Source organism: Pseudomonas sp. P1_A1 (assembly GCF_056406935.1).
Genome location: NZ_JBFTZE010000002.1, coordinates 227,277 through 342,619, shown reverse-complemented (window position 1 = coordinate 342,619; position 115,343 = coordinate 227,277). Strand labels below are relative to the sequence as shown.

Annotated in this window: 106 protein-coding genes and 4 pseudogenes (2 of these 110 cut by a window edge); 48 read left to right on the top strand and 62 right to left on the bottom strand. The window is 59.5% G+C overall.

Translation table 11 applies throughout. The features are described 5' to 3' along the window. Window positions 1-1,300 carry the 3' portion of an aminotransferase-like domain-containing protein gene (locus AC1D2Q_RS04465; RefSeq protein WP_477812374.1) on the top strand. 122 nt of this gene lie to the left of the window's left edge, so only the last 1,300 of its 1,422 coding nucleotides appear in the window; its start codon lies beyond the left edge, outside the window; its stop codon occupies window positions 1,298-1,300. 56 nt (window positions 1,301-1,356) lie between these two features. After that, window positions 1,357-2,931, top strand: coding sequence for a phospholipase D family protein (locus AC1D2Q_RS04460; protein WP_477812373.1), 1,575 nt, complete (start codon window positions 1,357-1,359; stop codon window positions 2,929-2,931). Window positions 2,932-2,947: 16 nt separating this feature from the next. On the opposite strand, the gene AC1D2Q_RS04455 is transcribed toward AC1D2Q_RS04460, so the two are convergent. Both AC1D2Q_RS04455 and AC1D2Q_RS04450 read right to left on the bottom strand, forming a co-directional pair. Further along, complete coding sequence (locus tag AC1D2Q_RS04455) at window positions 2,948-4,090, bottom strand: MFS transporter (RefSeq protein ID WP_477812372.1); 1,143 nt, start codon at window positions 4,088-4,090, stop codon at window positions 2,948-2,950. Window positions 4,091-4,247: 157 nt separating this feature from the next. Continuing rightward, a complete protein-coding gene (locus AC1D2Q_RS04450) occupies window positions 4,248-5,741 on the bottom strand; it encodes an aldehyde dehydrogenase (RefSeq protein WP_477812371.1) in 1,494 nt (497 codons plus the stop codon). A 234-nt stretch (window positions 5,742-5,975) separates the two neighbouring features. Between AC1D2Q_RS04450 and AC1D2Q_RS04445 the strand changes: the two genes are divergently transcribed. Then, window positions 5,976-6,338: a cupin domain-containing protein gene (locus AC1D2Q_RS04445; RefSeq protein ID WP_477812370.1), complete on the top strand. Its 363-nt coding sequence runs from the start codon at window positions 5,976-5,978 to the stop codon at window positions 6,336-6,338. Between the two features lie 84 nt (window positions 6,339-6,422). Here AC1D2Q_RS04445 and rpmG read toward each other — a convergent pair whose 3' ends face one another. Together rpmG and rpmB are read right to left on the bottom strand one after the other, a co-directional pair. After that, window positions 6,423-6,578: a 50S ribosomal protein L33 gene (gene rpmG, locus AC1D2Q_RS04440; RefSeq protein WP_003177274.1), complete on the bottom strand. Its 156-nt coding sequence runs from the start codon at window positions 6,576-6,578 to the stop codon at window positions 6,423-6,425. 11 nt (window positions 6,579-6,589) lie between these two features. Further along, window positions 6,590-6,823, bottom strand: a complete 234-nt coding sequence (rpmB, locus tag AC1D2Q_RS04435; protein ID WP_018927492.1) for a 50S ribosomal protein L28 — start codon at window positions 6,821-6,823, stop codon at window positions 6,590-6,592. A 447-nt stretch (window positions 6,824-7,270) separates the two neighbouring features. Between rpmB and AC1D2Q_RS04430 the strand changes: the two genes are divergently transcribed. Then, complete coding sequence (locus AC1D2Q_RS04430; RefSeq protein WP_477812369.1) at window positions 7,271-8,857, top strand: ABC transporter substrate-binding protein; 1,587 nt, start codon at window positions 7,271-7,273, stop codon at window positions 8,855-8,857. A 65-nt stretch (window positions 8,858-8,922) separates the two neighbouring features. Here AC1D2Q_RS04430 and radC read toward each other — a convergent pair whose 3' ends face one another. Further along, a complete protein-coding gene (gene radC / locus AC1D2Q_RS04425) occupies window positions 8,923-9,597 on the bottom strand; it encodes a RadC family protein (protein ID WP_105342279.1) in 675 nt (224 codons plus the stop codon). A 135-nt stretch (window positions 9,598-9,732) separates the two neighbouring features. On the opposite strand from radC, the gene coaBC reads away from it, so the two are divergent. From coaBC to AC1D2Q_RS04400, 5 genes and pseudogenes are all read left to right on the top strand, one after another. Then, the gene (gene coaBC / locus AC1D2Q_RS04420; RefSeq protein WP_019650096.1) at window positions 9,733-10,941 is read left to right on the top strand and encodes a bifunctional phosphopantothenoylcysteine decarboxylase/phosphopantothenate--cysteine ligase CoaBC; all 1,209 of its coding nucleotides are present in this window, start codon (window positions 9,733-9,735) and stop codon (window positions 10,939-10,941) included. A 5-nt stretch (window positions 10,942-10,946) separates the two neighbouring features. After that, window positions 10,947-11,402, top strand: a complete 456-nt coding sequence (gene dut, locus AC1D2Q_RS04415) for a dUTP diphosphatase (protein ID WP_007894692.1) — start codon at window positions 10,947-10,949, stop codon at window positions 11,400-11,402. 283 nt (window positions 11,403-11,685) lie between these two features. After that, window positions 11,686-13,062 (top strand): annotated as a pseudogene (locus AC1D2Q_RS04410) (phosphomannomutase/phosphoglucomutase); the annotation flags it as partial. Between the two features lie 25 nt (window positions 13,063-13,087). Beyond that, entirely contained in the window at window positions 13,088-13,993 is a 906-nt protein-coding gene (gene argB, locus AC1D2Q_RS04405; protein ID WP_018927486.1) for an acetylglutamate kinase, read from the top strand. A gap of 195 nt (window positions 13,994-14,188) precedes the next feature. Further along, the gene (locus tag AC1D2Q_RS04400; protein ID WP_019580466.1) at window positions 14,189-14,449 is read left to right on the top strand and encodes a zinc ribbon-containing protein; all 261 of its coding nucleotides are present in this window, start codon (window positions 14,189-14,191) and stop codon (window positions 14,447-14,449) included. A 91-nt stretch (window positions 14,450-14,540) separates the two neighbouring features. On the opposite strand, the gene pyrE is transcribed toward AC1D2Q_RS04400, so the two are convergent. Then, window positions 14,541-15,185 (bottom strand): orotate phosphoribosyltransferase, encoded by a 645-nt coding sequence (pyrE, locus tag AC1D2Q_RS04395; RefSeq protein ID WP_477812368.1) that lies wholly within the window; start codon window positions 15,183-15,185, stop codon window positions 14,541-14,543. A gap of 82 nt (window positions 15,186-15,267) precedes the next feature. Here pyrE and AC1D2Q_RS04390 point away from each other — a divergent pair, with 82 nt between their 5' ends. Next, window positions 15,268-16,047 (top strand): exodeoxyribonuclease III, encoded by a 780-nt coding sequence (locus tag AC1D2Q_RS04390; protein WP_007934608.1) that lies wholly within the window; start codon window positions 15,268-15,270, stop codon window positions 16,045-16,047. 78 nt (window positions 16,048-16,125) lie between these two features. On the opposite strand, the gene AC1D2Q_RS04385 is transcribed toward AC1D2Q_RS04390, so the two are convergent. Both AC1D2Q_RS04385 and rph read right to left on the bottom strand, forming a co-directional pair. After that, the gene (locus AC1D2Q_RS04385) at window positions 16,126-16,494 is read right to left on the bottom strand and encodes a DUF4870 domain-containing protein (protein ID WP_477812367.1); all 369 of its coding nucleotides are present in this window, start codon (window positions 16,492-16,494) and stop codon (window positions 16,126-16,128) included. Between the two features lie 30 nt (window positions 16,495-16,524). After that, complete coding sequence (gene rph / locus AC1D2Q_RS04380) at window positions 16,525-17,247, bottom strand: ribonuclease PH (RefSeq protein WP_007934600.1); 723 nt, start codon at window positions 17,245-17,247, stop codon at window positions 16,525-16,527. Between the two features lie 268 nt (window positions 17,248-17,515). Here rph and AC1D2Q_RS04375 point away from each other — a divergent pair, with 268 nt between their 5' ends. The 6 genes from AC1D2Q_RS04375 to AC1D2Q_RS04350 all read left to right on the top strand — a co-directional run bounded on the left by AC1D2Q_RS04375 (window position 17,516) and on the right by AC1D2Q_RS04350 (window position 22,822). Then, window positions 17,516-18,379, top strand: a complete 864-nt coding sequence (locus AC1D2Q_RS04375) for a YicC/YloC family endoribonuclease (RefSeq protein WP_019580465.1) — start codon at window positions 17,516-17,518, stop codon at window positions 18,377-18,379. 12 nt (window positions 18,380-18,391) lie between these two features. Next, window positions 18,392-19,012: a guanylate kinase gene (gene gmk, locus AC1D2Q_RS04370; RefSeq protein ID WP_477812366.1), complete on the top strand. Its 621-nt coding sequence runs from the start codon at window positions 18,392-18,394 to the stop codon at window positions 19,010-19,012. Window positions 19,013-19,180: 168 nt separating this feature from the next. Next, window positions 19,181-19,444 (top strand): DNA-directed RNA polymerase subunit omega, encoded by a 264-nt coding sequence (gene rpoZ / locus AC1D2Q_RS04365; RefSeq protein ID WP_003177259.1) that lies wholly within the window; start codon window positions 19,181-19,183, stop codon window positions 19,442-19,444. A 57-nt stretch (window positions 19,445-19,501) separates the two neighbouring features. Beyond that, a complete protein-coding gene (gene spoT / locus AC1D2Q_RS04360) occupies window positions 19,502-21,607 on the top strand; it encodes a bifunctional GTP diphosphokinase/guanosine-3',5'-bis pyrophosphate 3'-pyrophosphohydrolase (RefSeq protein ID WP_007894658.1) in 2,106 nt (701 codons plus the stop codon). Between the two features lie 24 nt (window positions 21,608-21,631). Further along, entirely contained in the window at window positions 21,632-22,012 is a 381-nt protein-coding gene (locus tag AC1D2Q_RS04355) for a RidA family protein (RefSeq protein ID WP_003177257.1), read from the top strand. A gap of 69 nt (window positions 22,013-22,081) precedes the next feature. Further along, on the top strand, window positions 22,082-22,822 hold the full coding sequence (locus AC1D2Q_RS04350) for a hypothetical protein (protein WP_428631302.1): 741 nt from the start codon (window positions 22,082-22,084) through the stop codon (window positions 22,820-22,822). 140 nt (window positions 22,823-22,962) lie between these two features. Here AC1D2Q_RS04350 and AC1D2Q_RS04345 read toward each other — a convergent pair whose 3' ends face one another. Then, window positions 22,963-23,820 (bottom strand): SDR family oxidoreductase, encoded by an 858-nt coding sequence (locus AC1D2Q_RS04345; RefSeq protein ID WP_477812365.1) that lies wholly within the window; start codon window positions 23,818-23,820, stop codon window positions 22,963-22,965. 189 nt (window positions 23,821-24,009) lie between these two features. On the opposite strand from AC1D2Q_RS04345, the gene exbB reads away from it, so the two are divergent. The 8 genes from exbB (at window position 24,010) to AC1D2Q_RS04305 (ending at window position 32,027) form a co-directional block, all read left to right on the top strand. Continuing rightward, on the top strand, window positions 24,010-25,008 hold the full coding sequence (gene exbB, locus AC1D2Q_RS04340) for a tonB-system energizer ExbB (RefSeq protein WP_477812364.1): 999 nt from the start codon (window positions 24,010-24,012) through the stop codon (window positions 25,006-25,008). 6 nt (window positions 25,009-25,014) lie between these two features. Next, a complete protein-coding gene (gene exbD / locus AC1D2Q_RS04335) occupies window positions 25,015-25,443 on the top strand; it encodes a TonB system transport protein ExbD (RefSeq protein ID WP_007934588.1) in 429 nt (142 codons plus the stop codon). Beyond that, on the top strand, window positions 25,440-26,189 hold the full coding sequence (locus AC1D2Q_RS04330; RefSeq protein WP_019580460.1) for an energy transducer TonB family protein: 750 nt from the start codon (window positions 25,440-25,442) through the stop codon (window positions 26,187-26,189). Before exbD ends, AC1D2Q_RS04330 begins: the two co-directional genes overlap by 4 nt. Before the next feature lie 188 nt (window positions 26,190-26,377). After that, window positions 26,378-27,307 carry a hydrogen peroxide-inducible genes activator gene (locus AC1D2Q_RS04325; RefSeq protein ID WP_008007618.1) on the top strand — a complete coding sequence of 310 codons (930 nt, stop codon included), beginning with the start codon at window positions 26,378-26,380 and terminating at the stop codon, window positions 27,305-27,307. 9 nt (window positions 27,308-27,316) lie between these two features. After that, complete coding sequence (gene recG / locus AC1D2Q_RS04320; RefSeq protein ID WP_019650087.1) at window positions 27,317-29,392, top strand: ATP-dependent DNA helicase RecG; 2,076 nt, start codon at window positions 27,317-27,319, stop codon at window positions 29,390-29,392. Window positions 29,393-29,470: 78 nt separating this feature from the next. Next, a complete protein-coding gene (locus AC1D2Q_RS04315) occupies window positions 29,471-30,871 on the top strand; it encodes an aminoacyl-tRNA deacylase and HDOD domain-containing protein (RefSeq protein WP_477812363.1) in 1,401 nt (466 codons plus the stop codon). 140 nt (window positions 30,872-31,011) lie between these two features. Next, window positions 31,012-31,269, top strand: coding sequence for a hypothetical protein (locus AC1D2Q_RS04310; protein ID WP_477812362.1), 258 nt, complete (start codon window positions 31,012-31,014; stop codon window positions 31,267-31,269). Beyond that, the gene (locus AC1D2Q_RS04305) at window positions 31,266-32,027 is read left to right on the top strand and encodes a Fic/DOC family protein (RefSeq protein ID WP_477812361.1); all 762 of its coding nucleotides are present in this window, start codon (window positions 31,266-31,268) and stop codon (window positions 32,025-32,027) included. Before AC1D2Q_RS04310 ends, AC1D2Q_RS04305 begins: the two co-directional genes overlap by 4 nt. Before the next feature lie 36 nt (window positions 32,028-32,063). On the opposite strand, the gene AC1D2Q_RS04300 is transcribed toward AC1D2Q_RS04305, so the two are convergent. After that, on the bottom strand, window positions 32,064-32,447 hold the full coding sequence (locus AC1D2Q_RS04300; protein WP_477812360.1) for a helicase: 384 nt from the start codon (window positions 32,445-32,447) through the stop codon (window positions 32,064-32,066). Window positions 32,448-32,976: 529 nt separating this feature from the next. On the opposite strand from AC1D2Q_RS04300, the gene AC1D2Q_RS04295 reads away from it, so the two are divergent. After that, window positions 32,977-33,357 carry a DUF6124 family protein gene (locus AC1D2Q_RS04295; RefSeq protein ID WP_477812359.1) on the top strand — a complete coding sequence of 127 codons (381 nt, stop codon included), beginning with the start codon at window positions 32,977-32,979 and terminating at the stop codon, window positions 33,355-33,357. Between the two features lie 93 nt (window positions 33,358-33,450). Here the strand turns inward: AC1D2Q_RS04295 and AC1D2Q_RS04290 are convergent, their stop codons facing one another. Further along, a complete protein-coding gene (locus AC1D2Q_RS04290) occupies window positions 33,451-34,335 on the bottom strand; it encodes a hypothetical protein (RefSeq protein ID WP_477812358.1) in 885 nt (294 codons plus the stop codon). 199 nt (window positions 34,336-34,534) lie between these two features. Here AC1D2Q_RS04290 and AC1D2Q_RS04285 point away from each other — a divergent pair. Beyond that, a pseudogene (locus AC1D2Q_RS04285) lies at window positions 34,535-34,819 on the top strand (DUF6124 family protein); the annotation flags it as partial. 58 nt (window positions 34,820-34,877) lie between these two features. On the opposite strand, the pseudogene AC1D2Q_RS04280 reads toward AC1D2Q_RS04285, so the two are convergent. Together AC1D2Q_RS04280 and AC1D2Q_RS04275 are read right to left on the bottom strand one after the other, a co-directional pair. Then, a pseudogene (locus AC1D2Q_RS04280) lies at window positions 34,878-35,465 on the bottom strand (serine/threonine-protein kinase); the annotation flags it as partial. 109 nt (window positions 35,466-35,574) lie between these two features. Then, window positions 35,575-35,994 (bottom strand): hypothetical protein, encoded by a 420-nt coding sequence (locus AC1D2Q_RS04275; RefSeq protein WP_477812357.1) that lies wholly within the window; start codon window positions 35,992-35,994, stop codon window positions 35,575-35,577. A gap of 385 nt (window positions 35,995-36,379) precedes the next feature. On the opposite strand from AC1D2Q_RS04275, the pseudogene AC1D2Q_RS04270 reads away from it, so the two are divergent. Further along, window positions 36,380-36,529 (top strand): annotated as a pseudogene (locus AC1D2Q_RS04270) (DUF6124 family protein); the annotation flags it as partial. A gap of 87 nt (window positions 36,530-36,616) precedes the next feature. On the opposite strand, the gene AC1D2Q_RS04265 reads toward AC1D2Q_RS04270, so the two are convergent. From AC1D2Q_RS04265 to tagH (AC1D2Q_RS04045), 45 genes are all read right to left on the bottom strand, one after another. Next, window positions 36,617-37,978: a lysozyme inhibitor LprI family protein gene (locus AC1D2Q_RS04265; protein ID WP_477812356.1), complete on the bottom strand. Its 1,362-nt coding sequence runs from the start codon at window positions 37,976-37,978 to the stop codon at window positions 36,617-36,619. A 43-nt stretch (window positions 37,979-38,021) separates the two neighbouring features. Beyond that, window positions 38,022-38,510, bottom strand: a complete 489-nt coding sequence (locus AC1D2Q_RS04260) for a hypothetical protein (RefSeq protein WP_477812355.1) — start codon at window positions 38,508-38,510, stop codon at window positions 38,022-38,024. A 234-nt stretch (window positions 38,511-38,744) separates the two neighbouring features. Further along, window positions 38,745-39,161, bottom strand: a complete 417-nt coding sequence (locus AC1D2Q_RS04255) for a lysozyme inhibitor LprI family protein (protein ID WP_086945186.1) — start codon at window positions 39,159-39,161, stop codon at window positions 38,745-38,747. A gap of 257 nt (window positions 39,162-39,418) precedes the next feature. Next, window positions 39,419-39,832, bottom strand: coding sequence for a hypothetical protein (locus AC1D2Q_RS04250; protein ID WP_477812354.1), 414 nt, complete (start codon window positions 39,830-39,832; stop codon window positions 39,419-39,421). Next, window positions 39,833-42,757 (bottom strand): hypothetical protein, encoded by a 2,925-nt coding sequence (locus AC1D2Q_RS04245; RefSeq protein WP_086945188.1) that lies wholly within the window; start codon window positions 42,755-42,757, stop codon window positions 39,833-39,835. It abuts the gene before it with no gap. A 16-nt stretch (window positions 42,758-42,773) separates the two neighbouring features. Beyond that, complete coding sequence (locus AC1D2Q_RS04240; protein WP_477812353.1) at window positions 42,774-43,796, bottom strand: tetratricopeptide repeat protein; 1,023 nt, start codon at window positions 43,794-43,796, stop codon at window positions 42,774-42,776. Between the two features lie 5 nt (window positions 43,797-43,801). Then, window positions 43,802-45,838, bottom strand: a complete 2,037-nt coding sequence (locus tag AC1D2Q_RS04235) for a type VI secretion system Vgr family protein (RefSeq protein ID WP_477812352.1) — start codon at window positions 45,836-45,838, stop codon at window positions 43,802-43,804. Between the two features lie 28 nt (window positions 45,839-45,866). After that, entirely contained in the window at window positions 45,867-46,898 is a 1,032-nt protein-coding gene (locus tag AC1D2Q_RS04230) for a serine/threonine-protein kinase (protein WP_477812351.1), read from the bottom strand. Beyond that, window positions 46,895-47,623: a PP2C family protein-serine/threonine phosphatase gene (locus tag AC1D2Q_RS04225; RefSeq protein ID WP_477812350.1), complete on the bottom strand. Its 729-nt coding sequence runs from the start codon at window positions 47,621-47,623 to the stop codon at window positions 46,895-46,897. The genes AC1D2Q_RS04230 and AC1D2Q_RS04225 overlap by 4 nt, the downstream gene beginning before the upstream one ends. Then, window positions 47,623-51,162, bottom strand: a complete 3,540-nt coding sequence (tssM, locus tag AC1D2Q_RS04220; protein ID WP_477812349.1) for a type VI secretion system membrane subunit TssM — start codon at window positions 51,160-51,162, stop codon at window positions 47,623-47,625. The genes AC1D2Q_RS04225 and tssM (AC1D2Q_RS04220) overlap by 1 nt, the downstream gene beginning before the upstream one ends. Before the next feature lie 13 nt (window positions 51,163-51,175). After that, window positions 51,176-52,051 carry a type IVB secretion system protein IcmH/DotU gene (icmH, locus tag AC1D2Q_RS04215; protein WP_018927447.1) on the bottom strand — a complete coding sequence of 292 codons (876 nt, stop codon included), beginning with the start codon at window positions 52,049-52,051 and terminating at the stop codon, window positions 51,176-51,178. A gap of 5 nt (window positions 52,052-52,056) precedes the next feature. Beyond that, window positions 52,057-53,388, bottom strand: coding sequence for a type VI secretion system baseplate subunit TssK (tssK, locus tag AC1D2Q_RS04210; RefSeq protein WP_018927446.1), 1,332 nt, complete (start codon window positions 53,386-53,388; stop codon window positions 52,057-52,059). A gap of 2 nt (window positions 53,389-53,390) precedes the next feature. Beyond that, window positions 53,391-53,891 carry a type VI secretion system lipoprotein TssJ gene (gene tssJ, locus AC1D2Q_RS04205; RefSeq protein WP_018927445.1) on the bottom strand — a complete coding sequence of 167 codons (501 nt, stop codon included), beginning with the start codon at window positions 53,889-53,891 and terminating at the stop codon, window positions 53,391-53,393. A gap of 5 nt (window positions 53,892-53,896) precedes the next feature. Next, window positions 53,897-55,093: a type VI secretion system-associated FHA domain protein TagH gene (gene tagH / locus AC1D2Q_RS04200; protein WP_019580444.1), complete on the bottom strand. Its 1,197-nt coding sequence runs from the start codon at window positions 55,091-55,093 to the stop codon at window positions 53,897-53,899. Between the two features lie 17 nt (window positions 55,094-55,110). Continuing rightward, window positions 55,111-55,251: a hypothetical protein gene (locus AC1D2Q_RS04195; RefSeq protein WP_007894589.1), complete on the bottom strand. Its 141-nt coding sequence runs from the start codon at window positions 55,249-55,251 to the stop codon at window positions 55,111-55,113. Between the two features lie 93 nt (window positions 55,252-55,344). Beyond that, a complete protein-coding gene (locus AC1D2Q_RS04190; protein WP_477812348.1) occupies window positions 55,345-56,865 on the bottom strand; it encodes a sigma-54 interaction domain-containing protein in 1,521 nt (506 codons plus the stop codon). Between the two features lie 10 nt (window positions 56,866-56,875). Continuing rightward, window positions 56,876-59,524 (bottom strand): type VI secretion system ATPase TssH, encoded by a 2,649-nt coding sequence (gene tssH, locus AC1D2Q_RS04185; RefSeq protein ID WP_477812347.1) that lies wholly within the window; start codon window positions 59,522-59,524, stop codon window positions 56,876-56,878. Window positions 59,525-59,537: 13 nt separating this feature from the next. Continuing rightward, window positions 59,538-60,545: a type VI secretion system baseplate subunit TssG gene (tssG, locus tag AC1D2Q_RS04180; RefSeq protein WP_477812346.1), complete on the bottom strand. Its 1,008-nt coding sequence runs from the start codon at window positions 60,543-60,545 to the stop codon at window positions 59,538-59,540. Next, the gene (gene tssF, locus AC1D2Q_RS04175) at window positions 60,509-62,296 is read right to left on the bottom strand and encodes a type VI secretion system baseplate subunit TssF (RefSeq protein WP_477812345.1); all 1,788 of its coding nucleotides are present in this window, start codon (window positions 62,294-62,296) and stop codon (window positions 60,509-60,511) included. Before tssF (AC1D2Q_RS04175) ends, tssG (AC1D2Q_RS04180) begins: the two co-directional genes overlap by 37 nt. Window positions 62,297-62,323: 27 nt before the next feature. Next, window positions 62,324-62,776, bottom strand: a complete 453-nt coding sequence (locus AC1D2Q_RS04170; RefSeq protein ID WP_305424496.1) for a hypothetical protein — start codon at window positions 62,774-62,776, stop codon at window positions 62,324-62,326. Between the two features lie 62 nt (window positions 62,777-62,838). Next, on the bottom strand, window positions 62,839-63,222 hold the full coding sequence (locus tag AC1D2Q_RS04165; protein WP_305424495.1) for a hypothetical protein: 384 nt from the start codon (window positions 63,220-63,222) through the stop codon (window positions 62,839-62,841). Between the two features lie 46 nt (window positions 63,223-63,268). Then, window positions 63,269-64,051, bottom strand: a complete 783-nt coding sequence (locus AC1D2Q_RS04160) for a hypothetical protein (protein ID WP_477812344.1) — start codon at window positions 64,049-64,051, stop codon at window positions 63,269-63,271. Continuing rightward, on the bottom strand, window positions 64,044-64,445 hold the full coding sequence (locus AC1D2Q_RS04155; RefSeq protein WP_305424492.1) for a hypothetical protein: 402 nt from the start codon (window positions 64,443-64,445) through the stop codon (window positions 64,044-64,046). Before AC1D2Q_RS04155 ends, AC1D2Q_RS04160 begins: the two co-directional genes overlap by 8 nt. Then, a complete protein-coding gene (locus AC1D2Q_RS04150; RefSeq protein ID WP_305424491.1) occupies window positions 64,442-64,867 on the bottom strand; it encodes a hypothetical protein in 426 nt (141 codons plus the stop codon). Before AC1D2Q_RS04150 ends, AC1D2Q_RS04155 begins: the two co-directional genes overlap by 4 nt. Continuing rightward, a complete protein-coding gene (locus tag AC1D2Q_RS04145; protein WP_305424490.1) occupies window positions 64,864-65,064 on the bottom strand; it encodes a hypothetical protein in 201 nt (66 codons plus the stop codon). Before AC1D2Q_RS04145 ends, AC1D2Q_RS04150 begins: the two co-directional genes overlap by 4 nt. A 56-nt stretch (window positions 65,065-65,120) precedes the next feature. Beyond that, window positions 65,121-65,336 carry a hypothetical protein gene (locus AC1D2Q_RS04140; RefSeq protein ID WP_310661117.1) on the bottom strand — a complete coding sequence of 72 codons (216 nt, stop codon included), beginning with the start codon at window positions 65,334-65,336 and terminating at the stop codon, window positions 65,121-65,123. 161 nt (window positions 65,337-65,497) lie between these two features. After that, window positions 65,498-65,803 carry a hypothetical protein gene (locus AC1D2Q_RS04135; protein ID WP_477812343.1) on the bottom strand — a complete coding sequence of 102 codons (306 nt, stop codon included), beginning with the start codon at window positions 65,801-65,803 and terminating at the stop codon, window positions 65,498-65,500. Further along, window positions 65,803-66,555 carry a hypothetical protein gene (locus tag AC1D2Q_RS04130; RefSeq protein WP_477812342.1) on the bottom strand — a complete coding sequence of 251 codons (753 nt, stop codon included), beginning with the start codon at window positions 66,553-66,555 and terminating at the stop codon, window positions 65,803-65,805. Before AC1D2Q_RS04130 ends, AC1D2Q_RS04135 begins: the two co-directional genes overlap by 1 nt. Window positions 66,556-66,559: 4 nt before the next feature. Continuing rightward, window positions 66,560-67,066, bottom strand: coding sequence for a PAAR domain-containing protein (locus tag AC1D2Q_RS04125; RefSeq protein ID WP_310661120.1), 507 nt, complete (start codon window positions 67,064-67,066; stop codon window positions 66,560-66,562). A 10-nt stretch (window positions 67,067-67,076) separates the two neighbouring features. Continuing rightward, window positions 67,077-67,484 carry a type VI secretion system baseplate subunit TssE gene (gene tssE, locus AC1D2Q_RS04120; RefSeq protein WP_477812341.1) on the bottom strand — a complete coding sequence of 136 codons (408 nt, stop codon included), beginning with the start codon at window positions 67,482-67,484 and terminating at the stop codon, window positions 67,077-67,079. A gap of 12 nt (window positions 67,485-67,496) precedes the next feature. After that, window positions 67,497-68,972 carry a type VI secretion system contractile sheath large subunit gene (tssC, locus tag AC1D2Q_RS04115; RefSeq protein WP_019580436.1) on the bottom strand — a complete coding sequence of 492 codons (1,476 nt, stop codon included), beginning with the start codon at window positions 68,970-68,972 and terminating at the stop codon, window positions 67,497-67,499. Between the two features lie 28 nt (window positions 68,973-69,000). Then, window positions 69,001-69,504 carry a type VI secretion system contractile sheath small subunit gene (gene tssB / locus AC1D2Q_RS04110; RefSeq protein WP_305410538.1) on the bottom strand — a complete coding sequence of 168 codons (504 nt, stop codon included), beginning with the start codon at window positions 69,502-69,504 and terminating at the stop codon, window positions 69,001-69,003. A gap of 32 nt (window positions 69,505-69,536) precedes the next feature. Further along, on the bottom strand, window positions 69,537-71,093 hold the full coding sequence (gene tssA / locus AC1D2Q_RS04105) for a type VI secretion system protein TssA (RefSeq protein WP_477812340.1): 1,557 nt from the start codon (window positions 71,091-71,093) through the stop codon (window positions 69,537-69,539). Window positions 71,094-71,936: 843 nt separating this feature from the next. Continuing rightward, window positions 71,937-72,866 carry a type VI secretion system-associated lipoprotein TagQ gene (gene tagQ / locus AC1D2Q_RS04100; protein WP_477812339.1) on the bottom strand — a complete coding sequence of 310 codons (930 nt, stop codon included), beginning with the start codon at window positions 72,864-72,866 and terminating at the stop codon, window positions 71,937-71,939. Window positions 72,867-72,950: 84 nt separating this feature from the next. Next, complete coding sequence (locus tag AC1D2Q_RS04095) at window positions 72,951-74,678, bottom strand: formylglycine-generating enzyme family protein (protein WP_477812338.1); 1,728 nt, start codon at window positions 74,676-74,678, stop codon at window positions 72,951-72,953. Next, complete coding sequence (locus AC1D2Q_RS04090; protein WP_305410542.1) at window positions 74,671-75,867, bottom strand: ABC transporter permease family protein; 1,197 nt, start codon at window positions 75,865-75,867, stop codon at window positions 74,671-74,673. The genes AC1D2Q_RS04095 and AC1D2Q_RS04090 overlap by 8 nt, the downstream gene beginning before the upstream one ends. After that, window positions 75,867-76,583, bottom strand: a complete 717-nt coding sequence (locus AC1D2Q_RS04085; protein ID WP_477812337.1) for an ABC transporter ATP-binding protein — start codon at window positions 76,581-76,583, stop codon at window positions 75,867-75,869. The genes AC1D2Q_RS04090 and AC1D2Q_RS04085 overlap by 1 nt, the downstream gene beginning before the upstream one ends. Continuing rightward, window positions 76,583-79,615: a serine/threonine-protein kinase gene (locus tag AC1D2Q_RS04080; RefSeq protein ID WP_477812336.1), complete on the bottom strand. Its 3,033-nt coding sequence runs from the start codon at window positions 79,613-79,615 to the stop codon at window positions 76,583-76,585. The genes AC1D2Q_RS04085 and AC1D2Q_RS04080 overlap by 1 nt, the downstream gene beginning before the upstream one ends. Further along, on the bottom strand, window positions 79,612-80,331 hold the full coding sequence (locus AC1D2Q_RS04075) for a PP2C family protein-serine/threonine phosphatase (protein ID WP_026345928.1): 720 nt from the start codon (window positions 80,329-80,331) through the stop codon (window positions 79,612-79,614). Before AC1D2Q_RS04075 ends, AC1D2Q_RS04080 begins: the two co-directional genes overlap by 4 nt. Window positions 80,332-80,343: 12 nt before the next feature. After that, on the bottom strand, window positions 80,344-80,994 hold the full coding sequence (gene tagF, locus AC1D2Q_RS04070) for a type VI secretion system-associated protein TagF (protein ID WP_064621130.1): 651 nt from the start codon (window positions 80,992-80,994) through the stop codon (window positions 80,344-80,346). After that, window positions 80,991-84,491, bottom strand: coding sequence for a type VI secretion system membrane subunit TssM (gene tssM, locus AC1D2Q_RS04065; protein ID WP_477812335.1), 3,501 nt, complete (start codon window positions 84,489-84,491; stop codon window positions 80,991-80,993). Before tssM (AC1D2Q_RS04065) ends, tagF begins: the two co-directional genes overlap by 4 nt. Further along, window positions 84,488-85,786: a DotU family type VI secretion system protein gene (locus AC1D2Q_RS04060; RefSeq protein WP_477812334.1), complete on the bottom strand. Its 1,299-nt coding sequence runs from the start codon at window positions 85,784-85,786 to the stop codon at window positions 84,488-84,490. Before AC1D2Q_RS04060 ends, tssM (AC1D2Q_RS04065) begins: the two co-directional genes overlap by 4 nt. A gap of 6 nt (window positions 85,787-85,792) precedes the next feature. Next, entirely contained in the window at window positions 85,793-87,127 is a 1,335-nt protein-coding gene (gene tssK / locus AC1D2Q_RS04055; RefSeq protein ID WP_305410547.1) for a type VI secretion system baseplate subunit TssK, read from the bottom strand. 15 nt (window positions 87,128-87,142) lie between these two features. Then, window positions 87,143-87,649, bottom strand: coding sequence for a type VI secretion system lipoprotein TssJ (gene tssJ / locus AC1D2Q_RS04050; RefSeq protein ID WP_477812333.1), 507 nt, complete (start codon window positions 87,647-87,649; stop codon window positions 87,143-87,145). A 75-nt stretch (window positions 87,650-87,724) separates the two neighbouring features. Then, window positions 87,725-89,161 carry a type VI secretion system-associated FHA domain protein TagH gene (gene tagH, locus AC1D2Q_RS04045; protein WP_477812332.1) on the bottom strand — a complete coding sequence of 479 codons (1,437 nt, stop codon included), beginning with the start codon at window positions 89,159-89,161 and terminating at the stop codon, window positions 87,725-87,727. A 405-nt stretch (window positions 89,162-89,566) separates the two neighbouring features. Here tagH (AC1D2Q_RS04045) and tssA (AC1D2Q_RS04040) point away from each other — a divergent pair, with 405 nt between their 5' ends. The 16 genes from tssA (AC1D2Q_RS04040) to comJ all read left to right on the top strand — a co-directional run bounded on the left by tssA (AC1D2Q_RS04040) (window position 89,567) and on the right by comJ (window position 108,644). Then, the gene (tssA, locus tag AC1D2Q_RS04040) at window positions 89,567-90,604 is read left to right on the top strand and encodes a type VI secretion system protein TssA (protein ID WP_477812331.1); all 1,038 of its coding nucleotides are present in this window, start codon (window positions 89,567-89,569) and stop codon (window positions 90,602-90,604) included. 80 nt (window positions 90,605-90,684) lie between these two features. After that, on the top strand, window positions 90,685-91,194 hold the full coding sequence (gene tssB, locus AC1D2Q_RS04035; RefSeq protein WP_102614536.1) for a type VI secretion system contractile sheath small subunit: 510 nt from the start codon (window positions 90,685-90,687) through the stop codon (window positions 91,192-91,194). Between the two features lie 15 nt (window positions 91,195-91,209). Next, window positions 91,210-92,703 carry a type VI secretion system contractile sheath large subunit gene (gene tssC / locus AC1D2Q_RS04030; protein ID WP_477812330.1) on the top strand — a complete coding sequence of 498 codons (1,494 nt, stop codon included), beginning with the start codon at window positions 91,210-91,212 and terminating at the stop codon, window positions 92,701-92,703. Between the two features lie 86 nt (window positions 92,704-92,789). Further along, a complete protein-coding gene (locus AC1D2Q_RS04025) occupies window positions 92,790-93,278 on the top strand; it encodes an Hcp family type VI secretion system effector (protein WP_477812329.1) in 489 nt (162 codons plus the stop codon). Between the two features lie 82 nt (window positions 93,279-93,360). After that, window positions 93,361-93,819 carry a type VI secretion system amidase effector protein Tae4 gene (locus tag AC1D2Q_RS04020; RefSeq protein WP_305447502.1) on the top strand — a complete coding sequence of 153 codons (459 nt, stop codon included), beginning with the start codon at window positions 93,361-93,363 and terminating at the stop codon, window positions 93,817-93,819. Next, window positions 93,816-94,256 (top strand): hypothetical protein, encoded by a 441-nt coding sequence (locus AC1D2Q_RS04015; protein ID WP_305447503.1) that lies wholly within the window; start codon window positions 93,816-93,818, stop codon window positions 94,254-94,256. The genes AC1D2Q_RS04020 and AC1D2Q_RS04015 overlap by 4 nt, the downstream gene beginning before the upstream one ends. Before the next feature lie 68 nt (window positions 94,257-94,324). Next, complete coding sequence (locus AC1D2Q_RS04010; RefSeq protein ID WP_305447504.1) at window positions 94,325-94,765, top strand: hypothetical protein; 441 nt, start codon at window positions 94,325-94,327, stop codon at window positions 94,763-94,765. Continuing rightward, the gene (gene tssE, locus AC1D2Q_RS04005) at window positions 94,759-95,271 is read left to right on the top strand and encodes a type VI secretion system baseplate subunit TssE (protein WP_019580412.1); all 513 of its coding nucleotides are present in this window, start codon (window positions 94,759-94,761) and stop codon (window positions 95,269-95,271) included. The genes AC1D2Q_RS04010 and tssE (AC1D2Q_RS04005) overlap by 7 nt, the downstream gene beginning before the upstream one ends. After that, on the top strand, window positions 95,268-97,127 hold the full coding sequence (tssF, locus tag AC1D2Q_RS04000; protein WP_477812328.1) for a type VI secretion system baseplate subunit TssF: 1,860 nt from the start codon (window positions 95,268-95,270) through the stop codon (window positions 97,125-97,127). The genes tssE (AC1D2Q_RS04005) and tssF (AC1D2Q_RS04000) overlap by 4 nt, the downstream gene beginning before the upstream one ends. Then, a complete protein-coding gene (tssG, locus tag AC1D2Q_RS03995) occupies window positions 97,091-98,143 on the top strand; it encodes a type VI secretion system baseplate subunit TssG (RefSeq protein WP_477812327.1) in 1,053 nt (350 codons plus the stop codon). Before tssF (AC1D2Q_RS04000) ends, tssG (AC1D2Q_RS03995) begins: the two co-directional genes overlap by 37 nt. Further along, entirely contained in the window at window positions 98,136-100,814 is a 2,679-nt protein-coding gene (tssH, locus tag AC1D2Q_RS03990; RefSeq protein WP_477812326.1) for a type VI secretion system ATPase TssH, read from the top strand. Before tssG (AC1D2Q_RS03995) ends, tssH (AC1D2Q_RS03990) begins: the two co-directional genes overlap by 8 nt. A 48-nt stretch (window positions 100,815-100,862) precedes the next feature. Beyond that, a complete protein-coding gene (locus AC1D2Q_RS03985; protein WP_477812325.1) occupies window positions 100,863-102,800 on the top strand; it encodes a type VI secretion system Vgr family protein in 1,938 nt (645 codons plus the stop codon). 18 nt (window positions 102,801-102,818) lie between these two features. Next, window positions 102,819-103,253: a DcrB-related protein gene (locus AC1D2Q_RS03980; RefSeq protein ID WP_477812324.1), complete on the top strand. Its 435-nt coding sequence runs from the start codon at window positions 102,819-102,821 to the stop codon at window positions 103,251-103,253. Window positions 103,254-103,265: 12 nt separating this feature from the next. Further along, a complete protein-coding gene (locus AC1D2Q_RS03975) occupies window positions 103,266-107,648 on the top strand; it encodes an RHS repeat-associated core domain-containing protein (RefSeq protein WP_477812323.1) in 4,383 nt (1,460 codons plus the stop codon). A 14-nt stretch (window positions 107,649-107,662) separates the two neighbouring features. Continuing rightward, complete coding sequence (locus AC1D2Q_RS03970) at window positions 107,663-108,097, top strand: hypothetical protein (RefSeq protein ID WP_477812322.1); 435 nt, start codon at window positions 107,663-107,665, stop codon at window positions 108,095-108,097. A gap of 67 nt (window positions 108,098-108,164) precedes the next feature. Then, a complete protein-coding gene (gene comJ / locus AC1D2Q_RS03965) occupies window positions 108,165-108,644 on the top strand; it encodes a competence protein ComJ (RefSeq protein WP_477812321.1) in 480 nt (159 codons plus the stop codon). A gap of 103 nt (window positions 108,645-108,747) precedes the next feature. On the opposite strand, the gene AC1D2Q_RS03960 is transcribed toward comJ, so the two are convergent. The 3 genes from AC1D2Q_RS03960 to AC1D2Q_RS03950 form a co-directional block, all read right to left on the bottom strand. Further along, on the bottom strand, window positions 108,748-109,023 hold the full coding sequence (locus AC1D2Q_RS03960) for an HU family DNA-binding protein (protein WP_003213368.1): 276 nt from the start codon (window positions 109,021-109,023) through the stop codon (window positions 108,748-108,750). Window positions 109,024-109,215: 192 nt separating this feature from the next. Beyond that, window positions 109,216-110,364 (bottom strand): NAD(P)/FAD-dependent oxidoreductase, encoded by a 1,149-nt coding sequence (locus AC1D2Q_RS03955; protein ID WP_477812320.1) that lies wholly within the window; start codon window positions 110,362-110,364, stop codon window positions 109,216-109,218. Between the two features lie 18 nt (window positions 110,365-110,382). Continuing rightward, complete coding sequence (locus AC1D2Q_RS03950; RefSeq protein WP_007896465.1) at window positions 110,383-110,550, bottom strand: rubredoxin; 168 nt, start codon at window positions 110,548-110,550, stop codon at window positions 110,383-110,385. Window positions 110,551-110,750: 200 nt separating this feature from the next. On the opposite strand from AC1D2Q_RS03950, the gene AC1D2Q_RS03945 reads away from it, so the two are divergent. Further along, entirely contained in the window at window positions 110,751-111,314 is a 564-nt protein-coding gene (locus tag AC1D2Q_RS03945) for a chorismate--pyruvate lyase family protein (RefSeq protein ID WP_477812319.1), read from the top strand. Further along, complete coding sequence (ubiA, locus tag AC1D2Q_RS03940; RefSeq protein WP_018927398.1) at window positions 111,314-112,204, top strand: 4-hydroxybenzoate octaprenyltransferase; 891 nt, start codon at window positions 111,314-111,316, stop codon at window positions 112,202-112,204. Before AC1D2Q_RS03945 ends, ubiA begins: the two co-directional genes overlap by 1 nt. 88 nt (window positions 112,205-112,292) lie before the next feature. On the opposite strand, the gene AC1D2Q_RS03935 is transcribed toward ubiA, so the two are convergent. Continuing rightward, window positions 112,293-112,676 (bottom strand): COG4315 family predicted lipoprotein, encoded by a 384-nt coding sequence (locus AC1D2Q_RS03935; RefSeq protein WP_477812318.1) that lies wholly within the window; start codon window positions 112,674-112,676, stop codon window positions 112,293-112,295. Between the two features lie 152 nt (window positions 112,677-112,828). Here AC1D2Q_RS03935 and phoB point away from each other — a divergent pair, with 152 nt between their 5' ends. The 3 genes from phoB to AC1D2Q_RS03920 all read left to right on the top strand — a co-directional run. Next, complete coding sequence (phoB, locus tag AC1D2Q_RS03930; RefSeq protein WP_007896474.1) at window positions 112,829-113,518, top strand: phosphate regulon transcriptional regulator PhoB; 690 nt, start codon at window positions 112,829-112,831, stop codon at window positions 113,516-113,518. 75 nt (window positions 113,519-113,593) lie between these two features. Then, the gene (gene phoR, locus AC1D2Q_RS03925) at window positions 113,594-114,880 is read left to right on the top strand and encodes a phosphate regulon sensor histidine kinase PhoR (RefSeq protein ID WP_218585017.1); all 1,287 of its coding nucleotides are present in this window, start codon (window positions 113,594-113,596) and stop codon (window positions 114,878-114,880) included. 123 nt (window positions 114,881-115,003) lie between these two features. Next, on the top strand, window positions 115,004-115,343 hold the 5' portion of the coding sequence (locus tag AC1D2Q_RS03920) for a hemolysin family protein (protein ID WP_007934513.1). 1,001 nt of this gene lie beyond the right edge of the window; 340 of the gene's 1,341 nt are visible here — the first part of the coding sequence; it begins with the start codon at window positions 115,004-115,006; its stop codon lies beyond the right edge, outside the window.

The window sequence follows — 115,343 nt, the reverse complement described above, 5'->3', positions numbered from 1 at the left end:
CACGGTGCAACAGGCCTATCGAATGCTGGAAGACGTAGGCCTGGCGATGCCCAAACCCAAATCCGGCTATTTCGTACCGGTGAGCCGCGAACTGCCAGAGCTACCCGTGGTTGGCCGCCCAGCCCAACGACCGGTGGATATTTCACAGTGGGATCAGGTGCTGGAACTGATCCGCGCCGTGCCGCGCAAGGATGTCGTGCAGCTGGGCCGCGGTATGCCGGACATCACCTCGCCGACCATGAAACCGCTGCTGCGCAACCTGGCACGAATCAGCCGCCAGCAGGACATGCGAGGCCTGTATTACGACAACATCTGCGGCACCCTCGAACTGCGCGAACAAATCGCCCGCATGATGCTCGACTCCGGTTGTCAGTTGAGCGCCAACGATCTGGTGATCACTACCGGTTGCCACGAAGCGCTGTCGACCAGCATCCGCGCCATCTGCGGACCGGGTGACATCGTCGCAGTGGATTCGCCAAGCTTTCACGGCGCCATGCAGACCCTCAAGGGCCTTGGCATGAAAGCGCTGGAAATCCCCACCGACCCGCTCACCGGCATCAGCCTCGAAGCGTTGGAACTGGCGTTGGAGCAATGGCCGATCAAGGCCATACAGTTAACCCCCAACTGCAACAACCCGCTGGGCTACATCATGCCGGAGTCGCGAAAACGTGCGCTGTTGAACCTCGCACAGCGTTTCGATGTGGCGATTATCGAGGACGATGTGTATGGCGAACTGGCCTACACCTACCCCCGCCCGCGCACGATCAAATCCTTCGACGAGGACGGCCGCGTCCTGCTCTGCAGTTCCTTTTCCAAGACCCTGGCACCAGGCCTGCGYATTGGCTGGGTCGCACCGGGCCGGTATCTGGAACGGGTGCTGCACATGAAGTACATCAGCACCGGCTCCACCGCAACGCAACCACAGATTGCGATTGCCGAATTTCTCAAGGCCGGGCACTTCGAACCGCATTTGCGGCGGATGCGCATGCAATACCAGCGCAATCGCGACGCAATGATCGATTGGGTCACCCGTTATTTCCCGGCCGGCACCCGCGCCAGCCGTCCGCAAGGCAGCTTCATGCTGTGGGTTGAGCTGCCGGAGGGCTTCGACACCCTGAAACTCAATCGTGCCCTGCACGATCAAGGCGTACAGATTGCCGTGGGCAGTATCTTTTCCGCCTCGGGCAAATACCGTAATTGCCTGCGGATGAACTACGCTGCCAAAACGACCCCGCAGATTGAAGAAGCTGTGCGCAAGGTCGGTGCGACAGCAATCAAACTGCTGGCGGAAACCGACTGACCTTTCTTCGGGATACGGCGTCCATATGCTATCCGCCACCATCCGGAATACGCGCCGTGAGAATCAGACAGCCCCTGCTTGCTCCTCTGTTACTCGCCTCACTTCTGGGTGGCTGTACGACACTCAATATCCCTCGCGAACCGAGTCAGGCCCTGCCGGCGGCCAACTCTGCTTTCGGCCGTTCGATCCAGGCCCAGGCCGCTCCCCACCAGGGCCAGTCGGGCTTCCGCTTGCTATCCGATAGCACCGAGGCCTTCACCGCCCGCGCCGAGCTGATTCGAAATGCCCAAAGCAGCCTCGACTTGCAGTACTACATCGTCCATGACGGCATCAGCACACGGATACTGATAAGCGAGCTGCTCAAGGCCGCCGACCGCGGTGTACGGGTGCGGATTCTGCTCGACGACACCACCAGCGATGGCCTGGATCAGATCATCGCAACCCTCGCTGTCCATCCGAAGATTCAGATCCGCGTGTTCAACCCGCTGCACCTGGGCCGCAGCACCGTCGTGACGCGTACCATGGGCCGGCTGTTCAACCTGTCGCAGCAACATCGCCGCATGCACAACAAACTGTGGGTGGCGGACAACAGCGTGGCAATCGTTGGCGGGCGCAACTTGGGGGACGAGTACTTCGATGCCGAGCCCAACCGTAATTTCACCGACATCGACATGCTCAGCGTCGGCCCGGTTGCCCAGCAGCTGGGGCATAGCTTCGACGAGTATTGGAACAGTGCTCTGAGCAAGCCGATCGAGCAGTTTCTCTCGATCAGGCCGACACCCAAGGACCTGGAAAATACCCGGACGCGACTGGACGAATCCCTGGAGGAAACGCGCAAACAGAATCACGCGCTCTACCAACAGTTGATGACCTATACCACTCATCCTCGCCTGGAGACCTGGCGCCAGGAGCTGATCTGGGCCTGGAACCAGGCGCTGTGGGACGCACCAACCAAGGTGCTGGCCGACGGCGAGCCGGCTCCGTACCTGCAGCTGTCCACCCAGTTGGCACCCGAGCTCAATGGAGTCAGCAAGGAGTTGATCATGGTCTCGCCCTACATCGTACCCGCCCAACCGGGCCTGGTGTACCTGACCGGTCGCGCCGATGCCGGCGTGTCGATAAGTTTGCTGACCAATTCACTGGAAGCCACCGATGTGCCGGCCACGCACGGTGGTTACGCACCTTATCGCAAAGCCTTGCTGGAGCATGGCGTGCAGCTGTTCGAATTACGCCGCCAGCCCGGCGACAACGGAGGCAGCGGACCGAGCCTGTTTCACAGCGGGAGCAGTTCCTCCCGTAGCTCCGACTCCAGCCTGCACAGCAAGGCGATGGTATTCGACCGACAGAAAACCTTCATCGGCTCGTTCAATTTCGACCCGCGCTCGGTACTGTGGAACACCGAAGTCGGAGTACTGGTGGACAACCCACAGCTCGCCGGACGGGTGCGTGAATTGGCGCTGGAGGGTATGGCGCCCCCTCTCAGCTATCAGGTCCGACTGGAAAAGGGCCAGATGGTCTGGGCCACTGAAGATGACGACAAGCCGCACACACTGACCAAAGAACCGGGAAGTTGGTGGCGGCATTTCAGTTCATGGCTCAGCAGCATGGTCGGCCTGGAGCGGATGCTGTAGCTTGAATTGCCAGGATCTACGCCGGCTGCACCGCCCCAAACGCCCCTTGCCGCGATACCAGAATCACCAGCCCCAACGCGCCCGCCGCCATCAGCAACGGCAAGGCATGCCCGCTGATCCACTGGCTCCCGGCGCCGGCTGCCAACGGCCCGATCAAACAACCGATGCCCCACAACTGCGCGATATGGGCATTGGCCCGCACCAGCGCATCGTCGCGATAACGCTCACCGATCAGGATCAGCGACAAGGTGAACAGACCACCGGCGCTGGCGCCGAACAACACCCACAGCGGCCAGATCAACAGCGTATCGATCAGCAATGGAATCGCCAGGCTCGACAGCAGCAAGAGCATCGCGCAGCCGGTAAACAACGTACGCCGCGACAAGCGATCGGCCAGCGCGCCAATCGGCAATTGCAGCAAGGCATCACCCACCACCACCGTGCTGACCATCGCCAAGGCGATTTCCGTGGTGAAACCCTGACGCAGGCAGTAGACCGGCAGCAAGGTCAGAATCATCGCTTCGAACGCGGCAAACAGCGACACCGCCCAGGCAATTGCCGGCAGGCCACGGCAGAAGTTCAGCAAGTCGCTGAGGGTCACACTGCAGGCTTCACTGGTAGGTGCGCCGCTACGACCCAGCAGCAGGAACGGTGACGTCATCAGCAAACCGACGCCCACCCAGAAACCGTAATCGTGCTCGGTGCCCAACGCCCCCAACAGTAACGGCCCGGCCAGCTGACTCAGCGCATAACTGCTGCCATACAGAGCCACCAGTCGCCCGCGCCATTGCTCGACCACCAGTTGGTTGATCCAGCTTTCACCAAGGATAAAGACGAGGGTCAGGATTACCCCGATCATCAACCGCAGCACCAGCCAGATCGGGTAGCTCGGCCACAGCGCCAGCAAACCGATGGACACCGCCCCGCCCCACAGGCACAGGCGCATCAGATTGGCCGTGCCGAGACGGGCCGCGAGATGGCTGGAGATCTTTGCCCCCAGCAGTACGCCAATGGCCGGCATCGCCGCCATCACGCCGATCGCGAACGAGCCGTAACCCCAACCTTCCAGACGCAGCGACACCAACGGCATGCTGACGCCCAGGGCCAGGCCGACACTCAAGACAGACGCCAAGACGGCGAAATAAGTCGCCCAACGCATGTTCCACGCTCCTGTGGATATTTTTATGTACAGCGCAAAACAGTGTGGGAGCGAGATTTTGTGGCGAGGGGGCAAGCCCCCTCGCCACAAAAGCTCGCTCCCACAAGGGATATGCGTCGTTCAGGAGCCCGATTTACCGCCAGGCGCCCTCACTTGCTTACAACTTGATCCAGGTCGCCTTCAGCTCGGTGTACTTGTCGAACGCGTGCAGCGACTTGTCCCGACCGTTGCCGGACTGTTTGAAGCCACCGAACGGCGCAGTCATGTCGCCGCCGTCGTACTGGTTGACCCACACACTGCCGGCGCGCAAAGCCTTGGCGGTGAGGTGAGCCTTCGAGATATCCGTGGTCCATACCGCAGCCGCGAGGCCGTACGGTGTGTCGTTGGCAATCGCAACGGCTTCTTCGGCGGTATCGAAAGTGATCACCGACAACACAGGGCCAAAGATCTCTTCCTGGGCAATTTTCATCGCGTTGCTGACACCGTCGAAAATCGTCGGCTCAACGTAGGTGCCCCCGGTTTCCTGAAGAATACGCTTGCCGCCAGCCACTAGCTTGGCGCCATCGGTGTGACCGGATTCGATGTAGGACAGCACGGTGTTCATCTGCTGGGTATCCACCAGTGCGCCGACATTGGTCGCCGGGTCCAGCGGATTGCCCGGCTTCCAGGCCTTGAGAGCTTCGATCACCAGTGGCAGGAATTTATCCTTGATCGAACGCTCGACCAGCAGGCGCGAACCGGCGGTGCAGACTTCGCCCTGGTTGAAGGCAATAGCGCTGGCAGCCGATTCGGCGGCGGCTTGCAGGTCCGGCGCATCGGCGAACACGATGTTCGGGCTCTTGCCACCGGCTTCGAGCCAGACACGCTTCATGTTCGATTCGCCGGAGTAGATCAGCAGTTGCTTGGCGATCTTGGTCGAACCGGTGAACACCAGGGTGTCGACGTCATTGTGCAGGGCCAAGGCCTTGCCGACAGTGTGACCGTAACCCGGCAGCACGTTCAGCACACCTTTCGGGATACCGGCTTCAACTGCCAGCGCTGCAATGCGAATAGCCGTCAGCGGCGATTTTTCGGAAGGCTTGAGGATCACCGAGTTACCGGTGGACAGCGCCGGGCCGAGTTTCCAGCAGGCCATCATCAACGGGAAGTTCCACGGCACGATCGCACCGACCACACCGACCGGCTCGCGAGTCACCAGCCCCAGCTGATCGTGCGGGGTGGCGGCGACTTCGTCGTAGAGCTTGTCGATGGCCTCACCGCTCCAGCCAAGGGCTTGCGCCGCACCGGGAACGTCGATGTACAGGGAATCGCTGATCGGCTTGCCCATGTCCAGGGTTTCGAGCAGGGCCAGCTCTTCGGCGTGCTGTTTCAGCAGGCCGGCAAAACGAATCATGGTGGCTTTGCGCTTGGTCGGCGCCAGGCGCGACCAGGCGCCGGAATTGAACGTGGCGCGAGCGTTTTCCACAGCGCGCTGGGCGTCGGCGGCGTCACAGCTGGCAATCTTGCCCAGCAGACGGCCATCGACAGGGCTGATGCACTCGAACGTTTCACCGGAGACTGCATCGGTGTATTCGCCATTGATGTAGGCACGGCCTTCGATCTTCAGATCGCGCGCCCGCTGTTCCCAGTCGGCACGAGTCAGGGTGGTCATACGAGTGTCCTCCTCTTATTGAATACGAGCGCCCGCGCTCTTCGCGGGTGCTGTCAGGAATTCTGCCCGGGCAGCCTGCTTTTCGGCTCAAGGCAACCGTTACCCTAAACCAGCGGTGGGTGAAGTTTCAATATATTTGACAAAAGGCCGTTAAACGGCCTTGCGATGTTCATTTTAATAAACATAGACTTTCAATTTTCCAGCCAGTCGCGCCGCAATCATGGGAATACCAGCATGAGCATTCAGGATATCGTCGATTTCAGTCAGGTCACCACCCAGCCCGATCGCTATCGGCCCGACCCGGCCAAAGTCCTCAAGGGCGACCCCGAGCAAACGGTGTACAACCACTACAACAGCCCGTGCGGCCAGATGAGTGCAGGTGTCTGGGAAGGCGAAGTCGGTCAGTGGCGGGTGAACTACACCGAACACGAATACTGCGAAATCGTTCAGGGGGTGTCAGTGCTGCGCGATGACGACGGCGGCGCCAAGACCCTGCGCGCGGGTGATCGCTTCGTGATTCCGGCCGGTTTCAAGGGCACCTGGGAAGTGCTGGAACCGTGCCGCAAGATTTATGTGGTGTTTGAACAGAAGGCTTGAGGGTTTGTGCCGCTTGAACCGACAGGCAACAAAAAAGGCCCGTATCTCGCGATACGGGCCTTTTTCGCAAGGAGGAAAAATCAATTACTTGATTTTGCCTTCTTTGTAGATCACGTGCTTACGAACAACCGGATCATATTTCTTGATCTCGATTTTGTCCGGAGTAGTGCGCTTGTTCTTGTCGGTAGTGTAGAAGTGACCAGTACCGGCGCTCGAAATCAAACGAATCAATTCACGCATGATTAGCTCCCTTAGATCTTGCCATCGCGACGGATTTCGGCCAGCACGACATCAATGCCACGCTTGTCGATGATACGCATGCCTTTGGCAGATACGCGCAGACGCACAAAACGTTTCTCGGACTCAACCCAGAAGCGGTGATGCTGCAGGTTCGGCAGGAAACGACGACGGGTTTTGTTGTTTGCGTGGGAAATGTTATTCCCAGTCACCGGACCCTTACCGGTAACTTGACAGACTCTCGACATGCCTCAGCCCTCTAAAACCACATGCCCAACCCGGCATGGGTTGGCCGCTTAATCTCTCAGTCATTTGGCGCCAGGCGCCGCGTTTCTTTAAGGGTCTTACCGGCTACACCTACAAACGAAGGAACCGGGCCCCTAGAAAAGAGCGCTGCTTTATACCAGAAAGACCAGAGAGCAACAACAACCGGTGTGAATTGAGTTGATAAAAACCCGATTTTTCGGGCGCTAAGTGCCTTGGACAAAGGCTAAGCCCGATAGCGACCGCTCGTCGCAGAGAATCGGCCAACGAGCCAATTCAGGGTTTTTCTCAACCGTCACTCACCGAAAACAATCGCCCATACTCCCCTGAAAATGAAAAAGGGGATAGTCATTTGCAAAAGAGCCCACTAGGGTAAGCCTTTTCCAGACTGCACTTGCAGATGGGCCTTCGATCTGTAAAGGAATCCGACCATGCGCCTCGCTGCCCTACCCCTGTTGCTCGCCCCGCTTCTGCTGAGCCCCCTGGCCCATGCCGCCGCCCTGAGCGTCTGCACCGAGGCCAGCCCGGAAGGGTTCGACGTGGTGCAATACAACTCGTTGACCACCACCAACGCCTCGGCCGACGTGCTGATGAACCGCCTGGTGGACTTCGACACGGCCAGCGGCAAAGTGGTCGCCAGCCTCGCGGACAGTTGGGAAGTCACGCCCGACGGCCTGACCTACGTCTTCAAATTGCATCCGCAGGTGAAATTTCACCGCACCGAGTATTTCAGCCCGACGCGCGACCTGACCGCCGAAGACGTGAAATTCAGTTTCGACCGCATGCTCGACCCGGCGCACCCGTGGCACAAAGTCGCCCAGAGCGGCTTCCCGCACGCGCAGTCAATGCAGTTACCGACACTGATCAAGAAGATCGACGCCCTGGACCCACTCACCATCCGTTTCACCCTCGATCACCCGGACTCGACGTTCCTGCCGACCCTGACCATGGGCTTCGCCTCGATCTATTCGGCCGAGTACGCCGACCAACTGATGAAGGCCGGTACTCCGGAGAAGCTCAACAGCCAGCCGATCGGCAGCGGCCCGTTCATCTTCACGCGTTTCCAGAAAGATGCCTCGATTCGCTATAAGGCCAACCACGACTACTTCCAGGGCAAGCCATCGGTGGACCCGTTGATCTTCGCGATCACCCCGGACGCCAACGTGCGCCTGCAGAAATTGCGCCGCAACGAGTGCCAGATCGCCCTGTCGCCGAAGCCGCTGGACGTACAGGCTGCGAAGCAGGAGCCGACCCTGAAGGTAGAAAAGACTGACGCCTTCATGACCGCTTTCGTCGGCATCAACAGCCAGCATCCGCCGCTGGACAAGCCGGAAGTGCGCCAGGCAATCAACCTGGCGTTCGACAAGGCCAACTACCTCAAGGCCGTATTCGAAGACACCGCCGAGCCTGCCAATGGGCCCTACCCGCCCAATACCTGGAGTTACGCCAAAAACATGCCGGGCTACCCGCATGATGTCGAGAAAGCCCGCGCATTGATGGCCAAGGCCGGGCTCAAGAACGGTTTCCAGACCACCATCTGGACTCGCCCTTCCGGCAGCCTGCTGAACCCCAACCCGAGCCTCGGCGCGCAATTGCTTCAGTCCGACCTGGCGGAAATCGGCATTCAGGCCGAGATCCGCGTGATCGAATGGGGCGAGCTGATTCGCCGCGCCAAGGCCGGCGAGCATGACCTGCTGTTCATGGGCTGGGCCGGCGACAACGGTGACCCGGACAACTTCCTCACGCCGCAGTTTTCCTGCGCGGCGGTCAAAGCCGGCACCAACTTCGCCCGTTACTGCAACCAGGATCTGGACAAGCTGATCAGCGCCGGCAAGACCACCGGCGAGCAAGGTGTACGCACCAAACTCTACGAACAGGCCCAGGCGCAGATACAGCAACAGGCATTGTGGCTGCCACTGGCCCATCCCACGGTCTTCGCCCTGACGCGCAAAGACGTCGAGGGTTATCGGGTCAGCCCGTTTGGCCGGCAGGATTACTCCAAGGTCAACTTCAAGTAATCAGCGTCGCCACAAAAGCTGTGGGAGCAGCCTCGCTCCCACAGGGACTCACTAGCCTTTCCCCTTCACATCCACCCGTACTCGGCCATGGACAACGGATCGCCTTCACCGACGATGAAATGGTCGAGCACCCGCACATCGATCAGGTCCAGCGCTTCTTGCAGGCGCTTGGTCAGCATCCGGTCGGCTTGACTGGGGTTGGAGTTACCCGACGGATGGTTGTGGCAGAGGATCAACGCTGCGGCGTTGTGGGCCAAAGCGCGTTTAACCACTTGTCTTGGATAGACACTGGTACTGTCGATGGAGCCGCGAAACAGCACTTCAAAGGTCAGCACTTGATGTTTTGAATCCAAAAACAGACAGCCGAATACCTCGTGAGGCTCGTGGCGCAGCATCGACTTCAGGTAATCACGAACCGCCTGCGGATTTTCCAGTGCCGATTTCTGGCGCGCACGTTCGGCTAAATGCCGCCTGCCCATTTCCTGTGCCGCTTGCAACTGAGCGAATTTCGCCGGCCCGAGCCCCAATTGCCTGCTGAACGCAGTTTGATCGGCTTCGAGCAGTGAACGCAGGCTGCCAAACTGACTCAACAGATGTCGTGCCAGATCTACTGCACTTTTACCCGATACACCGGTACGTAAAAAAATCGCTAGCAACTCGGCGTCCGAAAGACTCGCCGAACCCAACTCAAGTAACCTCTCCCGCGGTCGCTCCGCCGCTGGCCAATCGCGAATGCTCATAACACCTCCATGTAAGTGGGCGCCGCTGTTCCGTAGCGGTCGCTGTGATATCGTAGCCCATCTTTTTTGCGGGCGATTTCACCCCTGGGGAGGGGGTATCGCCATGCAGTCATCAACGAAATGAAAGGCAGACCTATGCAGCGGCTGTATCGGAAACGCATCGTTCTGGGCGTCGGCGGCGGCATTGCTGCCTACAAGAGCGCCGAGCTGGTTCGCCGCCTGATCGACCAGGGCGCCGAAGTGCGCGTAGTCATGACCCGTGGCGGCAGCGAATTCATCACCCCGCTGACCATGCAGGCCCTGTCCGGGCACCCGGTCCACCTGGACCTGCTGGACCCGGCGGCCGAAGCCGCCATGGGCCACATCGAACTGGCCAAATGGGCCGACCTGGTGCTGATTGCCCCCGCCACCGCGGACCTGATCGCTCGCCTGGCCCAAGGCATTGCCGACGACCTGCTGACTACGCTGGTGCTGGCCACCGACGCAGTGGTCGCCGTGGCACCGGCGATGAATCAGGCCATGTGGCGCGACCCGGCGACCCAGGCCAACCTGCAAACCCTCGAAAGCCGCGACTTCAAAGTCTTCGGCCCGGCCTCCGGCAGCCAGGCCTGCGGCGACGTCGGCATGGGCCGCATGCTCGAAGCCACCGACCTCGCCCAGTGCGCGGCAGACTGCTTCCAGCGCCAGGCGCTGACCGGCAAACACGTGCTGATCACCGCCGGCCCGACCCAGGAAAACATCGACCCGGTGCGCTACATCACCAACCACAGCTCCGGCAAAATGGGCTTTGCCCTGGCCGAAGCCGCGGTAGAAGCCGGCGCCCGCGTGACCCTGATCACAGGTCCCGTGCACCTGCCGACTCCGGATCGCGTCACGCGCATCGACGTGGTCAGCGCCCGGGACATGCTCGCCGCTTGTGAAGCCGCGATTCCTTGCGACCTGTTCATCGCCTCGGCAGCGGTCGCGGACTACCGTCCGGAAGTCGTGGCCCCACAGAAACTCAAGAAAGACCCTACAAGCGGCGACGGCTTGTTGCTACAGATGGTGCGCAACCCAGACATTCTGGCCACCATCGCCACCCGTCCCGACCGTCCGTTCAGTGTCGGCTTTGCCGCCGAAACCGAACACCTGCTCGACTACGCTGCCCGCAAGCTGAAAGACAAGAACCTCGATCTGATCGTCGCCAACGACGTCGCCAACCCGAGCATTGGCTTCAACAGCGAAGAAAACGCCTGCAGCGTGATCGACCGGGAGCTGCACGCCACTATTTTTGCCCAGACCAGCAAGGGCAAGATTGCCCGCCAGCTGATCACTTTTATCGCCGAACGTCTGAACCAGGTTTAATTTACATGCACGCTTTGCAAGCCAAGATCCTCGACCCACGCATCGGCACCGAATTTCCGCTGCCGCAGTACGCCACGCCCGGCTCCGCCGGCCTCGACCTGCGCGCCATGCTGGAAAAAGACACCGTCATCAAGCCGGGTGAAACCCTGCTGATCCCTACCGGCCTGTCGGTGTACATCGGCGATCCGGGCCTGGCGGCCTTGATTCTGCCGCGTTCCGGCCTGGGCCATAAGCACGGCATCGTGCTGGGCAACCTGGTCGGCCTGATCGACTCCGATTACCAAGGCCCGCTGATGGTGTCGTGCTGGAACCGTGGCCAGACCGATTTCAACATGGTGGTAGGCGAACGCCTGGCCCAATTGGTGCTGGTGCCGGTGGTTCAAGCGCATTTCGAAATGGTCGAAGAGTTCGTCGAAACCCAGCGTGGCACCGGCGGCTTCGGACATTCCGGCAGTCACTGATCATCGGCATTCAGACTGGGCGCACTGCCTGGCCTGACCTGCCCTCTGCATTTTAAGGATGAAAATTGCACAGACGTCATCTGGAAGGTTTACCACTGGAAATCAAGGCATTGGCCGGCCAATTGCTCGCCGATGTTGATGGCATGGCCTTTTCACACCACGAACTCTCGGTGGAAAACACCGTCATACCCTTCAGTTTGAGCCCGCCGACGAGCTTTTCGCCAGCAGGTCCAGCCACTTTCAAGACGGAGCATTCCTACAGATGAGCACCCCAGCCCAAGTCGCACCCAAGTTCCCCGACAGCATCTTCCGCGCCTACGACATTCGCGGCACCGTCCCGGAGTTCTTGAACGCTGAAACCGCTTATTGGCTCGGTCGCGCCATCGGTTCCCAGAGCCTGGCCCAGGGCGAACCCAACGTATCCGTCGGCCGCGACGGTCGCCTCTCCGGCCCGGAACTGGTGGAACAACTGATTCAGGGCCTGGCCGACAGCGGTTGCCACGTCAGCGATGTCGGCCTGGTGCCAACGCCAGCGCTGTACTACGCCGCCAACGTACTGGCCGGCAAATCCGGGGTGATGCTCACCGGCAGCCACAACCCGTCGAACTACAACGGCTTCAAGATCGTCATTGCTGGCGATACCCTGGCTAACGAACAGATCCAGGCCCTGCACGACCGCCTCAAGACCAACAACCTGAGCAGCGGCAAGGGCAGCATCACCAAGGTCGAGATCCTCGACCGCTACAACACCGAAATCGTCCAGGACATCAAACTCGCCCGCCGCCTGAAAGTAGTGGTCGATTGCGGTAACGGCGCGGCCGGCGTGATTGCCCCGCAACTGATCGAAGCCCTGAACTGCGAAGTCATCCCGCTGTTCTGCGATGTCGATGGCAACTTCCCGAACCATCACCCGGACCCGGGCAAGCTGGAAAACCTGGTAGACCTGATCGCCAAGGTCAAGGAAACCAACGCCGACGTAGGCCTGGCCTTCGACGGCGATGGCGACCGCGTGGGCGTGGTCACCAACACCGGCAGCGTCGTGTTCCCGGACCGTCTGCTGATGCTGTTCGCCAAAGATGTGGTAGCACGCAACCCCGACGCGGAAATCATCTTCGACGTCAAATGCACCCGCCGCCTGATCCCGCTGATCAAGGAATATGGCGGTCGTCCGCTGATGTGGAAAACAGGTCACTCGCTGATCAAAAAGAAAATGAAACAATCCGGCGCCCTGCTGGCCGGCGAAATGAGCGGCCACATCTTCTTCAAGGAGCGCTGGTTCGGTTTCGACGACGGCATTTACAGCGCCGCGCGGCTGCTGGAGATCCTCAGCAAGGAAAAATCCACCGCGGAAGAGTTGTTCGCAACCTTCCCGAACGATATTTCTACGCCGGAGATCAATATCCATGTGACCGAAGAGAGCAAATTCAGCATCATTGATGCACTGCATGACGCGCAGTGGGGTGAAGGCGCCGACCTGACCACCATTGACGGCGTGCGAGTCGACTATGCCAAAGGCTGGGGCCTGGTTCGCGCCTCCAACACCACACCGGTGCTGGTACTGCGCTTCGAGGCCGATGACGAGGCTGAATTGCAGCGCATCAAGGATGTGTTCCACGTCCAGCTGAAGCGCGTTGCACCTGATCTCCAACTACCGTTCTGATCTATTGAAGCACCCGGAGCCCTGAATGACCCTCGAACGCGAAGCCGCCGCCAACACCGCCAAGGTCCTGTCCGAAGCGCTGCCTTACATTCGCCGCTATGTCGGCAAGACGCTGGTGATCAAATACGGCGGCAACGCGATGGAAAGCGAGGAGCTGAAAACCGGCTTCGCCCGCGACATCGTGCTGATGAAAGCCGTCGGCATCAACCCGGTGGTGGTTCACGGCGGCGGCCCGCAAATTGGCGACCTGCTCAAGCGACTGTCGATCGAGAGCCACTTTGTCGATGGCATGCGCGTCACCGACGCCGCGACCATGGACGTGGTGGAAATGGTCCTCGGCGGCCAGGTCAACAAGGACATCGTCAACCTGATCAACCGTCACGGCGGCAGCGCCATCGGCCTGACCGGTAAAGACGCCGAGCTGATTCGCGCGAAGAAGCTCACCGTCACCCGCCAGACCCCGGAGATGACCCAGCCGGAAATCATCGACATCGGCCACGTCGGCGAAGTGGTCGGCATCAACACCGACCTGCTGAACCTGCTGGTCAAAGGCGATTTCATTCCAGTGATCGCGCCAATCGGCGTCGGTGCCAACGGCGAGTCGTACAACATCAACGCCGACCTGGTGGCCGGTAAAGTGGCCGAGGCACTGAAAGCTGAAAAGCTGATGCTGCTGACCAACATTGCCGGTCTGATGGACAAATCCGGCAAGGTTCTGACCGGTCTGAGCACCCAGCAAGTCGATGATCTGATCGCCGATGGCACCATCTACGGCGGCATGCTGCCGAAAATCCGTTGCGCGCTGGAAGCGGTACAGGGCGGCGTGGGCAGCTCGTTGATCATCGACGGTCGAGTGCCAAATGCAATTCTGCTGGAAATCTTCACCGACACCGGTGTGGGTACGCTGATCAGCAATCGCAAGCGTCCCTGATTCAAAACCTTAAAAGATCGCAGCCTTCGGCAGCACCTACGGACTTTCGGATGTACGAAAACCCTGTAGGAGCTGACGAAGCCTGCGATCTTTTTTATGCGCGCCGGAAATGCCTGACCTGATCGAGCGAAACGTCCGACATCACGATGGAAGCAATCTGCATAGGATCTTCTCTGTACCCACAGGAGATTTACCATGCAAAAAGACTATGTCCCTTACGGTAGCGATGTTTCACCTGGCACCTATGCCTGTGTCGATTGCGGTCACGAATACTCGAATCAGGGCAAAACATCGATGCCGCCCTGCCCGCAACTCCGAAAAACCGCACACACCCGTCATGGCTGGAGAATTCTGACTGGCCAGGGCGATGCCGTGGCTGATCCGTACCCGGAGAAAACCAATAAACCCACCGGGATCAAAAAGGCCGAGACATTCAGCAGCACCAGCAAAAAATAAATCTGGGGGGCTGGGCCATACATAAACAAAAGACCCCACTCAACTTGCTGAGCGGGGTCTTTTGCTGTCCGCAATCCCTATGGGAGCGTGGTTACACGCCGAACTGGGCGCGGTAGGCTTCAACCGCAGGCAAATGCTGCTTGAGCTGCGGATCATCAGCCAGGAACTCCAGCACCTGGTTCAGCGAAACAATGCTGATCACCGGGATGCCGAAGTCACGCTCTACTTCCTGGATAGCCGACAACTCACCGTTGCCACGCTCCTGACGGTTCAGGGCAATCAGCACACCGGCGGCTTTGGCGCCGTCCTGGGAGCCGATGATCTGCATCACTTCGCGGATGGCGGTGCCGGCGGTGATCACGTCGTCGATGATCAGCACATCGCCAGTCAATGGCGCGCCGACCAGGCTGCCGCCTTCGCCATGGGCCTTGGCTTCCTTGCGGTTGAAGCACCATGGCAGGTCACGGTCGTGATGTTCGGCCAGCGCCACGGCGGTGGCTGCCGCCAACGGGATGCCTTTGTAGGCCGGGCCGAACAGTACATCGAAGGAAATACCGCTCTCGACGATGGCTGCCGCGTAGAAACGGCCCAGCTGTGCCAGGGCTTTCCCTGAGTTGAACAGGCCGGCATTGAAGAAGTATGGACTGGTGCGCCCGGACTTCAGGGTGAACTCACCGAAGCGCAAAACGCCGCGATCGATGGCAAAACGAATGAAATCGCGTTGATACGCTTGCATGAAAAAAACCCCAAATACCACGGATTTAGCTAATTAGGTAGACGCCGTGTATCATACCCGCACGCGATTTTTGGGGCCACTTATGCGGATCATCAGTGTGAACGTCAATGGTATTCAGGCTGCAGTCGAGCGTGGTTTGCTCAGTTGGCTGCAAGCACAGAATGCCGACGTCATCTGCCTGCAGGACACCCGCGCCTCCGCCTTTGAACTGGACGATCCAGCCTTCCAACTGGATGGCTACTTCCTTTATGCCTGCGAAGCCGAAGTTCCCGCCCAAGGTGGCGTGGCTTTGTACTCGCGGTTGCAACCGAAGGCTGTCATCAGCGGTCTCGGCTTCGAGACGGCCGACCGCTACGGGCGCTACCTGCAAGCCGATTTCGACAAGGTCAGCATCGCGACCTTGCTGCTCCCTTCGGGGCAGAATGGCGATGAAGACTTGAACCAGAAGTTCAAGCTAATGGACGACTTCGCCCGTTATCTGGATAAACAGCGACGCAAACGTCGCGAGTACATTTATTGTGGCTCGCTGTACGTGGCGCAACAGAAGCTGGATATCAAGAACTGGCGCGACAGCCAGCAATCCCCGGGCTTCCTGGCGCCTGAGCGTGCCTGGATGGACGAGATTGTCGGCAACATGGGTTATGTCGACGCCCTGCGGGAAGTCAGCCGCGAAGGCGACCAGTACAGCTGGTGGCCGGACAACGAACAGGCCGAGATGCTCAACCTGGGCTGGCGTTTCGACTACCAGTTGCTGACCCCTGGCCTGCGCCGCTTCGTACGCAGCGCACGCCTGCCACGTCAGCCACGGTTCTCGCAGCACGCACCGTTGATCGTGGACTACGACTGGACGCTGACGATCTAAGCGTCTTTTCGCAGATGCAAAAAAGCCGACATTGCTGTCGGCTTTTTTGTGCGCGCTTGATTCCCGTAGGAGCTGCGTTTACTTGATCAACCGCCAGGTGAAGGGATAGCGGTAAGGCACCCCGTCATTGGCCTTGAGCCCGGCAATGATGCACAGCACCATCGCCCCGATCAGGACCAGCGGCAGCAGCGCAAAACCGATCAACACCAGCATCAGCACGTAACAGATGCCCGAGACCAGGGCCACGGTGATCTGAAAGTTCAGCGCTTCTTTGCCTTGGGCATCGATGAACGGGTCGGTTTCACGCTTCCACTGCCAGAGGATCAGCGGCCCGATCAGGTGACCGAACGGAAACCAGACACCGAGAAACGCCGAGAGGTGACAAAACATCGCCCACTGGCGAGCCTCGGAGCTCGGGGTAGGAAGCAACTGCTGTTCATCACTCATGGCGCTCTCCATTGCCGGACATCAAAACAATCAGTCAGCCAGTGCAGCCTTCTGCAGTTCGAAAATCTCGATCATGCCTTTCTTCGCCAGTGCCAGCATCGCGTTCAGCTCTTCCGGCTGGAACGGTGCGCCTTCGGCAGTGCCCTGGACTTCGATGAAACCACCGGTGCTGGTCATCACTACGTTGAGGTCAGTCTCGGCAGCCGAGTCTTCCAGGTAGTCGAGGTCAAGCACAGGCTCGCCCTGATACATGCCCACCGAAACGGCAGCGATCATTTGCTTGAGCGGGTCGCCACCTTTGAGGCCGCCGCGCTTCTTGATCACTTTCAAGGCATCGACCAGTGCAACCATGGCGCCGGTGATGGACGCGGTGCGGGTGCCGCCGTCAGCCTGGATCACGTCGCAGTCGACGTACAAGGTGACGTCGCCCAGCTTGGACATGTCCAGCGCAGCGCGCAGGGAACGACCGATCAGACGCTGGATTTCCAGAGTGCGGCCGCCTTGCTTGCCGCGGCTCGCCTCACGCTGGTTACGCTCCCCAGTGGCGCGCGGCAGCATGCCGTATTCAGCGGTCAACCAGCCCTGGCCCTGACCCTTGAGGAAACGCGGCACGCCGTTCTCGACGCTGACGGTGCAGATGACCTTGGTATCACCGAACTCGACCAGTACAGATCCCTCGGCGTGTTTGGTGTAGTTGCGGGTAATGCGGATCGAGCGGAGCTGATCGGCAGCGCGACCACTTGGACGTTTCATAGGGATTACCTGTACGGGGGACGGAAAACTGCCGAGCATTATAGAGCCGTGGGCCGCGAGTGGGCACTTCTAAAAAATTCGCCCGACGATTGAAGGCTCTGAATAGAGCGTAGCCGACGGCCTGCAGCTCATTGTCACAGCGTGTGATTGGGCGCATCCGCCCCACTGCGCTACAATCCTGCGCCTTTGCTGCCTGTCGGCTTTAATTCACAGATAGCGGGTCCGCGAACCATGGGTTACGCGCCGACCTGCATTGCGAGGTACCTCCATGGTGCACAGCATGACCGCCTTCGCCCGCGTCGAGAAAGCCGGCGTCCAGGGCACCCTGAGCTGGGAGCTGCGCTCGGTCAACAGCCGCTACCTGGAACCCCATCTGCGCCTGCCGGAATCTTTCCGCGACCTCGAGGGCGCGGTCCGCGAAGCCCTGCGCCAGGGAATTTCCCGGGGCAAGCTCGAATGCACCCTGCGTTTCACCGAAGAAAGCACGGGCAAACCGCTGCAAGTGGACCGCGAGCGCGCCGCGCAATTGGTCGCTGCCGCCGAGACCGTCGCCAGCCTGATCAAGAACCCCGCCGCGCTGAACCCGCTGGAAGTCCTGGCCTGGCCCGGCGTGCTGGTGGCCGACGCCGCCGACCCGCAAGCGCTGAATGCCGAAGCCCTGACGCTGTTCAACCAGGGCCTGAAAGAGCTCAAGGCCGGCCGCGAGCGCGAAGGCGCGGAGCTGGCGCGGTTGATCAACGAGCGCCTGACGTCCATTGAAGAGGATGTGGTGATCCTGCGCGAACTGGTGCCGCAGATGCTCGCCACCCAGCGTCAGAAAGTCCTCGACCGCTTCACCGACATGAAGGCCGACCTCGACCCGCAGCGCCTGGAGCAGGAAATGGTCATGCTCGCGCAAAAGAGCGACGTCGCCGAAGAACTGGATCGCCTGAGCACTCACATCATCGAAGTTCGCCGGGTGCTCAAATCCGGCGGCGCTGCCGGTCGGCGCCTGGACTTCCTGATGCAGGAGCTCAACCGCGAAGCCAACACACTGGGCTCCAAAGCCTTCGACCCGCGCAGCACCCAAGCGGCGGTCAACCTCAAGGTGTTGATCGAGCAGATGCGCGAACAAGTGCAGAATATTGAGTAAGGCAAACCTGACATGACCCACAGCACCGGCACCCTGTACATCATTTCCGCACCTTCGGGCGCGGGCAAGAGCAGCCTGGTCAAAGCCCTGACCGACGCTGATCAGGAGATCCGCGTCTCGGTCTCCCACACCACCCGCGCCATGCGCCCCGGTGAAGTGAACGGTGTGAACTATCACTTCGTCGAACGCAGCGAGTTCGTGAAGATGATCGAGCACGGAGATTTCCTCGAGCGCGCCGAAGTGTTCGGCAATCTCTATGGCACTTCGCAAAGCCACCTGCAGCAGACCCTGGACGAAGGTCACGACCTGATTCTGGAAATTGACTGGCAGGGTGCGGAGCAAGTGCGCAAATTGATGCCCCAGGCCCGTTCGATCTTCATTCTGCCGCCGTCCCTGGACGCCTTGCACCAGCGCCTGACCAATCGCGGCCAGGACAGCGACGAGATCATCGAAGGCCGGATGCGTGAAGCCGTCAGCGAGATGAGCCACTATGTCGACTACGACTACCTGATCATCAACGACGATTTCGCCCACGCGCTGCGCGATTTGCAGGCGATTTTCCGCGCCAATCAGCTGCATCAGAAGCGTCAGCAGCAGCGTCATGGCAAATTATTGGCTGAATTGCTCGGCTAATCAGCTCTTCCCAAAACCGCTGCAAGGGCTTTACATTGGTGCTTATAGCGCGTTGAAGAGCCTGGTCAAAAAATCAGCGCTTCCCTAATCGCTGGTGATTTTTTAAACTGTTGAGTCCGCTCGCCCAACCGGGCAGCGCGCATATTTGCATTCGCTCCGAGGAATACCATGGCCCGCGTAACCGTTGAAGACTGCCTAGAACACGTGGAAAACCGCTTTGAGCTGGTCATGCTCTCTACCAAGCGTGCCCGTCAACTGGCCACCGGTGGCAAAGAGCCCCTGGTTCAGTGGGAAAACGACAAGCCTACAGTTGTAGCGCTGCGTGAAATCGCTGAAGGCCTGATGAGCTACGAGTTCATCGCCAACGCTGAAATCGTCGAAGACGAACCGCTGTTCGCAGCGTTCGAGGACGAGTCCAACGAGGCAGTATAAGGCCATGCCTGGTCGACGTAGCACGGCGCGGGGTCATAGCAAACGGCAGGTGTCATCATGCCGAGCATAGACGCCCTCGCCGATCGCTTATCGACCTACCTCGGCAAGGACCAGGTCAACCTGGTCCGCCGAGCGTACTTCTACGCCGAACAAGCCCACGACGGCCAACGCCGCCGTAGCGGTGAGGCGTACGTCACGCATCCTCTTGCGGTGGCGAATATTCTTGCCGACATGCACATGGACCATCAAAGCTTGATGGCTGCAATGCTGCATGACGTAATCGAAGACACCGGTATTGCCAAGGAAGCGCTGCAAGCGCAGTTCGGCGAAACCGTGGCCGAACTGGTCGATGGGGTCAGCAAACTGACCCAGATGAATTTCGAGACCAAAGCCGAAGCCCAGGCCGAAAACTTCCAGAAAATGGCCATGGCCATGGCGCGCGATATTCGCGTGATCCTGGTCAAGCTGGCCGACCGCCTGCACAACATGCGCACCCTGGAAGTGCTGTCCGGCGAAAAACGCCGGCGGATCGCCAAGGAAACCCTGGAAATCTATGCGCCCATCGCCAACCGGCTGGGCATGCACGCCATCCGCATAGAATTCGAAGACCTCGGCTTCAAGGCCATGCACCCGATGCGTTCCGCGCGGATCAACCAGGCGGTCAAACGCGCCCGGGGCAACCGCAAGGAAATCGTCAATAAGATCGAAGAATCCCTCAGTCACTGCCTGGCTATCGATGGCATCCAGGGCGAGGTCAGCGGTCGTCAGAAACACCTTTACGGCATCTACAAGAAAATGCGCGGCAAGCGTCGGGCCTTCAACGAGATCATGGACGTTTATGCGTTCCGGATCATCGTCGACAAGGTCGACACCTGCTACCGCGTGCTGGGTGCTGTGCATAATTTGTACAAACCGTTGCCGGGGCGCTTCAAGGATTACATCGCGATCCCCAAGGCCAACGGCTACCAGTCGCTGCACACCACGCTGTTCGGCATGCACGGTGTACCGATCGAGATCCAGATCCGCACCCGTGAAATGGAAGAGATGGCCAACAACGGCATCGCCGCCCATTGGCTGTACAAATCCAGCGGCGACGAGCAGCCCAAAGGCACTCACGCCCGCGCCCGCCAGTGGGTCAAAGGCGTGCTGGAGATGCAGCAACGGGCCGGCAACTCGCTGGAATTCATCGAGAGCGTGAAGATCGACCTGTTCCCGGACGAGGTCTACGTGTTCACGCCCAAAGGCCGGATCATGGAGCTGCCCAAAGGCTCCACGGCGGTCGACTTCGCATACGCGGTGCACACCGACGTGGGCAACAGCTGCATTGCCTGCCGGATCAACCGTCGTCTCGCGCCGCTATCCGAACCACTGCAAAGCGGCTCCACGGTCGAGATCGTCAGCGCCCCCGGCGCGCGGCCGAACCCGGCTTGGCTCAACTTCGTGGTCACCGGCAAGGCGCGGACTCACATCCGCCATGCGCTGAAACTGCAACGCCGCTCCGAATCCATCAGCCTCGGCGAACGCCTGCTGAACAAGGTGCTCAACGGCTTCGACAGCTCCCTGGAAAAAATTCCGGCCGAGCGTGTGCAGTTGATGCTCCACGAATACCGCCTCGAACTGATCGAAGACCTGCTCGAAGACATCGGCCTGGGCAATCGCATGGCTTACGTGGTCGCCCGCCGCCTGCTCGGCGAAGGCGAACAGCTGCCGAGCCCTGAAGGTCCGCTGGCGATTCGTGGCACCGAAGGCCTGGTGCTCAGTTACGCCAAGTGCTGCACGCCGATCCCGGGCGACCCGATCGTTGGCCATCTGTCCGCCGGCAAAGGGATGGTGGTGCACCTGGACAACTGCCGCAACATCAGCGAAATCCGCCACAACCCGGAAAAATGCATCCAGCTCTCGTGGGCCAAGGATGTCACCGGCGAATTCAACGTCGAGCTGCGCGTCGAACTGGAACACCAGCGCGGCCTGATCGCCCTGCTGGCCAGCAGCGTCAACGCGGCCGATGGCAATATCGAAAAAATCAGCATGGACGAACGCGACGGTCGTATCAGCGTGGTCCAACTGGTGGTCAGCGTGCACGACCGCGTGCACCTGGCCCGCGTGATCAAGAAACTGCGCGCCCTGACCGGGGTCATCCGCATCACCCGCATGCGCGCGTAGCCCACCCTTCACAAGGAGTCATACATGACCAAGACCGTTATCAACAGCGACAAGGCCCCGGCCGCCATCGGTACTTACTCCCAGGCGATCAAGGCTGGCAACACCGTTTACATGTCGGGTCAGATTCCTCTGGACCCAAAAACCATGGAACTGGTCGAAGGCTTCGAAGCCCAGACCGTCCAGGTGTTCGAGAACCTCAAAGCCGTGGCTGAAGCCGCCGGTGGCTCGTTTAAAGACATCGTCAAACTGAACATCTTCCTCACCGACCTGAGCCACTTCGCCAAGGTCAACGAGATCATGGGCAAGTACTTCGACCAGCCTTACCCAGCCCGCGCCGCCATCGGCGTTGCAGCCCTGCCAAAGGGTTCGCAGGTTGAAATGGATGCCATTCTGGTCATCGAGTAATGTGTCTGGCGCAGCCTTGCGAGGCTGCGCCGACTGATCTTGTACAAAGGGTTCTGAAAGGATTCCACCATGCGCCACGCGCTAGCTCTCTCGCTGGTCGCCCTACTCTTGGGCGGATGTGCCAGCAACCCTGCCGACCGTGATATCAGCGGCACCTGGATCAACCAGGTGGCGATCGATGCCGCATCCAAAGGCGGCCCCCTGCGTGAAGCGCTCCAGGCCTATGGCCCGAATCTGGAATGGAACGTCAACACCAGAGCCGGTCAGGCCCGCTACACCAATGGTTTTGAAAACGTCGAAGGCAAGCTGCTGGGCGAAAAGTCCGGCGCCTGGAATGTCGACTTTTATGGCAGCTCCGCCAGCGAGCTGAAGCGTGATGGCAAGCGACTGAGCCAGGCTGCCAACGACAACGAGCCCGAGCAAGTCTTCGACCGTGCATCGGTCCAGGTTCCGGAAGGAGCGCCGATTGGCGCCAGTTTCGAGCGGGCGCTGTATTCGGCTTACATGGGCGGCAGCTGGAAAATCCTCAGTGGCCCGGGCGAAGGCAGCACCGTCCAGTTCCAGGCAGACGGCCAGGTCGCCGGTCTGCCCGGTGCAGATCGCTATGCCCTGTGCCTGGCGGGCGATTGCGCGTCGATGAGCGGCGGCAACGACAACATCTGGCTGCAGTTGAATGGCCAGGGCAATACCTGGATCTTTGCGCGCAAGGGCAAAGAACTGGAGATTTTCCAGACGGTGAACACTGCACTGGCGGACGAGATGCCTTCGTTCACACCGGGTGATCGCAAGTGGTTGCTCGAAAAGCAGTAAGCCGGCCCTGAGGCCAACGCAGAACCCATGTGGGAGCGGGCTTGCTCGCGAAAGCGGTGTAACAATCAACGATGATGTTGAATGTTATGGCCCCTTCGCGAGCAAGCCTGCTCCCACATTTGGTTTGAGGTGACTGGAAGTCAGCAGCGGCCTTCGAGGATCGCGGCATAACCTTCGCGGAAACTCGGATAGCGCGGTGTCCAGCCCAACGCCTTCGCCCGGGAATTACTGCAGCGCTTGCTGCCGGCACGACGCACACTGGCATCATCGGCCCATTCGGTCACGCCCAGATACTCACGCAACCAGCCCACCACCTCTGCCATTGGCGCAGGCGCATCATCGACACCTATATAAGCATCATCCAGCGCCACTCCACGCCGATCCGCCTCAAGCAGGAACGCCAGCAACCCCGCCGCGTCGTCGACGTGAATGCGATTGGCGTACAGCGGGGGATCGATCGCCACGCGATAACCGCGACGAACCTGAGTCAGCAGCCACTCTCGACCCGGACCATAAATGCCAGTCAGGCGAACGATGCTGGCCGGAATGCCGCTATCACGCGCCACTTGCTCGGCCTCCAGCATCAAACGCCCCGAATAACCGCCCGCCACCGTCGGCGAGGTTTCATCGACCCACTCACCGTCCTGCTGACCGTAAACACTGCTGCTGGAGACAAACAGAATGCGATTTGGCTGCTGGCCATGTTGTTTCAACCACCCCAGCACATGCTGCAAGCCTTCGACATAGGCGGCGCGATAGCCCGCCTCGTCGTGGTCGGTGGCAGCGGCGCTGTACACCAGATAGTCCAGTGGCGTGGTCGGCCAGTCAGCCGGGCATTGCGCGCTGAACAGGTCACCCGCAACGCCAACCACTCCGGCTGGCAAGCGCGACACATTGCGGCGCAGACCATAAACCTGCCAGTGCCCTGCCAGCAATTGCGTAGCCAGACGGCTGCCGACATCACCGCAGCCGGCGATCAAAACAGAAGGCGCGGACATCAGAAGACTCCCTCAAGAAAGGTACAGACTAGCGCCCGAAATGGATGAGCAGCTAGCAATGGAAGAAAAAAAGAGACGCTATTACTTTTGTTAACAAGAATTAATTGCAATAATGCCAGCCACTTTTGTTCTCGGCCTTACGAGGCCTGGAAGAACACTTACCATCTTTTCCTCTCAGGTCCGGCCAGCATGACACGCAATCAACTCTCCGCTTCGCCAACCAAACGACCTCGCGCCTGGAGCGCGGTAGCCGCCCTGCTGCTCAGCCTGATGCTGGCGCCAACCGCCGCATTCGCTACTGAAACTTCTGTTCCCGCAGCCACCAACGTGCCAGCTGCTCATGCCACGCCTGACGTACCGAGAAACCCCGACGGCAGTGTCGATACTTCATCACTGCCGCCAGAAGTGCAAAAGGCTTTGGCTGAATTCGGTGAACAGACAAAGCTGATGGAAAAGCAGCTGGAAGAAGGTAACTCCCTGGGCATGGCCCACGACCTGTCGCCATGGGGCATGTACCAGAACGCCGATATTATCGTGAAGATCGTGATGATCGGCCTGGCCATCGCCTCGATCATCACCTGGACCATCTGGATCGCCAAGGGCTTCGAGCTGATGGGCGCCAAGCGTCGTCTGCGCGCTGAAATCGTTCATCTGAAAAAAGCCGCCACCCTTAAGGAAGCCAGCACGACGGCGGCCAAGGAAGGCACCCTGGCCAACCTGCTGGTCCATGACGCGCTGGAAGAAATGCGCCTGTCGGCCAACAGCCGCGAGAAAGAAGGCATCAAGGAACGCGTGAGCTTCCGCCTCGAGCGCCTGGTGGCCGCCTGCGGTCGCAACATGAGCAGCGGCACCGGCGTACTCGCCACCATCGGTTCCACCGCGCCGTTCGTCGGCCTGTTCGGCACCGTGTGGGGCATCATGAACAGCTTCATCGGCATTGCCAAAACCCAGACCACCAACCTCGCCGTCGTGGCCCCCGGCATCGCCGAAGCCCTGCTGGCGACCGCGCTGGGTCTGGTTGCAGCGATTCCTGCGGTGGTCATCTACAACGTCTTCGCCCGCTCCATTGCCGGTTACAAGGCACAAGTGTCCGACGCCTCAGCGGAAGTCCTGCTGCTGGTCAGCCGTGACCTCGACCACCTGCCGCCCGAGCGCGTCTCGCAACCGCACATGGTGAAAGTGGGGTAATCGGCCATGGGCCTGCATTTGAAAGAAGGCGCAGACGACGATCTGGCCGAGAACCACGAAATCAACGTCACGCCGTTCATCGACGTGATGCTGGTGCTGTTGATCATCTTCATGGTGGCGGCGCCGCTGGCCACCGTGGACATCAAGGTCGACCTGCCCGCCTCCACCGCCAAACCGGCGCCGCGACCAGAGAAACCGGTGTTCCTCAGCGTCAAAGCTGACCAGCGCCTGTTCCTCGGCGAAGACGAAGTGAAGACCGAAGCCCTCGGCGCCACGCTCGACGCCAAGACCCAGGGCAAGAAAGACACGACGATCTTCTTCCAGGCCGATAAAGGCGTGGACTACGGCGACCTGATGAGCGTGATGGACGCCCTGCGCGCCGCCGGCTATCTGAAGGTCGGCCTGGTCGGACTCGAGACGGCAGCCAAAAAATGATCAACACGCGCCAAAAGCTGACGCGTTACAGCGGTAGCCTGGCCGTGGTGCTGGGCGTCCATGCGCTGGCCATTGCACTGGCGCTGAACTGGACGTCACGCCCGCCGATCGAGCTGCCGCCGCAGGCGATGATGGTCGAACTCGCGCCGATGCCGGCCCCGCCACCGCCCGCACCGCCGAAGGTGATCACGCCGCCACAGCCACCGGCGCCGGTGGAAGAACTGCCGATTCCAAAACTCGCTGAAGCGCCGAAGGCCGAGATTGCCGTGCCCAAGCCGGTCAAACCCAAGCCGAAGCCGCAACCGCCCAAGCCTGTGGAGAAAAAGCCGGAGCCACCGAAGGAAAAGCCTTCCGAGGAGAAGCCTAGCGACACGCAGCCAACCCAGGCGCCGACGGAGAAATCCGCTCAGCCGGCTCCCGGTCCATCACCGGCACAGCAAGCGGCTAAAGCTAACTGGCAAGGAACCCTGCTCGCGCACTTGGCCAAGTACAAAGAGTACCCGGCCAGTGCACGGATGCGAGGCAAGGAAGGTTTGAATCGCCTGCGCTTCGTGGTAGATGCCGAAGGTAACGTGTTGTCATTCGAACTGGTGGACCGCTCGGGCACTGCCGACCTGGACCGGGCCACCCTGCAAATGATCCGCCGCGCCCAACCGCTGCCTAAGCCACCGGCCGACATGCTGAACAACGGCACCATCGAAATCACTGCACCGTTTGTTTACTCGCTGGAAAAACGCCGACGCTGAAACACCGCCGTTCCCATAGGTTCTTCGGCAGCTACAAAACCTATGAAAAGGCACCGAAAGGTGCCTTTTTGCATATCTGGAAACGGCAAACCTGCATTGCCCAGTGTCACTTAGCACACTCAGTCTGATAACGTGCGTCTATCGATTGCAGCCGGTATGCTTGGCCCGCAACTTCATGGACGCTTGCTATGACTCTCACAGAATTACGCTACATCGTTACCCTCGCCCAAGAGCAGCACTTCGGCCACGCGGCCGAGCGTTGCCACGTCAGCCAGCCAACCCTGTCGGTGGGCGTGAAAAAGCTTGAAGACGAACTCGGTGTGCTGATTTTCGAGCGCAGCAAGAGCGCCGTGCGCCTGACCCCGGTCGGTGAAGGCATTGTCGCCCAGGCGCAGAAAGTCCTGGAACAGGCCCAAGGCATCCGCGAACTGGCCCAGGCCGGCAAGAACCAGCTGACTGCACCGCTGAAAGTCGGCGCGATCTACACCGTCGGCCCGTACCTGTTCCCGCACCTGATTCCGCAACTGCACCGGGTCGCCCCGCAGATGCCGTTGTACATCGAAGAAAACTTCACCCACGTGCTGCGCGACAAACTGCGCAACGGCGAGCTCGACGCGATCATCATCGCCCTGCCGTTCAACGAAGCCGACGTGCTGACCTTGCAGCTCTACGACGAGCCGTTCTACGTCTTGATGCCGGCCCAGCACCCGTGGACGCAAAAAGAATCCATCGACGCCGCCCTGCTCAACGACAAGAGCCTTCTGCTGCTCGGCGAAGGCCACTGCTTCCGCGATCAAGTGCTGGAAGCCTGCCCGACCCTGGCCAAAGGCAACGACGGCGCCAAGCACACCACCGTGGAATCCAGCTCGCTGGAAACCATCCGCCACATGGTCGCCTCTGGCCTGGGCATTTCGATCCTGCCGCTGTCGGCGGTGGACAGCCACCACTACGCCCCGGGCGTGATCGAAGTGCGCCCACTGAGCGCGCCCGTGCCGTTCCGCACCGTGGCCATCGCCTGGCGCGCGAGCTTCCCACGGCCCAAGGCGATTGAAATCCTCGCCGACTCCATTCGCCTGTGCTCGGTGGCCAAGCCGCCAGCGCCGGTGGTGGCCGGTTAAGTCGCTGTCATGACCGAGTTGTCGCAAGTGTCGGTGACGGCACTCAAGGGTGTCGGCGAAGCCATGGCCGAGAAACTGGCCAAGGTCGGTCTGGAGAATCTCCAGGACGTGCTGTTCCACCTGCCGTTGCGCTATCAGGACCGCACTCGCGTGGTCCCGATCGGCCATTTGCGACCCGGGCAAGACGCGGTGATCGAAGGCACCGTCAGCGGTGCCGACGTGGTCATGGGGCGGCGCCGTAGCCTGGTTGTCCGTCTGCAGGACGGCACCGGCGGGCTCAGCCTGCGCTTCTACCATTTCAGCAACGCCCAGAAAGAAGGCCTGAAACGCGGCACGCGCATTCGCTGCTATGGCGAAGCGCGGCCCGGTGCGTCGGGGCTGGAGATCTACCACCCGGAATACCGCGCCATCACCGGCGACGAGCCGCCGCCGGTGGATGAAACCCTGACCCCGGTCTACCCGCTCACCGAAGGCCTGACCCAACAGCGTTTGCGCCAGTTGTGCATGCAAACCCTGACCCTGCTCGGCCCTAGCAGCCTGCCCGACTGGCTGCCGACCGAACTGGCCCGGGACTATCAACTGGCGCCGCTGGCTGATGCGATCCGCTACCTGCATCACCCGCCCGCCGATGCCGATGTCGACGAACTCGCCCTCGGTCATCACTGGGCCCAGCATCGTCTGGCCTTCGAAGAGCTGCTGACCCATCAACTGTCCCAGCAACGCCTGCGCGAAAGCATGCGTGCCCTGCGCGCGCCGGCCATGCCCAAAGCCACGAAGCTGCCAGCACAGTATCTGGCCAATCTCGGCTTCACCCCGACCGGCGCCCAGCAACGGGTCGGCAACGAAATCGCTTACGACCTCAGTCAACACGAACCGATGCTGCGGCTGATTCAGGGCGACGTAGGCGCGGGCAAAACCGTGGTCGCCGCCCTCGCCGCGCTGCAAGCGCTGGAAGCGGGTTATCAGGTCGCACTGATGGCGCCCACCGAAATTCTCGCCGAGCAGCACTTCATCACCTTCAAGCGCTGGCTTGAACCGCTGGGCATCGAAGTTGCGTGGCTGGCCGGCAAGCTCAAGGGCAAAAACCGCGTGGCCGCGCTGGAGCAGATCGCGGGCGGCGCACCGATGGTGGTCGGCACCCACGCGTTGTTCCAGGACGAAGTGCAGTTCAAGAACCTGGCGCTGGCGATCATCGACGAACAGCACCGCTTCGGCGTGCAGCAGCGCCTGGCTCTGCGGCAGAAAGGCGTCGGCGGGCGGATGTGTCCACACCAGTTGATCATGACCGCCACACCAATCCCCCGGACGCTGGCCATGAGCGCCTACGCCGACCTCGACACCTCGATCCTCGACGAATTGCCCCCCGGCCGCACCCCGGTGAACACGGTGCTGGTCACCGACACCCGGCGCGTCGAAGTGATCGAACGGGTGCGCGGCGCTTGTGCCGAAGGGCGTCAGGCTTACTGGGTATGCACGCTGATCGAAGAATCGGAAGAGCTGACCTGCCAGGCCGCCGAAACCACCCATGAAGACCTCACCGCCGCCCTCGGCGAGTTGAAAGTCGGCTTGATCCACGGCCGCATGAAGCCCGCCGAGAAAGCCGCGGTGATGGCCGAGTTCAAGGCCGGCAACCTGCAACTGCTGGTCGCCACCACGGTGATCGAAGTCGGCGTGGACGTGCCCAACGCCAGCCTGATGATCATCGAAAACCCCGAACGCCTCGGCCTCGCGCAGCTGCACCAGTTGCGTGGCCGCGTCGGCCGGGGCAGCGCCGTCAGCCATTGCGTGCTGCTCTACCATCCGCCGTTGTCGCAGATCGGCCGTCAGCGGCTGGGCATCATGCGTGAAACCAACGATGGTTTTGTCATCGCCGAAAAAGACCTCGAACTGCGCGGCCCCGGCGAAATGCTTGGCACACGCCAGACCGGCCTGCTGCAATTCAAGGTCGCGGACCTGATGCGCGACGCCGACTTACTGCCCGCCGTGCGCGACGCCGCCCAGGCCTTGCTCGAACGCTGGCCGGATCACGTCAGCCCGCTGCTCGACCGCTGGCTACGCCATGGGCAGCAATACGGCCAAGTGTGAGCACTGTCGCAGTTTCTGGACCCTGGCTTTAAACAAGCTGGTTATACTCCTGCAATTGTTTGAAAACGGATACAGACCATGACAGAAGCTGCCCTCGCCCCCGAAACCCCGCACGCTCCGTCTGTTATTCGGCTGCTGCTCGGCAAGCTGGGCATCGCCTACCAGGAAGTCCTCGACCATCACGGCCTGAACGCCGCACGCAAAGTGCAGGCAGTTTTGCTGGACGATGCCGTCGGCGCGCTCATGGTGCTGTTTCCGCAAAGTCAATTGCTCGACCTCAACCGCCTCGCCGAACTCACCGGCCGCCGGTTGACCGCCGTATCCACCGAACGCCTGGTAAAAATGCTCGGCAAACACAGCCTGAGCCTGCTGCCCGGCCTGCCGGCGCTCACCAGCTCGCCGTGCCTGTACGAAGAAAGCCTGCTGCGCGAACCGAAGTTGCTGATCAACTCGGGCGAGCCAGGCGTGCTGCTGGAAATCACCAGCGAAGATTTCAAAACCATGCTGACCAAGGCCAGCGCCGGCAACTTCGGCGAAGCCGTGCACAGCATCCGCCCGAACCTCGACCGCCCCGACGATGACCGCGAGGAAATCACCCAGGCCGTGCAAGCGTTCACCGCGCGGCGCATTCAGCAACGCCTGGAAGCGACCATCGAAATTCCGCCACTGGCCGAAACCGCGCAAAAAATAATCAAACTGCGGGTCGACCCCAACGCCACCATCGACGACATCACTGGCGTGGTCGAAACCGACCCGGCCCTGGCCGCGCAAGTCGTCAGCTGGGCGGCGTCGCCGTACTACGCCTCGCCGGGCAAGATTCGTTCAGTGGAAGACGCCATCGTCCGCGTGCTGGGTTTCGACCTGGTGATCAACCTGGCGCTGGGCCTGGCCCTGGGCAAAACCCTGAGCCTGCCCAAAGACCACCCGCAACACACCACGCCGTACTGGCAGCAATCGATCTACACCGCCGCCGTCATCGAAGGCCTGACCCGCGCCATGCCCCGCGCCCAGCGCCCGGAAGCCGGCCTGACCTACCTCGCCGGCCTGCTGCACAACTTCGGCTACCTGCTGCTGGCCCACGTCTTCCCGCCGCACTTCTCGCTGATCTGCCGCCACCTGGAGGTCAACCCGCACCTGTGCCACAGCTACGTGGAACAACACCTGCTGGGCATCAGCCGCGAACAGATCGGCTCATGGCTGATGCGCTACTGGGACATGCCCGAAGAACTGGCCACCGCCCTGCGCTTCCAGCACGACCCGAGCTATGACGGTGACTATGCCGAATACCCGAATCTTGTGTGCCTGGCGGTGCGTTTGCTGCGTGGTCGCGGGATTGGTTCGGGGCCGGATGAAGACATTCCAGATGCCCTGCTGGAGCGCGTAGGCCTGACTCGCGACAAAGCCAACGATGTGGTCAGCAAAGTGCTTGAAGCTGAAGTGCTGCTGCGCGAACTGGCTTCGCAATTTAGCCAGGCCTAAAAGCATCGTCGGATCGCCGCCCGGACCAAGCCACGCAGGATTCAGGTAATCCTTGTGGGAGCGGGCTTGCCCGCGATGAGCCAGCGAAGACAGGAAGTGAGCCCGCTGCTATGATTTGACTGCAAATAGAGGGCTTTCCGATGACCCAAACAGCTGCTGTCAGTGTTGCAAGCCAAGTCCGCAAGCTTGCTAAAGAAAACAAGGTCACTGCTGGACGTGACGGCATGAGTCGTATGGCCGTGTGCATTACCCGTTTGGCTGGCGATGTCGTCGAGTTGGATGGCATCGAACAGTTGCTCGTCAACCTCAAGAGAAAAGGCGTTCTGAGCAAGTCTGAGATCCTGGCGCTCCAAGGGCGCTATCTTCAGGAAAGGCGCGCACAGAAACGTAGCGCATGACTTTTGATCCGTTCGGCGACTTCGAAACTGCTGGATATCTTCAAAACTCGCTGCAACTGAAAGATCCCACCGAAGTAAAAGAGTCAGAGCATCTTTCGTTCGAATTGAGTATCGAAGATGCGCTTGCCTATTTGGCTAAGAAGAAGCCAATCGATTACAAGACAGTACTCAAAGTTCACGAAATCCTGTTCTCAGGCTTCTATCACTGGGCAGGAAAAGACCGGAACGAGCTTGTCCCTCACCTGGCAGTCTTCAAGGGCTCCCTCGACGATCCCCGCAGCACCGTCTTCGAGCGCCCGGACTCCATCAAAATGTCTGTCGACTATGCGCTGAAGCTAGCAGCTGACAAGAAACGCTTCAGAGACCATCCCGGCGGGGTGATGGGCCAGCTGGCTTTCGCACACCCCTTCCTGGACGGCAATGGGCGCACGATTCTATTAGTCTTCATGGAACTCTGTTATCGGGCCGGGTTCGCCATCGACTGGTCAAGGACAAGCAAAGACGACTATCTGCGGGCACTCAGCGGCGAGATCCGAGAGCCTCGCGAAAGGCATCTCGATAACTACCTCAACCCGTTCGTAGTCGAGATATCCAGTCGTGACGAATGGCCAGAGACCATCAGTGGCATCAGAGGCCTGGATGGCCTGGACAAGGAAGACATCACATACGAAAACCTGGACAACCCGCAAGTCCAGCAGATCTACAAGACATACCGGGGCCAGCCACTGGACGCCGGGCCTCCTGAGCCGGAAGGCTGAAGAAGCCGGCTTGTCCTGGCGAACTACCTGAAAGACCTATGCCTTCGGCTTGGCCTTCTTCGGCTTCAAATACTTGGTCAACCCCTGAAACCAGATCACCAGCGCCGGGTTGCCCTTGATCTGAATCGACTTATCCTGAATCCCCGTCATAAACGCCAACTGCTTGTTCTTCGCCTGCATCGTGGCAAAGCCATACGCCGCGTCCTTGAACGCAATCGCAAACGCCGGCTCCGCATACACCCCAGCCTTGCTGGTAATGCGCTGATCCTTCACCACGAAATGCCGCGCCACTTTCCCGTCCAGGGTCTGTAGCTGAAACACCAACGCCTTGTCACCCAACTGCTGCTGAAACGCAGGATTTGTCCGACTGGCCTTACCCATCAACAAACCCATCATCCACAGAAGAAAACGAAATTTCATGCGCACAGCCTCAAAAGAAAAATGAACGGCCGGCGCAGTGTAGCCGCTCCAAGCCAGAACGCCACCATCGGGTTGCGTTAGAAGAAGATGAACCGCTTTTCCCGCATGATGACCGCCAAGTCACGCTTTGCCCTTCATTCTGAGGGATCCGACCTACACCTAAAGAAACACATTCCTGTAGGAGCTGCCGAAGGCTGCGATCTTTTGATCTTGATGCCCTCAAACCTCTCGGACATTTCCTTCAAAACGCCGGGCTGTCCGTGAACTAGGCACCCTTGGCCTTCACCGATAACCTCTGTTCGTCACCGCAAAATCGGTGACACGGACGTGCAAGTCCGATCTGGAACACAATCGTTAATGGCAATTGGTCGAGCATTTTCTTATGCTCGCGGATCGTTATGGCGACTGTGTATGGGAGACCTTCGGGTCTGCCGGATGCTCCGGACCGGTCTTGCACACCTATGCACAGTTGCCACCTCTTTCGAAGTGCGAGCGAAACGGTGTCAACTCCTATAACCGGAAGATACCTATGTTCAAGCCAACACCGAATCCCCCAGAAAACCCAGCCACATCCCCCTACGAATCCTTCGATTCCAGAAAACTCCACGAAGCCGCCGAACGCGCCCTCGACCACCATTTCGCCCCACCACCCAACGAAAAACCCAAGCGCAAAGGCAAACTCTTCACCGTCTCCCCTGACATCGACACCGAAGCCCTTCTGGCCAACGCCTCCGAAGACCTGAAGTCCATCAGCGCCATCGCCGCCGATCTGGCCGACGACATCGACGGCACTCGAAGATCAGTAGCCCTGGCGCTCAGCAGAATGGCCGATGGGGTGCAGTTGTTGGTGGAGCGAGCGCTGGATCATATTGATTCGCCGAATTCGGCGGAGCATCGGGCGAAGGTGTAGCGGAACCGCGAATAGAAAAGGGGACGCTGCGTCCCCTTTTCAGCATATCAACGGCCACTCTCCGTCAATTAATCCTTCCGAGATCGTACCAAGCTATAAACCAAAACGGATCGTGTTTGGAAATCCGCCATATCCAACTTCCCCTAGATCTCTAATATCACAGACTTTACTTGTGTGAGATCTCACCGTAATGGTTACAGTTTTGTCTTCAGCATTATGTTTGAATTCGATAATAGCTTTTCCTTCTGAAAAACCATCAGTAATCACTAGCTCTGACACCCCATCAGGATAAAGCTTATCTTTATCCCCAGTAAGAGCATAGTAACCGCCCCATGTTCCGAAATTATCTGAATCTCGACTTTCAACCTTGACCAGTTCTCCAGAGATTAATTGATAAAATGGACCCGCAACATTAAGGCTTACATTAGTCAAAAGCGAAAACATCTCGGTGTCGGGTATCGTTTTTGATTTTGATATTGTAGCAATAGTGCCCCCTGTTGAGCACCATCCATCTTCCGGCACAATGAATACGTTATTTTCCAATTCTACCGCGGCATTAATCTTATTAGCATCCTGCGTTGGAGCTTCAGCACTCAAGACTACCCCCCCGACAACATCGTCGTATAGAACCAGTGATGCTGCAACGCCTCCGCTCTCTAGCGATCTGTAGGTGATCTGGTTGCCGTCCTTAATTAATTCGAACAGGTATTCTTTTGAGTCGGACGCCATTAACAGTTGCTGAGACAGTCGGTTATACCCACGCCATTTCCCATAGTTATTCATCTTCCTACTGGTTGAATACCTGCCACCAATGGAGTTCTTCCCGATGTATTCGACAAGGTTAAATGTAGGATCCTCCCCTGGGCGCACACTCTTGGCGTAAAGCGGCGGCGCCAAGAAAAGATCTTTTCCAGAATACCAATTATCGATAAGAAAGCTTACTTGAGCTGAAGTGGTTACATCTGCGTACCTTTTCATATTAATTCCCTTTTATAATCCAATAGAGTAGCTATGCCATGATGACACTCTAAAACCATGAATCTTCGGGTTCGTAGTATCTACTGTCAGAAATAACAGTTCCGACGAATGGTATAGAGGAACCCCTAGAACGATGTGTAGCGAGATGCTTTACCGCCCCTTTTTACGCGAACCCTCAACTCAAAAACTCTACTAAACCGCCGAATTCGTCCTCAACTACCATTTCTCTCCTCCGCGCAGCGATAAACCCAAACCTCGCAAAGGCAAACTCTTCACCGTCTCCCCCGACATCGACACCGAAGCCCTCCTGGCCCTGAAGTCCATCAGCGTCATCGCTGCCGACCTAGCCGACGACATCGAAGGCACCCGCCGCTCAGTCGCCCTGGCACTCAGCCGAATGGCCGATGGGGTGCAGTTGTTGGTGGAGCGAGCGCTGGATCATATTGATTCGCCAAACCCGGCGGAACATCGGGCCAAGACGTAGCTAATCCGCGAGCGAAACCTGTGGGAAGGGCACACCGCCGCTTCCACAGGGATTTCAATTAACTGACTGACATTGGACAGTGGGTCGCCCAGAGCCGCAGCGGTTGCAACCAAGACGATGTAGCGCCCATAGCGTCACGCAGTTGGGCGGCAGTAATCGTGCGATCTGCCGCATCGAACGCCAGCGCTGTTCGCAGGGCTAACCAGCAGTGTTTGGGTAGATTTCGGGGTGCGTGAAGTTCGCGGTCGAGGTGCCCGTCGCGGGCTTCGGTCGACGGCAAGCGGCGGAACGGGTGTTTGCCGCCCGCCAGTTCGTAGAGCACACAGGCCACGCCGTACACGTCCGCGCTGGCCGACAGCGGCTGGCCTTCGAGCAGTTCGGGGGCGGCGTAGCCAGGGGTCCAGGCGTTGAAGCGGCTGCGACTCAGGTGCGGCAGGCCGTGCAAGATGCCCTCTTGCGCCTGGCCGAGGCCGAAGTCGAACAGGCGCAGGCCTTCTTCGCTGAGCATGACGTTGCTCGGCTTCATGTCACCGTGCAGCACGCCGCGAGCGTGGGCGTAGGCCAGCGCGTCGAGCAGCGGCAGCGCGATGTCGCGCAGCTCGAACCACGGCAGACCCAGGGGCCGCTCGCAGAGTAATTTGTCCAGGGGAAAAACGGGGACAGACCACGTTTTTCAGATCATTATTGAAACGTGGTCTGTCCCCATCTCATTTTTGAGCGCAACAAATAAATCCACCCCCTTTACTCAGAAGAGATTAAGGATTGTCATATTCAACTTTCTGCGCAAACCGACTCTCATCAACTAGATCCCTCTCCTTAACACCATATTTGTTAAGCAAGTCCTCATAAGATCCGGAAGTATCAAATAATTTATATGAGTTACTAAAAACATGATAAATCAGCTTCCCCTCCTTTGAGTAATAACCGTGCCACTCAGGGCAAGAGCCGCATCCACCAAAACCACCTATAGACACCACGCTTTCTTTGCTGCCTTTAATACAAGCCATAGAAACTACAACATTTGATAAAGACTTAACCTTTCTTCCGGAGTCTGTAAGCTGAGAGACCTTATCAATTTTACGACGATCTTCTTTGCCACTTATATTAATAACTTGATCAGTACATACAGGCAGCCCCCATGCGGCTGGGATATCTCTACCGTATCTTTCTGGCAACTCGACACCAACTCAACTTTAATTCCTTCACAATCCATGACATCTTTTTTTACATACGACTCAGCACCTGAAGAAGACACAGCAATGCCTGACGATAAAAACGACAGAAAAAAAAACAGCAGTTCTATTCTTGAACATCTGCAAATACTCCTACTCTATAAGAGGGAAAAAACCGGAAAAACCGGGACAGACCACGCTTTCAGATCATTATTGAAACGTGGTCTGTCCCCATTTCACTTGCGGATCGTTATGGCGGCTGTGCGTCGGAGACCTTCGGGTCTGCCGGGCACCTGGACCGGTCTTGCACACCAACGCACAGCTGCCACCTCTTTCGAAGTGCAAAGCGAAACGGTGTCAGCCTCTTAACTCCAGGAAGTTAACATCTATGATCAAGCCAACACCGAATCCCCCCGAAAACCCAGCCACATCCCCCTACGAATCCTTCGACTCCAGAAAACTCCACGAAGCCGCCGAACGCGCCCTCGACCACCATTTCGCCCCACCACCCAACGAAAAACCCAAGCGCATCGGGCGAAGGCGTAGTGAAACTCGGATAAAAAAGGGACGTTACGAAGGGGACTTAAAGTCCCCTTCTTCAGCGTTTATACCTGCACGGTGAAATTTACAGACAGTGACTGGCCTTTATGTCTGAGCCTTGCGAAACCAAACGCTTCACGCCGTCGCTCCCCCCCGGGCTACCTTTATCAGCTGACAACTGATAACAGGCCAACGCCCGGGACATATCCTTTGTTCCCAACTGGCCATTCTCAAAAGAAGACCCCAGGTAATTCATCGCATCTGTGGAGCCCATGGAAACTGCGCGAATAACCTCCCTTTCTGCCTGCTCGGGGTGCAGGCAAGGGCCGCTATAGTCGGTGGAATTACCGTTACAAAAATAAGTGGCATAACCCAGCGCGCCGTTCGGTGTCGTCGATGCCGCTTTGAACAATGCCTCAAGCTTGCTGGTTTCCAATTGAGGCGCCATCTGCGAAAGACTCAATCTTGCCGCCGACAGACTCGCCTGTGGATCGCCCGACTCCGCAGCACAGACATAGTTTTCCAGGGACGCTTCAATCAACTCCCCAGTCAGACGGTATCGCTCAAGAAACCCTAACCCACCCAAGCCCTCAGCACGTTGATAACAAAGGTTCTCCGCGCGGCTCATTCCGGGTCTACCGGGTGCGACAAGCTCCTTCTCGCTGATCGACCAATCCTCAATCCCCACCAGCGACCAGCACGACTTTTTAGCAAAGTTAAAAATCTTGATGTTGCTGTTACCGGCCCGTTTATCCACAACGTTCATGTGAGTGTCATCGACTGTCTCGATCTCAACCCCTTCAGTCTTGCCCACCATCGCTGCCATCAACGGAAACGTCAAACTGGAGCCAGTCTCCGCAGTAATTTTCGGTTCAAATTGACCAGGGTCCGAGGTGCGCTTCAATACCAATATTTTTACCGCCAGTGCGGTTAGGCGCTTCTGGGACTCAGCACTGGCGGAGAATGCCGGCAGAAACTGAGCAAAGCTCTGGGAAAGACACGAGACGTCTGACCCTCGCCCAACAGTTGAACCACTGACGATGTCGGGCGCAATACTGTCCAGAAAGACTGTGCGCTCGCGGCTCATTCTTGCGATGCAATTGTTCACCGTTGCCACATAAGCGGACGTGCCAGGCTTAATCTCAAACGCTTCGAGCGGACAGTTCGCATCGCGCAATTTTATCCACACGCGCTGTGCTTCTTTGACCTTCGCCGTGTACGCCGCCCCCGTGTCGGGTTCGGCTCGATACTGCGCTTCGAGTCGAGCCATAAGCTGGTGATAACTCGTATTCAACTGCGAATCGGCAGCGCTCTTCGCGACATCAGAACACCTGTCAATTTGCTCGCTTATGGTGATCTCGCTGCAATCATCCTGCGCAAACGCAGTGGGCAAACCTAGCAGACCGCTAAATACTGCACCAATAAGGAGCCTTATAAACTGATTCATCCCAATCATCCTTGTAATTTTTAACAGTTCCCTTCGTAAGGGGTTATCGCGTATTAAGGTGCTTCTTTACGTATGCCTTTATTGAGGCCGCATCTTTATAAGCAAACGTTTGTGGCACACCCTCACTAAAGCCATCGATCCCGCTCAAATACCTATTGGCCTGAATCAATTGATTAGAGATCAACCTATCATTGCTACTTCGTGCATAAGCATAGACCTGATACAGAGTACCGTAGGTACCAATGCCTCTACTGTTAATTTCCCAAGAAACCAAAACAAAGACATTCTTTACATCCTGAACCGGATAAAAAAATATCGACTCGACCTTAGGTGACGAACCTGCAACATCATATTTATCAACTAACTGTCTAGCCGATACTCCATCGCTGTTTTTCACGTCGAGGACTAAAGACACGGGATACTCTGCATCTCCCGTTTCCAAAACCGATAATTCCGCATTTTCGACAGCAGTTGTTTTATAGGGTCCATCTACTACCACCCCCCGCAGATAGAGGCTATCGTCCTGAGCCACGGAGACCCTACAGAGCATAAATACCAATAATAAAAAACAAAATTTACGCATCGTAACAACCTATTTAAACAAACAATGGCAACCAAATACTCGGCCTTTAAGTGGACAGCAAAAAGGGGACCGATTTATTAATCGCCAACTAAACCTACCTCATAACTAAATCAGTCCTCTTTCGCTACCTTTCGCTAAGCGCAGCATATAAAACCAGCTGTAAAACACACCACGCTTACCTAATCATTTTTCCTTAGGGGCGTTATAGTTATCTGGAAAAGTATTATCTAAATACTCTGAACGCTCGAGACTCATTTTGGTGACGCAAACATTTACCGTCACCTCATAAGCCGGCATTTTCTCATCATACTCAAAAGCTTCTATAGCGCAATTAGTATCTCGCAACTTCAGCCAAGCCAATTGTGAAGCTTTTAACTTAACCAAAAATTTCGCTCCTTGGTCAGGAGCTATTTGATATTGAGACTTCACTCTCGCGATAAGTTGCTTGTAACTAACATTCAATCTAGAGTCAGCAGAATCATGTACCTGCTTAACACATAAATTAAACTCCAAAGTTGACGTAACTGCACCACAACTTTTTTCACCTGAAAAAGAAAAGATCGGAAAAACTAAGCAAACAAACAAGATAAACGATTTCATTGTCACTAAACCGATACTTTCAAATAAAAAAAGGGGTCGATTTATTTAACAACAACTAAACCTACCTCATAACTAAGTCAGTCCCCTTTTCGCTTTTGTTTTCACATCAAACATACGACTATATATCGGCGCCATCCGCCTGTTTTTTCACTACTCAATTCTCTAGTAAAAAAGGAGGACGAGTAAGAAACGAGACGGCTCTATTTATTGGAGCCGGCATTTAACCTCACAGACAACCCCCATCCCCACAAACAAAATTACTTATTAAGCTTAGCAATACAACCCTTATACAACTCYGCGTATTTTTTATCATACTTCAACTCAACAGGCTCATCCAAATCTGCCGATGCATTAAATAGCGCCTCATCTTGAACATAATACTTAACCCACCCAACAATACCTTCACCAGAAGTTTTATAGAACAACTGAGCCAGTATGCGCTCACCATTATCATCATCAATCAACAGATTAATTTTTTCTTTCTTTGTATAACGAAATGGAAAGTCACTACTCCTAACCATCTCGGTCAGGTAGCCATAGCAGCCTTCACCCTCAGAACGAGCATCAACACCGTCTTGACCATCTGCGAAAGCCAATCCTGTAATTAAAAAAAGCGCTGCCCCAATGCATGCTTTGAAGGCAATACTAGGAACAAAATTTAAAATCTTCATTTACTCTCCTTTCTCCAGCGCCTCTACAAACCTAGCGCGAATTGCTTGAATATGAGTTTTATACGCATTTTGCGCACCTATTTCTTTAGAGTGCCAGCGTGCCCAGTTACCGTCATACTTGTTGATGTATGCAGCCTTATACTCCATGCCAGCCAACACCGAAGGCAATACTATGAAAACTTTTTTCTTATCTGTAACCTGTTGGTTGCCGCCTTGGCCGCTCATCCCCTTGTTCTCGAATGCCGACCAAGTACCAACCGGTGCATATTCTGGATTTGCTTCGAAGATTGCACCATCCCAACCATAGTAAGGAGGGCCGCCAAAAGCCTCCATCCCACCGGTTCCACAATTTGCATATTGACCCGACTCAAAATGGGCCGTCTCGTCGCGATACATCCGCTCGATAATGATCGCCATTTCTTTTCCATATTTTTCGTAAATCACTTTAATCGCTGCTTTACCGTCTGCCACAGTAAATAACCCGGTATGGGCTGCACCACCCTTCGGCTTAAGATTACTAATAAATTCTATAGGATGGAAATGATAAACTTTATTGGTGAATGCAACCTGCATCGAACCAGCCATTTCATCCCAGAATACAAGCTTATCTATTCGCTCCTGCTCATGTCTGAGTAGCTCCGGTGAGTCCTCCAGTAGAGTTTTTAACTTTTCCCACTTTGCCTCAGAAGACTTTGCCTGCCACTCGGTAGGATGATTAGCAATCAACTTTGACCAACTACTACGTATTTCCGGATCACGCAGAGCCGCTTGAAGCTCAGCCGGAGTTACGTCATTGTCTTTAGTACCCTTGGCATCGATTTCTGCATACAGCTCCTGAAAGAATACCGGCATATCCCCTGGATCCAAGAACCCATCGGCGTTAGGATTGGATTCTTTTACTACTCTGAAACCCAGCTTTTCCCAATCATGCTGACAAATCAGCTCTCCCTTTTCTTTATTAACAAACCCAGTTTGAGGTTTACCGTCATTTCGGACAGTAACTTTTACCCATTCCTTTCCTGCAGCATCCTTTACAATACTAACTCGATCCATCGAAGCATAAGTTTTTGCCTTCATAGCAGGCTCCTGCTCGGTGAATACAGGAGCTTCATCAGTCCCAGTTTTGGCGGCCAGCATCTGCCCTTCGTTCAAAACCAGGTATTTCTTCCCATCAACCAACGCCGCTGGATTTTTCAAGTAACTTTCTAGTTCTGTATCCGCACTAAAAACCTCGACATGAACCTGATATTTGCTGTGAACTCCACCTTTTGCATTAGCAGGCACCTCATAGAGTCCCATATATCCTACTGGCTCGCCTGCCTTGATTGCTGAATTAGTAATAACCACGCTATCAAAAACGGTCGGTGTGATTTTTTTCCTTGTTATTAGTCGTTTCGGACCGACGTCATCCACGCAGCACCAGAATTTTTCTGGCAATACACCGGCCCCTTTGAGGCCGGTTCCTTCTGAGGGAATAAATGAACACTCCGCCATTGGGTATTTTTTTCCATCTTCAAGGAACAACCACTGAACCTTCCCACTATCAAACCGTATCATACTCCCAGTACAAAGCACTTGCTCCGGTGCAACCTGCGCCCCGCCATTTTCACCGACCGGGGCACTTCTTACTTTGAGTCCTTGTAATGAACTGACACTTGCATCGACCATCCCTTTCCAATAGCCGGGCGTTAGTCGCTCAGGAGGAAGAACTGCTTTTAATCGCTCCTTGCCCTTGCTATTTCTTATTGGCTTGCCATCTTCTTGAGTAGCGAACCAAACAACATCCCCTTTTTTTAGCTCGGCAATTTTACCTTTAAGTATCCGTCCTTGGGCGAATGTATACTTACCATCAAGGGTAGGTTGCTCCTTCAGAATTTCGAACTCAACGCCATTATGTATATCACCTACAGTACTACTTTCAGCTTGATCTTTATGATGATTACGTGCAGGCCACCCACCATTTACGACTTTAACAATCCTACTAGTTTTTTCTTCTTCCGCACTATAAAGCTCATAGGGCAAAATATGCATATAAAGACTAAAAAAACTTAATTTATTGCTTTTTACTGCTTCCGACTTCTCATTGGCAGGAGACTCATACTCGTGGCGCACTAGGCAAAATGATGTCGAATACTTTAAATTCGCACAGCTTGTCGCCCCTGCGTACTCTGAAGACAGATAGTTTTTATTCAATCTATAAGCCACAACCACACCATCACCGATACAGCGTACAGGCTCATCACGAACGCACTGAGGTGCGCTGGCATTAGTGATATGAATCCCTCCGTGCCAGAACTGATTACTTCCAAGCAAGTAGTGCCCCGATGTTTCAGCTTCGAGAGCTTTGTATAGTTCATCAGCATCTTCAAACTGACTCCCGCCATGTTTTCTGATGGGATACTGAAAATTCATAATAGAAGCTTTGCTGGTCGACGGTTGGGCCGTCTTTTGAGCAGGTGCAGGCGCTGCTGCACCGGTCCTAAACTCTTCTTTAGCCCTTAGAAACTTTGTAACGACGGGCCAATAGTGGCTTGGAGGCTTAGGACCAAACAAAGCCTTTGCAGGGCCAGTGCTTGTTTGCGCACCAAATATATGTCCGCTGTTAGTGCCAGGATTGAAATCTTCAACAATTCCTGTGTGAAATAGCGGGCTACCGCCTTTATGGGAAATCTCATTAATCCAAAGAGCAATATCTCCGCGTTTCACATCTTTCGGCAAAACAGTCGTGTAATAGTTGGAATTCTCCATCTCACGCGTCTCTTCATACGGAATGTTGTAGCCGGCACCTGTCAGCAACAAATTAACCATATGCGAACAATCAATCAGTTTTTTTCCGGTTACGTTCGTTTTGACGCCGTCCCCGCCCATCTTGTATACGTAGTCGCCGCCGGTGTACTTGTTCGTTAAATCAAGTGGCTCTGTCATTTCTGCATCCTGCAAATTAGTAGCAATGGCTGCTGGCTTGATTAGCTTCAGCCGCTTGCGTTTTCAATCGATTCAAATTGTTCAGGGCAGTGTCGTTACCCTTGTCGGCGGCCAGGCGATAGCACGCCAGTGCCTTGGATAAATCCTTGGTCACCAACTCCCCTGTTTCAAAGGAGTAACCCAAATAATTCATAGCGTCAGCCGAGCCCATCGATGCCGCGCGGATAAGCTCCTTTTCAGCTTGTTCGGGATGCTGGCAAGGGCCTTCAGCCGCGGTGTTATTCCCGTAGCAATAAAACGTGGATAGAGAGGCGGCACCATCGGCGAGAGTGGTCGCCGCCGCTTTAAAAAGCGCCTCAACCTTCTCCGTCTCCAACTGCGAAGCCATCCCCGAAAGACTCAAACTCGCAGCATTCAGACTGGCCTGAGGATCACCCGAGGCGGCCGCACATAGATAATTTTCCAGCGAAGCTTCGAATAACTCACCTGTCAGCCGGTATTGCTCTAGCCCCCCCAGCCCTCCGTAGGCTTCCGCACGCTGAAAACATAAATTCTCGGCGGTGCTCATGCTCGGCTTGCTCGCCACCACCAGATCTTTCTCACTGATCGACCAGTCTTCAACACCCTCAAGCACCCAGCACGCCTGGCGCGAAAAGTTGAAGATCTTGATGTTGCTGTTACCCGCCCGCTTATCCACAACATTGAAGTGACTGTCGTCGATCGCTTCGACTTCGACACCTTTTGTCTTGTCTGTGGCTACGGGCGCCATTAGCGGAAACGCCAAATTGGAACTGTTGACTCCCCTCGTTTGCGGCTCAAAAACCCCATGTTCTCCCACCGGTTTCAAAACCAGCGACTTCACCGTCATCGCAGTCAACCGCTGCTGGGTTTCAGCATTCGCAGAGAACGCCGGAAGGAATTGGGCAAAATCCTCAGACGGACATTCGTCCGCATAAACGCTGCTATGAAACAGGCTCAGCAGCGACACGGTGAAAACCGCTACAGCGAAGCCATTGCTCTTCTTCAACACACCATTCATGTCGATCACTCAGAAAACACAAAAAAAACCTTCGGTTTAACCTTCTCAGGCGGAGCATTCCTCAACGCCTGATCCATCAAACTCCCCGCCTTATCCTTATCCGCAGCCCCCGGCAACACCGGTGGCTTAATCCCAATCCCCGTCCCACTCCCCGCCGATCCACCGGCATTAATCTTCACCACCGGCCCAACCACGGTAACCCCACCCGCATCGAGCTTGATGAAGCTTCCGCCCGCTTTTACCGTCAGTTCCATCCCTGCTTCGATGACGATTTTGTCCCCAGCCTTGAGGTGTATTTCCTTCCCGGCACTAGTCAGCTGCGCAGTCCCCAGCTTGATGTGCTGGTTCTGCCCAACCGTCAGGTGATCATCCATCCGCGCTTCTGTCTTGCGATCAGCAATCGTGGTCCGATGCTCCTCAGCCTTCAGCTCGGTATAGGTGTTCTTCACCACCGTGTCGTGGCGTTCATTCCCCACCCGAATCTTCTGGTCGTGCTCGATGTTTTCATCCCAATCCCGCTGGGCATGAATAAAAATCTGCTCCGCCCCTTTCTTGTCTTCAATCCGCAGTTCGTTGTACCCGCCGCCACCCGGTGAGCTGAGGGTTTTGAATACGGTGCGGGTTTTGTTCGCCGGCAGTTCGTACGGAACCTGGTTTTCCTTGTGGTACAGGCAACCGGTCACCAGCGGTTGGTCCGGATCGCCTTCGAGGAAGGTGACGAGCACTTCCATGCCGATGCGCGGGATGGCGATGGCGCCGTAGCGGTCGCCGGCCCAGCTCGAAGAGACGCGCAGCCAGCAGCTGGTTTTGTCGTCGGCCAGGCCTTCGCGGTCCCAGTGGAATTGCACTTTGATGCGGCCGTATGGGTCGCAGTGGATTTCTTCGCCTTTGGGGCCGGTGACCATGGCGGTCTGGCTGCCGAGGACGCGGGGTTTTGGGTGTTCCAGGGCCGGGCGGTAGAACACGTTCCACGGGGTGGCGAGGAAGCGGTTGCGGTAGCCCTGGTGGAAGTCGTCTTTGTTGTCGGTGGTGTCGCTGGTCACCGCCTCTTCGAGCACTTGCGGTTGTTTGCCTTCGTGGACGATTTCGGTGAGTAGCCAGAGGTCGTTCCACTCGGTGCGTGGGTGGTCGGACATTTCCAGGAAGTGGCCACTGACGAGGGTGGTCTGGTCGCCACGGCCTTCGGCTTGTTGATAGTCGGCGCGGTGGCGCTCCAGGGCGCGTTGGCTGAGGAATTTGCCGCGGGCGCGGTCGAGGAAGCGGCCGGGGTAGTCGTAGTCTTCCAGGTCCGGTTCGGTGCTTTCACCGTCGGGCTTGTACGCTGCTTCGAGTCGCAGGTTGGGCTTTTCGAAGTCGTAGTCGCGGCGGGTGACGCGGCCGGTGCGGGTTTCCAGGCGCAGTTTGAAGCCTTTGATCACTGGCTCGTCAGCGACCATGCCGCTGCCTTGCACGTAGGCGGTGGGCTGGCCGAGTTTGGGGAACACGGTCTGGTCGTCGCCGAACACCAGCAGGTGGGCTTTTTCGCTGTGCTGGAAGTGGTAGTGAATGCCTTCTTCTTCGCACAGGCGCTGGACGAAGTGCAGGTCGGTTTCGTCGTATTGCACACAGTAGTCGCGGTCCGGGCACGGGGTGCTCAGCTGGAAGCGGTAGGCGTTGCCCTTGATGCCGTGTTCTTCGAGGATCAGGGCGATGATTTTCGGCGCCGACATCTGCTGGTAGATGCGCTGGTTGGTGCGGTGATGCAGGTATTGCAGGTGTGGCACCAGGGAGACTTTGTAGCGGGTCAGGCGCTTGCCGGCATCGCCTTGGGCGACGCGGTAGATCTGGCCGTGGATGCCGGAACCCTTTGGATCGAAGGCCAAAAAGGCCTGTTTGTGCAGGAGCTTTTCCAGGTCCAGGTCGGGGTTTTCGCTGACCAGTTCCAGGTCGAAGCGATACGGCTGGCTGATGCCTTCGGTGCCGGTGAACGACAGCACTTGCAGGTTGCCGACGTAGTCTTCGACGGTGAGGCTGAAGTGCGTTTCGTTAGCTGAGTTGAACATTGCTTGCTCCCTGTTCGGTAGTCATCCGTTACGCCCGCAGTCGCAGGCGTTGCAGCAAAGACGAAGTGGCGCCCAGGGCGTCACGCAATTGGGCGGCGGTGATGGTGCGCTTGGCCGCATCGAAAGCCAGCGCCGTTCGCAGGGCTGGCCAGCAGTGTTTGGGTAGGTTTCGAGGTGCATGCAGCTCGCGGTCGAGGCGCCCGTCGCGGGCTTCGGTCGACGGCAAGCGACGGAACGGGTGTTTGCCGCCCGCCAGTTCGTAGAGCACGCAGGCCACGCCGTATACGTCTGCGCTGGCCGAGAGTGGCTGGCCTTCGAGCAGTTCGGGGGCGGCGTAGCCGGGGGTCCAGGCGTTGAAGCGGTCGCGGCTCAGGTGTGGCAGGCCGGGCAAGATGCCCTCTTCGGCCTGGCCGAGGCCGAAGTCGAACAGGCGCACGCCCTCTTCGCTGAGCATCACGTTGCTCGGTTTCATGTCGCCGTGCAGCACGCCGCGAGCGTGGGTGTAGGCCAGTGCGTCGAGCAGCGGCAGCGCAATGTCGCGCAGCTCGAACCACGGCAGGCCCAGGGGCCGCTCGCAGAGTAATTTGTCCAGGGTCAGCCCACGCATGAGTTCCATGGTGATGAAGGCCCGCTGGCAGTCGGTGTCCACTTCGAAGGTGTGCAAACGCAGCACGTTGTCGTGGCGCAGTCGTCGGGTCAGGGTGAACTCGCTGTAGAGCAAGGCACTGGCGTCCGGCGATTCGGCAAATTCTTCGCTGAGGATTTTCAGCGCAATGTAAGGGTCGGGATCGCCGAACTGTTCGCGCAGCAGATCCCGTGCACGGTAAACCGCGCCCATGCCACCGGCACCGAGCAGGCGCTCGATGCGGTAACGCCCCGCGAGCACGTCGGGCAGCTCGCCGATGCTGGCCCGGGTCGGCGCCAGCGCGGGTTCGGCCTGATGCGGCTTTCCGTTTAGCGGCTTTCCGTTTAGCGACGTGGCGAAAGCGAAGTAAGTCAGGTTATTGGCTTCTTCCTCGGTCACCAGCAGGTCGTCTATCGGTGGCATGAATTCAGTCATTGGCGGATCACCACGGCAGTCAGGTTATCCCGGGCCGAGCCACGCAGAGCGCCGTCGAACAGACGCTCCAGCGCAACGTGCGGCGCGGTCAGGCTCAGGGCGTTGCCCAGGGCATCACTAGTCAGCCCTTGATACAAACCGTCGCTGCACAACAGAAACGCATCGCCGGGATAGACTTCGAGTTCCAACACATCCAGCGTCAGTTGCTCGGCAGCGCCGACCGCGCGGGTCAACGCATGAGCGGCAGGATGCGCGCGAGCGTTTTCGACGCTCATGTTCTGTTCGTCGATCAGTTGCTGTTGCAGCGAATGGTCCTTGGACAGTTGATACAAACGCTGGCCGCGCCACAGGTAGCAGCGGCTGTCGCCGGCCCAGATGCAGGCCGCGCGATTGCCTTCCACCAGCAGCGCCACCACGGTGCTGCCCATGATGCTGTCGTGACGCCCTGCGGTGACGGTCAACTCCTGACCCAAGCGGCGGTTGAGCCAGTGCAGGCACTGGCGAACACCTTTGAGTCGTTCGTCGAAGTCGTCCTGCACCGGCAATTCCGCCAGGCTGGCGACGATCAACTGGCTGGCGATGTCGCCACCCTGATGACCGCCCATGCCGTCCGCGACCACCCACAGCCCCTGCTGTGGACAGTCGAGAAAAGCATCTTCGTTGCGCGCCCGAACCTTGCCCGGATCGGTACGCGCAGCGCTGCGCCAGGGGCTGGCAACCAGCATCAGAGCTGCACCGGCATACGGAAGGTGCGCAGCACGCCCATGTCGAACGGGTTCGGCGTGCGTTGGCTCGACAGCAAGTAGTTGGCGCGCAGGCCGCCCACGTCAGCCTTGAGCACCAACACGTCGCGACCGGTCAGGTACTCGGTCTGCATCAGGTCGAACAGACGGAACAGCGACCATGGGCCGGTGTTCTTTTCGATGCCGATCGGGCGGCCAGCCATTTTGTCGAGGACCAGGCTGGTGCGACCGTCTTCGGCGTCGGTCGGCCATTTGAACGACACCGGCACGATCGGGCCGTGGCGGTATTCAATGGTCTTGTCGCCAAACTTGAACTCGGAACGGCTGACCGCCGGGTCGAGGGTGTACGGCTCCAGTTTGAACTGCACTTGCGGCTCGGCCGGGTTGATGGCGAAGAAGCTCTGGCGGATCACTTGTGCCGCGGCCATCTGGTCGAGGTAGACCTTGGAGATCGGCATGCTGTGACCGTCGATGCTGCGCAGGCGGTAGTTGCCTGGATCGCCACTGACGAATGGACGCATGTAGGTATCAAAGAACCGATCGGCGATGCCCTGGGCCTTGAAGAACTCGCGGAAGTCGCTGATCGCAACGTCGCTGGTGCTGTGGGCGCTGAACGGGTAACGCTTGTTGATCGCCTTGCCGTAGAAGCTGTACAGCTCGCTCTGATAACGCTGGTTCAGGTACTGGTAGGAATCGTTGAGCACCAGACGCCAGGTGTCTTCGGCCAGCACGTTGAACCACACGCTCACCGGACGCGGCAGACGGTTCGACGCATTGCGCAGGTTGCTCAGCGCATCGCGCTGGCCGCTCATGCGGGTCTTGGCCATTTCGAACGCAGCCTGCTCTGGCGAACTGGCGCGGGCCAGGCTGGCCATTTGCATTTGCAGGTCGTTGAGTGCTTGCAGGGCCGGAGTCAAATCAGCGGCCGGGCCGTTGTTGTCATCCAGCAAGCGGTGCAATGGTTCGAAGCGACGTTGCAGGGATTTCTTCGCGGTGTCCGGCAGGTTTTTGGTCGCGGCCATGTCAGACGCCGCGTCCGCTGCGGCCGACGCCAGTTTGCCCAACTTGCCGAGCTTGCCCTTCTGCTCGCCCAGTTTTGCAGCGGCATCGGCGGCTTCATCAACCGGTTCGGCTTCCGCCGGGAAACGGGTGTTCTCGCGCACTTCCACCAGCAGTTGCAGCACCGGGGAATTGGCCGACGTCAGGCCCGCCAGTTGCTCGGCACCCTCACTGAAATCGCTGATTGCGGGCAGTGCCACCTGGCCGACCGCCTCGCTCCAGAAGTTGGCGTAGTCGCGGAAGTACAGTTGCTCCAGTTCGACCATCAGGCGACGCAAGTCCATGCCGCTGATGCCCGAGCCTTCGCCCAGCACCCAGTTGTCGCGCAGGATATCGGTAACCAGAGCAGCACCCTGGACCGAGAAGTACTGCTGATAGCCCTGTTGGGTGTAGAACCCCGGAATCACGTAATCGGTGCCGACAAACAACGAACCCTGCGGGCCGATGTGTTGGCTCAGGCGGTATTCCGGCAGATTACGGGCCTGCTCGCGCAGCATCCGGTAAACCACGTTGGCCAGCGACTCGCTGCGCAGAACCTGACGCGCCTGCGCCACCAGTTGTTCGTTGAGCGGGTAGATAAACGGCTGCTTGAGCAAACGCTCGAAGTGGGTGTTCAAACCGTTCTGCACGGCAGTGTTGCCGGCATAGCGCAGGGACCAGTCAGTGGCGACCCAATCCTTGAGCCATGCCGCATCGCGGCGATCTTTCATGTTCAGCATCAAGTACGCGCGCAGGCTGTTGAGCAGGCGTTCGCGGTCCTTCATGTTGGCGCGGATCTGCCCTTCCAGCAGCGTCGCGACCCGTGGCAGCAGTTGCGCTTCGAGTTCACGCTCATAGGCGCTCTTGACCACCGGATTGGCATCTTCGCCTTGGTACAGGCCGCCGCGCTCGTGGTACGACACGTCGCCTTTGTTCGGGAAGACTTGCGTCGCCGCGTAGCTGGTGTCGAGGGTCTTGAGCACCGCCATCGAATCATCGCGCGCGGTCAGGGCCGAGCGTTGCTGGTTCCAGGTTTGTGCCAGGGAACGCAGGTTTTCCAGACGCTCATAGTTGGCCGAGAAGCCGCCCGCCCAGAGCATGCCGAACAGCGCCAATGCCGCCAGTGCGCCCACGTACAGGGCACGTTGACCCCAGTGGATGCGGCTGCGCTCGCGCTTGTCCAGACCGGCCAGATCGGCCTCGGGGAAGATCACCCGGCTGAGCAAATGGTGAATGAACCGCGAACGGCCGCTGCGCAGGGTTGGCAGCATGCCGGCGCTCATGCCCAGGTTGGCGCCGATACTGGCGGTGGTCTGGTCCATCTGTTGAGTCAGGTGCGGTGCGCTGGTCAGGTAGAAACCGCGCAACTGGCTGACACGCTGGTAGCGGTTGCCGGTGAACGCCAGGTCGACGAACAGGCACAGGCGCTCGCCGATCTGCCCCAGTTGATGCGGGAAGTCGAGGATGCGGCCACGGCGCTGAGTGTCGCGCTCCTGGTGCATGCGCATGATCACCTGGCTGTTGAGACGACGCAGCAGCTCTTCGAACTCGGCGCGCAGCACGGCCACATCGGTGCCGCTCTGCTCTTTGCGGAAGCTGGTGCCGAGGACCTGATCGCTTTCTTCGCGGGTCAGTTGATCGAAGAACTCGTCGAAGCCGAGCAGGCGATCAGCCTTGCTCAACACCAGATAAATCGGCACATCGACGTGCAGTTTCTGATGCACGTCTTGCAGGCGCGCACGCACCTGGCGGGCCAGGGTTTCGAGGTCTTGCTCGCTGCCACCCAGCAGGGTTTCCACCGGAATGGTCACCAGCACGCCGTTCAACGGACGGTTGCGGCGACGCTTGCGAAGCAGGTCGAGCAAGGTGCTCCAGGCGCTGCCATCGACTTCGGCATCCGGCTGGGTCAGGTAACGCCCGGCGGTGTCGATCAGCACGCCGTGGTCGGCGAAGTACCAGTCGCAATGCCGTGTGCCGAGGGTGTCGCGGGTGAGTTTGCGGTCGATCTTGTTGATCGGAAACTCAAGGCCCGAGAAGTCCAGCAGGCTGGTCTTGCCGCTGCCCTGCGGGCCGATCAGCAAGTACCACGGCAAATCACTGCGCCAGCGTTCACTGCGGCCGCGATACAGGCTCGAGGTCTTCAGGGTTTTCAGGGCGTCCTTGAAACGCACCTTCAACTCTTTCTCTTCTTCGTCGATCAGCTCTTCACGGCGAATGCGGTCCTGGCCGTCTTCGGTGGCTTCCACAGCCTTTTTGCGCACACCGGCGCGCCAGCTGACGAAGACCATGGTCAGGCCCCAGATCAGGAACAGCACACTGATGGTCAGCAAACGGGAGGTCGAACCTTCCCAGAACTTGTAGTCATTGACCGCCAACAGCGGGCCGACGAACCACACCAGCAGCGCGACGAACAGCACCAGCAGCAGGGTCCAGACCCAGGTCTGGCGCAGGAATGCGCCGACTTTCTTGAAAAACTTTTTCATCACACGTCCCTGTTTACGGCTTCGACTGCGGCTGAGCCGTGGCCGGATCAAGCTGCTGATAAGGTTGCAGAACGGTTTCGCGTTGTTCGCCCAGCACCCAGGCGAAGCCCGAATACATCACCACCAGGCACACCACGGTGAACAGCACCACCATCCACGCCGGCACGATGCGCACCAGGCTGCGGCGCTGATCGTTCAAGCCTTCCCAATGCGGCGACAACTCGCGAGGCACGTCGCCGCGCAGTTGGCGAATCTGCCGATACAGGGCGTCGCGGATGCCTTCGAGCTCGAGCATGCCGCGGGCTTGCACCCGGTACTTGCCTTCGAAGCCGAGGGACAGGCACAGGTACATCAGCTCCAGCATCGGCAGGTGCTTGACCGGGTTTTTCGACAGGCGATCCAGCAGTTGGAAGAACTTCTCGCCACCGAAGGTTTCGTTGTGGAAGCTGCTGAGCAGGCTCATCTGCGACCACTCGCTTTCGTTGCCCCACGGCGTGGTGACGACGGCTTCGTCGACCACGGTGCAGAGCACGTAACGGGCGGCCATCACCTGGCTGCTTTCGGCACCGTTGTGCAGCGCCCGCACTTCAAACAGCTTCAGCCCGGCGGTCAGCCGCTCGTTGAGCGCGTACAGGTCTTCGCGGGTGTCGCTGTGTTTGAGCCGCACCACTTCCGACAGCAGTTCGGATGCCGCCGCCACCAGTGAATTGAGGCTGATGTTGAACGCTTCGGCCGGGCGCAGACGCGCGGCGTAGATCATCCGTTCTTCCAACTGTTCAAAACGCGGCGGTGCCGCGAAGTCAGTCAGCGGACTCGAGGCCGGGCCGTGGCCCTGGCGGTCGAGCAGGACGGTTTTGTCGTCCTGGGTGTGTTCCATGTCCTTGATCATGTCGGTCAGTTCCTGATGGCCCAGAATTTCAGTTCAAGCTCGGCGAATTCGCCGGACACGTGGAACGCGAAGCCGCCGGAGCGTTCGAGTTGCGCCAGGTCTTCGGAACTGAGTTCGAGGATGAAATAGGTTTTGTTGGAGTGGAACGCGATCTGCCGTGGGGCCACCGGCAGCGGTTTGACCTTGATACCCGGCAGGTGCAGGTTGACCAGTTGGCGGATGCGCTCCACCGGGCCGACCTTGAGGTGCGCCGGCAAGCGATGGCGCAGTTCTTCGGAGTCGCAGTTGGCACTGGCCGCGAGCACGAACGAGGCCGAGCCCAGCAGTTTGTGGTCGTGCAACGGCGACACGATGATCCCGTACTGACGCGCTTGCAGCACCAGTTCGATGGCGTGCTGCTCGAGCACCATCGACAGCACCTGACGAATCGCCTCCATCAGTTTGCGGAAGCTCGCGCCCTGGTCGCTGTGCTGGTAACGGCTGTCCAGACGCGGGCGTTTGCTGTCACTGGAAAACGTCGCCAGATCACCGAGCATGGTCAGCAGCGTGCGGTACAACTCCTCCGGGTGAACCTGTTCCAGGCCGAGGTAATGGCGCAGCAACAATTCAGTGCGGTTGATCAGTTGCAGCATCATGAAGTCGCCGACTTCCGCGCCACCGACCTTGCCGTTGGAGCGGATCCGGTCGGCGATGGTGTCGCCCCGGTGGCCGAGCATGCTGATTACTTCTTTGAGGCACGACAGCAGGTAGCTGGACGAGTGCGCCTGAATGTAGGTCGGCACGAAGTCCGGATCGAGGCTGATCACGCCGTCGGGCGTGGTGTCGAGCACTTCGCAGATCTTCAGTTTCACGTAGGCCTGATCGCTCTGCTGCTCGCCGAGCAATAGCTTGAAGTCCGGACGGGCGCAACTGACCTGGCTGGCGGAGTCGTCACCGGCGTTGGAGTCGGCCACTTCCGCTTCGTACGCGGTGTAGCGCGCCAGCACGTCGGATTGCTCCGGGCGACGGGCCTCGATGTGGTTACCCGTCACCAACGGCAGCGCCAGGTAGATCGGCGTGTTGCCGGTGTTCGGCGGCACGTCCAGGGCCAACGGCTCGGTGTTGCCGCCCAGTTCGAACAGGCTGCCATCCGGCAGAATCCCCGAGGCCTGGCTGATCACCAGTTTGCCCATGTTGAGGAACTGCAAGTCGATTTCCAGGTTGAGGAAGCCCCAGGTGTAGCTGCCCAGCAACTGGGTACGGGTCTTCATCTGGTGGTCGTAGTAACGATCGTTGTGCTGGAAGTGCTGCGGACGCAGCAGCATGCCTTCCTGCCAAATGACTTTATGGGCATTCATGTTCAGTCATCCGCCTTGGCGAGCGTTTCATGGGTGTTGCGGATGCCGGCCTGATCGAGGGTCAGGTCAGCCGCGGTGACTTGCACCGGAGTGATTTGCACGGTGTAGCGCCACTTGGTTTCCGGCAGGTCGCGGTAGGCGGCGAGCACGCCAACGTAACGGCTGCCCTCCTCCACACTGAGCTTGAGCTCGACGGTTTCACCCGGGCGCAGCTCCAGCTCTTCGCTGGCCACCAGGTCCGGGGCCAGGGATTCCTTGGCGCGTTCGTAGAGGCTGAAGAAATCAGCGTTCTCGAAGGCCACCGGGTGCTTGAGCTCGAACAGGCGCACGACGATCGGCGATGGACGACCGTTGAGGTCCGGGTTCAATTGATCGCTGGCGGTCAGCTTCAAGTTGAGTTTGGTCACGGTGGAATACGGCGACAGCGACGAGCAACCGGCCAGCAGCACCAAAGCAGCGAACGCAGTCAGCATCTTGAAAAAAGCGGTGGAACAGCGAGACATGCGCATCATCCTTGGTGGTCGGTGTGAAGGGTGGAAATCAGGCGGATCTGTTCTTCGTAGGCCTGGGCGAAGTCGCGGGCCAGCAGGCGCTCGCTCCAGTCATCGTCCTGACGCAGGGCCTGGTGATAACGCCCATAAGCTCTCCAGCGACTGCCGGAGGTGGCGAGCAACGGCTTGTTGTCGCGCTCGAAACGCAGGGTCAGCTGTTGCGGCGAGAAGTGCTCCAGGGTGCCGCGAACGGCGGCGCGGCTGGCGGTCAGCAAGGCCACCTGATGCGCCTGCAAATCGCGGAACGCACGGGAGATCGCTTGCTCGGCCGGCAATTGGCCCGGCTTGTTGCCCTGCAACAGAATGCCCAGCGCTTCACCGGCATCGACGGCGAATTTCAACGGGTTCTTTTGGCTGCCTTGTACGGTGGTCTGGGCCAGGCGCAGTTCGTTTTTCAGCTCGCTGCGGGTGCGCAGGCTCTGCTGCAAACCGCCGACGCTCTGCTTGAGCAGGCGTGCGGCGTTCAGGGCCAGGGCTTCGCGGGCGTCGTGGTCGAGGCCTTTGAGGTCCACGCCCAACGCCGCACCGAAGTGCTCCCAGAAACCTTCGCTCTGACGCTCCACCGCTTTCGGCGGCGGGGCTGGCGCTGGTTCTGCCGGGGCGGCGATCAGCTCCGGCACCATCAGGCTTTCCATGTCGATGCGCGCGTAGTCGGCGCGCTGACGGGTGTCCTCGATCACCGTGCTCGGGGAAATCAGCTCCTCGATCTCCGAATACACGCGCTCTTGCTGGTCGAGGGCATTGAGCGGGTCGAGGTCGAGGAACGCATCGTCCGGAATGATGCTGCCTGCCGCTTGCGGGCGGCCGACTTCCACGTCGAATGTGGCCGGGTCGCGCACCAGCCGCGCACGGATCTCGAAGTCGCCCAGCACGTACACGCTGCCGTGCTCGATGCGCATCGGCTCGCCCTTGCGCAGGCGTGCGCCGCTTTCGCTGTCCTGAATACCGTTGCTGCTGGTATCGGTCAGGAAAAACGTGCCCTCGCGGTAGCTGATCACCGCGTGGTGGTTGGACAGGTGACGCTTGCGGTCGGGGATGATCCAGTCGCAGTCCTCGCCCCGGCCGATCACGCCACCGGCCTGTTTGAAGGTCTTCTGGCACAAATCCGTGGGCACGAACTGCTTGGTGTTCAGCATTTCGAAAACCAGTTCCATGATGATGCTCCTTGCGGTCACTTGCCGCGATTGACCGCCTGCGGATCACCCAATGGGCGATAGGTGTTGTCGTTGTATTTGTAATTGCCGCTACAGCCGCCGAGGCCGCATAGAACGACGAGGGTCAGCAGGACGGCTTGCCAGTGACGAACAGGCATCAGAGGGTCTCCAGGGGTAGACAAAGCACAAAGCGCCGACCCTTTCGGGCGGCGCTGTTAGAAGCAAATGAGGCGGATCCGACGGTCTTTTGCCTACCCATCGAAGTCACCCAAATTGATATTCAGCCGCCCGAGGCGATACAGCAGCGTGCGCCGTGGCAGCCCGAGTTCGCGGGCGGCGAGGGTCTGGTTGCCGTCGTTTTTGCGCAGGCAGTCGAGCAGCAGACTGCGCTCGACCTGCTCCAGGCGTTCGCGCAGGTTCAAGCCGCTGCTGTCCTCCGGCATGGCTTCCATGCGCAGGGAGAAATGCTCGGCCAGCAACTCGCCGCCCTCGCACAGCAGCACTGCGCGCTCGACCAAACCCTTGAGTTCGCGAACGTTGCCGGGGAAGGCGTAACCGGACAGGTGATCCAGCGCCGCGTCGGACCAACGCACCGCATCGCGCTGCAAGAACGAGCAGGCCTTGTCGGCGAAGTGCCGTGCCAGATCGAGAATGTCGCCTTCGCGCTGACGCAACGCCGGCAGCTCGATCGGGAATTGCGCGAGGCGGTAGTACAAGTCCTCGCGGAACTTGCCTTCGCTGACCAGCACCGACAAATCCCGGTGCGTCGCGGCAATGATCCGCACGTCGATTTTGTGGGTGTCGTTGGAACCCAGCGGGCGGATCTCGCCTTCCTGCAATACCCGCAGCAATTTGGCTTGCAGGGACAGCGGCATGTCGCCGATTTCATCGAGCAACAAGGTGCCGCCGTTGGCCGCGTCGAACAGCCCGGCACGGTCGCGGTCGGCACCGGTGAAGGCGCCTTTGCGGTAGCCGAACAGCTCGCTTTCCAGCAGGTTCTCGGGGAACGCCGCGCAGTTCTGCACGATGAACGCCTGGGACCGGCGCGGGCCACAATCGTGAATCGCCCGCGCAACCACTTCCTTGCCGGTGCCGGTCTCGCCGCGCAACAGCACGGTGTATGGGCTGTGCAGCACTTTGCTGATCAGCGAGTAGGTCTGGCGCATGGCCGCGCTCTTGCCGATCAGGCCATAACCGCTGGCACTTGGGACGTGGATCGGCACCGGGCGCGTATCGACGGTCGGCTGACGCAAACGCTGCAACAAGTGCAGTTGACCGAGCACGAACGAGCCCAGTTGACCGAGGGAATCGGCAAAGCCTTGCAGGTCGATTTCCCGGCGACTGGCGCACAGCAGTAAACCTTCAACAGCCTTCTGCTGATTGACCAGCGGCACGCACAGCAGCGACTGCCAGGGCGTGGCCTGGGGCGGCAGGAAACTGGTTTCGTGCAGGCTGCCGCTCAGCTCGCTGAGGCACACCACGCGGTTCTGGCACAGGGCGAATTGCAGCAGTTGTTCACCGTTGTAATCCGCCGGCAGGCTGGCCCCTTCCCGGGGTTGCAGAACGCCGTTCAGGCACTCGGCGTTCATCCCCAGGCAGGTGTGGGTCGCGTCCAGCAGGTACAACTGCGTCAGCTCGCAACCGCTGAGTTCGGCCAGGCCGCGCACGAAGTCACCCAGCAGCGCAGCACCGTCCGCCGCCCGCGACAGGCTGGCAAACTGCGCCAGCAAGGCTTCGGCATAGACCAGCGGTTGCGGCACTTGAGTGAACATCACACCCACCTCAGGCGAACTCGCACGTCACGCTGGCATTGCCGTCGAGCGTCGCATGCACGCGCTTGAGGCTTTCACCGGTGGCCATTGCATCGAGCAAACGGTCGGCCACCAGCGGCAGCACATGCAGGTCGAGCAAGTGGTCGATCAGGCGTGCGCCGCTGTCGCTTTGAGTGCAGCGTTCGGCCAGGTGATCGACGAGGTCCTGGGAGTAAGTGAAATCCAGCTGACGACGGTTCAGGCGCTCGCCCAGACGACCGAGTTTGATTTCGATCAGCTCGCGCAGCACCGGGCCGCCCACCGGGTAGTAAGGCACCACGCGCATGCGCGCCAGCAACGCCGGTTTGAAGTGTTTGCTGAGCACCGGGCGAATGGTTTCTTCGAGGACTTCGGCGGTCGGCCGCGCGCCGTTTTCGCAGAGCTCGCTGATGCGGTCGCTGCCCAGGTTCGAGGTCATCAGGATCAGCGTGTTGCGGAAATCGATCTCGCGCCCTTCCCCGTCGTTGGCCACGCCTTTGTCGAAGATTTGGTAGAACAGGTTGAGCACGTCCGGGTCGGCTTTTTCGACTTCATCGAGCAGCACCACCGAGTACGGTTTCTGCCGCACGGCTTCGGTGAGCATGCCGCCCTCGCCGTAACCGACGTAGCCCGGCGGCGCACCGATCAGGCGCGACACGGTGTGCTTCTCCTGGAACTCGGACATGTTGATGGTGGTGATGAAACGATCACCGCCGTACAACAAATCGGCGAGGGCCAGTGCGGTTTCGGTCTTGCCGACGCCGCTCGGACCGACCAGCAGGAACACGCCGACCGGGGCATCCGGCTTGTTCAGGCCAGCGGCGGTGGCGCGCATCGAACGGTCCAGCGCATGAACCGCTTGCTCCTGACCACGAATACGCGTGCGCAGGTCGGTGGCGAAGCTTGCGACCTTGGCGTTGTGTTCGCGGGCCAGTTGCGCCAATGGAACACCGGTCCAGGCACTGATCACTTCGGCCACCAGACGCGGGCAGACTTCGAAGCTCACCAGGCGTTCTTTGACCTGAAGCTCGGTCAGCGCTTTGTGAGTTTCGTTGAGTGCGACTTCCAGGGTTTCAACGCTTTGCGCTTCGTCCACCGGCAGCGTTTCGATCACGGTGCCTTCGGCGTCCTCTTCAACCGTGATGGTCGGTTCGACAGCGGCGGACTCGCGGGCCTTGGCCAGTTGCTGACGCAGCTCCAGCAGACGCTCGGCCAGCTCTTTCTGCTCGGTCCACAGCGTTTCCAGAGCGACCCTTTCGTCTTCGGCGTCGGCCAAGCGATCTTCCAGAGCATCCAGCGCTTCGTGATCGATCAGCAAACCAGCTTCGGCATCACGACGCAGGGCCTGACGCTGACGGCCACCTTCGGCCAGCTCGCCACGCAGGCGCTCCAGGCTTTCCGGGGCTGCGGCGAGGCTGATGCGTACGCGGGCGCAGGCAGTGTCGAGCACGTCGACGGCCTTGTCCGGCAGCTGACGACCCGCCAGGTAACGGGCGGACAATTCGGCCGCCGCCACAACGGCGTCATCGCGCAGGTAGATGCCGTGGCTCTTCTCGTAGACCTGAGCCAGGCCACGCAGGATGGTCACCGCTTCGCTGACGGTCGGTTCGTGCAGTTGCACCGGCTGGAAACGACGAGCCAGCGCCGGGTCTTTCTCGAAGTATTTTTTGTACTCCGCCCAGGTGGTGGCGGCGATGGTGCGCAACTCGCCACGGGCCAGGGCCGGTTTCAACAGGTTGGCCGCATCAGAACCGCCGGCGTTGCCACCCGCGCCGATCAGGGTGTGGGCTTCGTCGATGAACAGGATGATCGGTTTCGGCGAGGCTTTGACTTCGTCGATCACACCTTTGAGGCGACGTTCGAATTCGCCTTTGACGCTGGCACCGGCCTGCAACAGGCCCATGTCCAATGACAGCAGCTCGACGCCTTTCAAGACTTGCGGCACTTCACCGGCGGCGATGCGCGAGGCCAGGCCTTCGACGATCGCGGTTTTACCGACGCCGGCTTCACCGACCACAATCGGGTTGTTCTTGCGGCGACGAGCGAGGATGTCGACCATCTGGCGGATCGCGCCATCGCGGCACAGCACCGGGTCGAGTTTGCCGTCGCGGGCCTGTTGGGTCAGGTTGTGGGTAAAGCGCTCCAACAACGATTCACCAGGCACCGCCGGTTTGCCGGTGGCCGGCTGTTCTTTCTGCGACAGGGCGAATTCTTTCAGGCGCTCGATGTTCAGCTTGGCCAGCAACGACTGATAACGGCTGCCGGCGTAGCGCATCGGGTTGCGCAGCAGCGCGAGGATCAACGCGGCTTGCTCGACCTGGCTCTGGCCCAGTTCGAGGTTGGCCACCAGCAAGGCATCCTGCAGCCACTGCACCAGTTCCGGGGCGAACACCGGGTTGCGCGAGGCGCTGTGCTCGACCCGCGATTGCAGCGCGGCGCTCAGCTCGCCGGCGTCCACTTCGGCATCCTGCAACGCCCGTGCGAGCAGGCCTTGCGGACGCTCCAGCAGGCCCAGCAGCAAGTCTTCGACGAGGATCTTGCTGCCGCCACGGGCGACGCAGCGCTCGGCAGAACTTTCCAGGTCACGACGGGTTTCGGCGTCCAGCGCCTGGATAAGTTGTTGCAGGTCTACGTTGATCATGTGTCATCTGTCCTTAATGAATTTTGCTGCCCAGGGTCACCACGCCGTCCGCTTTTTCGCGGCCGAGCCAACTGGTCCACCCCAGGCGACAGGCGTYCTGCTCACCGATGCGCAGTTCGCGGATTTCTTCCTGGCGCAGCACCAGGCGAATGTCGTAATCGAGCGGGTCACGCAGGGTGAACCGCACCAGCGCGCACAGCGGCTGGTAGCCGAAACCGATCGGCAGAAATTCGTGAAAGCGTTGCCAGTCGAGCTCGCGGATGTGAATGCGGAATTTGCCGCTGCGGTCGCGTACGTGTTCACCCAGCACCAGGTCTTCGCCGAGCATGCTGTTGCCGCGACCGAGGCGATTGCGTTGCTCGTCGAGGATTTCGACGCGGCGCTCGATGCACTGCTCGATAGTCAGTTCGGCGTGCTTGAAGTAGTAACGCAGCACCGCTTCGATCAACGCCGCCGAGTGCGCCCGCAAGCTGAGCAGGCCGAGGTACGGCAGCAGGCGTTTCCAGTTCAGTTCCTGAGCCTTGCGGATCTCTTCGCCACCAAGGCCGATCAGGGCAAACAGTTGCGCCGAAAACGGATCGAGCGCGCCACTCTGGAAACTGGCGCGGTAGCGGTATTTGCGCCAGATCGGCAGCATCAGCCGTTGCAGGCGATGGTGAAACAGGTCGAGGAAGTTACGGGTCGGGTTGCCGTCTTCGCTGTCGCCCAGGGCCTGTTCACCGTAAAACGCAGGCAGCGGCGAACCGGAACCGACCAGGCCGATCAGGTTGAAACGCAGACGCGCACGCATCTGCCCGTGCTCTTTGAAAAACTCCACGCGATCGACGTCACTGCCAGGGAAACCCAGGCTCGGGTTGGCCTGGAATTCCAGCTGGTCGTACAGGTCGTCTTCGCTCAGGTGCGGGTGTGCATCGCGCAGCCGGTCGATCACCAGCAGCACGGCCTGAAACAGCGAGTACTCGCGTATTACCCGGGTCAGCCCGCTTAAAGCAGGGGCTGCAGGCCCATACGTGGTGTCCATTGGTACACCTCTCCCTGTGTGCTTTTTACCCGCAGCTCGTGGTACGAATTGAGACTGGCGTAAAGCGCGAAAAACTCGTTAAGAACCGAAGCGAACACGAACAGGTCGCCCTCGCCGATATACCCTTCCGGGTCGATAGTCAGCTCGGTGCGCAACCCGCGAACCGGCAACCCTCGGTGCAATCTGTCGACATGCTGGTGCTTGATCGACTTGAGCCCGCCCAGCAGGCGTTTGCTGACTTTTTCCGCGTGTTGGTCGTAGTAGCGCGGCAGGTCGTAGGTTTCGAGAATCACCTTCAACGCATTGACGTCGGCCAGCGACAGATAGTTGAGCGACATGTTGCTGATCAGCTTCCAGAGGAAGTCGCGGTTCAGCGGCGGCGCGAAACTCGAGGTAGCCGGGGTGATATTGCGGAAACTCAAAAACTCCGGCGTCTCTTCGCAGGCCATGCGGATGTCGCCGAGCTTGAGCTTGCGCGGCAGGTTCTGGTTGGTGCACATCAGCTCGATCGACAGGGTTTCGTGGGCTTCGGTGTGGCGGATGCCGAAGCTCAGGTAGGTGTCGAGGCCGTCGTGCAACAACGACGAACGCTGGCGGATGCTGTAATGCGGACGGCTGTTGGGCACGTCGAAACTCGGGTCGTGCTCGAAGGATTCGAATGGCACGTACTCTTGATAACCGAGGCCGCCGGGCTTCCAGCCAGTCACGGTTTCCACCGAAAACACACCGCAGTTTTCCAGGTCGTATTCCGCCGGCAGCAGCAGGTATTCGTCCTGCTTGCCGTCGAGGCGAATCGGCAGTGCATCGTGCTCGAACAGGTTGACGATCGGCGTGCAATAGAGCTTCACGTTGTCCAGGGTCGGACGCATCCGCATGATGCCGCTCTTGCGAATATCGAAGCGCAATTCCAGGCCGCGCATCTGCTTGAGCGTGTCTTCCGGCAGTGCCTTGAGCAGGTCCAGACCGTTGATATCAACGAACAGGAATTTGTCCTGGAAGGCGAAATATTCCTGCAGGTAGCGATAGCCACGGAAGGTGTTCAGCGGATACGGGATCAACGCTTCTTCTTCGGCAAAACCCACCGGCTGCACGCGGTCGCCGGGCATCTTGAACGCCATCGGCTGACCGCTCACACCGTTGATGGCCTTGCCGGCAGCGTCCAGCGGGATCAGCTCGATACCTTCGAGGTTGCGCAACAGGCTCAGGTACAGCATCTGGCTGATGTAGCGCTCACCGGCGAAGTGCAAGCGCAGACGACTCAGCTCCAGCTCGCCGAGGTGACCATCCGCGCTCATCTCCAGGCGCAGGCTCAACAGCGAACCGTCACCCTTCACCGAGTAAGTCAGCGCGGCCAGATCCAGCGGCAAGACTTCGGTCGGGTAGCAGGTGCGGAAACGGCAGCGCACCTCATCGACCGGCACACTCTCCACCGGCGTATCACGCTCGACCCTCAACGCTGGCCCGGAACGTTTCAACGGGTCGAACTGCAAAATGCTGAACGCCGGCAGCGGTCGCATGTAGTTCGGCCACAGCAGCTGCATCAGCGAGTGGCTGAGCTCCGGCAGCTCGTCGTCGAGCTTCTGGCGCAGGCGCCCGGTCAGAAAGGCAAAGCCCTCCAGCAACCGCTCCACATCCGGATCCCGCCCGGCCTGACCGAGAAAAGGCGCCAACGCCGGGCTACGCTCGGCGAAACGACGACCTAACTGGCGAAGTGCGGTGAGTTCGCTTTGGTAGTAGTGGTTAAAGGACACGAGGTACCTTCCTGGTAGTGGATCTCATCAAAAAAATATCCTGTAGAGCACGACCGTCACGCCGGCACAGAAATAACCGACGATCAGGAGGTACGGCACGATCAGGATCCAGCCGTAGGCCATGTAAGAGTCACTGAGCTGCCCGGCGACCAGACTGAACAAGCCATAAAGCATCCATGGCACGGCGTAGAACGGAATGAACTTCAACGGCGCCAACCAGACCATCCGCAACGCTTGTTGCTCGTTTCGGCTCTTGGCGGATCGAGAAGTCCACAGCGAAAACATCAACAACCCGGGGATGCCCCACCACAACAGGTACACCCAATGGGTCTCGGATGAATCGAACGTGGAGTACTCGCCAATCCACAGGCCATAGGAAAAAATCGCCAGCACCGCCAGCAATGGCCACCACAAGGCAGCCATGAAGAAACCAAGCTGCGCGCGGCTAAGCGTGGGCATCTCGTCCGCTGCGTCGATCATTGGCAAGCCCCTATCCTCAGCTTGGCGACCCGGTAACACCGTTGTCTGGCAAGAGCGAAATTTCACTGGCTCTGCCCTCCCTTGCTCGCAGTGATCGGCACGTACGAGTCGATGAAGAGGTACTCGCTGTCGGCCCCGCTTACACGATTCATCGTGAGCGGCTTGCCGTCGGGAATGCTGAAACGAGTCCAGCCTTCTGTCACCAGACTGCCGCCCTCCGCGCGCACCTGGACGAAATAGTCCGGCGGCGTGGATTGGCTGATCTCGATGAAGTAGCCACCGTCCTGCGCGCCGCGCCATACCGCATCGGGATGCTCGGGCAATACCGGCTTCGCGTTGCCCCGGCTCGAGCCGATCCAGAACGTCGCGACCACGATGATGGACAATGCACCGATCAGGCTCAGCAGGTGATTGAGCCATTTCCATACGCGAATCCATGGCGTCATTGCGCGCACCATGTTCGGGTTTTGCGCATGCGAGTTCTTCTGGCGATCAGGCGCATTCCGGCACCCACCAGTATTCATAACCATGCGTGCCGGGATAGAGCACTGTCGAGCCGCTGAACTCAGGGGGAACACCGAAAATTTCAGTCACCCGAAAATTCCATTCGGACGATTCGAGCAGCGCGCCTTCCGTGGTGTACACCCGAAAAAAGTACTCACTACTGAACAACCCGAACACTTGTCCGATCAATTCAAGCTTGTGATAGTCGGGCGCGTATGTGACGAGATAGCACTCACCCGAATCGTTCGAGTGTCGAGTCACGGCCTCTGCCGTTACACCACCGAAAATCTTCATCCCAAGCAAAACGGTACATATGCACACACCGATCAGCGCCGTGATCAGCAGCAGACGCGGTGTTGCCTGGCGGTCGTGAGTCGCCAGCGGCTGCACTTGCGCAAGCCTGCGCCAGCGGCTGTAGGCATTGTCGATGGCGTTGCTCAGCAGGATGGCGCCAACCGTCAAGCCACCCGTGAGTGCGCAGTACGCCAAACCCCGGATGGGATACTGCGGCAGCAGGTAAAACAAAATCGCCAGCATCATGAAAATCACCAGGCCAAACTGGATGGCCTGGCGCTGGATGAAGACCAGAATCAAATTCAGGGAAACGAAAAAGTAGAAAATCAGGTACATCGCCATGCCGATGGCGACACCGCGCGAGGTCAGCCCACCGACCAGTTGTTTGTAGGCGGGCACGGCATAGCCATTCATGACGATATAAACCACGCAGGCCAGCGCATGCACGGCCAGACCGAAGACCCGACGGCTATTCATATACAACTCCGGCCATGGCTTTATCAGCGCTCAGAATCTGGCTTTGCTGAAGGTAAATAACTCCTTCGCCGGCGAAGAACATCACACTGTCGGCAGTCAACGGCTGGCTATTTTCATCTCCGAACTTCAGCCAACCCTGATCCCACAATGACCCATCATCATTGCGGATCTCCACGAAATAATAGGGTGGTTCTGATTTGCTGATTTCTACGAACTGGCCACCATCGGCACCACCGCGCCACTTCGCATTCGGGTACTCGCTCAGCACATGAGGCTGTGCTTTAGAGAAATCCATGTAGCAAACAATCACCCCGAGCGCCACGCAGGCGAGCGCACCCATCGCCATGAGGAAGCGCTGTAGCCAAATCATTTTGAGGCGACCCGAGCTGGTCATGCGACCACCTCCTGCGCAGGACTCGCAGGCAACGCCTGCCGCATCAGCGCGCGTTTTTCCCAACGCAGCTCAATGACCTGCGTGACTAGAATCGCCAACAACGTGACGCCACCTTGGGCCACGGTGTAGAAGAGCGCACGCAACGGGTTGTCGGGCACCATCATGAACAAAATCCAGGCAACCATCAGCGCGAGCAAACCGAGTTTGGCCCATAGGTTCGGGAAAACTGCGACCAGTGCGTTCACCCCGAAAAAAATATAAATGAACATGTAATGAGCAATGCCGATTCCCACGCCACGCGTTGTGAACCCGCCGTTGAACGCTTTATAGGCAACGACGACTGCATCGTTCAGGAACGCGTAAGCAACGCATCCAGCAGCGTGGAAAGCGAGGCACATGGCAAAGCGGACGTAGATGTTCATGCTGGACTCAAATTCGCATAGTAGGAACCGGTGAGCTCCATCACGACGACGGTCATTAACACTACGAACGTCAGTGCACGATGGAGCAGCGACTCTCGGAATCCACGACGAAGCCCGGTCAGAATCAGCACAAGACACAGCAATGCCAGAACGCCAAACAAATTGCTGTCGGCAACAACCGCCAAGTAGCCTTCCATTTCACCTATCCCGTGCATGTCGTTCAGTTTTCCAAGTGGGTTGCTTCGAGCCAAGCCTAAAACAACTCACTGAACACCCACTTATTAAAACTATAAAGAGCAACAACACCTACAGCGGCGGCGACCAAGGGATGAAATCCATCTTGTAAGCGTTGCCCTCTAAAAATAACTGCCACTGCCTTTGCAAAATAATAAAAAACAAATACCATCATCGGAATATAAAGCGCAGCACAAAAAACAAATAAACTGCTGTAAACATCAATACCACTCACTGACCATTTAGTCTTGGGGTCAGTGAGTGACATCAGCAGAAAAAACGCAGACATAGAAAAATAAAAACAACTCACCATTTTAGAAATTTTCGGACCCGCCCCACTTTTCGAACATAGCAGCCCAAACACAATTTTCGGAGCTGGCCTTACTTCACAACTAATCACGACATCGGCCCATTCGAAAAAAACTTTGGAAGTACAAATAGCACCAACAAGCTGATGACCCAAAGTACAATCAAATAGTAGTTACCCGGCATTCTGCAGGTTGCCCACCCTTTAACCACCCCATAACCAATAGCGAACTGCAACAGCAAGAACGAGATAATCCCCAACGGAACGGAAAGCAAATAGCTATAAGGCTCAGCAAATCCAAACCGGACAACCGCATAAATTTCGAACATTGCAAACGGTGCGACCAAAGCAATTGCGATGATGATCATTGCTCTGACTTTTTTTGCGCTACTCATCAACGCAAGCCCTCGGCATAAAGGAATTGGGCCAAGTCAAGCCGACGCTGTTCACCAGATGGTCCATCAATACCGTAGTAGAAATGTCCCACACCTTCCTTACGCTCACTGGACTCTGTCATCTGCGAACCGAGCAAGGGGGCGTGTTCAGCCAGGTCGAATAATGACATGCCCGCATGGATCGGGTCGCCATGCTCCTTCAGATCGAGAACAACAACATGCTTAATAAGCGATTGCTGTTTAACCTCTCTCAACATTTCTTCAGAAATGGGAGAACCAATCAAAACTAAATAATCAACTGCCTGCCCCTTATCAGCGTAGTAAAGAGCTGACTGTGCGGCCACCAGCGACCCGAAAGAATAACCAATAAGATTAAACTGCCCTCCGACTGAAACGGAACGACTCACTCCTAGCGCATTCAAACTCCAGTCTGCTTCAACACTGTATGGCCCGGTGTTAGACATACCATTAATTGTCTTAAGCCTATAACGGTGCTTGTTGACCCCAGCGACCGCATCGACGTATTGGCCTTCAGTATTTCGCCCTACTACTGCACCACTAATACCGACCATACGTAGAGACTTAACCTGATCATCAATATATCCACCGGTCATGCCAGCGCCGCCGAGATAAACAGTCAGACCTTCTTCCACCACGATATTTTTCGGTGCCCTGTCCGCAGTAGCAGTACTGCTGGTCGAGGCAATCTTTTTAAATATGCCTGTTGGTGTTTCCAATACGTCAGTCGTCATTGCATCAATCCTCTGATGCAACGTAGATATCGACTTTTTCCGCACTATTGTGCCGCGCCACTCGATGAGTCAGACCTGTATCACTGGTAACACCTTCTTCTTGTAGGCCATTTTCTCGGATCAACAGATATCGACGGTTTGCCATAGGAGTTCCGCTCTTATCAGTCAAGACAAACTGCTCATCAAACCCAGGAATAATCACAGGCAACGGCGCCACAAACGGCGCCGGCGAATGCGAGTTCCCGATAATCACCGTCGAAGACCCAGCCGTGACTTTGTTGCCATGAGTACCGACTGAGTCGACGGTGGCCGCCGGTTTACCGTTGATCAAAACGGTCGTTGCTAAATCGCCAACCATCGCACCACCACACGCCGAGGCATCGCCTTGGCGGGCGGCCGCGAGGCCGTCGAAGAACACGTCGCCCGAACCGGCGGCGATCGGGTTGGTGCCGTGGCCGGGGAGCGGGCAAGCGGTGGGGTCGGATACGCGTGCTGCGGGTTTGCCGGACATCGGAGTCTCCTTAGTTGACCTTTACTTGACCGCTGCCATCCAGGCGCGCGGCGAAACTGACCTGACGCTTGAAGCCATCAACTTCCAGCAAGCCTTCAATGCTGAAGGACAGGCGAAGCTGATCGTTGTCACGCGGCAGGGAAATGACACGCACATTGCTCAGGCGCGGTTCGTAGGCTTCGATGAAGCTTTCGATGGCCAGGCGGGCCTGACTCAGGGAGTCGTGCAGGCTCAGGCGCATGTCATTGAGATCGGGTAGTCCGTAATCGGACAGCGTTTGCACGCTGCCCGCACGGGTGCTGAGCATCTTGGCCAGATGGGCAGCCACCGACGCCATGGCGGAAACCTCGCGGCTCCAGCCAACGCGTTTGTCCGCGTCGCCATTCAGGCGTTCGAAAAGGCTGCCGTATCCAGTCATGGGTCGCTCCGTTTACTCTTTGTCCAGCTTGCCAACCAGCGACAGGGTGAAATCGGCACCCATGTACTTGAAGTGCGGGCGCACGTTCAGGCTGACGCGGTACCAGCCCGGCTCGCCTTCAACATCGCTGACGATGATCTGAGCAGCGCGCAGTGGACGACGGCCACGGACTTCGGCGCTCGGGTTTTCCTGGTCGGCCACGTACTGGCGGATCCACTTGTTGAGTTCCAGCTCGAGGTCGGTACGTTCTTTCCACGAACCGAGTTGCTCGCGCTGCAGCACTTTCAAGTAGTGAGCCAGGCGGTTGACGATCATCATGTACGGCAGTTGGGTGCCGAGCTTGTAGTTCAGCTCTGCAGCCTTGCCTTCAGCGCTGATGCCGAAGAACTTCGGCTTCTGCACCGAGCTTGCGGAGAAGAACGCCGCGTTGTCGGAGCCTTTGCGCATGGTCAGGGAGATGAAACCTTCCTCGGCCAGTTCGTATTCACGACGGTCGCTAACCAATACCTCGGTAGGAATCTTGGTTTCGATTTCGCCCATGCTTTCGAAGTGGTGCAACGGCAGGTCTTCAACCGCGCCACCGCTCTGTGGGCCGATGATGTTCGGGCACCAGCGGAATTTGGCGAAGCTGTCGGTCAGCTTGGTGCCGAACGCGTAGGCCGTGTTGCCCCACAGGTAGTGCTCGTGACTGTTGGCGACGGTTTCTTTGTACACGAACGATTTGACCGGGTTTTCTTCCGGGTCGTACGGGTTACGCAGCAGGAAACGCGGTACGGTCAGGCCAACGTAACGGGAGTCTTCCGACTGACGGAAGCTCTGCCACTTGGCGAATTGCGGGCCTTCGAAGTGATCTTTCAGATCTTTCAGGTCCGGCAGGCCGGTGAAGCTTTCCAGGCCAAAGAATTTCGGGCCGGCGGCAGCAATGAACGGCGCGTGGGACATGCAGGCTACGCTGGACACGTACTGCATCAGTTTCACGTCCGGCGAGCTTGGGGACATGTAGTAGTTGGCGATGATCGCGCCAACCGGCTGACCACCGAACTGACCGTATTCAGCGGTGTAGATGTGCTTGTACAGGCCCGACTGCATCACTTCCGGCGAATCTTCGAAGTCATCCAGCAGGTCGTCCTTGGAGACGTTGAGGATTTCGATCTTGATGTTTTCGCGGAAGTTGGTGCGGTCGACCAGCAACTGCAGGCCACGCCACGACGATTCCAGGGACTGGAAATCCGGGTGGTGCAGGATTTCGTCCATCTGACGGCTGAGCTTGGCATCGATCTCGGCGATCATGCGGTCGACCATGGCCTTCTTGACCGGCTCACCGTTGTTCTGCGGCTTGAGCAACTCTTCGATGAACGCCGACACACCGCGCTTGGCGATGTCGTAGGCTTCGTCGTCCGGGGTCAGGCGGGTTTCGGCGATGATGCTGTCGAGAATGCTGTATTCGCCGTTCTCGTTGCTCTTTTGCTGTGCTGCGCTAGTGCTCATTGTGTTGGCTTCCTTGGCTGATAGGGGCTCAGGCGTCCGGGGCTGTGGCGTTCAGGCCCAGCTCACCCAGTACGCGACCGCGGGATTCGTCGTCGGCGAGCACGCCTTCGATGGCTTTGCGGAACGCAGGCGCGTTACCCAGTGGGCCTTTGAGGGCTACCAGCGCGTCGCGCAGCTCCATCAGTTTTTTCAGCTCGGGCACTTGCTCGACCAGCGAGGCCGGGTTGAAGTCCTTCATCGAATTGACGCGCAGTTGCACGGCCAACTCGTCAGCTTCGCCATCTTCCTGCAGACGGTTCGGCACGCTCAGGGTCAGGCTCAGCTCTTGCTTGGCCAGCACTTCGTCGAAGGTCATCTTGTCGATGCTGATCGGCTTGCGATCTTCGACTTTGCGTTCGTCCTTGCGGTGGGTGTAGTCACCGATTGCCAGTAGTTTCAGCGGCAGTTCAATCTCTTCCTGAGCACCGCCGGTGGCGGGTTTGAAGGTGACGTTGATGCGTTCCTTGGGGGCTACCGAGCCTTCTTTGGCCATGGCTTTTCTCCTTGCGGTTGTGGCCCTGGGGCCTATTCGAGTACCACTTCGAGATCGAGGTGGCACAGCCTGCGATAAATCTCTTCCTTGCGTTCACGCACTGCATGGTTCTGCGGTAACAACTCGCAGCAGCTATGCAGCAAATGCAGCACTTCCAGCGCAAGATCGGGCTCCCAGGCGTGCAGGCCTGAGTCCTGTAATGTTTGGTCGAGGGTTTCGAGTTGGGTCTTGGCCAGTTCGTATTTCTTGGCCATGAAGCACAGTCGCGCGAGGGCGAACTGCCAGAAGAACCGAACCCGCCCGCCGTGGGCGCTTTGCAGGCCCTGCTTGAGGATCTGCACGGCGGCCTTTAGGCCGTCCTTGCGCAGAATCGGCATGACTTCTTCCAGCGCCACTTCCCAGGCCGGCTGGGTATCAGCGACCTCGACCTTGCGCGGCGCACTGGCGCTTTGCAGGTGCGGCATGACATGGGCGCTGATCCAGGCGCGGGTGGCCGGGTCGGCGAACGGCGCGCCGTCGTGGAAGCGCAACTCGATGATGCCGGGCAGGCGCTGAACCAAAAGCGCGAAGTGGATTTCCACTTCGCGCATAGCCATCTCGGCGTTCAGCCCCTGAAGGCATTCCCAGACCATTCGCTGGCCATCGAACCAGAACGGTGCCTTCGCCAGGCTCGCCTCCAGCTCTACCAGCAGATCGGCGTATTTCCCTTGGTCGAAGCGGTCCTGATAGGCCTTGAGTTTGTCTGCCGGCACGCCACGCAGGACGGTGATCTGCTCGGCATTGCGCTCGGGCACCGCGTCGATGGGCAGCCACAGCAGCGTACGATTGAGGCGCAGGGCGCGCAGGTCGGTGGCTTTCTGCTTGAGCCACCAGGCGCACAACGGACGGGCGCTTTCCTGCTGGGCGCGCAGGGCCTTATGGGCTTCTTTCTCGTTGTCGATCGGCGCGCCGGGGGTGAACAGCTGGGTCGCGGCCTGCTTGACCTGAGCCACCGCGGCGCCCACCACACCGGGCTCCGGCTGGTTGTCGGCGGCGCGCTGAACCATGTTTTTCAAGCGGCGGGAGATCGGCAGCAGCAACGGCGCGTCATCGCCCAAGTGCTCGGTGCACGCGGCGTCGAGGCCTTCCAGATGCTCGACCAGCCGGCGGAACAGCGGCAGCTGCTCTTTGATCGCAACGTTTTCGTTCAGCACCTGTTCAAGACGCGGCACCAACCAGCTGATGGCGGCGGAGCGGGTGCGGGCCTTGTTCGGGTGAACTTCAGCCCAGTGGTTTTCACAGAGATGGTGCAGCAAACCGAGGCCGGCCAGCAGCCCCTGGAAGGATTCACGTTGGTATAGCGCCCAGGTCAACCACGCGCCGACACGCAAATCCTTGGATTGAGTGCGCAGCAGGTTTTCGCTGTTTTCGCGGATTTTCAGCCAGTCGATCTGACCACTTTCGTGCATGGACTGGGCTTTGGCCAGCTCGCTTTCCAATGCCTCGTATTCGCTCGAAAAGCGAACATCCTCGCCCGCGAAATTCTCTTGGGAAACAGAGGCTTTTGCGAGTTCAAGGTAATGGGCAGAAAGTTTGCTTGAGTAGGACATCCATGGCCTTTAATTAGGATCACAGTCATACGGCCATTGGAGTTGCAATGGTGCCGGACAGTATCAAAGAGCTGCGATGAGTCTCATCCAATTGAGTTCGCGCTCTTTAAAGTGCGCGCATCCTAATCACAATGATGGCCATTAGCAAGCACCCGATTAAACAACAAGACAGTGCCGTCCCTGTTGCTTGTAGGAGATCTCCCTATATGTGACAGGGGATTCCCTGACGTCGGTTTTAACCCTCCTACCTCGATGCATCGCCCCCGTAACCATTGGGCCAGAGCGGTTTATCAAACCCGGCAGTAACCGCTGAATATTCACGTCTGAAGCGGAGGCCAGCATGACAAAAATAAAAAATGAAAAATGTAGGAGGTTTCCGAAAAGTTACAGTCATCTATGGACATAGCAGTGACAGACAATAAGCAATACAAGGTTCCGTCAAAATGATGGCGCCTTGTATTTGATCCATTTCTCTAAATACATATTCTGTTCGCCTCAAATTTCTTACAAAAGTATCGAAAGCCCTTCGCGCATTGCTGACGCAACATTCTGAAACGCGGAAAACTCTGACGTACTTTCCGGTGGCGTCCGACATCATTCTTTTGTTCGCGTGTAAGCGTGCCGGGTAGTTTGCGCTTGCTCGAACTCGGCATCCCCTATGGAAGCTGGCAGGGATGTAAATTGGTGTTGAGCAGAATGGCGGATAACTCGCAGTTGCTGGTGAAGCGAGCGCTGGATCATTTGCCAGCGCAGGAGATGGCGGCGCATAGCGCCCAAGCGTAGCCAGTACAGATCATTCCCACGCAGCGCGCGGGAATGATCAAAGCCCTACAGAAAACTCAATCAAACATTCGGGCAAGGTACCGGTGCCCAGTCGCCCAGGTCCGGGTTCTTGCACATGCTGTTGACCTGAGTGGTGCCTGCACTGGCGACTTGCTTGCTTTCCGCCTGTTTGGCTTGTGCGGTCTGCAGGGTTTTCTCGGTGGTGACCGCTTCTTTCGGCACGGTTGGCAGCACCGGTTTTTTCGCCGCTTTCACTGTTTTTTTGCCCTTGGTCGGGGTCACGACCGGTGTGGTATCGGCGGTCGCCACAGTGACCACGTCGGTGCGCTGCACGCCTACTTGCTGCAGGTCTTTTTCGTAGGCCTGGGTGTAGTTGTTCAGGTCTTCGCTGGCTTTGCCGTTCACCGCAACGATCAGGTCGTTGGACTCTTTGAGGCCGGCGACGATTTCTGCCAGGCGCTTGCGGCCCTCGGTGTCGTTGACCGTTTTGGCTTTGCGGTCGGCGACCAGTTTGGTGAACGCGCTCTGGTAGCACTGTTGCGAAGCCTTGGCGTACGCGGTGCTGCGGTCGATGTCGGCAGCACTTTTGTTGACGTCGGAGGCGTAGGACGCGATGCGCTGGTTGTCATCGGCGATCTGCTTCTGACGCTCGTTGTAGTAACCGACCGCGCCGCCCGCCAGGGCACCGCCCGCTGCACCGATGGCGGCATTGCGGCCACGGTTCTCGGAATCGGTCAAGGCGCCCAACAGTGCCCCGCCGACAGCGCCGACCGCCGCACCGGTAACCACCGACTTGGTCATGTTCGAATCGGTGGCGCGCAGGTGCTGCACCGGCTCGTAGCAGTTCGGGTAGTACTCGACCTTGGTGCTCGAGGCGACCTTGGACGTCGGCGACGTAGCGCAACCGGTCAGTACAGTGCTGAAGCCGACGGCAATCAGCAGCAGATGACGCTTGGAAACCGAAGCAAAAGCTTTACGGGAGGAAAGCATAGTTGTGTTCTCGTTTAAGTTTGACCAGCTCAGCACGGCCCATCGCCGCCTGAGTCCCTTCCAAGCTCGCTGTACAACGAACGATCAAGACCGCTGGGCGTTCGATGCGAGCAATTCCTTCAATATCGCCGCCGGGTCGGCTCGTCGTTGCTGACGATAATCACCGACATGGCGAACGAATAACGTCGCGCGCGTCACCAGGCTCTTGCCCAGTACCGGCTTGCGCTCCAACTCTTCCTTGATACGTTGAAACTGCGCCTGGATCACGGCATCGGTGTAGCGCGTGCCAGTCGCCAGGTTGTCGATGTAGATCGCCACCGCGCCGTCAAGCGCGCTGCGGCCGTTGTCGATGGCCATGGCGAACAGCTTGGCGCTGGCCTCGTCCTTGGCGTCCACGGCCTGCTGGCGACTCTTCTGCAAATTGGTCAGGCGAATGTTGTAGTTGTTGACGGTCTCGGCCACCAGGGCCGCCGACTGGATCAGGTTGCYGGCCGCTTCCTCGCGCTGTTGGGCGATGAGCGAGACGTTGCGCTTGAGCTCTTCGTTGACCAGCCCCAGCTCGGCTTGCAAACGCGGATCGACGCTGGCGGCAATGATGCTGTCCAGGCGTTTGGTCGGGTCCTGGGCGTCGTCGATGGCATCGGTCAGCGAAGCCAGCCGACCTTCTTTCTGCCATTGGGCAAACAGTTCCTTGTAGCGCGAACGGGGCGCCGACAACGCACCAATCGCGACCCGGAACCCGGTGGTTTCGTTGTTTTGCTCGGTGCCGTCGGCGGCGAACAGCGAGTACTCGCGGCGCATCCCGGTGAACAAGGTGCCCTCGCCTTCCAGGTAATTGCCGCCCTTGACCACGAAGCCGCCGTAGGTGCCCTGGCGGCGTCCGGCGTGCACCAGCTGGAAGGATTCCTGGACCATTTCGGCGGCGTTGCCGATCACGTCGAACAAGCCAATGGGGTTTGGCAGTTTGGTGCCGATCGGCATCAACCGCGCGGCCTGACCGGTGCCGCCGGCGACCTGATTGAAGACCGCCCAATCGGCCAGCGGTCCGTCGCTTTCGCTGCCGTCCAGGCGCCGGGGAAACAGGCGCCCTTCCAGGTCCTGACGGCTGACGGCTTGCCCGCCACGGGCAGCAAATTCCCATTCGACTTCGGTCGGCAAGCGCACAAAACCCAGCCCGCCCTCCTCTGCCGAGGTGCCGCGACCGCTCACCGGCAGCAGGTCCTTGTGGTATTTCATCAGCCAGGCGCTGTACACCGCCGAGAAGCGCTCAGCGTCGAATCGCGACAGCTTCACCTTGGGCAAACGCCCGGCCATGCCTTGCGGAATTTCAGCCTGCAACGCCTCGCAAGCCGGCGCCGGCTCGCCGCTGGCCAACGATTGCGCCTGGACCATGACTTGAGCGTATTGGCGGGCGGTGACTTCGTATTTGCCGATGAAATAGAGCATCGGTTTGAGCGGGGTGTTGGCGTCGGTCTTGGGCATCAACGGGGTGATGCTTTTGCTCCAGTCCTTGGGCAGATCCTTGAGGGTGAACTGGCCATTGATGAAGTCCCGGCGATAACCGGAAATGAACGACTGCTGATAACCGGCCTCGCCTTCGCTGAACGGGTAACCGAGGCTGATCTCGCGGTCGTCCAGACTGCCCTGGGCCAGGATGTAGACGTAACGGAACACCATCTGCCCTTCGCACGGCAGCGGCAGGCTGACGTCATCGGGCAACGGCTTGGGGTTGTCCAGCTTGTCGGTGCCTTCATCAGCCCAGACCATACCGGCCAGGCTCAGCGCCACGGCGGCGCCCAATAACTTATACATCTCGGATTCCTTCACACGCCTGGATACGCGCCACTCGCCAGCCACCACAGAGCGCCGCCACGGCACTGACGCCGAGCACTGCCGCCAGGGCCAACGCGTAGTGATGCGCCAGCAGATGGCTGGCGTATTCGCCCGGCATCTGCGCAAATAAATGGTTCAGGCCCGATTGCGCCAGGCCATACAGCCCGGCACTCAACAGGGCGGCAAGGCCGGCGCTGTACAGCGCCTGCACCACCACAAACAACAGCAACGCCGCCGTGGAAAACCCCAGCAAGCGCAGCACCGATAACGCTCGACGCTTGCGCTCGACCGCCGCCAGCGCCCCGGCAAAAATCGCCGCGAACGCTCCCGCCACGGCCAATCCGGCGATGATCCAGAACACGATCGACAGGTTGCGGCTCAGCGATTGCACTTGGGCGATGGCCTGGGCCTGGGTCGAGACCAGCAGGTTCTGCGCAGCGAAGTACTGACGCAGCGGTTCGACATCCTTGAGGCTGCGGGCGTACAGGCGAAACGCCGGATACACCCGCTGCTCCATCGCGCCCACCGCATCACCTGGCCAACCGAACGCAGGCACGGCGCGGCCATCCCGGTAATCTTCAGCCGCCTCCAGTAACGTCAACGGCGCAAATAATCCGTCCCGGGCGAAGGCTTCCAGCGGCAGAACCTGCAGAACTTGAACGCGAGTGCGCTGCGCCTCGCCACGACCGGCCACCTGCCGGCCAAAACTGGCCTGCAACCAATCACCGGCCTTGGCCCCGAGCTTTTCGGCGGCGGTCTGGCTGAGCAGCACCTGATCCAGCCCTTGGGGCATCGGCAGACTGCCGAGCAACGGATCGTTGGCGGCGGTGGGGATCATTTCCACAGTCACCGTCGAAGCGCCAGCGGTCAGATCCGCTGTCGCGGCAATCTGCCGGGTGCGCGGCAAGGCGAACGACACGTCGCTGCGCTGGCTCAACTGTTCGATAAACGCGGCACTGAACCGGCCGCCACCCAAGGGGATGATCTCCCGGGTGGCCGGGTCGTTTTCCAGGCGCTCGGTCAAACTGCTGACCAGGCCGAATTTCAAACCGAACAGCACCAGCAGCGGCGCGATCACCGCCACCAGCGCCAATACCGAGCAGGCCGACAGCCAGGCATCGTTGCGGTAATCCTGCCAGGCCAGGGAAGCCACCAGCGCGCCGCGCATCAGCAGGCCTCCCCAAGGATGGCGGTGACACCGCCATCGACGTCGCGATGACAACTGATGCGTCGCACCTGCAAACCGCTGGCGCGGGCCAGTGACTCGTCGTGGGTGGCAACGACGCAGCACACGCTGTGTTCACGAGCCTGGGTCACCAGTAACTGCATCACGCGTTCCGCGTTCAGCGGATCGAGGGCAGCGGTCGGTTCATCGGCCAACAGCAGTCGCGGCCCATGGGCCAGGGCGCGGGCACAACTCACCCGTTGCCGTTGGCCGACGGACAAGTCGCACGGTCTTTTGCCCAGTTGATCGGTGATATCCAACGCCCCGGCCAGGCGATCCACGCTGCCGTCGTCTTTCAAGCCGAGCAGTTGGCGCGACAGGTCGATGTTGCCGCGCACGTCCAGAAAATCCAGCAGGCCACCGGTTTGCAGCACGTAACCCAAGTGCCGGCTGCGCAGGTTCGCCAGGGCACTTTGCGCATCTGCGCGCCACAGCCCGGCAATGTCCGTCGTGGTTTGGCCGGACGCAAAATCAAACTGCCCGGCCTGATCCGGCGCCAGCACCAGCGCCAGCAAATCGAGCAACGTGCTTTTGCCACAACCACTGGGACCGACCACCGCCAGTTGCTCACCGGCACGCAGTTGCAGCCGTGGAATCACCAGGCTGTAGCGCTGGCTACCGGCGCCCCGGCTTTTGTGTACTGCGTTCATGTTCAGCATCACGGCAGCGTCGACAATGGAACGCGATACAAGGCATCACCCGGTTCGGCATCGCCGAAACGCACCCAGTTGGCCAGGTCGTTGTGGAAGGTTTCGTAGAGGCGGATTTTCGAGTCCAGTTCGTCGATAAAGTCCTCCTGCTCGGCCACGCTCAGGGAAAGCCACAAATCCTGGGTCATGTTCAGCGACTTGCTGCGGTAGGGCAGCCCTTCCAGGTACTCACCCAGAACCCCGCCATCGGCCAGATTGCCGCCCTTGCGCAAGGCCGAGGGATCGCGGCTCATGTAGGCACTGGCGCTGGCTATTTCCTGGAAGAAATTCTTCGGTGAGGTCTGGGTCTTGCGGGCAGCGTCGACGATCAGTTTCAACGATTGCTGCAAGTCGTTGAGCTGCAGCTTGGTCAGCATCACGCACACCTGGAACGCCGGCAGGGCCGGGTTGGTCAGGTCGCGGTCGGCGGTCCAGGCGCTGACCAGTTGCGGCGCCTGGCTGGCGGCTTTTCGCCCCAGGAAGTCCATGTGCATCGCGTAGCCGACGGCCGCCGATTTGTCGGCCAGGCTCGGCGCAGCGCTCAGCAGCGGCACGGTTTGCGACTTGTTGCTGCGCACCTGATGCACCAGGTCGGCAAACACCGAACCGATCTCGTCCACCCGCTCACCGAACTTGCGCACATCGGCGCCCGGCACCGGGATGTACAGATCGCCGATCTGCGGGTTGGCGTCGGCGGTCAGGGTGCGATACTGACTTTGCGCACCGCCATGGGTTTTCTTGCCGGCATCGCTGAGCAGGTGCAAGGCGTAGATTTTGATCTGTTTGCCCAATGCGGCCTGACGCACTTCGGCCTCGTTCATTTGCGTGGTGGCATACGGGTCATTCTTGCGCAATGCACCGGCGTCGGTGACCAACAGAATCAAGCGTCCGCCATAACCGGACCAGTCCATGCCCTCGACCGCTTCCATCACGCCGGCGAACGCATCTTCATTGAACGAATGGCTCGAGACCGTGGACGCCTTGACCTGCCGCGCCAGGTCCATGAAGCGCTGTGGGTCGCGGCCCTGGTCCAGGGTGATCAAGGTTTTGGCGACGTACTCCAGGCCCGGGGTTTTCTGGATGCTGTTGCGAAACCCCACCAGGCCAAAGCTGACACTGTCCAGCTCGCCCCGCTCGGCGATGCGGGTTTGCAGTTGGTGCACCACGTCACGGACCTGATCGATGTAGGGCTGCATGGACACCGTGGTGTCGACGACCAACACCACAGCGGTGCGGAATGCGTCAGCATTGGCGGCGCTGATCGGAGTGTTGCCGGCAGTGGCCTGCGGTGCATTACCGGGATCGATGGACGCCACGTTCAGCAACTGCACCGGCTGGCCGTTTTCATCGAAGCTCTCACGCGAATCAAAGATCGGTAACAGGTAAAACTGGTTCTGCGGCACCGCGCTGGCGGCCGGTTCCAGGGCCAGCACCTGCTGATTGTCTTCACGGTTCTGCTGGGCCTTGAGCAACAGGTTTTTTGCAGCCGACGGATCGGCCAACAGCCGCTCCACTTCGCCGGGCTGACGCAGGAACATCACCGGCGCACGGCCGGAGCGTTCGGTGAACTTGAGCACCAGGCTTTGCTTCCAGTCGCTGACTTGTTCGGCTGGCAACCAGCCGTCACTGCGCCCGTCGGTGGCGACGCCGACGCGTAGCCACGGGCTGCCGGCCACCTCTTGGCGCTGATAGACGTACAGCACGGAAAATGCCGGCAAGGCCTTGTCAGGTGTGGCCCCCGGTTCACTGGCGAGTTTCGCTCCCGGCTTGCTGAGCACCCGCTGGAACAAGGTTTTCTTGCCGGCCATCAGCAATGGACGCTGACCATTATCGACTTCTGTCGCCACAGGGGGGGTCACCGGTGGCGCCACGGCTGGCGGCGGTGTTTTGACCGGAGGCACTGAAGCCACTGGCGCCTTGGCGTCCGTTTCGACGTCACCGGACAGCCACCAATAACCCGCGCCGCCCAAAGCCAGCACCACGGCTACCGCAACAGCGGCAAGCGCGAACACCGGTCCCTTGCGCTGCTCCGAGGCCTGGGATTGCGGCGTCGACTTCGCCGTCGGCGCAACAGGCTTGGCTTGAGGTTGTGGCTGTGCGGGGCTCGTCGGGATGTCGATAGACACCGGCGTCAGTCCCGCCAGGTCATTGCCCACCGGAAGGGGCAACGGCCGGATCGTGGTCGCTTCAACCGATTCCCCGGGCAGATTATCCAGCGCCTGCAACAACGCCTTTGCATCCGGGAAACGCTCGGCCGGATCCTTGGCCAACAGCTTGCGCAGCACCTCTTGATAACGACCGTGGTGCACCGGCAGCTCCGGCAGCGGTTCGGTCAAATGCGCCAGGGCCGTAGAGAGCGCGTCGTTGCCGGTGTAAGGCAGTTTGCCGACGAGGATTTCATAGAGCACCACGCCCAGGGCATAAAGATCGGCCCGGCCGTCAATGTCCTGGCCGCGCGCCTGTTCCGGGCTCATGTAGCTGGGCGTGCCGACGGCGAAACCCGCTTGGGTGAACTGGGTGCGGTCGTCCAGCGACTTGGCGATGCCGAAGTCCGAGAGCACCGCTGTGCCATCGGCGCGGAACAGAATGTTCGCCGGCTTGACGTCGCGATGAACCAGCCCCAGCCCATGGGCATAGCCCAGGGCCGAGGCGATCTGGCGGATGTAGATCAGGCCCTGTTCCGGCGTCAGGCCGGCGGCAATGCGCTCCTTGAGCGTGCCGTTGGGCAGGTATTCCATGGCCATGTAATACAGCTCACCGACATTGCCGATGTCATGGATGGTGACCGTATGCGGGTGAGACAGGCGCGCCAGAGTCTTGCCTTCGCGCAGGAAACGCTCGCAGAAACTCGGGTCGGCCGCCAGCGCGGCGGCCATGACCTTCAACGCCACCTTGCGCTCCAGCGAGCGTTGGGTCGCCAGGTAAACGCTGGCCATGGCGCCCTCACCGATCTCACCGTCGATGTCGTAGCCCGGGATCAGAATGTTCGCGGTGAGGTTCATGAAGGCACCTTCACGACGATGACGGTGATGTTGTCCGGAGCGCCGCGCATCAGGCCCAGGGATACCAGGCTGCTGGCGATTTCTCCTGGCTCGTCGTGGCCCAGCACCTCGCGGATCTCATGATCTTCAACGGTCTTGTTCAGCCCGTCGCTGCACAACAGGTAACTGTCGCCGGGCTTCAACAGCAACTCGACCATCGCCAGCTCCAGCTGTGCCTGGACCCCGATGGCGCGGGTGACAATATTGGACCGCGGGTGCACCCGGGCTTCGGCTTCGCTGAGCAGGCCGCTGTCCTGCAGATCCTGGACGTAACTGTGGTCCCGCGAGATGCGTTTGAGTCGGCCGTCACGCAGGCGATACAAGCGGCTGTCACCCGCCCACAGACACACCCCGCGCAAGTCACGCGCCGCCATCACCACCACCGTGCTGCCCATCATGGTCACGCCGCGGTTGGCGGTTTCTTCACGCACGGCGGCGTTGACCCGCAGCAGGTCGGTTTTCAACGCCGCGACGTATTCATCCAGCGAACGGCCCACAGCAATGCTACGCAGACTGTCGACAATCAGACTGCTGACGTAGTCGCCCGCCGCGTGCCCGCCCATGCCATCGGCGACCACCCACAGGCCTTTTTGCGGCAGGTCCAGGCAAGCGTCTTCGTTAACCTGGCGGACCATGCCGACATGGCTTTTGCTTGCAGACTTGAGGGTCCTTCCCACGTTTGAACACATCTACACAACACCTTCTTGGCCGAGCAAAAATTGCGCAAAGTCAGCGGCGGCCGGCAGGCCCTGGCACCGCAATAAACCGGGGGCGATGCGCTCCGAACCCTGGCCCCACCACACACTGGCCCCTTCGCAGGCCTGTTCGGCGAGGGCGATCATTCGCGCCTGCGGATCGGTGACATCAAAGCGGTGCAGACCGGCAAAACGACCGCTCGGGGTGCGTCGCAGATAAGCCGGACTGCCCAGCGCCTCCAGTCCTGCACCGAAGGCCTCGAAGCTTGCCTCCACGTTCAAGGTGCTCAACAGCAATTGCTCGACCTGTTCAAACCAGATATCCGAACCGCCTATCACCGACGCAGGATCAGCGTCGTGATCCAGCAGCACCGCAACGGTCAGCGGAAAATACCGGCCAACCCGATCAATGCTCGGCATCACCACCCCCACGGCGGCCTGCGGCCCACACACACCGGGCGCGACCATAAAGCGCCACAGCGGACTGACCAGATAGGCATTCAGCCAACGGTCGCCAAGGCTCTGGCTGGCGAGCAACCCCGCCGCCAGCCACGAATCCCAGGGGCCGATAAAACTCTGCGGCAAGCCACGGCTGACGAAGTCCCCACGACTGGCCAACTTTCCATAGAAGCCCGGCGTGCTCATAAACGCTCCGGCAGGCTGAAACCGCTGAGCACACGGCTCTTGAACGGATTGAAGGCGCTGTTGGCCCGCAGCTCATAAGAGGCGCTGGCGCCGTCGACCCGCAGCCGCAGGTTGAAGCGGTCCGGCGAGTTGCCGGCGGTCAGGTCCGATTGTTCGAGCAGGCGGAACCAGGCCCAGGGCCCGTCCAGGGTGATGCCGGACCGACCGCTGGCCGTGGGCGGCATGATCGAGATCCGCACCACGCCGATGCTGCCGGGGTTGGGCCATTGCATGGCGGTCGGACGGCTAGGTCCGTGGTCGTAGCTCAATTGCTGGCCGTCGAGGTCGAGCAAAAACTGAGTGATGGTGGAATCCATGGCCACGGGCTTGAGTTCGAAGCGCACCATCGGCTGGGTACCGCCGGAACGGAAAAACGCATCCCGGATGGTCGCTGCCCGCTGGAAGGTTTGCAGCACGCCCGGGGCGATGCCGAGCTTCTGCGCGGCGCCCGGTTGCCAGCGCCAGGCCTGGGTCGAGGTATCCACGTAGGGCTGCAGGTATTTGCGGAAGTAGTTGTCCATCACCCCGCCCACACCGAAGAACTGACCGAAGTCGTCGAGGGTCGCGTCCCGTGCACTGCCTGGCGACATCGGATAACGCCCGGCCAGGGACTGGCGATAGATGTTCACCACTTCGCTGGTCCAGGCAGCGTTCAGTTGATTGCGTACTCCACCCATCATGCTGTTGGTGGTGGAGTTGACCACCGACTTGACCAGGCCCTGCACCAACGCCGGTTGACGCTCGGCGTTGAGGCTGACCCGCGTCGCCGCCGCTGCGGCCTGGTTCTTGGCTTCGCCAAGCAAGGCGTCGCCGCTGGCACCGACCATGGCGCTGACCTGCACATACAGGGCGTTCATGTCGGCCAGCAGGCCGTCGATGGCTGCCGGCTCGCCTTCGTTCTTGCTGACGATGCGGTTGAGTTCGGCAAAATGCGTGGTGACTGGATCGTCACTGGCCTCAGGTGTGTTTTGCATCGCCTGCTCCTGGCCGAGCAAGGTGCCCAGGCGCTCTTTGAGCTTGTCGACCCCGCCCTCCACCGGTGCGCCCTTGGCGGCCAGCAGGCGTTCTTCCTGTTGCAGGTCGGTTTCCTTCGCCACCGCCACCAGCAGTTTTTTCAACGGCGAGGTCGGCCCGGAAATCACCCGCAGCACATCGGCGGCCTGGGCCACGCTGGTGATCGGCACGAAGTCGATATCAGCCAACAAGGCGTCCCACTGGCGCTGGTAATCCTGGAAATACAGGCGACGCACATCGGCAGCCAGGCTGGCGACGTTTTGTTGTTCTGCCTGATCGCGACCGAGCACCCACTGCTCCTCGGCCAGGGTGCCGGTCTGGTTCAGGCTGGTGAGCAAAAACCCTTGGCGGTAACCCTTGGCCGTGAAGAAGCCACTCAAGGGATCTCCCAACGGCTTGCCGCTCTTGCGGCTGAACACCAGCGCAGCATCGCGCCCGGCCGCTTCGTTGAGACGAAAGTCCGCAATGCCGTCCGGCAGTTTCTGCCGTTTGATCCGGTCGTAGACACGTTGAGCCACCGGCAGCTGTTGCAACTGCCGGCGCAAATCGTCGATCAGGCGTGGGTCGAGACGTGCGGTGGGCGGATGGCGTTCGAACAGCGCCTGCAAGTGCTCACCGAGGGCAACGCGCTGCTCGGCCGGCAAGTCGCGCGGCAGGCTGCGGTCCCAGTCCAGGGCGATCCATGCCTTGATGAAATCAGCATCGTAATGCTCACTGTCGGCGAGCATCAGGTAGGCCTTCAAGCCTTCGTAAAGGAAGTCCGAATTGCCGCCGCCGTGCAGTTGCTCCTCGATACGCGTGAGCAAGCGCGGCGCGAAGACCGCGATCAACAGCTTGCGATAGACGCTGCCGGACTCGGCTTCAAGCATGTCGCCCTGATACAGACCCAGGCCTTCGGCCCAGTTCGGCGCATCATCGGCCAAGTGCTTCACTGCGTTGAGCAAGGGCAACACGGCGAGCACGTCCCGCTGCGCCGGGCTGAGGTTCTGCACGGCCTGGCCGAGGGGCACGACTTTCTGATCGACTTGCGCGATATACGCCTGATTGGCGCGGTAGCTGACCCACCACAAGGTCCCGACCACCAGCACCAAGGCTACGGTCGAGGCCAGCACGCCCTGGGCGATCCACTTGCGTCGACGTTCGACTTTCGGGTTGACCCCCACCAGCCCACGCTCGGCAAAGGCCACGGCGCTGAAGAGCTTTTCGATGAAGTAACTGCGCCCGGTGCCGTTCTGGCGCACCAGGTGCTGGCGGTCCAGGTTCATGCTCTGGGCCATGGAGCCGATCAGCCGGTCAATCGGGCTGCCTTCCTGGGTGCCGCTGGTGAAATACACCCCGCGCAACAGCGCCCGCTCTTCAAAGGCGTTGGGTTTGAACACGCCCTCAAGGAAGCTTTGCAGACAATCCTTCAACGCGCCGAACTGCTGTGGAAAACCGTAGATCAGATCGCGTCGCGCCGGGTCGCGTTCCTGCTGCAAGCGCTCCACCAGCCGATCGTTCAGGCGTTGCTCCAGACCGGCGAATTCGCTTTGCAGATGGGCCAGCGGGCTGTCATTGCTTTTGCCGTCATCCAGAGCGAAGGTCATGCCCCAGACCTGGGCTCGCTCTTCCTTGCTCAGGGTGTCGAAATACTCCATGAACCCGGGCACCAGATCGAGCTTGGTCAGCATCAGGTAGATCGGGAAACGCACGCCCAGTTGGGTGTACAGCTCCTGAATGCGCAGGCGTATTGCGGCGGCATGGGCGGCGCGTTCGGCATCGCTGCCCAGCAACAGGTCGGAGAGGCTGATGGCGATAAATGCACCGTCGATCGGGCGACGGGCCCGCTGTTTTTTCAACAGCCCCAGAAAGCCCAGCCATGCGGCCTTGTCGACCGTCGCGTCGCTGTCCTGAGTGGTGTAGCGGCCTGCGGTGTCGAGCAGCACAGCCTGGTCGGTGAACCACCAATCACAATTGCGCGTACCGCCGACGCCGCGCACCGCACCGGCGCCCAACTGCGCGGCCAACGGAAAATGCAGACCGGAGTTGACCAGCGCCGTGGTCTTGCCCGAACCCGGCGGGCCGATGATCACGTACCACGGCAATTCGTAGAGATTGCGTCGTTCGTCACCGCCCAGCTTGGCTTTCTTCAACAGCGTCAGGGCTTCGTCCATACGTTGACGCAGGGTTTCGAGCTCTTCGGCCGTAGCGATGCTGGTCGGGTCCGGCGGGGTTTGCGCCGCCAGGCTGCGCATGACTTCGGCGGCCTGACGGCGGGCCTGGATGATGCGAAACACCCGATAGGCGATCCACACCGCGAACAGCAGAATGATCAGCGCCCAGCGCCGGCCTTCGGGCACCAGGAGTTCAAGCAGCGGCCCGACAAACCAGATGATCAGGCTCAGGGCGATCAGCCCCAGCAACGGAATGACCCATCGGGTCATAAAACTGAGAAACGCCTTCACTCGACCCCCTCCGCCAACACTGTGATTTCGACCCGACGATTGCGTGCGCGGCCCTCGGTCGTAGCGTTCGAGGCCAACGGCTCGGTGTCGCTGCGGCCTTCGGCGCTGAAGCGCTCGGGCTGGCCGGTCTTGGCCGAAAGGATTTGCAGCACCGAAGTGGCCCGCGCCTCGGACAACGCCCAGTTCGATGGAAACCTCAAGGTGGCAATCGGGCGATTGTCACTGTGGCCGGTCACCCGGACCTGGCCCTTGACCTTGCGAATGGCATCGGCGATGCGCAGCATCAGCGGCTGGAAATTGTCGACGATACTGGCGCTGCCCGAGGCGAACAGCTCATCGCCACGGATGGTCACCACTGAACGGTCAACGGCATCTTCCACGGCCACCCGGCCGGCCTTGATTTCATCAGCGAGAAAACCGGCCAGGCGTGGCCGCTCGACCAGTTTCGGCTGCACCACCGGACGGTCGATGGCCTGCACCGGGATCTCGCCCAGCGCATGAATGTTTTTAAACACCGGCTCGGCATCGGCGGCCAGTTTCAAGCGCAGGCCGAACACCAGAGCCAGCAGCAACGCCCCACCGATGGCCACCGCGATCCATGGCGGCATGAATTGCGCCAGCCGGTCGCGCGCCACGCTAACGCCGCGCCAATGGGGCGACAGTTCACGCTCATATTCGCCACGGGCGCTGCGGATAACCGCACTGGTGCGCTCACGCAAGGCCTCCAGTTGGCTGCGACCGTCATTCATGACCCGATAGCGCCCTTCGAAACCCAGGCACATGCACAGGTACAACAGCTCCAACAGATACAAACGTTCGCGGGGGCTTTGCAGGCAATGTTCCAGCAGCTGGAACACTTTTTCGCCACCCCAGGCTTCGTTGTGCACAGTGATCAGCAGGCTCTGCTTGCCCCAGTCGCCGGTGCCACCCCACGGCGTACTCAACACCGCTTCATCCAGGGCGGTGCACAAGGCGTAGCGGGCCAGCAACACATCGTTGCGCACCACGCCGGCGGCCTCGGCGCGCTCCTCGAACTGGCGCAAGTAGGCCAGTAGTTGCGCCCGCAGACTCGCTGGTGCCGGGTGGGCAATGGTGTTGCGCAAGCGGGTCAGCAAAGCCAGCAGCGGACCCGCGGCGCTCTCCAGGGGGTTGAGGCCTTCAGCTTTGCCGGTCAACAGCGGCGCGGCCGGCATCGACAGTGGCGCGGGCTGGGCGCGGCCAGGGTCCGGGCGGGCCGGCTCGGCGCCACGGCCACCGGGTGTCGGCATGAACTGGGTACGATCGTCGTTATTCATCGCGGTTTATCCTCGGATCGCCCAGAAAGCCAGGTTCAACCCCGGGAACTGACCCGCGATGTGGAACGCAAAACCGCCGGAGTTGGCCAGTTGTTGCCAATGCTCGCTGCCCCGGTCGAGTTCGTAATAGGTGGAGCCGGCGTGATATGGAATCTGTCGTGGCGCCACCGGCAGCGGCAGCAGACCGATGCCCGGCAATTGCAGGTTGACCATGTCGCGAATGTGTTCCACCGAGCCGATTTTGCTCTGCAGGCCGAAGCGGCTGCGCAGGGTCTCGGCAGGTACATCGGCGCGCACCACCAGAATAAAACTGGCGTTGTCGAGCAGGGTCTTGTCAGCCAGCATGGCCACATGAATGCCATAGGCTTTTTCGACGATCGGAATCGGCGTGGCCTTGCTGTCGATCAGCATCGACAGCGCTTCACGCAGGGCTTGCATCACCGGCGCAAAACTCAGCGCGAGGTCATCATGCTGGTACTGCGGGAATTCCTGCGGTCGCCGCCCGGAAGCGGTAAAAGTCGAGAATTCCCCGGCCAGGCTCACCAACTCGCTGTAGAACCGCTCGGGATGCAACGGGCTCAAGTGGCTCAAGTGCTGGATCAACGGCTGGGCACGGTTAACCAGTTGCAGCAGCATGAAGTCGGCAATCTCCGAGGCACCGCCGGCACCGGACGCCACCACCCGCCCAGCGAGCGCTTCGCCACGCTGATGAAGCAGGCCCAGTAGCTCGTTGCGAAACGCAGCCAAGGGCGTGGAGGCGACCACATCCAGCAGCGGCGGGATGTAAGTGTCATCGAGCACCAAGGCGCGGTCGGCGCGTTTCTCCTTGATTCGCACCAGGCCGATGGCCGCGTAGTCGCTGATGCCATCCTGGGCGACCAATAATCGCAGTGCCCTCGAACCCACGGCCACCGGCGCCTGGTTTTCGAACGGCGCGTTGTCGTCCCGTACTTCGCGCACCTGACTCACATAGCGCGCAGCGCCCAGGGCCTCGCCTTCGTCAACGGTGTCACGCGCGCCGGCGCGCTTGAGCGGCAAGGCCAGGTACACCAAACCATCGCGCAGGTTGTCATCGATATTCAGCGGGCTCGGCGCCAGGTCATCCTGGGGAATGTTGAATGGCGTGCCATCCGGCAAAAGGCCCCGCGCCGAGATGATCGCCAGTTTGCCCTGGGCCAGCAGGCCCTGGTCGATCAGCAACTCTGAAAACCCCCAGGCCCCGGCCGACAATGGTCGACTCCGGGCGTCGATGAGGTTCTCCAGGTAACGGTCATGCTGCTGGAAGTGCTGCGTTCCAATGAACATGCCTTCCGACCAGACCACGCGATTGTTCCAGGACATGAGGGCTCCGATTACTTATTGGGCAGGGCTGGATGGGGGAACCGCGACGGCGCTGCGCACGGCTCGCACGTCGAGGCTGATCTGGTATTCGGTGTATTGGCGCGGCGGGACGTTCATCACCGTGCGCCACAGCGACTGATCCAGCTCGCGATACCCCACCAGCACGCCGATATGGCGGGTGGCCGGATCGAGGTCACGCTGCAGACTCAACTGCTGGCCAGGCTGGATCAGCACTTCGTCCTGGTCGATCAGATCCGCACCGAGCGTCGCCTGGGCTCGTTCGACCAGTGCGAAATAATCGGAACGACCGAAGGTGGCGGCATTTTTCAATTCGAAAATGCGCACCCGGACCGGGGCCGGCTGGCCAGTGGCTCCGGGGTTGAGCCCGGCGATGGCGTGAAAGTGCAACTCGACGGCGGCCGTGTCGGCCTCAGCCTCTTCGGGCTGGGGTTTGGTGGCCTCCTTGGCACACCCGGTCAGCAGAAGCGCGGTGGCGACTGCGAGTAAAAACCTGTGAATCATCCTGCGTCCTCAATGACGTTTCAGCTATCCGTTGTTCCGTTCTTTGCTCTGAATGCCGTTATGCAACGGCCACGCTCAGCGGCGGCGTTGCCTGGTACTGTGTTCTTCGTAGGCGCGGCTGAATTCCCGACCGAACAGGTCCTGGAAATCCTCTTGGGCCTCACGGGAAATATTGCTGTAGAGCTCGGTGAACTGCTGCCAGTACTGGGCCTGTCGCGAGCCATTGAAAAGGCTCGACAGGCCACCGGGCTTGCCCATCCGCTCTTCCAGTTGCGAGGGCTCGAAGCGCGTCAACAGATGTTTGATCGCCGCCTCTACACCGGCCATCACCGCCAACTGGTGGGCGCGCAAGTCATCAAAGCTGTCGCGCACCGCCAGGTCCGGCGCCATGAACGCCTGATTGCTGTGACGCAACAGCAACAGCAAGGCTTCATCGACGTTGGGAGCGAATTTCAGCGGGTTGTTTTCCACCGGTTGAATCATCGTCTGCTGAATGCGGAACTCACCCTTGAGGCTGCTGCGGGCGCGCAAGACATCGATCAGGCCCTCGACCATCAGCCGATAACTGCGGCCGATGCTTTCCATCTGCGCTTCAGCCTGGGCCTTGTCCAGGCGCAGCTGATCCAGCCCGGCACCGCGCAGAAAGGCTTGCAACAGGTCGGGTTGAGCATGGTCGGCCGGGCCGGGCGGATTGACCGGATGCTCGACGATGGCCACGGGCGGTTCGTGCCGTGGTGGCGGCTCGACCGGTGCCTCGACCGGTACGCTGACTTGAGGCACCGGCGGCGCAACCTCTGCAATAGGCAAGGGGGCGACAGGCAGGGGCGCAACCGCCACTGGCGCGGGCTTGTCGCTGAACAGGTCCCAATCTTCCGGAATCACCGGGGCTGGGGCCGACGCCAGCGGCACAGGCTCGGCCATGGGCGTCGGGTGGGGGATCGGGGTCGGTGGGCGGAAGTCGTGCTGCTCAGCCGGGACATGGTCGGACTGGGTGGCCGGCGGGACGGTGGTCGGTGCCAGAAAGTCGAACAAGTCCGGCAGCGTGTCCATGGCCGACACACCCTGGAAATGTGCAGGTGGTGTCATGGGCGACGATGTCGGCGTAGCCACGACGGCGCCCTGACGCCCCATCAGAGCCTCGAAGCTGTTGGACGAATCGGCAAAAGGGTTGCTGTCAGTCACCGGCAGATTGAAATCGATGCGCGCCTGGATTTCATAATCACCTATGCGGATAACTTCCCCATCTTGCAATGGCTCGCTGTTTCCTTTGCGCAGACGAATGCCGGCCTTAACCAATTCCACACCATTAGTGCTGTTATCGGTTAAATAATACCGGCCATCTTTATATTGAATAACGCAATGCTTTCCGGAAACCAAGCGCTCTGGATCGGGCAATACCCAGTCATTATCAGAATTACGGCCAATTGCCAACGCTCCCCGATCCATGGATTTTTCAGAGCATTGACCAGGGGTAATCTTGTGATAACTAGTGATAGTCAAACACAGCGGCATCTTGCCTCCTTGCTGCACACCTTGCGCGCCGGCGAATGAGGGGGTCAATCCCTGCGAAACTCGCCGACAAACCTTGCAAACAACCTCAAAAACGACTTTTTACCAGCATGTTTGCTGATCTTAACCGGTTTACGTGACAAAAAACCTGCGTCAGTGCCTTCCTGGACCTACCGGTCGCGAGGGTTGTTAAGCACCTCACATCTGTCACACAGGAGAAATAGCTTACCTTGACAAGCCATAAGTACTACACCAAAAATGAACAACTTTCTTGAATAACAATGATGGCACTTTAAGATCATAGAGGATCCAAAGGGCCATTACACGCAAGGAAACATGCGAAGTTCCACTTGGAACTAACGTGTGAACTGCCCGACTCTGTCGCGGGCGATAGGGAGATCAAATTCAGTGGAAGTGCCTTTGCTGCTCGCCGCCGTTTCCGCGACTTCGCCTTGTGGCGAAGATCTGGAATACGACGCGGATTTTTTGCGCCTGGAACGCGATTCCCAAGGCCAGCCCGAGCGCAGCATGGGCGATTCGATATTGCCTGCCGAACCGCCTGAATGGCGCAGCATCCAGCAGCAAAGCCTGGATTTGTTGCAACGCAGCAAAGACCTGCGTATCACCCATTTCCTTTTGCAAAGCTCCCTTGCCCTGGAAGGTGTCACCGGCCTGGCCCGCGTCCTGACGCTGATCAGCGAATTGCTCAAGCAATACTGGGCCGACCTGCATCCACGCCTGGATGCCGAAGACGACAACGATCCCACCGTGCGTATCAACGCCCTTGCCGGCCTGGCGTCCGATGCCACCATTCGCCTGCTGCGCGAAAGTATCCTGGCCCGTTCGCGAACCTTTGGCGCTGTCAGCCTGCGCGCCGCCGCCAACGCCAGCGGCCTGCAAAGCTTCCCTGACGAAAACCTCGGCGCCGAACAACTCGCCGGAGCGTTCCTCGACAGCGATCCCGAACAGTTGGAGATCATCCGCAAAGCCTTGCACGAGGCCCGTAGCGCCGCCGAGGCCATCGAGCTACACGTCAGCGAACAAGTCGGCTCCGCCCAGGGCGTTGACCTTGGCCCGTTGAAGCAACCGCTCAAAATGGCCTTGCAGATTCTCGGCCAGTTCGCCCCACAGAGCGGCGACAGCCCCCTGCCCGATGCCATCAGCGACGACAGTGCCGCGCCGGTTGAATACCCCACCGCGCCAAGCGCGTCGCGCAACGCCAACGCCAACGCCAGCAGCGGCGAAATCAATAACCGCGATGACGTGCTGCGCAGCCTGGACCGGATTCTTGCGTATTACACCCGTCATGAGCCCTCCAGCCCGCTGCCGGTGCTGTTGAACCGGGCGAAGAATCTGGTGCACGCCGACTTCGCGGCGATCGTGCGCAACCTGATTCCCGACGGCATGAGCCAATTTGAAAACCTGCGCGGACCAGACAGCGAATAAAAGCGTACGGATCACGCAGTCACGTCACCGGCACCACCGATGACGCCAACACCGTCGCTTGAGCGACCAGGAGCAGCAACGTGGCGAAGCAAAGTTCTCAGAAATTCATCGCGCGCAACCGTGCGCCTCGAGTGCAGATCGAGTACGACGTCGAGCTTTACGGCGCCGAGAAAAAGGTTCAGTTGCCCTTCGTGATGGGGGTTATGGCTGACCTCGCCGGCAAGCCCGCCGAGCCTCTGGCACCTGTGGCCGATCGCAAGTTCCTTGAAGTGGATGTGGACAACTTCGACTCCCGCCTCAAGGCCATGCAGCCACGCGTCGCGTTCAACGTGCCCAACGAGCTGACCGGCGAAGGCAACCTGAGCCTGGACATCACCTTTGAAAGCATGGACGACTTCAGCCCGGCCGCCGTGGCACGCAAGGTCGACTCGCTGAACAAGCTGCTCGAAGCGCGCACCCAATTGGCCAACCTGCTGACCTACATGGACGGCAAGACCGGTGCCGAAGAAATCATCATGAAGGCCATCAAGGATCCGGCGCTGCTCCAGGCACTTGCCAGTGCGCCCAAGCCCGCCGAGCCTCAGGCTTAATCAGGACGAATGATCATGACCGATCCAGTACGCGCAGACGCCCAGACACTGGGCACCACCGAAGAAGCCAGCGAGTTCGCCTCCCTGCTGCTGCAAGAATTCAAACCCAAGACCGAACGCGCCCGCGAAGCCGTCGAGACCGCCGTGCGCACCCTGGCCGAACAGGCCCTGGCGCAGACCGACCTGGTGTCCAACGACGCCATCAAGTCGATCGAGTCGATCATCGCCGCCATCGACGCCAAGCTCACCGCCCAGGTCAACCAGGTCATCCATCACCCGGAGTTCCAGCAACTGGAAAGCGCCTGGCGTGGCTTGCACTACCTGGTCAACAACACCGAGAGCGACGAGCAGCTCAAGATCCGCGTGCTCAACATCTCCAAGACCGACCTGCACAAGACCCTGAAGAAATTCAAGGGCACCGCGTGGGACCAGAGCCCGATCTTCAAAAAGATGTACGAAGAAGAGTACGGCCAGTTCGGCGGCGAACCTTACGGCTGCCTGGTAGGCGATTACTACTTCGACCAGTCGCCGCCGGATGTCGAATTGCTGGGCGAACTGTCGAAAGTCTGCGCCGCCATGCACTCGCCGTTCATTGCCGCTGCCTCGCCGACCGTGATGGGCATGGGCTCGTGGCAGGAACTGTCGAACCCGCGCGACCTGACCAAGATCTTCACCACCCCGGAATATGCCGGCTGGCGCTCGCTGCGTGAGTCGGAAGACTCGCGTTACATCGGCCTGACCATGCCGCGCTTCCTGGCACGCCTGCCGTACGGTGCCAAGACCGACCCGGTGGAAGCCTTCGCCTTCGAAGAAAACACCGACGGCGCCGACAGCTCCAAGTACACCTGGGCCAACGCCGCTTACGCGATGGCGGTGAACATCAACCGCTCGTTCAAACACTTTGGCTGGTGCTCGCGCATTCGTGGCGTGGAGTCTGGTGGTGAAGTGGAGAACCTGCCGGCGCACACCTTCCCGACCGACGACGGTGGCGTGGACATGAAGTGCCCGACCGAAATCGCCATTTCGGACCGCCGTGAAGCGGAACTGGCGAAGAACGGTTTCATGCCGCTGCTGCACAAGAAGAACACCGACTTCGCCGCGTTCATCGGCGCCCAGTCGCTGCAAAAGCCGGCCGAGTACGACGACCCGGATGCTACCGCCAACGCCAACCTGGCCGCGCGCCTGCCCTACTTGTTCGCCACCTGCCGTTTCGCCCATTACTTGAAGTGCATCGTGCGCGACAAGATCGGCTCCTTCAAAGAGAAGGACGAAATGCAGCGCTGGTTGCAGGACTGGATCCTCAACTACGTCGACGGTGACCCAGCGCACTCCACCGAAACCACCAAGGCCCAGCATCCATTGGCGGCGGCCGAAGTGATTGTCGAAGAGGTGGAAGGCAACCCGGGGTATTACAACTCCCGGTTCTACCTGCGCCCGCACTATCAGCTCGAAGGTCTGACGGTGTCGCTGCGCCTGGTATCCAAGCTGCCTTCGGCCAAAGGCGCGTAACACCGCCCTTGATGTGATCGCTCCCACGCTCAGCGTGGGAGCGATCAGAACAACACAACGTGGTAGACACCACACAGGGAGAGAACATGGCTGTTGATATTTTCATCAAGATCGGCGACATCAAGGGCGAGTCCATGGACAAGGCCCACAAGGACGAAATCGACGTCTTGAACTGGAGCTGGGGCATGTCTCAGTCCGGCAATATGCACGTGGGGGGCGGCGGCGGTGCCGGCAAGGTGAACGTCCAGGACCTGTCGCTGACCAAGTTCGTCGACAAGGCCTCACCCAACCTGATGATGCATTGCGCCAGCGGCAAGCACATCGACAAGGTCAAGCTGACCGTGCGCAAGGCCGGCGGCGAAAGCCAGGTCGAGTACATGATCATTAACCTGGAAGAAGTGCTGATCAGTTCCCTGAACACCGGCGGCTCGGGCAGCGATGATCGTCTGACTGAAAACGTCACCCTGAACTTCGCCAAGGTGCTGGTGGATTACCAGCCGCAAAAAGCCGACGGCACCAAGGACGGCGGGCCGATCAAGTTCGGCTGGAACATCCGCCAGAACGTCAAGGTGTAATCGAACACGCCCCCGTCGTTATGCGTCGGGGGCATTTTGGTGCTTGCTCGAATCCAATCCTTTCCCATCCGGTGTCTGAGTCATGGCCAAGCCTTCGTTTATAAATCTGTGGAAAGCGTATTCCGATCTCCTGGTTACGTATCCTGACGCAAAGCCCTGTGATGGCCCTTGGGCAAACCAGTGTGCTATCCGCATGAGCATGACGCTCAATGCAGAGCTGACCATCAAGGTCAACAAGTCCACCTATACCGAACCCAAGTGTGCACATGAGCACGCGCGGGGTGCCGAGTCGCTGGCGAACTGGTTGTGGAAGCATCATCTGGGGCGGCCACTGATTCTTGGTGGAAGTGCCGAAGAACGCCGCAAGCTACAAGACAAGACCGGACTCATCTTCTTCAAGGATTGTTTCCAGCAGACAGGAGAGTCATCGGACAGTCGCACCGGCGACCATATCGACCTGTGGAATCGCGGCCTGACCATCGGCCGGTACAGCGATCCTTCCTACCGATCCCGAGCCATCTGGTTCTGGGAGCTGACATGATCAAGTCCAGCCGAAACGCTGTGCTCCTGTGTTGCGTATTGTCGAGTGTATCCGCGTGCGCCGACCAGCAAGCCCCGTCTGCTGCCGCGGACCAGGTAGTCACCCTAGGCGCACAACAGCTGACACTGGAGAACGACCAGCAGCGCTGCGTGTTGCGTAAACCGGATCAGAGCGTGCTGCCGCTCGAAATGCCATGGCCTTGCCAATTTGCGGTCGACCGCCAAGGCAAGCCGCACGTCGAGTCCTTCAACAATGTGCCGATTGCCATCGTGCTGCACATAAGCGTTGACCCTGCCAACAGTCGCGACTGTCGGTCCGAGTACCGCGCCGTACGCCAGATCAAAGGTCAGCTCGAACCTTCGGTGGTTTCTCGCAGTGCCAGTTGCCTGCGCGGTGCAGGCGATCAGAAAGACTACACAGCGCTTTTCACTTGGTAAACGACTTCGCATGCAATCACTCACGACTCTGCGCATCGCGCAAAACAGGTTGGGCTTTGAGGGTTGAAATGATCAAACGAACCCTGTTGATGCTGCTGTCTGGCTGCCTGCCGTGGAGCCTCGATGCCTGGGCCGGGCAGCAACCACTTGCTGCCCCCAGCAATCAAGTCATTGTCGCGGGACAAACGTTGACTCTGGAAAACCACGATCAGCAATGTGCGTTACGCAAACAGGACCAAAGCATCTTGAAACTAGACATGCCATGGCCTTGTTTTCTGAGTGTCGATCGCAAGGGCCAGCCACGGGTCGAAACCTTCAACAACGCCCAAATCATTATCGTGGAGCACTCCACGCCCGAGCCCCTTCCGAGCCGTGATTGTGACGCTCGGTATCAGGCCATCCGCCAAATCAAAGGCCAGCCCATGGAAGTGTCAAAGGTCGCCCATAGTGCTGGCTGTATGACCGGCGTCATGGACCAGAAAAATTTCGTGGCGCATTTCTCGTGGTAACCGAAATCGCCACCCGCGATCGCCTGCAACCGTCCCTGCTGGACCGGTTGACCGACGACGACCCGAGCAATCTCAAGGAAAGCGCCGACAAGCGCGTACTGTCCCTGACCCAACTCAAAGCCTCGGTGCTGCGGGACCTGGCGTGGCTGCTGAACACCACGTCATTGCTCAGCGCCGATGCGACGCTGCACACACCGGCCGGCACTTCGGTGGTCAACTTCGGGCTGCCGGCCCTGGCCGGTAACAGTGCGTCGAACGTCGATATTGCGGCGCTTGAAGCACTGATCCACCAGGCCATCGCCACGTTCGAGCCGCGGATTCTGCGCCATACCCTGCGCGTGCGGGCCCGGGCATCTGCCGAGATGAATCACAACGCCCTGAGTTTCGAGATCGAAGGCGACCTCTGGGCCCAGCCAGTGCCGCTGCGCCTGATGCTGCAAACCGATCTGGACCTGGAATCCGGCCATGTGCGAGTGGTCAACGCCGACCAGCGGAGACACTCATGAACCCGCGCCTGCTGGAACTGTACAACCAGGAATTGCACCACGTACGCGAAAGCGCGGCGGAGTTCGCCCAGGAGTACCCGAAAATCGCCAGTCGGCTGACGTTGTCCGGCATGGACTGCGCCGATCCGTACGTCGAGCGCTTGCTGGAAGGGTTCGCCTACCTGACGGCGCGGGTACAACTCAAGCTCGATGCCGAATACCCGACCTTCACCCACAATCTGCTGGAAATCGCGTACCCCCATTACCTGGCGCCGACACCCTCGATGACCGTGGTGCAATTGCAGGCCGACCCCGATGAAGGCTCGCTGAGCAGCGGCTTCCCGTTGCCCCGGGATACGGTTCTGCGTGCAGCCCTGGGTCGCGAAAGCCAAACCTGCTGTGAGTACCGCACTGCCCATGCGGTGACGTTGTGGCCATTGCAGGTCAGCCAGGCCGAGTACTTCGGCAACCCGTCCGCCGTGCTCGGGCGCCTGGCCGCCAGCGCCCCCAAGGCCAAGTCTGGCCTGCGCCTGACCCTGCGCACCGGTGCCGAACTGCCGTTCAACAGTCTGGCCCTGGACAACCTGCCGTTGTACCTCAACGGCGCCGACGAACAACCCTTTCGCCTCTACGAACAGTTGCTGGGCAACGCCTGCGCCGTCTTCGCCCGTCAGCCCGGCGGCGATTGGGTAGAACGCCTGCCACAGGATGCACTGCGCTCCGTGGGGTTCGACGATACCGACGCCGCGCTGCCCGTGGTCTCGCGAGCCTTCCAGGGCTATCGCCTGTTGCAGGAATACTTCGCCCTGCCCCGCCGCTTTCTGTTTGTCGACTTCACCGGGTTGAGCCGGGCGGTCAAACGCTGCGAGGGTCAGGAACTGGAGTTGATCGTGCTGTTCAACCGTCATGATCCGAGCCTGGAAGGCAGCGTCGGTGCCGCGCAGTTCCTGCCGTTCTGCACCCCGGCAATCAACTTGTTTCCCAAGCGCCTGGATCGCATCCACTTGTCGGAACGGGTGAATGAACACCATGTGATCGCCGACCGTACCCGGCCGATGGATTTCGAGATTCATTCCCTGACCGCCCTCACCGGCCATGGCACCGGGTCGGAACAGCCCTTTTTGCCGTTCTATGCCGTCCGCGATCCGTCTCGCTACGGCCGCGATCAGGCGTATTACACGGTGCGGCGCGAAYCCCGCATGCTCTCCAGCGGCCAGCGGCGCAACGGCCCACGTTCGACTTACATCGGCAGCGAAACCTTCGTCAGTCTGGTGGACGGCCAGCAGGCGCCCTATCGTCACGACCTGCGCCAATTGGGCGTAACGGCGTTGTGCACCAACCGCGACCTGCCGCTGTTCTTGAGCGTGGGCAACAGCAAGACCGACTTCACCCTGGCCGACAGCGCACCGGTAGCGGCTATACGCTGCGTGGCAGGCCCGAGCCGCCCACGCGCCAGCCATGCCCACGACGCCAAGGCCTGGCGGTTGATCAGCCAGCTTTCGCTCAATTACTTGTCCCTCAGCGAGCAAGGCCAGGGCGCCGCCGCCCTGCGCGAGCTGCTGCGCCTGTATGGCGACGACAACGATGCAGCCTTGCAATTGCAGATCGAAGGTCTGCGCGAAGTCAGCAGCAAGGCCTGTACCCGACGCTTGCCAATGCCGGGCCCGATCGTGTTTGGCCGTGGGTTGGAGATCACCCTGGAATTCGATGAAAACGCGTTTCGCGGCACCGGGGTCTTCTTGCTCGGTGCAGTGTTCGAGCGCTTCCTGGCACGTTACGTGTCGATCAACAGTTTTACCGAGACGGTGATCCGTACCACCGAGCGCGGCGAGATCATGCGATGGAAAGCCAAACCCGGACGCCGTCCGACCCTGTGAATACCCTGGACGCGATGCATCAGGAGCCCTGGGAATACGACTTCTTCCAGGCATTGCGGCGCATCGAGTGCGAATCGCCTGAGCTTCCGCGCCTGGGCCATTCGTTGCGCCTGGCCGATGATCCCTTGCGCCTTGGGCAACAGGCCGATTGCACCTTCGCCCCCTCGACCCTGGCCTCGGTACAGCCGGGCATCGACGGTTCGCCGGCGCGCCTGGAGCAATTCTTTTTCGGCCTCGGCGGCCCCAACGGCCCGTTGCCGCTGCACCTCACCGAATATGTGCGTGAACGCCAGCGCAACAACGCCGACAGCACCAGCAAACGCTTTCTGGATGTGTTCCACCATCGCCTGCTGAGCCTGTTTTACCGGGCCTGGGCCGAAGCGCGGCCGACAGTCAGCCATGATCGCCCGGACGATGACTACTGGTCGGCACGTCTGGCAGCGCTGAGCGGTCGAGGCATGCCGAGCCTGCTCAAACAAGGCCTGATACCCGACACGGCGAAGCTGCATTACAGCGGTCATCTGTCGGCACAGACCCGCTATCCCGACGGTTTGAAGGCAATCATCGGCGAGTACTTCGGCCTGCCGGTGGAGATCGAAGAATACGTCGGTCAATGGCTGGTGCTGCCGGAGCGCAGCCGCGTGGGCGTCAGCGCCCACCAATTGGGCGTGGATTTTTGCCTGGGCCGCTGCGTCTGGGATCGCCAGCACAAATTCCGCATTCGCCTGGGGCCGCTCAAGCTGGACGACTACATGAGCATGTTGCCCGGCAGCCCATCCTTCAATGAGCTGGTGGCCTGGGTGGCCGAATACCTGGGCCATGAACTGGACTGGGATCTGAACCTGGTTCTGAAACAGCCCGAAGTGCCGACGCTGCAACTCAATGGCCGCTTCCGCCTGGGGTTCAATACCTGGGTGGGCAAGCCCGCAAAAGATGCCAAGGACTTAATACTGGCCCGGCATTACGCCGAGCAAGCCAACACCTCACAGATCTCAAGGAGCCAAGAGCATGGGTGAAATCAGTCGCGCCGCGTTGTTCGGCAAACTCAACAGCGTGGCCTACAAAGCCATCGAAGCCGCCACCGTGTTCTGCAAGTTGCGCGGTAACCCTTATGTGGAACTGGCCCACTGGTTTCATCAGTTGCTGCAATTGCAGGATTCGGACCTGCACCGCCTCATCCGCCAGTTCAATATCGAGCCGGCGCGCCTGGCCCGGGACCTGACCGAAGCCCTGGACCGTTTGCCACGGGGCTCGACGTCAATCACTGACTTGTCTTCCCATGTGGAAGAAGCCGTGGAGCGTGGCTGGGTCTACGGCAGCCTGATGTTCGGCGAAAGCCAGGTGCGTACCGGTTATCTGGTGTTGGGCATCCTCAAGACGCCGAGCCTGCGCCATGGATTACTGGGACTGTCGGCAGAGTTCGACAAGATCAAGGTCGAGGCCCTGAGCGAGCGTTTTGACGAGTACGTCGGCGACTCGCCGGAAAATGCACTCAGCGCCAGCGATGGTTTCAACGCCGGCAGCGTGCCCGGTGAAGCCAGTGGCGCCATGGCCCCAAGTGCCATGGGCAAGCAGGAAGCGCTCAAGCGTTTTACCGTCGACCTCACCGAACAAGCGCGCAGTGGCAAGCTTGACCCGATCGTCGGCCGTGACGAAGAGATCCGCCAATTGGTAGACATCCTCATGCGTCGTCGGCAGAACAACCCGATTCTGACCGGTGAAGCCGGCGTCGGTAAAACCGCCGTGGTCGAAGGTTTTGCCCTGCGCATCGTCGCCGGTGACGTGCCTCCGTCGCTCAAGGACGTGGAACTGCGCAGCCTGGACGTTGGCCTGTTGCAGGCCGGCGCGAGCATGAAAGGTGAATTCGAACAGCGCCTGCGCCAAGTCATCGAAGACGTCCAGGCCTCACCAAAACCGATCATCCTGTTTATCGACGAAGCCCACACCCTGGTAGGTGCCGGTGGCGCCGCCGGCACCGGGGACGCGGCCAACCTGCTCAAGCCGGCCCTGGCCCGGGGCACCCTACGCACCGTGGCCGCCACGACCTGGGCCGAGTACAAAAAGCATATCGAAAAAGACCCGGCCCTGACCCGCCGCTTCCAGGTGGTGCAAGTGGCCGAGCCGTCGGAAGACAAGGCGCTGTTGATGATGCGCGGCGTGGCCTCGACCATGGAAAAACACCATCAGGTGCAGATCCTCGACGAAGCCCTGGAAGCCTCGGTCAAACTGTCCCATCGCTACATCCCGGCGCGCCAGTTACCGGACAAATCCGTGAGCCTGCTGGACACCGCCTGCGCCCGCGTTGCCATCAGCCTGCACGCCGTGCCGGCCGAAGTGGACGACAGCCGTCGGCGCATCGAGGCGTTGGAAACCGAGCTGCAGATCATCGCCCGCGAGCACGCCATCGGCATCGTCATCGGCGCCCGCCAAACCCAAAGCGAAAACCTGCTGAGTGCCGAACGCGAACGCCTCGCCGAGCTGGAAAGTCGCTGGGCCGAAGAGAAAACCCTGGTAGACGAATTGCTCGCCACCCGCGCCACCCTGCGCGAGCGCGTCGGTGTGGTAGACAGCGAGGACGGCAGCGAGACCAGCCACGCCTTGCGCGAAAAACTGGTGGACCTGCAACAGCGTCTCAGCGCCCTGCAAGGGGAAACGCCACTGATTCTGCCGACGGTCGATTACCAGGCCGTGGCCTCGGTGGTCGCCGACTGGACCGGGATTCCGGTGGGCCGCATGGCCCGTAACGAACTGGAAACCGTGCTCAACCTCGACCTGCACCTGAAAAAACGCATCATCGGCCAGGACCACGCCTTGCAGATGATCGCCAAACGCATCCAGACCTCCCGCGCCGGCCTCGACAACCCGAGCAAGCCGATCGGGGTATTCATGCTCGCCGGCACCTCCGGCGTGGGCAAGACCGAAACCGCCCTGGCCCTGGCCGAGGCCATGTACGGCGGCGAGCAAAACGTCATCACCATCAACATGAGCGAATTCCAGGAAGCTCACACGGTGTCCACCCTCAAGGGTGCGCCACCGGGCTACATCGGCTATGGCGAAGGCGGCGTGCTGACCGAAGCCGTGCGGCGCAAACCCTACAGCGTGGTGCTGCTGGACGAGGTGGAAAAGGCTCACCCGGATGTGCACGAGATTTTCTTCCAGGTCTTCGACAAAGGTGTGATGGAGGACGGCGAAGGCCGGGTGATCGACTTCAAGAACACCTTGATTCTGCTGACCACCAACGCTGGCACCGAGCTGATTGCCCAGGTCTGCAAAGACCCGCAAAACGTGCCGGAGCCCGAAGAAATCGCCAAGGCCCTGCGCCAACCACTGCTGGAGATTTTCCCGCCGGCATTGCTGGGCCGGCTGGTGACCATTCCGTATTACCCGCTCAGCGACGAGATGCTCAAGGCCATTACCCGCCTGCAACTCAACCGCATCAAGAAGCGCGTGGAGAACACCCACAAAGTGGCGTTCGAGTACGACGATGAGGTGATCAACCTGATCGTCTCCCGTTGCACCGAAACCGAAAGTGGTGGGCGGATGATCGACACCATTCTGACCAACAGCCTGCTGCCGGACATGAGCCGCGAGTTCCTCACCCGCATGCTCGAAGGCAAAGCGCTGGCAGGGGTGCGGATCAGCGCCCGGGACAACGAATTGCACTACGACTTCAGCGACGCCGCCTAAGCGGCCCTCCTCCGTAGGAAGGAACCGAGCAGTGACAAGGGATAACTGATGCTATTCAAGCAACTCTCACGCCTGGCAAAGATCACCAGCCCCCTGGGGCCGGATGTGCTGTTGCTCAAGGACATGGGCGGAGACGAAGAATTGGGGCGGCTGTTCAACTATGAGTTGCAGCTGCACTCGCTGGACAACGCCATCGACCTCAACCAGTTGCTCGGCAAACCCATGTGCCTGAGCCTGCAACTGGACGGCGGTGGCGAGCGTCATTTCCATGGCATCGTTGCCCGTTGCAGCCAGAACGTCGACCAGGGCCAGTTCGCCAGTTACCAGGTCACGCTGCGGCCCTGGCTATGGCTGTTGACCCGCACCTCCGATTGCCGGATTTTCCAGAACCTGACCATTCCGCAGATCATCAAGCAGGTGTTTCGTGACCTGGGTTTCTCGGATTTCGAAGATACCCTGAGCCGGCCCTATCGCGAGTGGGAATACTGCGTGCAGTATCGCGAAACCAGCTTCGACTTCGTCAGCCGCCTGATGGAACAGGAAGGAATCTACTACTTCTTCCGCCATGAACAGGGTCGTCATGTGCTGGTACTGGCCGATGCCTACGGCGCCCATGCCAACGTGCCCGGCTATGCCTCGGTGCCCTACTACCCCAAGAATGAACAGCAGCGCGAACGCGATCACATCCACGACTGGCACCTGGCCCAGCAAGTCCAGCCGGGCTCGCTGGAACTCAACGACTATGACTTCCAGCGCCCCAGCGCGCGCATCGACGTGCGCTCGGCCATGCCTCGTCCGCACACCGCCGGCGATTATCCGCTGTATGACTACCCCGGCACCTATGTGCAAAGCGCAGACGGCGAGCACTACGCCCGTACCCGCATCGAAGCCTTGCAGACCCTGCACGAACAGGTCGAGCTGGCCGGCAATGCCCGGGGCCTGGGGTCGGGTCATTTGTTCAGCCTCACCGGCTTCAGCCGCCAGGACCAGAACCGCGAATACCTGATCGTCGGCGCCCGCTACCACATTGACCAGGAAAGCCTGGAAACCAGCGGCGGCGTGGCTTCGGCACAGTTCGAAAGCAGCCTGACCTGCATCGACGCCCAACAAAGCTACCGCCCGCTTCCCAACACCCAGCGCCCCATCGTCAAAGGCCCGCAGACCGCATTGGTGGTCGGTCCCAAGGGCGAGGAAATCTGGACCGACCAGTTCGGCCGGGTGAAGGTGCACTTCTACTGGGACCGTCACGACCAATCCAACGAAAACAGTTCGTGCTGGATTCGCGTGTCGCAATCCTGGGCCGGAAAAAACTGGGGCTCGATGCAGATCCCGCGGATCGGCCAGGAAGTCATCGTCAGCTTCCTCGAAGGCGACCCGGACCGGCCAATCATCACCGGCCGCGTCTACAACGCCGAACAGACCGTGCCCTACGACTTGCCGGAAAACGCTACCCAGAGCGGCATGAAAAGCCGTTCGAGCAAGGGCGGCTCACCGGCCAATTTCAACGAAATCCGCATGGAAGACAAAAAAGGCGCCGAGCAGTTGTACATCCATGCCGAGCGCAATCAGGACATCGTGGTCGAGGTGGATGAAAGCCATTCGGTCGGCCACAACCGCAACAAGAGCATCGGGCATGACGAGACAGTGACCATCGGCAACAACCGCCTGCGCATCGTCAAGCAGGAAGACATTCTGTCGGTAGGCCAGCGCAAGACCGACAGCATCAGCCAGAGCTACGTCATCGAAGTGGGCGAGAACCTGCGATTGGTGTGCGGTGAAAGCATCCTGGAGCTCAATGCCAGCGGCCAGATCAACCTGACCGGCGTGCAAATCAGCGTCTATGCCAGCGGTGACGCCGAGATCAACACCGGCGGCGTACTGCACCTGAACAATGGCGGCGGCGCGGGCGCCACGCCTGATGGCCAGGGCGTCAAGGCCAGCATCGACGCCAATATCAATGCCGCGTTCCCCAACGCCAAGGGTTAACCACGAGATTTAAGCGCCATGACTTACCGCATCAATGAATTCCAGTTCCAGCTCCCGGCAAGCGAACTGCAAGACGCCTCGATCAACATCCTCAAGTTCCCTGAACTGGGCACTTCGCTGATCGTCAGCCGCAGCTTGCTGGCCGAGGGCGAAACCTTGCAAAGCAACTTCGACGACCAGTTCAAGCGCCTGGAAAAACAAGTGCAAGACTTGCGTTTTCAACCAGGCGTCGCCGTGCGCCTGGGGGCCAACCAGGAAGTCGAAGGCATTGAGTTGCGCAGCCAGTTCAACAAGGGCAACGACAAAGTCTTCCAATACCAGTTGGCACTGGTATTGCCCGGCACCCGCAAGATGCTCGCCCTGAGCTACGTGAAGGCGGAAAAACTCGGCGATGCCGAAGCCGCGCATTGGGCGACCATCAAGAGTTCGTTGCTGTTCGACGTTCCGGCCTGATGAGCACCCTGCATGTCTGACGCACTCTGGGCCGCCCGGCTGGGCGATGCACTCAGCCACACCTCGATGATGGCCGACATTCTTGGCGGCGTGCTGGAGGTGGCGGCCAACATCGCGATCACCGCGGTGGCGACGGCTGCCGTGGTGGCGGCCACGGGCATCACCGTCGTCACCGGGGGGTTGGGTTGCGTCGTGCTCGGCTTGGTGGTGGGCACGATCGTCGGCCTCACCATGAGCAAGACCGGGGCCGACAAGGGCTTGAGTAACCTGTGCGAGAGCTTCAGCAATGCGCTGTTTCCGCCCACGGTGCAGGCGAATATTCTCACCGGTTCCACCAACACCCTCACCAACAACATCCCCGCCGCCCGCGCCGCCGGGGCGATTCCGTCCCATGTTGCGCCGGCCGGCACCGAACTGGAAGCACCCGAGCCGCAAGCCGAGCCCAGCTATCTGGACATGGCCGAGAGCTTCTTCTCGCAGATGTGGCGCCCCACCGTCGCCACCCCGGCGCCCGGCGCAGTGCCCAAGCCGCTGGACCTGCTCGTCTGCATGAAGCATCCGCCGATGCCGCCGCAGTTCATGGCCGAGGGTTCGGACAAGGTCACCATCAACGGCCAGCCCGCCGTGCGCAGCGGCGACCGCAGCACCTGCGATGCCAAGGTCGTATCGTCCGGGCTGATCTCATCGAACGTGACCATTGGTGGCGGTTCCGTGGTGGTGCGCGAGATCCGCAGCGGCAAGACCCCGGGCGTGGGGCTGGCGGTCACCGCGTTGCTGATGCTCAAGGGCGGCAAGGGCAAATTCTTCAGCAAATTGCCGTGCATGCTGATCGGCGGCGCGACGTCGATGGCTGTCAGCAGCGCCATGGGCGCCATGGCCAACGCCGCCATGGGCTCGTCGAACCCGGTGCATGCCGCGACCGGGGCCAAGGTGCTGGGTGGGGACGAAGAGCTGGATTTCGTGCTGCCGGGCGTCTTGCCGATCGATTGGCAGCGCTTCTACAACAGCCGTGACGAGCGGCGTGACGGGTTGTTTGGCACGGGCTGGAGCGTGTCCTACGAGGTGCGCGTGGAAATCCTGCCTCACCCCGAGGGCGGGGAAACGTTGGTTTATACCGACGAACAGGGCCGGCGCATCGACATGGGTTCGATCCCCTTGGGCGGTGCGGTGTTCAGCGCGGGTGAAGGGCTGAGTGTTCGGCGGCACGTTAATGGACAACTGTTGATTGAAAGCGATGACGGCATGTACCGCTTGTTCAATCCGACGCCGGGCAATACAGCACTGCTGCGCCTTGATCAATTGGGCGACCGCAACGACAACCGTATCCACCTCGACTATGACGACACCGGACGGTTGGCGCGCCTGCGGGACACCTTCGATCTGGTGCAGGTCGAGCTGATTCAAGAAGGCGCTCGCGTGGCTCGGGTGGAACGCCTATACCCCGACCAACACCGCGAAGTACTCGTCAGTTACGGCTATGACGCAGCCGGCAACCTGGCCGAAGTGCGCGACGCCACCGGCCAGGTGCAACGGCGCTTCGCCTACGACGCCGGGCGGCGTATGGTCGAGCATCAGTTGCCCACGGGGCTGCGGTGTTTCTATGAATGGGCTTATATCGAGGAAAAAGAATGGCGCGTGGTCGGGCACTGGACCGACGAGGGCGACACTTACCAGTTCGACTATGACCTGAACGCCGGTGCAACGCGCATCACCGATGGTTTGCAGCGCATCAGCACACGACGCTGGAACACCCAGCACCAGATCACCGAATACACCGACAACCTCGGCCAGACCTGGCAGTTCGAGTGGAACGACGAACGCCAATTGCTCAGCGCCACCGACCCGCAGGGCGGGCGCTACGAATACAGCTACGACGACGCCGGCAACCTGATCGGCGAAACCGACCCGCTGGGCCGCAGTGAATCGACCTTATGGCTCGAGCACTGGGCCTTGCCGCTGGTGGAGACCGACGCCGCCGGCAACAGCTGGCAATATCGCTACGATCAGCGCGGCAACTGCATCGCCGAAACCGATCCGCTGGACCATGTCACCCGCTACCGCTACGACACCCAAGGCCAGGTCGTCGAGATCATCGACGCCACCGGCAAAAGCAAAAGACTGCGCTGGAACCCGTTCGGCCAACTGGTCGAACACATCGATTGCTCGGGTTATCCGACGCGGTTCAACTACGACAACCGGGGCTATCTGCAAACCATCACCGATGCCCTCGGCGAACGCACCCAATTCAGCTACGACGCCCAGGGACGGTTGCTCAGCAGCCAATTGCCGGACGGGCGCACCGAGCAATATCAGCGCGACGTCAGCGGCCAGCTGACCGGTTATACCGACCCGGCCGGGCACACCACGCTCTATCAACACAACCGTCGCGGCCAGGTGCGTCAGCGTACCGACGCCCATGGTCGGCAAGTGCAGTTCGGGTACGACCGCTACGGGCGGCTGCAAGCGCTGACCAATGAGAATGGCGAGAGTTATCGCTTCGCCTGGGATGCAGGGGATCGGCTGACCGAACAGCAGGATCTGGATGGCAGTGCCAAGCGCTACACCTATGACCTGCTGGATAACGTCGCGGCGGTCACGGCTGTTCCGGCGCCTTATGGCAACGGCCTGGCCGTCGTCCCCGAGTCGCCCCCCGCTCCTATCGTTCACCAACTGGAACGTGACGCCGTCGGCCGGCTGATCGCCAAAGTCACCGACGATGGCCGCACCGACTACACCTACGACCCACTGGACCAGCTCACCGCCGTCACCTTCACCGACCACCASGGCAACGCACAAACCCTGAGCTTCGCCTAYGACGCCCTCGGCCARTTGCTCGAAGAACAAAGCGCSGCCGGCARCCTGCACYAYCACTACGACGAACTCGGCAACCTGATCCAGACCCAACTGCCCGACGGCCGCTGGCTCAATCGCCTGTACTACGGCAGCGGCCACYTGCACCAGATCAACCTCGACGGCCAGGTCATCAGCGACTTCGAACGCGACCGCCTGCACCGCGAAGTGCTGCGCACCCAGGGCCAGATCAGCACCCGCAGCGAATACGACCGCAGCGGGCGCTTACGCTCACGCCAACGCCGACACAGCAGCCAGCCATCGCTGATGCCGCCAGCGGTGCAGAAACATTTCGAGTACGACCCCGCCGACAACCTGATCGGCAAACTCGACCAGCAACCCGCCACGCAACACCGCCAACTGCTGCACTACGACGCCACCGGCCGCATCATCGCCAGCCAGGACAGCCTGCACGGCCAGCGCGAAACCTTCGCCTACGACGCCGCCGCCAACCTGCTGGACGGCCCACAACCCGGCGCCGGGCTGGTGGTGCACAACAAACTGCTGACCTATCAGGACAAGCGTTATCGCTATGACGCGTTTGGCCGGATGATCGAAAAACGCAGCGCTCAACGGGGCCTGCAGCGCTTCGGTTACGACGCCGAAAGCCGGTTGATTGAAGTGCGCAATGAAAACGGCAGCGTGGTCAGAATGACCTACGACCCACTGGGCCGGCGCATCGAAAAAACCGTACACGACACCAACTGCTACCCTCTCGGCGAAACCCGCTTCACCTGGGACGGCCTGCGCCTGTTGCAGGAACATCGCCATCAACAGACCAGCCTCTACCTCTACGAAGACGAAGGTTACGAACCCCTGGCCCGGGTCGACGGCACCGGCCCGCTGCAAAAAATCCGCTACTACCACAACGACCTCAACGGCCTGCCGGAACAACTCACCGAAGCAGACGGCCACAACGTCTGGCAGGCGAGTTATCGGGTGTGGGGCAACACGTTAGAAGAGGTGCGCGAGCCGTATTACATTGAGGAGCAGAATCTGCGGTTTCAGGGACAGTACCTGGACCGGGAGACGGGGCTGCATTTCAATACGTTCAGGTTTTATGATCCGGATGTGGGGCGGTTTACTACGCCGGATCCGATAGGTCTAAACGGCAGTTTAAATTTTTATGCATACGGCCCCAATCCCTTCGAATGGATCGACCCACTGGGACTGTCTTGCCGCCTAAACTCTGTAGGCAGAACGCCTGGTAAGAGCAGCCGTACGGGGAAAGCCGTGATAGCGCGGATGAGAGCCGAAGGTAAAATAATTGGCTCCGGGAAAAACATGAGATTCCAGAGCACCGACAAGAATTGGTATTCGATTAAAGACGCTGACATGGCGCATAAAACAGATGCCGTTAAATATTGGAACTCTAAAGGCGGCTTCCATGGAGCCAAAACCAAAGAAGTGAGGGGATGGATGCGCGACCCAGATAACTATGAGCTGGAATACTATTCCCACAACCGGTCTAAAGGTGCACTACTCACGGACCGATACAGGGATCCCGGCGACTTTATCGGCCCAGCTGAAAAACCCATATATTAGGAAAGGATTGTTACATGAAAAATTTAGCAGATAAAAATCCCACGTTGGCAGATGAAATAATGGCCATCATGGCCTCGGGCAATGAGCTCGATGAGCAAAACAAAAAGGATGAAGCCCAAGCCTTGTACCAAAAAGCATGGGACTTGCTTCCTGAGCCAAAACTTGAATGGACACCTCTGTCGTCATGGGTCACAGGTTCTTTTTTCAACCTGCACTTCGACAACGGTGACTTCGAGGCCGCTAAAGATTGGGCGCAAAAGACCCTTGATGGCCGAGAGTCAGATATCGATACAGGTCCGTTGATCAACTTGGGAATGGTCTACTTTGAACTGGAAGATTATTCACAGGCTTATAAATATTTTGACGACGCTTATAGCTTCGGCAAGGCACGAGCCTTCCAAGAAAGACCAAAAAAATATTTGAAGTTCTATTTAGAGAAAAAATCCTGACCACGACCGAGGTCTCTAGGGCCGACGCGTCGAAGAAACCGAGCAGGATGCCGATCGAGGTTTACGGATGAAAAAGATAGCTCAAACTGTGGACCTATTAATCTCCCACAGCCAAATTCAATTCCGCTCACGGAACTTCGACGAAACTTCATGCCGGTGGGGCAAAGTTAACCTGGAGCAGGGTGCGGTCCTCCATAGCGACTATGTTGTGTTTGACCCTCTCCCCGAAGAAGCATTCGGGGCAAACGTACACCTGAAACTGGAAGACAGTTTCAACCTCGACGCCACCGCCCAGCGCTGCATCTTCGTGCCGTTTCATGTCACGGATCCCAGTCATGTGGAAATTGCATCCGCTGCTGAGAAATTAAAGGTCGAGCTTGATCTAGAGAAACGCGACTATGCGTTGTACTTCGAGGTTTGCGAGGGTGAAGAAATCTTTTACAAAATCACTCTGGTCCCATCAGACAGCAAAGTTCCAGCCAAGTACCTGCTGGACGATCCTTGGGGCGGCGAGAAAGACAAGGTACTGGTAGAGGGACTTCGTTAGACATTCATCTCTGCAGCCAACAAAAAATGGGCACCCGATTCAATCGGCGTGCCCATTCTTTTCATTATCGTTTTTCCCTCAGCGTTCGAGGTACTTGCAGCAATTACGGATTAACGCTGTCTTTCAACGACTTGCCTGGCTTGAACGCAACAGTATTGCTGGCCTTGATCTTCACCGGCTCACCGGTTTGCGGGTTTTTGCCGGTGCGGGCACCGCGATGGCGTTGCAGGAAGGTGCCGAAGCCCACCAGCGTGACGCTATCCTTGCGATGCAGAGCGCCGGTGATTTCTTCGAGAACGGCGTTGAGAACGCGATTGGCCTGTTCTTTGGTGAGATCTGCTTTTTCCGCGATGGCAGCGGCGAGTTCTGGTTTACGCATGAGTGAAGCCCCTTTGACGGTTTTTTGTTGTTATGTCCGTGCTGTTCTCGTTGGAACAGCGCCCAAGGCGCCGCAGGTGCTCTACTCTGCGGCAGACGGGAATGAGGATGGCATGCGCGCAAGAGCGGCGCCAGTCTCCCCGCGACCTTTGTGGGGGCAAAAACGGGGTGATTCCGACAGAACGACCGGCATTTACGCCAACAGGGCCGGAAGTTCTTTGTTCAGGGCGAGTTTTTCCATCACCGCCGCGCCGGTCAGGGCATAGCCCAGCAATTTGCCGGCGCTGTCGCGGCACAGCACCTTGATGTCCGCGCCCTGCCCTTCGACCGTCCAGACGCCCTCCGCGCCCCGTGGCGGCGGCGAAACCACCAAGGGGCAGACCGGGGTTTTCACGGTGATCGGCATCGGGCCGTAACTCACCGCCGTAGGGTTTCCGGCGAGGGTCTGGGCCAGCGCTCTCGCACAGCTCATGAGGGGCATGACGTACAACAGATTCAGCCCGTCGACCTCGGCGCAATCGCCCAGGGCGTAGATGTTGGCGTGAGAGGTTTTCAGGTGGCGGTCAACCACCACACCACGATTGACCTGCACCCCGGCAGCGGCCGCCAGGTCGATGCGCGGACGCAGGCCGATGGCCGACACCACTACGTCGCAAGGGATGACCTGGCCGTCAGACAGATGCGCTTCCAGGCCGTCAGCCACTCGCTGCAAGCGATTGAGCACCGGCCCGAGGTGGAAGCGCGCGCCCAGGCTTTCCAGGCCGGCCTGGACCGCAGCGGCCGCCGCCGGGTGGAGCAAGGTCGGCATGACTTGTTCGCAGGGAGCAACCAGTTGCACTTCGTAGCCACCGAGAATCAGGTCGTTGGCAAATTCGCAGCCGATCAAACCAGCGCCCAGCAGCAGCACCCGACGCTTGCCGGCCGCCGCCGCGCGAAAACGTGCGTAGTCTTCAAGGTCGTTGATCGGGAAAACCGCGTCGGCCGCGTCGCCTTCGATCGGCACGCGCACGGTTTCCGCGCCCCAGGCCAGAATCAGGTCGCGGTAGATCACCGATTCTTCACCGATCCACAGGCGCTTGTGGCCCGGATCGATGCCGCTGATGCGTGTGTGGGTGCGCACTTCGGCCTTCAATTGCTCGGCCATGGCGCCCGGTTCGGCCATGCTCAGGCCATCGGCGTCCTTATTCTTGCCAAAGCCGGTGGAAAGCATCGGCTTGGAGTAGGAGCGTCCGTCATCTTCGGTAATCAACAGCAGCGGGGTTTCGCCATCGAGTTTGCGAAACTCCCGGGCCAGGTTGTAGCCAGCCAGCCCAGTGCCGACGATCACGACAGGTGCGTTCATTCCTAGCTCCTTGGATGCTTAGTTGATTTCAATCATTTCAAAATCCATTTTGCCCACGCCGCAGTCCGGGCACAGCCAGTCTTCCGGCACGTCCTGCCACGGTGTGCCCGCCGCAATACCGTCGTCCGGCCAGCCTTCGGCTTCGTTATAGATCAGGCCGCAGACCACACATTGCCACTTTTTCATTCAGGTATTTCCTCGGGATTCAGGCTTTTGCCGGCGCGAACGGTCGATAGATGAAGCGTTGCCGTCCGGCTCAGGGCGTTTTGTACTGATCGGGCCCGACAGATGCAAGCCTGTTCGGCGCAACGGCAGGCCGGATCAATCAAACTCGCCGCCTGACATGGTAAGCTCGCCGCCTCATTTGCTGCCAATAATGACTCACTGTGCCGCACTCAAAAGCCCCTTCCCCGACGCCGCTCTGGCTTTCTCAAAGCCAACTGATGCCCCGCCCCGACACGTCTACGCTCGATTGGTTGTTCGATGAAGGGTCACTGACCCGACGCCTGACCCGTTTGTCGAATGACGGTTTCAGCGTCACACCGCTGTTCGAAGGCTGGCAATCGCTGCGCGCCGACGAATGTGCCGCGCTGGAGCTGGCCGAAGGCAGCGAAGGCTGGGTGCGTGAGGTGTATCTGCGCGGCCATGGTGAAGCCTGGGTGTTTGCCCGCAGCGTAGCCGCGCGTAGCGCGCTACAGGGCGACGGATTGCACATGGATGAGCTGGGCAGCCGTTCTCTGGGTGAATTGCTGTTTTGCGATCAGGCATTTCAGCGCCGGGCCATCGAGGTTTGTCACTATCCTCAAGCGTGGTTGCCGATGGAGGCTCAAGCACCTGAACTGTGGGGCCGGCGCTCACGTTTCGACCGTGGCGCCCTGAGCGTGCTGGTGGCCGAGGTTTTCCTGCCGACCCTGTGGAGCGCCGCCCGCGCGCATCCGGAGAACTGCTGATGTACCAGAACCTGCTCAAGTCTCTGAACCGCGTGAATCCTCGGGCCTGGGATTTCATTCAGCTGACCCGCATGGACAAGCCGATCGGCATTTACCTGCTGCTGTGGCCGACATTGTGGGCACTGTGGATTGCCGGTGAAGGTTCGCCGTCACTGGCCAATATCGTGATTTTCGTGCTCGGCGTGGTACTGACCCGTGCCGGCGGTTGCGTGATCAACGACTGGGCGGACCGCAAGGTCGATGGCCATGTGAAACGCACCGAGCAACGGCCGCTGGTGAGCGGCAAGATCAGTTCAAAAGAAGCCCTGGTGTTCTTCGCGGTGCTGATGGGCGTGAGTTTCCTGCTGGTGCTGTGCACCAACGCGGCGACTGTCTGGCTGTCGCTGGGCGGTTTGGCCCTGGCCTTCACTTACCCGTTCATGAAGCGCTACACCTATTACCCACAAGTGGTGCTGGGCGCGGCGTTCTCCTGGGGCATGCCGATGGCGTTCACTGCCGAGACCGGTGAGTTGCCGGCGACAGCCTGGTTGCTGTGGATCGCCAACTTGCTGTGGACTGTGGGATACGACACCTATTACGCCATGACCGACCGCGATGACGACCTGAAGATCGGGGTGAAATCCACCGCGATCCTGTTTGGCGATGCCGACCGGGTGATCATTCTGACCTTGCAAGGCCTGGCGCTGGGCTGCCTGTTGCTGGCTGGCTCGAAATTCCATCTCGGTGGCTGGTTCCACCTTGGGTTGCTGGTGGCGGCAGGCTGCTTTGCGTGGGAGTTCTGGTACACCCGCAGCAAAGACCGGATGCGTTGCTTCCAGGCGTTTTTGCATAACCACTGGGCGGGGTTGGCGATTTTCGTGGGGATTGTGCTGGATTACGCGTTGCGTTGACCATTGGAAAAGATCGCAGCCTGTGCAAGCTCCAACAAGGGGATGGAGCGACTGCAGGCTGCGAACTGTTACGGCGCAGGCGAATCGCTTATTTATGCTCGCGCATGACGTGCCAGACTTCCTTCATATTGTCGCCTGCCATGTCACCGGGTTTTTTGTCCTTCATGAAGGTGTAAAGCGGCTTGCCATCATAGGCCCACTGCATCTTACCGTCGTCACGCTTGATCGTGCTCCACTTGCCTTCGGGCTTGGCGCCCTCCGGCGCCATCATTGGCGGCCAGTATTCAGCGCACTCGCCGTTGCACATCGACTTACCGCCTGAGTCCTTGTCGTACGTGTACACCGTCATACCCTTGTGATCGACCATCATCCCGTCTTTCATCATGGCGGGTTCTGCCGCAAAGGCCATGGACGGCAACGTTAGCGCAGCCGTGACCAGCAGGACCTTCCAGGATTTAGCAATGTGATTCATGGAAACCTTCCTCTTGTGGTTGTCAGGATTCGGAATTAGAGCTTAGTTCAGGATCGCGACAATCGCAGGGCGGCTAAAATACTGTCACACGACTGCAATAATTCCGTTATCTAATGCGGCGCAAGACAGTTAAATGACAAGAGGATTAAGGCATGGTTGGCAGGAGCATTCTGATCGTCGACGACGAAGCGCCCATTCGCGAAATGATCGCCGTTGCGTTGGAAATGGCCGGCTATGACTGCCTGGAGGCGGAGAACTCCCAGCAGGCCCATGCCATTATCGTCGACCGCAAACCGGACCTGATCCTGCTCGACTGGATGCTGCCCGGCACCTCCGGCATCGAGTTGGCCCGCCGCCTCAAGCGCGACGAGCTGACCGGGGATATCCCGATCATCATGCTCACCGCCAAGGGTGAAGAGGACAACAAGATCCAGGGCCTGGAAGTCGGCGCCGACGACTACATCACCAAACCGTTTTCCCCCCGCGAACTGGTGGCACGCCTCAAAGCCGTACTGCGCCGCGCCGGCCCGACCGATGGCGAAGCGCCGATCGAAGTCGGTGGCCTGCTACTGGACCCGATCAGCCACCGCGTGACCATCGACGGCAAACCTGCCGAGATGGGCCCGACCGAATACCGTTTGCTGCAATTCTTCATGACCCACCAGGAACGCGCCTACACCCGCGGCCAGTTGCTGGATCAGGTCTGGGGCGGCAATGTCTACGTCGAAGAGCGCACTGTCGACGTGCACATCCGTCGCCTGCGCAAAGCCCTCGGCGATGCTTACGAAAACCTGGTACAAACCGTGCGCGGCACCGGCTACCGGTTCTCCACCAAGGCCTGAACCGGCCGCCAGACTCGCTGACAAGGACGCATATTTTCCGTGAACCAAAACTGGCATGGCACCCTGATTCGCCACATGCTGTTACTGGTCACCGCCTGCCTGGTGATCGGCCTGATTTCCGGCTACTACGGCTGGAGCCTCGCCGTGGGCCTGGGTGTTTACCTGGCCTGGACCCTCAAACAGCTGCTGCGCCTGCACGAATGGCTGCGCCTGCACCAACCCGATGAAGCACCGCCCGACGGCTATGGTCTGTGGGGTGAAGTGTTCGACAGCATCTACCACCTGCAACGCCGCGACCAACGGGTACGCGGGCGCCTGCAAGCGGTGATCGACCGGGTCCAGGAATCCACTGCCGCGCTGAAAGACGCAGTGATCATGCTCGACAGCGACGGCAATCTTGAGTGGTGGAACCGCGCGGCTGAAACCCTGCTGGGCCTCAAGACTCCTCAGGACAGTGGCCAGCCGGTGACCAACCTGGTGCGCCATCCGCGCTTCAAGGAATACTTCGAGCAGGACAACTACGCCGAACCATTGGAGATTCCGTCGCCGATCAACGATCGCCTGCGCATTCAGCTGTACATCACCCGCTATGGCAACAACGAGCACTTGATGCTGGTGCGCGACGTGACGCGTATCCATCAGCTGGAGCAGATGCGCAAAGACTTCATCGCCAACGTGTCCCACGAGCTGCGCACACCCCTGACGGTGATTTGCGGCTACCTGGAAACCCTGCTCGATAACGTCGAGGACGTGAATCCGCGCTGGACCCGTGCCCTGCAGCAAATGCAGCAGCAAGGCGGGCGCATGCAGACCTTGCTTAACGATTTGCTGCTGCTGGCCAAACTGGAAGCCACCGATTACCCATCGGACAACCAACCAGTGTCCATCGATAGCCTGCTGCAATCGATCAAGAGCGATGCTCAGCAGCTGTCGGGTCAGAAAAATCAGCGCATCACCCTGGAAGCCGACCCGACGATTCTGCTCAAGGGCAGTGAAGCCGAACTGCGCAGTGCGTTTTCCAATCTGGTGTTCAACGCGGTGAAATACACCCCGGCCGAGGGCAATATCCGCATTCGCTGGTGGGGTGACGAGCAAGGTGCACACCTGAGCGTGCAGGATTCGGGAATCGGCATCGACAGCAAGCACCTGCCGCGCCTGACTGAACGCTTCTATCGCGTCGATTCCAGCCGCAACTCCAACACCGGTGGTACCGGGCTGGGGCTGGCCATCGTCAAGCACGTGTTGCTGCGCCATCGGGCACGCATGGAAATCAGCAGTGTGCCGGGGCATGGCAGCACGTTTACCTGCCATTTTGCGCCGGCCCAGGTCACCAAATCCCGCGTGATCAGCGCCGCGGACTGATACCGACTAGCACTCGCCACTAGGCAATCGACCAGTCAGCCGCTACATTGGCTGACTTGTGCCTGCCCTTCAGGCGCACTTTTTTCTTTCCTTTTGAATACACGGAACCCGCAAAACTCCATCATGGACCCTTCCCCTGGCTTGACCCTCGCAACAATATTCGCCGACTTCGGCATGATTCTTTTTGCTCTGATCCTGGTTTTGCTCAACGGCTTTTTCGTTGCGGCAGAGTTTGCCATGGTCAAACTGCGCTCGACCCGGGTCGAAGCCATCGCTGAACAGCACGGCTGGCGCGGGCATATCCTGCGCACCGTACACAGTCAGCTCGATGCTTACCTGTCGGCGTGCCAATTGGGTATCACCCTCGCCTCTCTGGGTCTGGGCTGGGTCGGCGAACCGGCGTTCGCGCACCTCCTGGAGCCTGTGCTGAGTGCCGTGGGCGTAGATTCCGCTGAAGTGGTCA

Coding starts and splice junctions, on each gene's coding strand:
- icmH (WP_018927447.1), bottom strand. CDS start 52,051: ATGATCAAGGACATGGAACACACCCAGGACGACAAAACCGTCCTGCTC.
- AC1D2Q_RS04400 (WP_019580466.1), top strand. CDS start 14,189: ATGCAAAAAGACTATGTCCCTTACGGTAGCGATGTTTCACCTGGCACC.
- AC1D2Q_RS03970 (WP_477812322.1), top strand. CDS start 107,663: ATGAAAAATTTAGCAGATAAAAATCCCACGTTGGCAGATGAAATAATG.
- AC1D2Q_RS04255 (WP_086945186.1), bottom strand. CDS start 39,161: ATGAAATCGTTTATCTTGTTTGTTTGCTTAGTTTTTCCGATCTTTTCT.
- AC1D2Q_RS04345 (WP_477812365.1), bottom strand. CDS start 23,820: ATGTCCGCGCCTTCTGTTTTGATCGCCGGCTGCGGTGATGTCGGCAGC.
- AC1D2Q_RS04350 (WP_428631302.1), top strand. CDS start 22,082: ATGCGCCACGCGCTAGCTCTCTCGCTGGTCGCCCTACTCTTGGGCGGA.
- AC1D2Q_RS04300 (WP_477812360.1), bottom strand. CDS start 32,447: ATGAAATTTCGTTTTCTTCTGTGGATGATGGGTTTGTTGATGGGTAAG.
- AC1D2Q_RS04330 (WP_019580460.1), top strand. CDS start 25,440: ATGATCAACACGCGCCAAAAGCTGACGCGTTACAGCGGTAGCCTGGCC.
- AC1D2Q_RS04450 (WP_477812371.1), bottom strand. CDS start 5,741: ATGACCACCCTGACTCGTGCCGACTGGGAACAGCGGGCGCGCGATCTG.
- AC1D2Q_RS04385 (WP_477812367.1), bottom strand. CDS start 16,494: ATGAGTGATGAACAGCAGTTGCTTCCTACCCCGAGCTCCGAGGCTCGC.
- tssC (WP_477812330.1), top strand. CDS start 91,210: ATGACCGATCCAGTACGCGCAGACGCCCAGACACTGGGCACCACCGAA.
- AC1D2Q_RS04170 (WP_305424496.1), bottom strand. CDS start 62,776: ATGATCGACGCAGCGGACGAGATGCCCACGCTTAGCCGCGCGCAGCTT.
- AC1D2Q_RS04310 (WP_477812362.1), top strand. CDS start 31,012: ATGACCCAAACAGCTGCTGTCAGTGTTGCAAGCCAAGTCCGCAAGCTT.
- gmk (WP_477812366.1), top strand. CDS start 18,392: ATGACCCACAGCACCGGCACCCTGTACATCATTTCCGCACCTTCGGGC.
- phoB (WP_007896474.1), top strand. CDS start 112,829: ATGGTTGGCAGGAGCATTCTGATCGTCGACGACGAAGCGCCCATTCGC.
- tagH (WP_019580444.1), bottom strand. CDS start 55,093: ATGGAACTGGTTTTCGAAATGCTGAACACCAAGCAGTTCGTGCCCACG.
- AC1D2Q_RS04015 (WP_305447503.1), top strand. CDS start 93,816: ATGATCAAGTCCAGCCGAAACGCTGTGCTCCTGTGTTGCGTATTGTCG.
- tssJ (WP_018927445.1), bottom strand. CDS start 53,891: ATGTCTCGCTGTTCCACCGCTTTTTTCAAGATGCTGACTGCGTTCGCT.
- exbD (WP_007934588.1), top strand. CDS start 25,015: ATGGGCCTGCATTTGAAAGAAGGCGCAGACGACGATCTGGCCGAGAAC.
- AC1D2Q_RS04355 (WP_003177257.1), top strand. CDS start 21,632: ATGACCAAGACCGTTATCAACAGCGACAAGGCCCCGGCCGCCATCGGT.
- AC1D2Q_RS03950 (WP_007896465.1), bottom strand. CDS start 110,550: ATGAAAAAGTGGCAATGTGTGGTCTGCGGCCTGATCTATAACGAAGCC.
- tssJ (WP_477812333.1), bottom strand. CDS start 87,649: ATGATTCACAGGTTTTTACTCGCAGTCGCCACCGCGCTTCTGCTGACC.
- tagQ (WP_477812339.1), bottom strand. CDS start 72,866: ATGCTTTCCTCCCGTAAAGCTTTTGCTTCGGTTTCCAAGCGTCATCTG.
- AC1D2Q_RS04085 (WP_477812337.1), bottom strand. CDS start 76,583: ATGCTGAACATGAACGCAGTACACAAAAGCCGGGGCGCCGGTAGCCAG.
- tssA (WP_477812340.1), bottom strand. CDS start 71,093: ATGTCCTACTCAAGCAAACTTTCTGCCCATTACCTTGAACTCGCAAAA.
- AC1D2Q_RS04245 (WP_086945188.1), bottom strand. CDS start 42,757: ATGACAGAGCCACTTGATTTAACGAACAAGTACACCGGCGGCGACTAC.
- recG (WP_019650087.1), top strand. CDS start 27,317: ATGACCGAGTTGTCGCAAGTGTCGGTGACGGCACTCAAGGGTGTCGGC.
- AC1D2Q_RS04145 (WP_305424490.1), bottom strand. CDS start 65,064: ATGGAAGGCTACTTGGCGGTTGTTGCCGACAGCAATTTGTTTGGCGTT.
- AC1D2Q_RS04235 (WP_477812352.1), bottom strand. CDS start 45,838: ATGTTCAACTCAGCTAACGAAACGCACTTCAGCCTCACCGTCGAAGAC.
- tssB (WP_305410538.1), bottom strand. CDS start 69,504: ATGGCCAAAGAAGGCTCGGTAGCCCCCAAGGAACGCATCAACGTCACC.
- dut (WP_007894692.1), top strand. CDS start 10,947: ATGCACGCTTTGCAAGCCAAGATCCTCGACCCACGCATCGGCACCGAA.
- AC1D2Q_RS04325 (WP_008007618.1), top strand. CDS start 26,378: ATGACTCTCACAGAATTACGCTACATCGTTACCCTCGCCCAAGAGCAG.
- tssE (WP_477812341.1), bottom strand. CDS start 67,484: ATGACTGGATACGGCAGCCTTTTCGAACGCCTGAATGGCGACGCGGAC.
- AC1D2Q_RS04230 (WP_477812351.1), bottom strand. CDS start 46,898: ATGACTGAATTCATGCCACCGATAGACGACCTGCTGGTGACCGAGGAA.
- AC1D2Q_RS04165 (WP_305424495.1), bottom strand. CDS start 63,222: ATGACGCCATGGATTCGCGTATGGAAATGGCTCAATCACCTGCTGAGC.
- AC1D2Q_RS04455 (WP_477812372.1), bottom strand. CDS start 4,090: ATGCGTTGGGCGACTTATTTCGCCGTCTTGGCGTCTGTCTTGAGTGTC.
- comJ (WP_477812321.1), top strand. CDS start 108,165: ATGAAAAAGATAGCTCAAACTGTGGACCTATTAATCTCCCACAGCCAA.
- AC1D2Q_RS04155 (WP_305424492.1), bottom strand. CDS start 64,445: ATGACCAGCTCGGGTCGCCTCAAAATGATTTGGCTACAGCGCTTCCTC.
- tssK (WP_018927446.1), bottom strand. CDS start 53,388: ATGAATGCCCATAAAGTCATTTGGCAGGAAGGCATGCTGCTGCGTCCG.
- AC1D2Q_RS04240 (WP_477812353.1), bottom strand. CDS start 43,796: ATGAATGGTGTGTTGAAGAAGAGCAATGGCTTCGCTGTAGCGGTTTTC.
- rpmG (WP_003177274.1), bottom strand. CDS start 6,578: ATGCGTGAATTGATTCGTTTGATTTCGAGCGCCGGTACTGGTCACTTC.
- tssG (WP_477812327.1), top strand. CDS start 97,091: ATGGAAAGCCAAACCCGGACGCCGTCCGACCCTGTGAATACCCTGGAC.
- AC1D2Q_RS04265 (WP_477812356.1), bottom strand. CDS start 37,978: ATGAATCAGTTTATAAGGCTCCTTATTGGTGCAGTATTTAGCGGTCTG.
- AC1D2Q_RS04025 (WP_477812329.1), top strand. CDS start 92,790: ATGGCTGTTGATATTTTCATCAAGATCGGCGACATCAAGGGCGAGTCC.
- coaBC (WP_019650096.1), top strand. CDS start 9,733: ATGCAGCGGCTGTATCGGAAACGCATCGTTCTGGGCGTCGGCGGCGGC.
- AC1D2Q_RS04125 (WP_310661120.1), bottom strand. CDS start 67,066: ATGTCCGGCAAACCCGCAGCACGCGTATCCGACCCCACCGCTTGCCCG.
- tssH (WP_477812347.1), bottom strand. CDS start 59,524: ATGATCAACGTAGACCTGCAACAACTTATCCAGGCGCTGGACGCCGAA.
- AC1D2Q_RS03980 (WP_477812324.1), top strand. CDS start 102,819: ATGACTTACCGCATCAATGAATTCCAGTTCCAGCTCCCGGCAAGCGAA.
- AC1D2Q_RS04315 (WP_477812363.1), top strand. CDS start 29,471: ATGACAGAAGCTGCCCTCGCCCCCGAAACCCCGCACGCTCCGTCTGTT.
- exbB (WP_477812364.1), top strand. CDS start 24,010: ATGACACGCAATCAACTCTCCGCTTCGCCAACCAAACGACCTCGCGCC.
- AC1D2Q_RS04130 (WP_477812342.1), bottom strand. CDS start 66,555: ATGACGACTGACGTATTGGAAACACCAACAGGCATATTTAAAAAGATT.
- phoR (WP_218585017.1), top strand. CDS start 113,594: ATGCTGTTACTGGTCACCGCCTGCCTGGTGATCGGCCTGATTTCCGGC.
- AC1D2Q_RS04305 (WP_477812361.1), top strand. CDS start 31,266: ATGACTTTTGATCCGTTCGGCGACTTCGAAACTGCTGGATATCTTCAA.
- tssK (WP_305410547.1), bottom strand. CDS start 87,127: ATGTCCTGGAACAATCGCGTGGTCTGGTCGGAAGGCATGTTCATTGGA.
- rpoZ (WP_003177259.1), top strand. CDS start 19,181: ATGGCCCGCGTAACCGTTGAAGACTGCCTAGAACACGTGGAAAACCGC.
- tssM (WP_477812349.1), bottom strand. CDS start 51,162: ATGAAAAAGTTTTTCAAGAAAGTCGGCGCATTCCTGCGCCAGACCTGG.
- AC1D2Q_RS04195 (WP_007894589.1), bottom strand. CDS start 55,251: ATGCCTGTTCGTCACTGGCAAGCCGTCCTGCTGACCCTCGTCGTTCTA.
- AC1D2Q_RS04150 (WP_305424491.1), bottom strand. CDS start 64,867: ATGAACATCTACGTCCGCTTTGCCATGTGCCTCGCTTTCCACGCTGCT.
- ubiA (WP_018927398.1), top strand. CDS start 111,314: ATGTACCAGAACCTGCTCAAGTCTCTGAACCGCGTGAATCCTCGGGCC.
- tagH (WP_477812332.1), bottom strand. CDS start 89,161: ATGCCGCTGTGTTTGACTATCACTAGTTATCACAAGATTACCCCTGGT.
- rph (WP_007934600.1), bottom strand. CDS start 17,247: ATGAAACGTCCAAGTGGTCGCGCTGCCGATCAGCTCCGCTCGATCCGC.
- tssC (WP_019580436.1), bottom strand. CDS start 68,972: ATGAGCACTAGCGCAGCACAGCAAAAGAGCAACGAGAACGGCGAATAC.
- AC1D2Q_RS04060 (WP_477812334.1), bottom strand. CDS start 85,786: ATGAATAACGACGATCGTACCCAGTTCATGCCGACACCCGGTGGCCGT.
- AC1D2Q_RS04080 (WP_477812336.1), bottom strand. CDS start 79,615: ATGAACCTCACCGCGAACATTCTGATCCCGGGCTACGACATCGACGGT.
- AC1D2Q_RS04290 (WP_477812358.1), bottom strand. CDS start 34,335: ATGAAAAGGTACGCAGATGTAACCACTTCAGCTCAAGTAAGCTTTCTT.
- AC1D2Q_RS03955 (WP_477812320.1), bottom strand. CDS start 110,364: ATGAACGCACCTGTCGTGATCGTCGGCACTGGGCTGGCTGGCTACAAC.
- AC1D2Q_RS04010 (WP_305447504.1), top strand. CDS start 94,325: ATGATCAAACGAACCCTGTTGATGCTGCTGTCTGGCTGCCTGCCGTGG.
- AC1D2Q_RS04390 (WP_007934608.1), top strand. CDS start 15,268: ATGCGGATCATCAGTGTGAACGTCAATGGTATTCAGGCTGCAGTCGAG.
- AC1D2Q_RS04375 (WP_019580465.1), top strand. CDS start 17,516: ATGGTGCACAGCATGACCGCCTTCGCCCGCGTCGAGAAAGCCGGCGTC.
- AC1D2Q_RS04020 (WP_305447502.1), top strand. CDS start 93,361: ATGGCCAAGCCTTCGTTTATAAATCTGTGGAAAGCGTATTCCGATCTC.
- AC1D2Q_RS04090 (WP_305410542.1), bottom strand. CDS start 75,867: ATGCGCGGCGCGCTGGTGGCTTCCCTGGCCTGGCAGGATTACCGCAAC.
- AC1D2Q_RS04190 (WP_477812348.1), bottom strand. CDS start 56,865: ATGTTCACTCAAGTGCCGCAACCGCTGGTCTATGCCGAAGCCTTGCTG.
- AC1D2Q_RS04430 (WP_477812369.1), top strand. CDS start 7,271: ATGCGCCTCGCTGCCCTACCCCTGTTGCTCGCCCCGCTTCTGCTGAGC.
- AC1D2Q_RS03960 (WP_003213368.1), bottom strand. CDS start 109,023: ATGCGTAAACCAGAACTCGCCGCTGCCATCGCGGAAAAAGCAGATCTC.
- AC1D2Q_RS04225 (WP_477812350.1), bottom strand. CDS start 47,623: ATGCTGGTTGCCAGCCCCTGGCGCAGCGCTGCGCGTACCGATCCGGGC.
- argB (WP_018927486.1), top strand. CDS start 13,088: ATGACCCTCGAACGCGAAGCCGCCGCCAACACCGCCAAGGTCCTGTCC.
- rpmB (WP_018927492.1), bottom strand. CDS start 6,823: ATGTCGAGAGTCTGTCAAGTTACCGGTAAGGGTCCGGTGACTGGGAAT.
- tssH (WP_477812326.1), top strand. CDS start 98,136: ATGGGTGAAATCAGTCGCGCCGCGTTGTTCGGCAAACTCAACAGCGTG.
- pyrE (WP_477812368.1), bottom strand. CDS start 15,185: ATGCAAGCGTATCAACGCGATTTCATTCGTTTTGCCATCGATCGCGGC.
- AC1D2Q_RS04135 (WP_477812343.1), bottom strand. CDS start 65,803: ATGAGTAGCGCAAAAAAAGTCAGAGCAATGATCATCATCGCAATTGCT.
- AC1D2Q_RS04160 (WP_477812344.1), bottom strand. CDS start 64,051: ATGAATAGCCGTCGGGTCTTCGGTCTGGCCGTGCATGCGCTGGCCTGC.
- AC1D2Q_RS03985 (WP_477812325.1), top strand. CDS start 100,863: ATGCTATTCAAGCAACTCTCACGCCTGGCAAAGATCACCAGCCCCCTG.
- AC1D2Q_RS04445 (WP_477812370.1), top strand. CDS start 5,976: ATGAGCATTCAGGATATCGTCGATTTCAGTCAGGTCACCACCCAGCCC.
- AC1D2Q_RS04295 (WP_477812359.1), top strand. CDS start 32,977: ATGTTCAAGCCAACACCGAATCCCCCAGAAAACCCAGCCACATCCCCC.
- spoT (WP_007894658.1), top strand. CDS start 19,502: ATGCCGAGCATAGACGCCCTCGCCGATCGCTTATCGACCTACCTCGGC.
- tagF (WP_064621130.1), bottom strand. CDS start 80,994: ATGAGCACGCCGGGCTTCTATGGAAAGTTGGCCAGTCGTGGGGACTTC.
- radC (WP_105342279.1), bottom strand. CDS start 9,597: ATGAGCATTCGCGATTGGCCAGCGGCGGAGCGACCGCGGGAGAGGTTA.
- AC1D2Q_RS03935 (WP_477812318.1), bottom strand. CDS start 112,676: ATGAATCACATTGCTAAATCCTGGAAGGTCCTGCTGGTCACGGCTGCG.